The organism is Pseudomonas rhodesiae, assembly GCF_007858255.1.
Classification (GTDB): Bacteria; Pseudomonadota; Gammaproteobacteria; order Pseudomonadales; family Pseudomonadaceae; genus Aquipseudomonas; species Aquipseudomonas rhodesiae.
Window position 1 is genome coordinate 57,672 of the sequence record NZ_VFEU01000004.1, and the last position, 115,343, is coordinate 173,014.

The window sequence follows — 115,343 nt, forward strand, 5'->3', positions numbered from 1 at the left end:
TTGGTTACCGTTCAACTCGACGATGTGCAGGGCGATTTCATCGCCGATGGCAATGCTTTCGCCTACAGCGCGGCTTAAGACCAGCATGGCGGTTGTCCTTTTTAGAATGACAGAACCCCGACCATGCGCGCCGGATTTAGAAGCATCAATGCCCTGCCACTAAAACAGGCAGGACCTACATCAACTGGTAATTTAGCTGACAGACTAAGTGAAAGATGCAGAGGGGATTTCCCCGCTTTCATAAATCCAAACGCTGACGCCATCGGGGGCAAGCCCCCTCCCACAGTTGGACCTGTTCACAGTTCAAAAGGTGGGAGGGGGCTTGCCCCCGATATGGCTACAGGTAGCTGCACATCTTCGGTGAAAACTTACCCTGAGAGTTGAGGTTCTTGTGGTGAGTTCAGCTTTTGGTTGCCTGCGCTTTGGCGCGCATTTTGTCGGCCATACTGGCCATTTCATCGTAGAGCAGCTGCGGATTCTTCTGCTTCAACGCCCACGCCATTCGCCCTTGCTCGTGGGGCAGAATCATGAATTCTCCCTCGGCCACACGCTGGTAGATGTAATCGGCAATATCCGCCGCCGAAATCGGCGAGCTCTCCAGCAACTTACCGACCTGCGCTTTCATGGCCGGCGTCGGGCCTCGGAACGAGTCCAACAGGTTGGTCTGGAAGAACGATGGGCAGACCACATGCACACCGACCTCCTGCTGCTTGAGTTCCACCAGCAGACTCTCGGACAGCGCCACCACACCGGCCTTGGCCACGTTGTAGTTGCTCATGGCCGGGCCCTGCATCAGTGCCGCCATGGAAGCGATGTTGATGATGCGCCCCTTGCTCTTCTCCAACAGCGGCAGGAACGCCTTGCAGCCCTTGACCACCCCCATCAGGTTGATTGCGATCTGCCAGTCCCAGTCTTCCAGCGACAACTCGGCGAAGAACCCGCCGGAAGCCACCCCGGCGTTGTTGACGATCACATCGATGCCTCCCAGCTTGACCTCGCAAGCCTGGGCAAACGCGGTGAGCTGGCTGTAGTCGCGCACATCGCAACGCTGCACGAAACCATCGCCGCCGGCTTCGCGTACCTGCTTGAGGGTTTCCTGCAGGCCGGGCTCGCTGACGTCCGACAAGGCCAACTGCCAGCCCTCGCGTGCCCAGCGCAGCGCGATTTCGCGACCCAGGCCGGAGCCGGCACCAGTGATCATCATGCGATTTTGCATAAGAAGTAGCCTTGTGGTTCACAGTAGAAGTGATCGGCAGTGTAGCGAAGGTTTCCACGCGCCCCACGCACCATCAGACTGATGAATGCCCCAGGCAAACCCGCGGCCGGGTCCGATACCTCAGCTCTCTCTAAGTTCAATCTTTTTCAACTAAGCAGGGTTTTAGCCACTTATTTAAAAGAAATAACCAGGTTATCGAAATGCTTTAAAAAAACAGGGAATTTTCTGTGAAGCACTACAGTCGGAGTTGTTAAGGCGCCCGTAACTTAGAGTACGGTCCTACCGTTAAATAACCTGTCCTTGCATAAGGCCTATAAGGAAATAAAACCATGAGCCTCATTCTCATCATCATCCTGATTCTATTGCTGGTCGGCGGTCTGCCGGTATTCCCGCACTCGCGTAACTGGGGTTATGGCCCGTCGGGTATTCTCGGCGTGGTACTGGTCGTACTGCTGGTGCTGTTGTTGCTCGGCAAGATATAAAACCGCGGTAAAAAAAAGAGGCCTTCAAGAAGGCCTCTTTTTTATTGCCAGTTAATCAGTCCGGCTTACCGTCCACCACACCGGCGGTGTTATCCAACAGGCTCTTGGTCGCGGTCTGCAGGAACGACTCAAGTTTCTGCTTGAGGGCCGCCTCATCCGAAGACTCCGGAATCAGTTTGCCGGTCGGGTTGGCGCCCAACTCGTACTGCCACAACTTCGGTGGCATTTCCTTGGGCAGTACCAGGATGCGGTCCGCAGTGACCAACGCCACGGTCTGATCGCTGCCCGAAGGTTTGATCACGCCGAAGCCCTTGTCCCCTTCCGGCAGGTTGAGCAGGTCGCGGCCCCAGCACTGGTGCAGGGTTTCCCCACCCAGGCGGCCCATGATGGTTGGCACGATGTCGATCTGCGTCCCCACGGTGTGGTCGCGCTCGCCAAACTTTTCCTGCATGCCCGGCGCAATCATCAGCATCGGCACGTTGAAGCGGCCCAGGTCCATCTCAGTGATTTGCTGTTCGTTGCCGAAGCCGTGGTCGCCGACGACCACAAATAAGGTTTCCTTGAAGTACGGTTCCTTGCGCGCCTGCTCGAAGAACTGGCCCAGGGCCCAGTCGGAGTAACGCATCGCGGTCAAGTGCTCGTTGAGGCTGCCACGGTCAGTGACTTTCTCCACCGGCAACGGCGTCGGCAACGCGTACGGCGTGTGGTTGGACAGGGTTTGCAGCAGCGCGTAGAACGGCTTGCCGCCTTCACGGGCCTTCAGCTCTTGCAGGCCACGGTTGAACATGTCCTGGTCGGACACGCCCCACGTCGGGTCGGAGAACACCGGGTCGACGAAGTCATTGCGGCCAATGAAGTTGGTCATGCCCTGGTTGCTGAAGAAGCCAGACTGGTTGTCCCAGGCGAAGTCGCCGTTGTAGACATACACGTCGTCAAACTTGCGCGCGCTGAGCAACTGCGGCAGGCCCGACAGTTTGTGGCTGCCTTCGGGGGTCTGCATCAGGTATTCGAAACCCGGCAGGTTCGGGAAGCAGGCCATGGTGGCAAACATGCCCTGGTGGGTATGGGTGCCGTTGGAGAAGAAGCGGTCGAACAGCAGACCTTCCTTGGACAATTTGTCGAAGTACGGCGTGATGTTGCCCGGACGGCCCAGCGCGCCCACCGAGTGGCCAGCGAAGCTTTCCATCAGGATCACCACGACGTTCTTGATCGGCAGGGTTTTCTCGGCCGGTGGCAGGAAGGTACGGCGAACGGCGGCGGTGTCGGTATCTACCAGTTTTTCCGTCGGCAGCACCAGCATGTCGCGCACGGTCTGGGTCGCCAGCGGCTGCTCCAGGGTGGCTTTCCAAATATTGGTGCGGTCTTCGGAGAAGCGCGACTTGGCCGCCGCAATCAGTGACAGCGTGCCATTGAGGCCCAACTGGTTAGCGAAGTTGGACTCGGTGGTGTACACGTCGCCCCAGCGCAGCGGCGGGCCCTGGCGCAGGGTGCCACGGGCGGCGACCACGGCCACCAGCAGGCACACCACGAACACGGCGATGCGCGAATACCACGGCGCCACCTGGCGCGTGCCGATGCTGCCGCCGCTGAACGGGCCGCGCGGGCGCGTGGCGCGGTCGGCGCCTTTGAAGGCCATGCTCAGGATCAGCGTACCCACGGCCCACGCCAGCAGGTAACGCACCACCGGGAAACCGTACCAGAGCATGCTCATCACGGTTTTCGGATCTTCCTTCACATATTGGAAGACCAGGCCGTTGAGGCGCTGGTGAAACTCGCGATAGAAGTCCATTTCCATCAGGCCCAGGAACAGGGCGATGCTGGACGCGACGGTCAACCACAAACGGAAGAACCCACGCGCGGCCATCGCGCGCACGCTGAACAGCGCCAGCAACAGCGGAATGCTCAGGTACACCACCAAGCGCAAGTCCAGGCGCAGGCCGTTGCCGAACGCTTCAAGGAAGGTCGAGGCCGGTGTGTCGAGGATCATCTCGCGGTTGTATACCAGCAGCGCCAGGCGCAGCAGGGAGAACATCACCATCATGACCAGTGCGCAGAGCAGCGTGTATGCCAGATGGGATTTGACGGTCGGTTGCAGCAGACGAGTCGAGGCTCGCTGCTGGCTCAGGGCGTCCGGGTTTGCCATGTCGTTTCAGGACCCATTGGAAGTTGAAGTGACGAAGTATTGCGTGGCGCGAATGGTGCCCGATCAAGGCCGGCAAGGCTATTAAATTACTGAACGGGGAGCTTTACCGCGCCTTGATTGGCGCGCAGCTGGAACCGGGGGGGAATTGTCTTGGAGGGAATGTGAAAATTCCGTGCAACGCATATTTCGATACACAAATTTCTAGATCGGACGGCAAGCCCGCGTGGGAGGGAGTGGCTCCCTCTCACACATAGCCCCTGAACGCCGTGGTCAGATCCGCACGTTACCGCGCGGGCCGGCGATCGCCCAGATAATCAGGCCCAGTACCGGCAGCAGCAGGATCAGCAGGATCCACAACACCTTGGCCCCGGTGCTGGCGCCGCTTTTGAAGACGTTGATGATCGCCCAGATATCCAGCGCGAGGATGATCAGGCCGATCAGGCCATTGAACGTGGAACCCATGGTGTCGCTCCTAAGTGAGGGCATGCCCTTGTAGGATAGTCAGCCCCTGCCAGGGTTCCGTTTTATTTCAGACATGTACGGCGATTTTCAGGGCTTCCAGGGACGGCTCGGCCTTTATCCCGACCTCGGCGCACAACTCCAACACCCGTGGCAAGGCATTGCCGTAGACCAGCACCAACTGAATCTCGTCATCCAGCAACTGGCTGAAGTTCACCAGCACATAGCCGCCGTCTTCCTGGCTCAGGGCGCTCATCTGCACCTGGATGCGATTGAGCGCGGTCAGCGCTTCGGTCTTGGCCAGTTGTTTGGCCTTGAGGTTGAACGCCACGCCCGGGCCGAACGACGCGACGATCTGGGCAAACAGGTCGCCATAAGTGTCAGCCTGGAACAGCACCGTGTCCGGCAGGCTGCCGACCACCACCCACTCCCCCAGAGGGATCGGGAAAGTGTCGTCGTAGTTGATATCCGGGTTGGCCGCCAGAAACGCCACCGGATCGGCGTAAGCCTGGGCGGCCTCCTCGGCGATGCGCGCCACCTCATCCTCGCCCATGACGCCGGCGCTGATGTGGCTGATGAGTTCGACGAGGGCGGTTTTCATGGGGCGTTCCTGTTGCGGGCTGATTTTCGAGGGCGCAAAGCCTACACCAGATTCTGCAAACGCGCCGCCGTATCCATCGCGCCCATGGTCTGCGCCGCTGCCAAAGCGGTGGCGCCCTGGGCGTCGGTGGCCTTGGGGTTGGCGCCCTGGGCGAGCAGGTAGTCGAGCATTTCGACGCGATTGAACATCGCCGCCATCATCAACGCGGTGCGACCGTCCGAAGACGCGGCCTCCACCGGCGTGCCGCCTTCGATCAAGGCCTTGACCACGGGCAGGTTGCCTTTGAACGCCGCGCCGGCAATCGGCAATTGGTTCTTATCGTTAGCGATCAACGGGTCGGCCTTGAACTCCAGCAGCACTTTGACCGCCTCGGCGTGACCGTGGTAGGCCGCCAGCATCAGCAAGGTGTCGCCATTGTGATTGCGAAAGTTGGCCGGCAAGCCCTTAGCCAGCAGCGCGGCGAGCATGGCGGCATCGCCTTTGCGAGCCACATCGAAAACCTGCTCGGCAAATTCGGCGGCTTCGTCTTCGGTCATTTGTTTGGGGGCAGACATGGGGGGCTCCTTGGCGGGTGCGATTTCAAGTACTGAATATGGCGCCCAGTGTCGCGACGGAGTTCCCCACTGTCATGGCTTTTTTGTCAAAAGTGTCCATAGACACACTCAATCAATAGCGGAAATGGCCACCCTGAATCTGCGCCAATAGCTCGCCAGTGATCGGCACGTAACCATCCGACCCCGGCAGCCAGGCATACACCGGGTCGTTGCCCGCCTTGGCCGGGTCGAAAGCCTCTTCCTTGAGCCGCACCTTCTGGTACTTGAATGTGCCGGTGGTTTCCATCTGCACCTTGATCCGCAGGAACAGCGGCACTGCGTAAGGGGGCAACTGGCCGTGGGCGAATTGCAGCAGTTCACGCATGTCCAGCGCGGCCAGGGACTCGCTGGGGGTGATGGCGACCATGCCGGCGCGGCCATTGGTGTTGTCGATTTCCACTCCGTAGGCCACCACTTCGGCAATCTGCGGGTGTTGCAGCAGGACGTTTTCGACTTCGGTGGTGGAGACGTTTTCCCCTTTCCAGCGATAGGTGTCCCCCAGGCGATCGACGAACTGCGCGTGGCCGAAACCGATGCTGCGTAATAGATCGCCGGTGTTGAAGTACCGGTCGCCCGGTTCGAAGACGTCAGTGAGGATGACCTTGCGGTTTTTTTCTGGGTCGGTGTAGCCGTCGAACGGCGACTTGTCATCGATCCTAGCCAACAGCAGCCCCTGCCCGCCCGTCTGGACCTTGCGCATGAAGCCATCGCTGCCACGGATCGGTTCGCCGCTGTCGTGGGCGTAGTCCACCAGCGCCCAGTGTTGCAGGCAAAAACCGATGGTGTTGTCGAAATTCAACACATTGGTGAAGCCGATATTGCCGTCGCTGGCGGCGTACAGCTCGCAGATATGAGCCACGCCATAGCGCGCCTTGAACTGCGCCCACACGCCGGGGCGCAGGCCATTGCCGACCATCTTGGTGACGCGGTTGTCGCGGTCGTTTTCGCTGGGCGGCTGGTCGAGCAGGTAACGGCACAGCTCGCCCACGTAGCCCAGGGTGGTGGCATTGAACTTGCGCGCATCGTCCCAGAACTGACTAGCGCTGAACTTGCGACGGATGGCGAACCCCGACGCGCCGACAATCGCCGAGCCCCAGCACACACATAGGCCGGTGGCGTGGTACAGCGGCAAGGTGCAATACAGGACGTCGTCGGGGCCCATGTCCAGGGCGATGCGGCCGAAACTCACGGCGGTCTTGGTCCAGCGTCCATGTTTCATGATGCCGGCCTTGGGCAGGCCAGTAGTGCCGGAGGTGTAGATATAGAAGCAGGGGTCGTTGAAGAACACCTGAGCGGTGCTGGCAGGGTTAGCCTGCGAGCAGTCGGCGCTGGCTGCGATCAGGTCGACATAGCCCTCGGGCAGCGGCGCTGGCGACTGATCAGGCACGAACCATGTCCGTTCGGCCTGGATCGGCACCTGATCGCGCACCGCGTCATAAGCACCGAGCAATTCCGCGCCCACCACGATCGCCACCGGGCTGACCAGGTTAAGGCTGTGCACCAGCGTCGCCTGGGTTTGCGCGGTGTTGACCATCGCGCAGATGCCGCCCAACTTGGCCACGGCCAGTACGCACAGCAATAATTCCGGGCGGTTTTCGATAAACAGCGCCACCACATCGCCCTTGCCGATGCCTTGGGCGTGTAAGTGGTGGGCGATCCGATTGGCCTGTCGATTGACATCGGCGTAACTGAGCACGCGGTCGCCGTACAGCACCGCGTTGCCGTCGGGGTTGCGCAAGGTGGCTTGCTCGAACTCCCAACCCAGCCCGCAAGGTTGGCCGGGGTCGGTGATATTCGCCGCGCGCATGCCGCGCACCACGCGCGGCAAAGCGCGAACAATGGCGGGCACCTTACGCAACATCTTGCCCCAGGTGATCATGTCGTCATGCGGAGGGTTCATGGCGGAACGTCCTTTTTCTTATTCTTCGTATGATCCGCACACAGCAGCATCACCGTAGGAAGCTGCTAAATGCCTTGCAGGAAAATACGTCAGCCCTTCTTCAGCTGTACACGCAGGATTTGAAAAGTTTTGTATCCCGACGGATGCGCTCGGGAAAAAGGGAATTTAGCCGCGCTTAAACAGTCTTTAAACGTAATGAGGCGCCAGTGGCACCGCGCCGGGTAACGCAAAATGCAGGATGCATGATGGCCATTCATGCAAATTGCACGAAAACGAAAATTTCTATTTTTTATAAAACGCTGATTTATAAGGATTTTTTAGTATTCGTTAAGCTGGCACAAACGCTGCACCTATCACTCCATGCTTGCCCACTTGAGCCAATGGAGCTGATAAACATGAGCCTGATCCAAGATAAATTCGCTTCGGTATTTTCCAACTACGACGTCACCACTCAGCCTCGCCCGGACGGCGGCATCCTGTTGACCTTGCGTAACAGTGAAGGCAAGCAGGTCAAACGCTCGATCTCTTATCAGCAACTGCATACTGCCGACCAACTGACCTGGGTGATCAGCGCCATCCGTCGTGACCTGGCTGAGCAAGCCAGTGAGCTGCCGCAGATCTCCATGCTGCAAAGCCAGAATCGCTTCGCGCTGCCGACCTACCACTCCGCGTAAGTCAGCCGTGCACAAAAAGGGCCGCGACGCCGTTGAGCGTCGCGGCCCTTTTTTATGGGCTTAACACAGGCCCTGGCGCGCGGCTTCGTTCATGGCCTGTACGCGGTTGTTGACCTGCAACTTGCCGTAGATGTTGCGCAAGTGGAACTTCACCGTGGCCTCGGAGGTGCAGCGAATCTGGCTGATCTCCCAGACGGTCTTGCCTTCGGAAGCCCATCGCAGGATTTCCAACTCCGACGGCGTCAGCGGCTTACCCCATAAATTAAGGCGTCTTCTGACGGCATTGGGCACGGTATACGACGACTCAAACGACTCCTCTGGGCGATTCATTGCGTCTCTCCTTTTTATTGGCTAATGCCCGATCACCCTTCGGATTCCTCCTATTGACAGGTGACATAAACACTGAGGCCGCAGAAGAGTTACACAACCCATGCACGTCGTGGGCAGGGGTCCGCATAAACAGCAGAGCCCTACAGATAACTAAGCCACTTCCCACAGCAATTTCAAATTTGCCGGGGTTGAAGATCCTATTCGTAGAGGTTAGTCGTCCAAACCCGGAAAGCGTTCGGCGAGGGTATCGCCCGTCAACGCAGGCTTAGCGCCCTCGGCACTGTTGAACAACCGCAGCATGACAAAATGCCCATGCTCGCCCTGATCAAACCAATGCGCCATGCCGGCCGGAATCATCAACAGATCGTTTTTTTCGCAGCGTACGCTGTAGACGTAATCGCCGACATGCAGGCTGAACAGCCCCTGCCCCGCGATAAAGAAGTGGGCGTGGGCTTCGCGGCAACGTTGCTCGGCAAGCGGCGGGCGTTGGTCGATGACGTTGAGCACCTCGACGTTGGCATACCCCAGATCATTGATCGGCGCCTTATACGCCTCGATCAGCGCGCTATCGGTGGCGCCCTTCTCGATCGCGGCCGGTTGCCAGCGCTCGAAGCGCACGCCGTGCTCGGCCAGGGTGCTGGCGATATCGTCGAGATGGGTCAACACCTTGTTCGGCGTATCCGGTGTAGCGACGTGGTAGACGGCGACATAACTCATTGAAGGGTTCCTTGGTTCTGCTCGTGCAATCGAAAGCCGATGATAACGGCCGCGGCCAGGGCGGCGACGCTGGCAAGACTAAAGGTGAAGGTCGGGCCCAGCAGGTTCCAGCTGTAGCCGGCATACAGCGCGCCCAAGGCTCCGCCGGTGCCGGACAATGCGGCGTACAGCGCCTGGCCCTGGCCCTGTTGTTTAGCCCCGAAGCTGCGCTGCACAAAGGCAATCGCCGCCGCATGGAAACTGCCGAAGGTCGCCGCATGCAGCACCTGCGCCAGCAGCAGCACCCAAAAGAATTCGGCCAATGTGCCTAGCAATACCCAGCGCAGCGCCGCCAGCAGAAAACTCGCCAGCAGCACCCGGCGCAGCGAAAAGCGCGTAAGGATACGGCTCATGCCCAGAAACATCAGCACTTCGGCCACCACTCCCAGCGCCCACAACAACCCGATCACACCCCGGCTGTAACCCAAGTGTTCGAGGTGCAAGGTCAGGAACGTGTAATACGGGCCATGGCTCATCTGCATCAGCGCCACACAGACGTAGAACGCCAGCACGCCGGGGCTGCGCAGTTGCTTGAGGAATCCGTCCCCGGCCAGGCGATTGCCGTGGTTGGCCGGCTGTGCATTCGGCACCCACAGGCTGGCACCGATGATGCCGGCCATGATCACCACGACCACCACCGGGTAGATGTCCAGGCTCAGCCAGTCGAACAGGCGGCCCATGATGACCACGGTAAGAATGAAACCGATGGAGCCCCAGAGGCGGATCTGGCTGTAGCGCGAGGTGTGTTTTTGCAGATGGGCCAGGGTGATCACTTCAAACTGCGGCAGCACTGCGTGCCAGAAGAACGCATGCAGCGCCATCACCAGCGCCAGCCAGGCATAGGTGTGGCTGACGAAAATCAGCGAGAAGCTCAGCAATGTGCACACCGCGCCAAAACGCACGATGGCCAGGCGGCGGCCGGTGTAATCCCCCAGCCAGCCCCACAGGTTCGGGGCCACGCAGCGCATCAACATGGGGATGGCCACCAGCTCGCCGATGCGCGCGCTGGAGAACCCCAGGTGATCGAAGTACAGCGCCAGGAACGGCGCGGTGGCGCCCAGCAGGGCGAAGTAGAACAGGTAGAAGCTGGAAAGGCGCCAGTACGGGATCAGCATGGTGTGGGGGGCTGCTTCGCAGCCCGGCGCGAGCAAACTCGCTCACCACAACAATTTTGCTTACCACAGCCAATATTGCGGACGGTCACAGCTGGCCCAGTACCGGGGTCGTCACCTGCACGTCGGCGTTCTGCCCGCGATTGCGCAGCAGGTGGTCCATCAGCACGATGGCCATCATCGCTTCGGCGATCGGCGTGGCGCGGATGCCGACGCAGGGGTCGTGACGGCCTTTGGTGATCACGTCCACCGGGTTGCCGTGCACGTCAATCGAACGGCCCGGAGTGGTGATGCTGGAGGTGGCCTTGAGTGCCAGGTGCGCGACGATGGGCTGACCGGACGAAATACCTCCGAGAATGCCACCCGCGTTATTGCTGAGAAACCCTTGGGGCGTCAGCTCATCGCGATGCTCGGTGCCGCGCTGGGCGACACAGGCGAAACCGGCGCCGATTTCCACGCCCTTGACCGCGTTGATGCTCATCAGCGCGTGGGCCAGCTCAGCGTCGAGGCGGTCGAAAATCGGCTCGCCCAGGCCCGGCTTGACGCCTTCGGCGACCACGGTGATCTTGGCACCGACCGAGTCCTGGTCACGGCGCAGCTGATCCATATAGGCCTCCAGCTCCGGGACTTTGTCCGGGTCGGGGCAGAAAAACGCGTTGTCTTCCACGCTGTCCCAGGTCTTGAACGGGATTTCAATCGGGCCCAACTGGCTCATGTAGCCACGGATCAAGATGCCCTGGGTCGCCAGGTATTTCTTGGCGATGGCCCCGGCCGCCACGCGCATGGCGGTTTCCCGGGCCGAGCTGCGGCCGCCGCCACGGTAGTCGCGCTCGCCATATTTGTGGTGGTAGGTGTAGTCGGCGTGGGCCGGGCGGAACAGGTCCTTGATCGCCGAATAGTCCTTGGACTTCTGGTCGGTATTGCGAATCAGCAGGCCGATGGCGCAGCCGGTGGTGCGACCTTCGAACACGCCGGAGAGGATCTCGACCTCGTCGGGTTCCTGGCGCTGGGTGGTGTGGCGGCTGGTGCCGGGTTTGCGGCGGTCGAGGTCACGCTGCAGGTCGTCCAGGGTCAACTCAAGGCCGGGCGGGCAGCCGTCGACAATGGCGACCAACGCCGGGCCATGGCTTTCGCCCGCGGTGGTGACAGTGAACAGCTTGCCGAAGGTATTGCCGGACATGCAGGGCGCTCCGTGAAATCAGTTGTAATCACTCAGGGGTGATAACCAAGCGCGCCAGTATACGCGGGCACACCGACTAGTTCATCCTCGAAACCTTACCGGTCGGCATGGGTCCAACCGGCACTTCCCTGATGATGGCGCGATGATGCTGCGAGTTTTGCTGTTCACCCTCACCCTCTTGACCACCTTGGCCCACGCCGCGTCCCCTGTTGTCCTACAACGGCCCATCAGCCTCGACACCGGCAGTGGCAAGCTATTCGGCTCGTTGTTGCTGCCGCAGTCCGACAGCCCGGTGCCAGTGGTATTGATCATCGCCGGTTCCGGCCCCACCGACCGCAACGGCAACAGCGCCGACGGCGCGCGCAACGACAGCCTCAAGCGCCTGGCCTGGGTGTTGGCCCGGCACAATATCGCCAGCGTGCGCTACGACAAGCGCGGCGTGGCCGCCAGCCTGGCCGCTACCCCGGACGAACGCAACCTGACCCTGGATGCCTACGTCGCCGACGCGGTGGCGTGGGGCAACCTGCTCAAGGCCGACAAGCGCATGGGCCCATTGATCGTACTGGGCCATAGTGAAGGTGCGCTGGTGGCCGCGCTGGCCGCGCCGCAGTTGCAGCCTGCCGGGGTGATTTCCCTGTCCGGCAGCGCGCGCCCCGTGGATCAAGTGATCCGCCAGCAACTGGCCGATCACCTGCCCCCTGCCCTGCTGTTACGCAGCAATGAAATCCTTGATCACCTCAAGGCCGGCCAGGTGGACGCCGATGTGCCTGGCCCGCTGCAAGGCATTTTCCGACCCAGTGTGCAGCCGTATCTGATCAGCCTATTCCGCGCCGATCCCTCGGCCGCGTTTGCCAAGCTGAACATGCCGGCGCTGATTATCCAGGGCACCCACGATATCCAAGTGGGCGTGGACGATGCACGGCAACTCAAGCAGGCCAAGCCCGACGCGCAACTGGTGGTGATCGACGGCATGAATCATGTGATGCGCATCGTGCCCAAGGAAGTGAAACAGCAGCTGGCGTCCTACAACGACCCGCAATTGCCCCTTGCCGCTGAGCTGGGCCAGCGCATCGTGAGCTTTATCGACGGACTTCAATCCCGTTAAGCAACAAATGGCCTCCAGTCCTGGCAAATCCGGCCGATAAGCCCAGGGTCGACAGTAAAAAGACCGTCGACTCGCTGGGCCTGGACAGGATCGCACCGCATGACAACCACAGAAGCACTACCCGAACCGACCGCCGACACCTCGGCCGCAACACCCGAGGCCGCCGACACGGCGCCTTTGCCATGGGCGGACGTTCAAGCCGAACATTTCAAGATGCTGCGCCTGGCTCCCCTGGCCACCGACCGCGCTACCGGTGCGCGGCCGTTGCGGTTTGTGCAGTTCGGCTATGCCGAGCGCAACGACAAACACCACAGTCTTTTGCGCATGGTCATCCAACTACCCGGTCAGCGCGTGCGCCGCGAGCAGAACCATTTGGATGTGTGGGTCGACCACGATAAACATCGCGTGCATTTCGGCCCCGGCAACAGCCTGGAAATCGAGCCGCCCAACCGTGGCATCGGTCGATTCCTGGTGGCCCAGGCCGCGGCTTGGGCGAAAAAGCACTGGTCCCATTACCGCGTCGATGGCGTCGACCTTTCTAACAAGGACGCCCTCAACGAATCCACGCGCCTGCGCCGCGATCACTTTTTGCGCATCCAGGGTTTCGATGTGGCCTACGCCGATGTGCAGCACCTCAAAGGCAACGTACAGCCCGGTAAGGTCAGCGCGGTGCTGGACAGTTGGAACACCGAGAAGGTGCAGTTCGTGGAAATCCTCGAAGCCGCACAGATGCTGCAGCAGGCCGAGCAGAATCTGCTGGAACAGGAAGTGAAGCTGCGAAAGGAAGAAGAAAAGGTCACCAAGTTCAAGCGCGAAGACAGCGGCTTGCGCTTTACGATTACCTGCCTGGTGGCGTTTACGGTGTTTCAGGCGGGGTTGTTGATCTGGATTGCGACGCACCGATAGCCGTTTGAAAGGCGATCGATGTGGGAGGAGGCCCCCTCCCACATTTTTTAACGGTGTTCCTGTTAAACCTTGGCAGCAAACACCGCTTGATGGGTGCGGCACTGTTCGGCGGTCAACATAAACACACCGTGCCCGCCACGCTGGAACTCCAGCCAGGCGAAATCCACCTCCGGGTACAACGTTTCGACGTGAACCTGGCTGTTACCGACCTCGACAATCAACAGGCCTTTCTCCGTAAGGTGGTCCGCCGCTTCGGCCAACATGCGTCGCACCAGGTTCAGGCCGTCGTCGCCACAGGCCAGGCCCAGCTCCGGTTCGTGCTGGTACTCGTCTGGCATGTCGGCAAAATCCTCGGCGTCCACATACGGCGGGTTGGAGACGATCAGGTCGAACCGCTGGCCCGGCAGGCCGTCGAAGCCGTCGCCCTGCACGGTGTACACGCGCTCGTCGACGCCATGACGCTCGATGTTCTGGTTGGCCACTTCCAGGGCTTCAAAGGACAGATCCCCCAACACCACTTCGGCGTCCCGGAATTCGTAAGCGCAGGCGATGCCGATGCACCCGGAGCCGGTGCACAGGTCGAGAATGCGCGCCGGCGGTTGGGCCAGCCAGGGTTCGAAGCGGTTTTCGATCAGTTCGCCAATCGGTGAGCGCGGGATCAGCACGCGTTCATCGACGATAAACGACATGCCGCAGAACCACGCCTCACCCAGCAGGTAAGCGGTGGGCACGCGTTCATGTATGCGACGATGCAGCAGGCGCTGTACGTGGGAGATTTCCTCTTCTTCGAGGTTGCAGTCCAGGTAGCTGTCGGCCATTTCCCAAGGCAGGTGCAAGGCGCCGAGTACCAACTGGCGGGCTTCGTCCCAGGCATTGTCGGTGCCATGCCCGAAAAACAGCTCTTCCCCATGGAAACGGCTGACAGCCCAACGGATATGGTCGCGCAAGGTGCGCAGGCGGGAAGTGATCACGGGGCAGACTCCTGGAAAAAACGACTGGCGATTCTAACAGCCTTCGCCTGTACCGACGATGTACGAAAAACCCGGTGCCGTACGTCGGTTTTCATCCAAATTGCCAGTATTGCGCCCAACACGCCCACCTCTTGACATCGCTGCACGCCAGCAACGGCGTACCTTACGATCGTAGCGATTCACAGAAGCGCTCAGCCAGTGGACAATGTCGCAAACGCCCCCCTCACAGGAGCCCCAGAATGTCCGTTCCAAAGACGATGTTTCAACTCAGCGGTCGTGGTTACGCAGCTGCCAATCTCAGCCATGCGACCCTTGTGATCATCGACGCCCAGAAGGAATACCTCAGCGGCCCGCTCGCCCTCTCGGGCATGGATGCGGCCGTGGCCAATATCAAGCAATTGTTCGCGGCGGCGCGCGAAGCCGGGCGCCCTATCGTGCATGTGCGCCACCTGGGCACCGTGGGCGGCCTGTTCGACCCACAAGGTGAGCGTGGTGAATTCATCCCGGGCCTGGAACCTATCGCTGACGAAACCATTATTGGCAAGCTGCTGCCCAGCGCGTTCCACGGCACCGAACTGCTCGACTGCCTGCAGAACCTGGGTTCTCTGGATCTGATCGTCTGCGGGTTCATGAGCCACTCCAGCGTCAGCACCACGGTGCGCGCCGCCAAGAACCTGGGCTTTCGCTGCACCCTGGTGGAAGACGCCTGCGCCACCCGCGACCTGCCGTACAAAGGCGGCGTGCTGAGCGCCGAGCAGGTGCAGCAAACCGAAATGGCCATCATGGCCGACAACTTCGCCACCCTCGCTTTGACCAAAGATCTGATCTGATCGCCGCCGGGATGAGCGGCGGGTTTATTGCCCCGCTCATCCGCTAAGCCCTTTCATTTGGCGCATTTACCCCTGCCCCCGGAACAAGCCGGGTATCTTCCGGTCGAAGGGCCGATACCCTGGAGGAAAGGTCGGGATGAAGATATCCGATGGTTTTGACGCTCGTCGCTTGCGCCCCAAGGGCCCGAGCAATTGGCGTCTGCGCTTGGTGGCCGGCATTGCCGCGCTGCTGGCGATTGTAGGTGTGCTGTTGGCGGGCGCCGGTGGCGCTGGTCTGTTTGGCCATTCGCCGGCCCTGGGCGAACTGAATGCCAGCCCGGGCGGTTCTGCCTTGCTGTTGGGCATTGGCCTGCTGGTGCTGTGGTTGGGTGTGTGGTTGTGGCGCCGCAGCCGACGCCGCATGCGGCAGCCGCTGTCGCTGAACATTGCCTCACACCTGATGAAGAAACACGACTAGTGGCGCTTGGATAGCGTTTCCTGCGCCCGGCCGCCGCGATTTAGGTAAACTGCCCGCCCTTCGCGGAGGCTGACATGCAAGACGACGATTTTTCCCTGTTCAAAAACGAGCTGCGCGGCGTCAAGCCGATCAAGCATGACCGTGCCGACACCGGTAAACCCAAGACCGATCGCGCGCAGATCGCCAAACTGCGCCAGGCCGCGACCGTGCGCACCGACGCCGCCACCGTGGATGGCCTGTCGGACCAGTTCGTCATCGACGTCGGCCCCGAAGACGAGCTGATGTGGGCCCGCGACGGCGTGCAGGAAAGCCAGATGCGCAAGCTCAAGGCCGGTCAGATCCCTTTCGAAGGCAGCCTCGACCTGCACGGCATGACCGTGGAAAAAGCCCGGGAAACCTTATGGGCCTTCCTCGCCGAAGCCACCAAGTTCGAAATCCGCTGCGTGCGCGTTACCCATGGCAAAGCCGTGCGGCTCGACGGTAAGCGGCCAATGATCAAGAGCCACGTCAATACCTGGCTGCGTCAGCACACACAAGTACTCGGCTTCACCTCCTGCCAGGCCCGCCACGGCGGCGCGGGGGCGGTGTATGTGATGCTCAAGCGGACCATGATGGAAGGGCGTGACGAGTAAACAGTGCCATCGTCGTGCTTGCAGCGATGTGCCCGCCACCGTAACCTTGCGCTTTGCGAAAATCCCACAGGTAGTTTCATGTCCCTGGAACAGAATTACACCGCGATCCTCGGCCAACTCGGCGAGGACGTTTCCCGCGAGGGCCTGCTCGACACGCCCAAGCGCGCCGCCAAGGCGATGCAATACCTTTGCCGCGGTTATGAACAGACGCTCGAAGAAGTCACCAACGGTGCCTTGTTCAGTTCCGACAACAGCGAAATGGTGCTGGTCAAGGACATCGAGTTGTACTCGCTGTGCGAACACCACCTGCTGCCGTTCATCGGCAAGGCCCATGTGGCCTATGTCCCGAGCGGCAAGGTGTTGGGCCTGTCCAAAGTGGCGCGGATCGTCGATATGTATGCGCGTCGCCTGCAGATCCAGGAAAACCTCAGCCGCCAGATTGCCGATGCCGTGCTGCAGGTGACCGGCGCATTGGGCGTGGCGGTGGTGATCGAGGCCAAGCACATGTGCATGATGATGCGCGGCGTGGAGAAGCAGAATTCGTCGATGATCACTTCGGTGATGCTCGGTGAATTCCGCGAAAACGCAGCCACCCGCAGCGAATTTCTCAGTCTGATCAAGTAAGCGGCTGCGTAGGAAAAGACCGGCGTTCATCGCCGGTTTTTTTTCGCCTGCACAAATCAGGTAAGCTGCGGCCCCTTCTGTGTTGGGCAAGAGGTTTCAACCATGTTCGTCAAAGCACTTCGAGTGGGCCTCGGCCACGTCATCATCGCGGGCGATTTACTGACCCGCCCCCGTAAAAAGCAGCGCCCCGCCGAGCAACAGGCACAGGTCAACGAAGCGGCCAAGGGCCTGACCCTGTATCAGTTCCACGCCTGCCCGTTCTGCGTGAAGACCCGCCGCACTCTGCATCGCCTGAATGTGCCCGTGGCGCTGAAAGACGCGAAGAACAATGAGCAGGACCGTCAGACCCTGCTGGAGCAAGGCGGCAAGATCAAGGTGCCGTGCCTGCGTATCGAAGAAAACGGCCAGACCACCTGGATGTACGACTCCAAGGTGATCATCGATTACCTGGATAAACGCTTCGCCGCCGTCTGACAGACTTACCGCCCCTTTGCCGGGGTGAGTTCCAGATCCAGCAGCGCCGAGCCCAGACACTTGCCATGGGCATCCAGGGCCAGCGAGCGGGTCACGCCGCCGCGCAGTATCCCCGGCAGCACGAAATTCAGCGCGTGCACATGGGGCAGTTCATAGCGCCGCACTGGTGCCGCGCCCGGGCCGAGCAACCCGGCGAAAAACTCGGCGACCCGTTCGGCGGTGAGCTGTTCGCACAGTCTTGGGTAATCCTCGGCGCGGTAAGCAATGATCGAGATATTCGACGTATCGCCCTTATCGCCGGTACGGGAATGGGCCAGTGTGTGCAGTTTCATGCCTGAATCCTCGGGTTGACCGCGTCACGGGGCAGCAGCAACGAGGCTACCGCCACCACCTGGCGTAGGCTTTTGCTGGCACCGCCGCCGCCGGACGGGCCGTTGGTGTACAGGGTTTCCACCTCGTTGCCGATGCGCACGGCGTCGCTACGCTCTTCACAGCGGGCGGCGACGCGCAGCCGCACTTCCCAGGGCTCCACGCTATTGCGCGGACCGTGCAGCGAGTCGATACCGATCAATTCGGCGCGTACGTCCTGCATCTTCACTCCCATCAATTCAAGACGCTTGAGCACCACATCCCGCGCCAACTGCGCCCGTGCGATAGCGCCGGGGCCGCCGTAGGACATCTGCCCTTCCCCGATCCAGCCATCCAGATAGCCCACGCTGACTTTCAACTGCGACGGACGCCCACGGCCATCGGCGCCTTGAGCCCGAACGCGATCCACACCCTCGTCGACAAAGCTCACCTGGGAAAAGTCCGCGGTCACGTCGGGGGTGAGATAGGCCGCCGGGTCATGCACCTCATAGATCAATTGCTCGGTGCAAGTGGCGCGGCTGACCCGCCCACCGGAACCCGCAACCTTGGTGATCACCGCGCCGCCCTCGGCATCGATCTCGGCCAACGGGAAGCCGAGCCGCGCCAGATCCTCCACGTCCTTGAACCCCGGATCGGCGAAATAGCCGCCGCTGACCTGTCCTGCACATTCGAGCAAGTGCCCCACCAGGGTGCCCCGGCCCAGGCGCGGCCAATCGTCCGCGGCCCAGCCGAATTCAAACATCTGCGGCGCAAGGAACAACGACGGGTCGGCCACACGCCCGGTGATCACCACATCGGCCTCGGCGCGCAGGGCCTCAAGGATCCCATCGACACCCAGGTAGGCGTTCGCCGAGATGACTCGCGCGCCGAGTGAGGCAAGGGTCTGGCCGTTATCCAGCACCTGCTCGGGGCGTAGCAGCGGCAATACGTCGTCGCCGACCACCGCCACAACGTTGAGGTCCAGGCCCAGTTCATCGGCGATGCGCCGTACGTGTTCGGCCGCCGACAGCGGGTTGGCCGCGCCCATATTGGTGATCACCCGCAAACGCCGGCGCACCGGCTGCGCGCCGACAAACGGCAGCACCCGGCGCATGCGCTCGCCCAGCAGCGGGTCGTAGCCGCCCTGGGGATCGCTGATGCGTGCTTGTTGGGCCAGGGCGATGGTGCGTTCGGCCAGGCATTCAAAAACCAGGTAATCCAAGTCGCCGTGCTCGGCCAGTTCCACGGCCGGTTCAATGCGGTCGCCGGAATAGCCGGCGCCGGAACCGATGCGCAAGGTGTTCATGTCAGATCACTCCCAAAAGCAACGCGGTCAGGGTCATCAACACTGACGCGGCAAACAGAAACGGAATAGTGAAGCGCTGGTGATCGGCCAGTTCGATCTTGCACAGGCCCACCAACAGGAAGGTCGCCGGGGTCAGCGGGCTAACCGGGAAACCGGTGGTGTGCACGCCCAACAGCGAGGCCTGGGCCACTTGCAGGGGGTCTACGCCGAGGGCCTTGCCGACTTCGGCGATCACCGGCATCACGCCGAAATAGTAGGAATCGGGGTCGAACAGCATGCTCAGGGGCATGGATATGAAGCCCACCACCGCCGGGATCAGCTTGCCGTGGCCCGCCGGAATCTGCGCCACCGCCACTTCGGCGATGGCCTTGAGCATGCCGGTGCCCTGCATGATGCCGGTGAACACCCCGGCGGCGAGCAGGATACTGGCCATGGTCAAGGCGGTTTTCGCATGGGCGTCGATGCGCGCACGCTGGGCGTCCACGTTCGGGTAATTGATGCACAGCGCCACGACGGTGCCGAGCATGAACATCACCACCGGGTCGACCCAACCGGCAATCATCACCACCATCACCAGCACGGTCAGGATCAGGTTGAGCCAGAACAGCCGTGGGCGCCGCAGCTTGAGGTCGTCCTCGCTGAGTACGCGTTGCGGCACGGCGTCTACCGTCGAACCGGCGCCCAGGCCCAGACGTTTTTCTTCGCGCCGGCCCAGCCACCAGGCGCAGGCGAACACAAAGATCAGCCCCACGATCTGCACGGGAATCAGCGGTTGGAACAAGTCCGCCACCGGCACATGCAGCGCGGCCGAAGAGCGCAGTACCGGGCCGGTCCACGGCAAAAAGTTGACCCCGGCGGCCATGGCGCACACACACGCGAGGATGCGTTTGTCGATGCCCAGCCGCGTATAGAGCGGCAACATCGCCGGCACCGTCACCAGGAAGGTCACCGCACCGGAGCCGTCCAGGTGCACCAGCAGCGCGAGGGTCGCGGTGCCGACGACAATCCGTGTAGGGCGCGTGCCCACCGTGCGCAGGATGCGGTCAATGATGGGGTCGAGCATGCCTGCGTCGGTCATGATCCCGAAAAACAGGATGGCAAACACAAACATCCCCACAACAGGCGCGACGTTCTTGATTCCGGTGATGATAAAGGCACTGGTTTGCAGGCCGAACCCGCCGAGCAGCGCGGCGATGATCGGCAAAGCGATTAAAGCCACGAGTGGCGAGAGGCGTTTGCTCATGACGGCAATGAGCAGGCACAGGATGGTAATGACACCCAGGGTAGCGAGCATGGGGACTCCAGAACGGCCTTTGGTGGCCGGTTATTGTTTTCCACGGAGTATTGGAAGCGCGGTAGTCTTTGTAAATTGGAATATTCAGCCCGGCATGTTCGGAAAAACAAAACGATGAAAAATTCGATCCAGCATATCCAAGCGTTTCTCACCGTCGCGCGCACCGGCAGCTTTACCAAGGCCGCCAGCGAACTGAACCTCTCGCCGTCGGCGCTCACCGTGCAAGTGCAGCAATTGGAAGAGTGGCTGGGCATCGCCCTGCTCGACCGCAGCCCGCGCCACGTCAGCCTCACCCCCGCCGGGCAGGAAGCTCGCGGCCCGATGGAAAAACTGCTGCTGGACCTGGATAACATCGTCGCCGGCTCGCGCGACCTCGCCGCGTTGCGCCGGGGCGTGGTCACCATTGCCGCCCTGCCCTCGGTGTGCGCCGGTAGCCTGCCCCCGGCGCTGCGTCTGTTCCGCGAGCGCTTTGCCGGGATCGATGTGCGCCTGCACGACGTGGTGGCCCATCGCATTCATGCCCAGGTGCGCGCCGGCGACGTGGACTTTGGCATCGGCGTGCGGGCGCGATTAAGCCATGGGCTGGATTTCGTACCGGTGCTCAATGACCGCCTGTGTGCGTTTGTGCCGCTGGATCATCCCTTCGCGGCTTTGCCACGCTTGTCCCTGGAGCAACTGGCGGACCAGCCGATCATCCTCACCGGCCGCGACAGCAGTGTGCGCGAGCAGGTGGACGCGCTGTTCGACCAGACGCGGCTGAGCATGACGGCCGGCATGGAGGCTAACTACATGTCGACGGTGCTGGCCTTGGTGCGTCAGGGATTGGGGATCAGTGTGTTGCCGGAATCGGCGGCGGATAGTTTGGAGGGGTTACAGCGGATCGCCATCGATCATCCCGGGGTAAGCCGGGAGATCGGCCTGATCAGTCGCAGCGGGACAACGCTGAGCCCGGCGGCGCAGCGCTGTTTCGACCTGCTGAGCGATGAGTTATCCGACACCTCATCGAACTGAATGGAGTGATCAGTCCAGCATCGCCACATGCTTGGGATGACTGGCCACCCGTGCCAGCCAGGCCTGCACCGCCGGGTACGGCGCCAGATCGAAGCCGCCTTCGTGGGCCACATGGGTGTAGGCATACAGCGCGATATCGGCAATCGAATACTGCTCGCCCACCAGATATGGCGTGGCTTGCAGTTGGCGCTCCATCACCCGCAGCGCCTTGTAGCCGCCCTTATGGGTGGTTTTGTATTCCTCCAAGCGATCTTCCGGCATGTTCAGGTAGTACTGGATAAACCGCGCCACGGCGATGTAAGGCTCGTGGCTGTACTGCTCGAAGAACTGCCATTGCAGCACCTGGGTGCGCAAGCGCGGCTCGGTGGGCAGAAACTCACTGCCGTCGGCGAGGAAGTTGAGGATCGCGTTGGATTCCCACAGGCAGGTGCCGTCTTCCAGTTCCAGCACCGGGATTTTGCCGTTGGGGTTCTTGGCCAGGAATTCGGCGGTCTGGGTGTCGCCGTTGAGGATGTCGACATTCACCCATTCATACGGGATGCCCAGCAGGTTGAGCATCAGTTTGACCTTGTAGCAGTTGCCCGAGCGGTAATCGCCATAAACCTTGTACATGGGGTTCCCCTTATGCCGCTTGCGCGTGCTGTGCTTGACGGATCACGGTGGCCAGACGCATCAGACCTTCGTCCAGGCGGGACGGGTCGATATGGCTGAAATTGAGCCGCAGTGAGCCCAGGTGCTGGTCCGGCTCGGAAAAGAACGGTTCGCCGGGCATAAAGGCGACGTTCTGAGCGAGCGCGGGCGCCAACAAAGTGCGGGTATCGAGCGGCTGTTTCAAGGTCAGCCAGAAGAATAATCCGCCCTGGGGCACCTGCCAGTCGGCGAGTTCGCTGAAATGCCGTTCCAGCGCGGCCTGAAACCCATCGCGGCGCTCGCGGTAAAAACGGCGCAGTTCAGCCAAGTGCTGCTGATAATTTGGCGTGCCGATCCACTGCATCGCCTGCCACTGGCCCACGCGATTGGTGTGCAGATCCGCCGATTGCTTAAGCTTGAGCAGGTGCGGGAACAGGTCGGGGCTGGCAATCAGGTAACCGACGCGCAGGCCCGGCAGCAGGGTTTTGGACACGGTGCCGGTGTAGATCCAACTGGCCTTGTGCAGGCGGCTGACGATGGGCCGCGCGCTGGCGCCGTCGAAGGTCAGTTCGCGGTAGGGTTCGTCTTCGATCAGGGTCACGCCGAATTCGTCGAGCAACGTGGCGACAGCGTCGCGCTTGGCCTCGCTATAGCGCACCGCCGACGGGTTCTGGAAGGTGGGGATCAAGTAGATGAACGCCGGGCGATGACGCTCAAGCTTGGCGCGCAACGCGGCCAGGTCGGGGCCGTCGTCCTCCAGGGGCACAGTGAGGCAATCGGCGCCGAACAGCTGGAAGATCTGCAACGCGGCCAGGTAGGTCGGGCCTTCGAGCAGGATGGGCGTGCCTTGATCGATATACAGCTTGGCCGCCAGGTCCAGGGTCTGCTGGGACCCGCTGACCACCAGCACCTGGCTGGCCTGGCACGGCACGCCCAGGGCGCGCGCTTCGGCCGCCAGCAATTCCCGCAACTGCGGCTCGCCTTCGCTCATGCCGTATTGGCCGATGTTCAATGGCATGTCATCCCAGTTCAACGCCGGCAGCATGCTTTCGGCCGGCAGCCCGCCGGCGAACGACATCACTTCCGGGCGCTGCGCCGCGGCGAGGATTTCACGGATCAAGGAGCTTTTAAGGCGCGTAACACGTTCGGAGAAGGCCATAAGGTCACCGCTGGCGAAGACTGTGGGAAATACGTCAAACTGGTTGACCGAAATTACGACAGCTCACCTGGATACGTCAACATGCTTGACCTTAAAAACCCAAACAGCCAGCAGCAAGCCATGGAAGCGTTTTTCTTCGGCTACCAGGCGTTCACCGCCAAGGCCGATGAAATGCTCGAACGTCGCGGCCTGAGCCGGGTACATCAGCGCATTGTGTTTTTTATCGCCCGCTACCCGGCCCTGAGCGTGACGCAGTTGCTGGCATTGCTGGGGGTGAGCAAGCAGGCGCTGAACATGCCGTTGCGCCAATTGCAGGAAATGCACTTGGTGAGCAGCGTGGCGTCGCAGACTGATAAGCGCAAACGCTTGCTGGAGCTCAGCGAAGAAGGTCGGCGGTTCGAACAATCACTGCGCCGCGAGCAGGTGAAGTTGCTGCAGCGCGCCTTCAGCGAAGCCGGTGAAGAGGCGGTGAAAGGCTGGCTGGCGGTGAATATGGCGCTGAGCGCGAAAAACTAGAGGTTTGCCTTTCATCCCTTTCGCACACAAAATGGAAAACATTATTTGCTTTCTTTGTATACAAAAGCATAATTCGCTTCGTGCGAGTTCCTGACCTATTAGTCAACAAAACCCGCCAGTAACCTCACAGCGCCCTGCGCTGGCCATAACAATAAAATGCTTGAGGAGTACTCGCTGTGGATAGCCGCAAATCCGAAGCCCCTACGCTGGACCTGTCACCCGCCTCCCAAGGCGGTTGGCTGGAACGTCTGTTCAAACTGCGCATGCATGGCACCACAGTGAAGACCGAGCTGATCGCCGGCCTCACCACCTTTATCACCATGGCCTACATCATCTTCGTCAACCCCAACATCATGGCCGATGCCGGCATCGATCACGGTGCGGCCTTTGTCGCCACCTGCATCGCCGCCGCCCTCGGTTGCCTGCTGATGGGCCTGTACGCCAACTGGCCGGTGGGCCTGGCGCCGGGCATGGGTTTGAATGCGTTTTTCACCTACACCGTGGTCGGCACCATGGGCTACCACTGGGAGACCGCCCTGGGTGCGGTGTTTATCTCCGGGGTGCTGTTTATGCTGCTGACGCTGTCGCGCATCCGCGAGTGGCTGCTCAACAGCATCCCGGTCAGCCTGCGGCATGCCATGGGCGCCGGTGTCGGTCTGTTTCTTGGGGTGATCGGCCTGAAAACCGCCGGCATCATCGTCGACAGCCCGGCCACCCTGATCAAGCTCGGGTCGCTGCACGAGCCGGCACCCCTGCTGGCGGCGGTGTGCTTTTTGCTGATTGCGATCCTCAGCTACCACCGCGTGTTCGGCGCGATTCTGATCAGCATCATTGCCGTGACCCTGGCCGGTTGGGGCCTGGGCCTGGTGCATTACAACGGCATCCTATCCACCCCACCGAGCCTGGCGCCGACCTGGATGGCGATGGACGTCAAAGGCGTGTTCAACGTCAGCATGATCAGCGTGGTGTTCGCCTTTCTGTTTGTGCACATGTTCGACACCGCCGGCACCTTGATGGGCGTCGCGCAACGGGCCGGGCTGGTGAATGCCGACGGCAAGATCGATAACCTGTCCCGCGCCCTCAAGGCCGACAGCGCCTCCAGCGTGTTTGGGGCCATGGTCGGTGTGCCGCCGGTGACCAGTTATGTGGAAAGCGCTGCCGGCGTGGCCGCCGGTGGGCGCACCGGATTGACCGCCGTGACCGTGGGCGTGCTGTTTGTGGCGGCGATGTTTTTTGCGCCACTGGCCGGCATGATTCCGGCCTACGCCACCGCCGGCGCGCTGATCTATGTCGCGATGCTGATGATGGCGAGCATGGCCCATATCAACTGGGACGAAGCCACCGACAGCATTCCGGCGATTGTCACGGCGATCATGATGCCGCTGACGTTTTCTGTGGCCGACGGTATCGCCCTGGGCTTTATCACGTATGTGGCACTCAAGGCCGGCACCGGCAAATACCGTGAAATATCCATCAGCCTGTGGGTGCTGTGCGCAATTTTCATCGCCAAATTCGTTTTCCTGTAACCCAGGCAAACGGCGATAACCGCCTCACCTTCGGGTGGGGCTTTTGCATGAAGGGAGGAATGTAATGAGCGTGGAAACCTGGCTGCTGTTCAGCGGCGCTGCCTTGATCGTGATCCTGATTCCGGGCCCGCTGTCACTGCTGATGATCAGCAACAGCCTCAACTACGGCCTGCGCCGCTCGTATCCGGCGTTTCTGGGCGGGGTGTTCGCCTCGATCTGCCTGCTCAGTGCCTCGGCGCTGGGTCTGGGGGCGCTGTTGCTGGCGTCCGAGCAATTGTTCAGCGCGTTGAAAATCGTCGGCGCGCTGTACCTGTTCTACCTGGCCTGGCAAAGCTGGCAGCAATCGCGCCTGCCGTCCCAAGGCGCGGTGGTGCCGGACGCGGTGCCGGTGCCGCGTTTTCGCGCGTTGTTCGGGCGAGCCTTTGTGCTGGGCGCCAGCAACCCCAAGGACATCCTGTTTTTCGCCGCCTTCCTGCCGCAGTTTCTTAGCAGCCAGCAGGCGTTCCTGCCGCAATTGCTGATCATGATCGCCACCTGGACCGTACTCGACTTGCTCTGCAAGCTGGCCTACGGCCTCGGCGCCCATGGCGCGGCGCGCTACCTGCGCACCGGCAAGGGCCAGAGCTGGTTCAACCGCTTCAGCGCCGGGCTGTTTGGCGGTGCCGGCGCGGTCTCCCTGCTCAAGGGCTAGTAAGCTGAGGCTTGATGAAATACACGGTGGGGGGAAGGTTGCCTTTGACCGGCCACTGAACGCCCCCCACCATCGTCACCAAGCGCTCGCTGCCCATTGCATCGTTGACCAGACGATGCACCTCTGACGTCGGATGAAGGGTCAGCTGTTTGGCGACCGATTCCTTCGACAACCTGGGAACGGCTGCAACGCTGCCTGATTCAAGCCATTGGGTCGACAGGTAATACACGTTGTCGGAGCGCTCATGGGTACACACCCACACGAAATGCTCCCGCCCGCCATGGGTTTTCTTCATCGACCTGAGCACAAAGCCTTGTGCCTCCAACACTTGTCTGATTGTGGCCTGCTGCGCCTGCCCTCGCTCACGCAAGAGCACATCCTTTGCCTGCTTCTTCTGCAACGCACCGAGCGACGCGGAAACAGGCGCCTTGAGTGACGCCGCCAAGGGCGTAGGCGGCTGGAAATCCACGCGCGAGAATCCAGGCGCCTTGCCTTCGAACCCGATGAAAAAGGCTTGTTTGCCCGAGGGTTCGGCCGGGCGCAGGAGTTTGAACAGGTCGTCGGTCTGGCCCCCGGCCGCAATCCAGCCGTCCAGGGTTGCGCGCACGTTCAACAGGTGCGTGGCCGACGCCGTGCGGCCGGTGTCCGCCAGTTCAATCAAGCGCTGGCCGGCGAAACGTCGGCTGGCCAGGGTCATGCCGGGAAACACCTGGGCCACGGATTGCTCCAGCGGGCGGTCGAACAACGGGCGATGCAGTTGCCAACGCTTTTCGGCGTTCAGGGTCGCCGGAATCGGTTGCTCGTGGAGCTGGCTGTTGAGCCAACGCTCGATATCGTCGACAGCCCGAGAGAACAGTGGGTTGTCTTTCGTCAGGAAAATAATCTGGTCGAGGGGCGCGTTGCTGCCCTGGGGCAGCAACCGGTAGTAGTGGCCGTCGATCCTGACTACGTAGTAGTTGCGCTCCTGCAACGACGGCGAAGAAGAAACCGACCTGAACGGCGGATGAGGCAACGCGACTTCAGGCTGCATCGGCACCAGAAACACCCCATGCCCGGACGGCGCTTCCGGCAACTGCGCAACGATATTGGCATGCCAATCGCGCCACGCCACCTGGGGGCCCGGCGATTGACGCACGGCGGTTTCGGTGGCGCCGCGCGCAGGTGGCGACCAGGCGACCGGCGTGTCAGACCGCCACGGACTGAGCACTCCGGAGCTGGGCCCGGCCACCGGAGCGTCCGCGCCCAGCAGCCATTCACCGGGCGCGTGAATCGTCAGGATCAGTTCATCTTGGCCCGGCGCGTCCTGGTTTTTCAGACGCAGAAACTGCTCGTCGCCGCGTCGGTAAACCGGGTAACGGTCCTCGCCTACCACCATGAATGGCTCATCGTGTTTGACGTACAGGCCTTTTTCGCCGGGCCCACTGAGCGGCACGGCGTCGGCTGGCACGCCCGGTTTCTTGAATCGCTCCAGCAGTTTGAGCTGACCAGCGGGAGAAGCCGACCGGCCCAGCCGAGGCACCCGGCCAACCTCGACGAGCGTGGTGCGATGCAGGCGGTTCAGCCCCATCCCCATCGAACGCAGCGGTACGCCCTTGCGCGCTTTTGGCCCAGGCATAACGCTCAGTATCAGATCCACCAGCAGGAATACCGCGCCAAATGCCACATCCACCGCATCCCGTGGGTCACCGCTATGGTGATAACGCCGTGCCGCCAACAACACCTCGTAGAGCTGGTTCACCACGCCGAACCAGGGCACGAAAAGCGACAGCAGTGCCCGGTCGCGGCGGTCTTTTTCCGCTTGCAAGCGTTGGGTGCGGTACTTTTCCAGGGTTTTACCGGAGTGGCTGCCGGCCTGGGCCTGACGATGCAGTTCAAGGACCCGCGCCTGGTACAACAGGGCCTGGGCATCGCACTGGGAGGTGGGCACCAATGCCAACCAGTTCAAGGGATCGCTGGAGATCTGCTCAAGGGTCTGCGCTTCGGCTTCCGCGGCCAGCGCCGTCGGCTCCTGATGCTTGACACTGAACGAGCGCACAAACTCGGCGCCGCGCCAGAGCCCTTGCAACATGACGTACCCCGGCAACAGATACACCGCCTGGAACTGCGGCGGCTGCGCGCAGGCTTCGTCAGGCGTGTGCGCGATGGCTTCGAATGCCCAGCCGGGTGCGATGTGCCGCGCCAAGGCTTTGGTATTAGGCGGTACTGCGCCAATGCGATTCAGATATTCCCGCGCCAGTTGCAGGCTGCTGTGCTCACTGATGGCATTGCCATCCGGCGCAGCGGGCCAGTAAACCACGCAGGCTTGGGACAGCAGGTCGTGAATCACCACGATGCCGGCAATGTAGCGATCGTGCTGCAACGTGTGACCCACCAGATGCACCACATACAGTTGCAGGTGATAGCCCTGCTGGCGCAAGTCGTTCGGCGTGCGCGCCGCCATGGCCAGGCTGAACAGGCGCTGAGCGCTGGGCGTCAGCCCCTGTTGAGTCGCCGAATACAGGTGCGCGTCGGCGCCTGTGACCAGCGCGCGCCTGAGCAAGGTGGGCACGCGTCCCTCAGTCAAGCGCCGTGGCGCCTCGTCGCGCGGGTAAAACACTCCATTGATCAGCGCCTCATACTGACCGCCGATATCCAGCCAGGAGACCATGGCGATCAGGTAGGACGGACTCAGCAGCCCCTTCCATTCGGGCTTCAGGTACTGCGCAAATCTAAAGCGCCACCAGGTGGGCAGCATCTGGGGGTCGAGGTTATGCAGCGCCAGTTGCAGCAAATTGAACTGGGTACGCCCGGTGCTGGGAGTGAGGATTTCCTTACGATCGCCCACACTGCAGGTGGCATCTGCACTACAGAAACGACCGTCGACCTGGTCAGGCATTTCGATAAACGGCGTGTCGATGTCCACCGACGGATAGAGGCCGTCCTCGCGTAAACGAGCAATCAACACGCGACGGGCGAAGCTGGGCAAATCCGGCAGACGTTGTTCGAGACGTGCCTGCAGGGCAAAAGTGCTGCTCAGGTAGTGGCCTTGCAGGCGTCTGAATCGGTCGAGCTGCGCGGCCGACGCCTCTTTCATCCACGCCGGCAGTGTGGGCTGCGCGCCCGTCGCCTGGCGCACCACATCAACATGGGCCCGCGCCCGAACCCGCGCGTCGCTGGCCGGAGCCGTGAGCTGCTGCGCCAGCTCATGGGCCAGCAACAGACCGCTCAAGTGCACATCGCTGACTTCACTGAATACCGGGGGATTGCGCCCGATCCCTCGGTACACGCGCATATAGCCCTTGAGCAGTTGCTTGAGCGCGAACAGCAGCGGGTTGCCGTCGATGGGGGCATAGCTCACCGCCAGAGTCTGCCCGGCCACCGCTGCGCGCACCGCACCACGGTGCTGACGATCGACGTACTGCCACATCAGTGAGGCGTCACGGCTGGCAAAACTGGCCTTGACCCCCTCGGTCAGCGCGTCGAGACGAGCAAAGCTCGCCACCCCACCCTCCTGTCCGAAAGCGCACAACAGCACCGGCGCACGTCGCTGCGGATCGTCGAGGGCCGCCGCCTCGGTCACCACAAACAGACTATGCAGCGGCTCGCCGCCCACTCGCACCGACAACACCCGGGCTTGGCTGCCCTCACGCTGACGGGTCAGCGGAGCGTCCAGCACCTCAAGCAGCAAGTCGCGATGGGGGGTGCGCAGCAAGCGCAGCCGGTGCTGCAACTGAACCTCGTCACGCAGCAGCTCGCGCCAGACAGCGATAAAGCATGCCACCCGCCGGGCCGTACCGTCGGCGCGCGCGGCCCAGAACGCCACGTCGAACAGTTTCAATTGAGCATCGTGCAGCAGCGTGCGCAGGCCGTTAGCGTGACTGTTGAGTTGGTTTTCCAGCGTGACTGATTCCTGCCAGGCCGGGGTGTCCTGGCCGGGGTCGTGGGGGTCCAGCAGCGCAGTCAGGCCCTTCTCATAACGCTTGACCTGCTGCTGCACGGTGTTCAACGCCAGGCCCGGCGCCGTGCTGGCGAAATTGATTTCCTGACGGCGACGCTGCTGGTCCCAGTCCAACAGCTCGCGGCGGATTGGCCCCAGGCGCGACTTGCCGATGCTGTGACGCCGACCCCGCTCGATCTGGGCGAGAAACCGCGCCTTATCGGTCACAGCCGGCCGCCGCGCAGCGGAAAACACCTGCGCAAGGTTTATCGACACGGCACAGGCCAACTCGTTTTCCCATTGCCCGTCGCGAATCGACAGCGCGCTGAGAGCCAAGGCATCGCCATGCAGCGCCGAGCCGCGAGCCGCTGTCATCGCCATGCCGGGTTGACACAGCTCGTGTCGACGTCGCAACGGCAGGCATTGCCACAGGTCGTCAAATACCGTGCTGCGGATCAGCGCGACCAGGCCGCACTGCAACTGAGCGAAGGACGGATACTCGTAAAAGGGGCGATTCAGCCCCGGCAGATACATCACATGGGGCATGCCCACCGGGTCGCCTTGCCGGTAGAGATGCAACGCACCGGGGACGGGCATCAGTCGCGGCCCCACTCCCGGCCACATCAATTGGCAGGCCTGTACGCTGGCCCACTGCTGCCCCGCACGTTGGCGCGCTTCGGCGGTCGGTGCGTCCACCAGGGCCTGGGCCATGACCGCACCAGCGCTGGACAGCTCGTCCAATTGCCGCGCCACCAGCGCCCGGTCGGCGAACAGTTGCCTGTGGAGTTCCACCCAGCGCTCCTCGCGGGTCTGCCAGGAACCTGTGGCAAGGGTCTGCCAGTACTCGGTCTGGGCGGTGTTGAGGCGCTCGAACAACTTGAGTGCGACAACTCGCTGCAGTGCTTCCAGCGCTGTGAACGGCAAACGGCGCGTCGGCTCGTCCTTGAGGCTGAGGGCGGTGAACTGATTGATATTGAGCGGCACCGACGGCAGCACGAGCAACTGCAGGGCGCGGTCGGTCAAGCACTCGACCTTGCTCGCGGTGGCCGGCGGCAAGGGTTCGGTGAACAGCAACGTGTCCGGGTCCAGATCGAACGCCTGGCGCAGGGCGGCGCGAATTACTCGCAGCACCTTGGGCGCGCGCGCAATCAGGCCTGACACGCGGCGTGCCGCGTCGGCGCAGCGCAGATCGGCCGTCGCCAGCTGGTTGATCAGACGGCTGGGATGGGGGCTGCTGTTGATCCGCTGGGCCAGTTGGGCGCGCAGGGCCTGGCGCGCTTCGTGGGCGACGCGGGCCGGGGCGCCCGCCTCAGCAGACAAGGCGGTAGGGTCGTCGTTGAGTGAGGTCACGGCGGTATCTTCGTCGAGGAAAACACCTAGCCTAGGCAGGGCCAAGCTCGCGCAGGCGCTAGATAATTGAACGCCGCCCGAGCAAAAAAAAGCCCGCAGTGTGAGCGGGCGAAAAACCAACGAAGAGCTTTGGGGGTGTGAAGCGCGGGGACGACTCAGCTACCGCGGTAGGTGGAATAGCTGTAAGGCGAAATCAGTAAGGGCACATGGTAGTGATCCTGTTCGGCGCTGATGCCGAAGCGCAGCACCACCACGTCCAGAAAGGCCGGCTCCGGCAGTTGTACGCCGCGGGCGCGGTAGTAGTCACCGGCGCTGAACTGCACCTGGTAGACGCCGCTGCGATAGTCGTCGCCTTGCAGCAATGGCGCGTCGCAACGGCCGTCGCTGTTGGTCACGGCGCTGGCCACCAGTTCCAGCTGCGTGCCTTCGACGCGGTACAGTTCAACCTTGATTGCGCTGCCGGGGCAGCCGTGGGCCGCGTCGAGTACGTGTGTGGTCAGTCGTCCCATGGATCGGGGCTCCGTTCAGTCGAGTGAGAAAGGCCGCACCTTTTCAGGGCGAGAAAAAGCCGGCGATGGCTGATTAAGACACTTTTGATAAAAATTGTACACAATAAAAACCACAAAATTTTCAGCACGCTCCTCAGCGCTTTTCGCGCAGGTGAATCCTCGGTAAACCTTGCGTTTAAAAGGACTGCTATACATTTACTGACCAACCGGGCAAGTTTCTTGCAGGGTTAAACGGTGCAGATGGCTTGGAAAAAATGCGGAAATACAGGCTTACAAAGTGACCGGTAAGTTGTATACAATCAGCCCATCGCTGTGACGCCACCCAGTCTTTCCGCTGGCCGCCACGCACTTGTTACCACGCACAAGAAGGAAGACTGCAGTGAGCGCTGACTACCCACGCGACCTGATCGGTTACGGCAGTAACCCTCCTCACCCCCACTGGCCAGGCAAGGCGCGCATTGCCTTGTCGTTCGTACTCAACTACGAAGAAGGCGGTGAACGCAACATCTTGCACGGCGATAAAGAGTCGGAGGCGTTCCTTTCGGAAATGGTCTCGGCCCAGCCGCTGCAAGGCGAACGCAATATGAGCATGGAGTCGCTGTACGAATACGGCAGCCGTGCCGGCGTGTGGCGCATCCTCAAGTTGTTCAAAGCATTCGATATCCCGCTGACCATCTTCGCCGTAGCCATGGCCGCCCAGCGTCACCCGGACGTGATCCGCGCCATGGTCGCCGCCGGCCACGAGATCTGCAGCCACGGTTACCGCTGGATCGACTACCAATACATGGACGAGGCCCAGGAACGCGAGCATATGCTCGAAGCCATCCGCATCCTCACCGAACTGACCGGCGAACGCCCGCTGGGCTGGTACACCGGGCGCACCGGCCCCAACACGCGGCGGCTGGTGATGGAGGAAGGCGGGTTTCTCTACGACTGCGACACCTACGACGACGACCTGCCCTACTGGGAACCCAACACCCCCACCGGCAAGCCGCACCTGGTGATCCCCTACACCCTGGACACCAACGATATGCGCTTCACCCAGGTGCAGGGCTTCAACAAAGGCGATGACTTCTTCGAGTACCTCAAGGATGCGTTCGACGTGCTTTACGCCGAAGGCGCCGAGGCACCGAAAATGCTCTCCATCGGCCTGCATTGCCGCCTGATCGGTCGCCCGGCGCGCCTGGCCTCGCTCAAACGCTTTATCGAATACGCCAAAAGCCACGAACAGGTGTGGTTCACCCGCCGCGTTGACATCGCCCGTCACTGGCAAGCCACCCACCCGTACAAGGGAGCGGCGAAATGACTGCGTTCCAAACCCTACAACCCTCGACCTTGAGCCGTGACGCCTTCGTCCGCGCCTTTGCCGATATCTACGAACATTCGCCATGGGTGGCCGAAAAGGCCTTCGACCTGGGCCAGGACGCGTCGATCGATCAGATCGAAACCCTGCACCAGCGCATGAGCGATATCCTGTTGAGCGCTGATCACGTCAGTCAACTGGCGCTGATCAACGCTCACCCGGACCTGGCCGGCAAAGCCGCCGTCCAGGGCCAACTGACCGAAGCCAGCACTAACGAACAGGCCGGCGCCGGTATTCACCAATGCACGGCCGAAGAGTTTTCTCGCTTCACCGAGCTGAACGAAGCCTACAAAGCCAAGTTCAAGTTTCCCTTCATCATGGCGGTAAAAGGCAGCAACCGGCATCAGATACTCGCCGCGTTCGAAACGCGCATTCACAACTCGGTGGACGCCGAGTTCAAGTGCGCGCTGGACGAGATCAACAAGATCGCGTTGTTCCGTTTACTGACCCTCTAAACACCATCCCCAGCCACTCTATCTAAGGCAGACAAGAAGAATGAAAGCGCAACCCGTACCGTTCGAAAAGTTCGTCAACCTGGCCGACGCCCGCTTGGGCACCAAGATCATCTCCGTGACCGATGACTGGTTCGCCGACGCCAACCGCCTGTTCCAGCCGACCCCGGCCGTGTGGAAGGAGGGCGTGTTCGACGACAACGGCAAGTGGATGGACGGCTGGGAGTCGCGCCGCAAGCGCTTCGAAGGTTACGACAGCGCGGTAATCCGCTTGGGCGTGCCGGGCTCGATCAAAGGCGTGGACATCGACACTTCATTCTTCACCGGCAACTACCCGCCGTCGGCTTCCCTGGAAGCCTGCTTCCTGGCCTCGGGCGAGCCGGACGAAAATACCCAGTGGACCGAAGTGCTGTCGGCCGTCGAGCTGCAGGGCAACAGCCACCACTACCATGAGATCAACAACGACCAGGCGTTCAGCCACCTGCGTTTCAACATCTACCCGGATGGCGGCGTGGCGCGTCTGCGTGTGTACGGCGTGCCGTTCCGGGATTGGTCGGCGGTGGGCGACAACGAACAGGTCGACCTGGCCGCGGCGCTCAACGGCGGCCGCGCCCTGGCATGCTCCGACGAACACTTCGGCCGCATGAGCAACATCCTCAACCCAGGCCGTGGCATCAACATGGGCGACGGCTGGGAAACCGCGCGTCGCCGCACGCCAGGCAATGACTGGGTGATCGTCGCCCTGGGCCATCCGGGCGAGATCGAGAAGATCATCGTCGACACCCTGCACTTCAAGGGCAACTACCCGGATACCTGCTCGATCCAAGGTGCTTTCGTAAAAGGCGGCACCGACAGCCAGATCGAAACCCAGTCGCTGTTCTGGCGCGAATTGCTGCCGGCGCAGAAGCTGGAAATGCACGCCGAACACACCTTCGTCGAGCAGATCAAGGCGCTGGGGCCGATTACCCATATCCGCCTGAACGTATTCCCGGACGGTGGTGTAAGCCGCCTGCGGGTGTTCGGCAAGGTCGCTAAATAAGCGGTGAACCCAATCGCGGGCAAGCCCGCTCCCACAGGGGAATGCATTCCAAATGTGGGAGCGGGCTTGCCCGCGATTGCAATAGACCAGACAAAACAGAACTCGGATAAGAAGACAGCCATGCGCACACTAGTGATCGAACCCCTGACCAAAGAAGCCTTCGCCCCTTTCGGAGACGTTATCGAAACCGACGGCAGCGATCACTTCATGATCAACAACGGGTCGACCATGCGCTTTCACAAATTGGCCACGGTCGAAACCGCAAAGCCGGAAGACCACGCCATCATCAGCATCTTCCGCGCCGACGCGCAGGACATGCCGCTGACCGTGTGCATGCTGGAGAGACACCCGCTGGGCAGCCAGGCTTTCATTCCGCTGCTCGGCAACCCCTTTCTGATCGTGGTCGCGCCACTTGGCGATGTACCTGTATCGGGCTTGGTCCGCGCCTTCGTCACCAACGGCAGGCAGGGCATTAATTACCATCGCGGCGTCTGGCACCACCCGGTGCTGACGATCGAAAAGCGGGATGACTTCCTGGTGGTTGATCGCAGTGGCACAGGCAATAACTGCGATGAGCATTTTTTCCAAGAGGATGAGCGGTTGATCCTCGCCCCCCACCAATAAGAGAAGGTCTGATCACCCGACAACAAGGGTGACAGGCGAGAGGTAAAGACTGTGGAAGCACATCTGTTGGAATGGCTGAACCTGAGCGTGCGCTGGGTTCACATGATCACTGGCGTCGCCTGGATCGGCGCTTCGTTCTACTTCGTCTGGCTGGAAAACAACCTCAACCGCGTCAACCCCAAGGACGGCCTGGCCGGCGACTTATGGGCGATCCACGGTGGCGGCATCTACCACCTGGAAAAATACAAACTGGCCCCGCCGACCATGCCGGACAACCTGCACTGGTTCAAATGGGAAGCCTATTTCACTTGGATGTCGGGCGTCGCGCTGCTGTGCGTGGTGTTCTACTCCAACCCGACCTTGTACCTGCTGGCGCCGGGCAGCAGCCTCAGTGGTCCGCAAGGCGTGTTGCTGGGCATCGGCTCGCTGTTCGCCGGCTGGTTCATCTACTCCTTCCTCTGCGACTCGGCACTGGGCAAGCGCCCTGCCCTGCTTGGTTTCATCCTGTTCGTACTGTTGATTGCCGCCGCGTATGGCTTCAGCCAAGTGTTCAGCGGGCGCGGCGCCTACCTGCATGTAGGTGCGGTGATCGGCACCATCATGGTGGGCAACGTATTCCGCATCATCATGCCGGCGCAGCGCGCGCTGGTGGCGGCCATCGCCGAGAACCGTACACCTGACCCGGCGCTGCCGGCCAAGGGCCTGCTGCGCTCGCGTCATAACAACTATTTCACCTTGCCGGTGCTGTTCATCATGATCAGCAACCACTTCCCGAGCACCTACGGCAGCCATTACAACTGGCTGATCCTGGCCGGTATCGCGGTGGCGGCGGTGTTGGTGCGGCATTATTTCAACACCCGGCACAACAGCCAGAAGTACGCATGGACCCTGCCGGTTGGCGCGCTGGCGATGATCTGCCTGGCTTATGTGACCGGCCCCAAGCCGGCCGAACCGATTGCCAAGGCGCCGGCGGCCATTGAGTACCAACCGTTGCCGGAAACCGCATTGGGCGGTGGCTTGAAACCTGCCGCGCCTGCGGCAACCGAACCCGCTGCCGCACCTGCGCCGGCCCAGGCGACCATTGATTTCGACAAGGTCCACGGAGTGATCCAGGAACGCTGCGCCGTGTGCCATTCGGCCAAGCCCACCAGCCCGTTGTTCAGCACCGCGCCGGCGGGCGTGATGTTCGATACACCGGCGCAGATCCAGCAACAAGCGGCACGCATCCAGGCCCAGGCCGTGGCCAGCCAGATCATGCCACTGGGCAACATCACTCAGATGACCCAGCAGGAGCGCGACCTGATCGGCACCTGGATCAACCAGGGGGCGCATACCAACTAACAGCCTGGTGCGACTCCAAAATGTGCGAGGGGGCTTGCCCCCGATAGCGGTATGTCATTCAAAACATCAGTGACTGAACCAACGCAATCGGGGGCAAGCCCCCTCCCACAGATGACTTGCAGTGGTTTAGAGATTGCGTTCCACACAATACAAAAATAAAAAAGATTCGAGGTGTTGCATGTCCCCGTTAGAACCGCAGACTCCTGCCGCGCCCGCCATGGTGCGGCTGCCCCTCTTGCAACTGATTCTGGTCGGCCTGCAACACGTCTTGTTGATGTACGGCGGCGCCGTCGCCGTGCCTCTGATCATTGGCCAAGCCGCCGGCCTGAGCCGTGAAGAAATCGCCTTCCTGATCAACGCCGACCTGTTGGTGGCCGGCGTCGCCACCATGGTGCAGTCGTTCGGCATCGGCCCCCTGGGCATCCGCATGCCGGTGATGATGGGCGCCAGTTTCGCCGCTGTCGGCAGCATGGTCGCCATGGCCGGTATGCCCGGTATCGGTTTACAGGGGATCTTCGGCGCCACCATCGCCGCCGGGTTCTTCGGCATGCTAATCGCGCCGTTCATGTCCAAGGTCGTGCGCTTTTTCCCACCGCTGGTGACCGGCACCGTGATCACTGCCATCGGCCTGTCGCTGTTCCCCGTGGCCGTGAACTGGGCCGGTGGCGGCAGCGCGGCGGCCACCTTCGGCTCACCGATCTACCTGACGATTGCCGCTTTGGTGCTGGCCACCATCCTGCTGATCAACCGTTTTATGCGCGGTTTCTGGGTCAACATCTCGGTGCTGATCGGCATGGGCCTGGGGTACGCTCTGTGCGGCGTCCTCGGCATGGTCGACCTTAGCGGCATGGCCCTGGCGCCGTGGGTGCAGGTGGTGACGCCGCTGCATTTCGGCATGCCCACCTTCGAGTTGGCGCCGATTCTGTCGATGTGCCTGGTGGTGGTGATCATCTTCGTTGAGTCCACCGGAATGTTCCTGGCGCTGGGCAAGATCACCGACCGCGAGGTCACGCCAAAGATGCTGCGTCGTGGCCTGCTGTGCGACGCCGGCGCGTCGTTCGTGGCCGGGTTCTTCAACACCTTCACCCATTCCTCGTTCGCCCAGAACATCGGCCTGGTGCAGATGACCGGCGTGCGCTGCCGCTCGGTGACGATCATGGCCGGCGCGTTCCTGATTGTGCTCAGCCTGTTGCCCAAAGCCGCTTACCTGGTGGCCTCGATTCCGCCGGCGGTGCTGGGCGGCGCGGCGATTGCCATGTTCGGCATGGTGGCGGCCACCGGCATCAAGATTCTCCAGGAGGCCGACATCGCCGACCGCCGCAACCAGTTGCTGGTGGCGGTAAGCATCGGCATGGGCCTGATTCCCGTGGTGCGCCCGGAGTTCTTCGCCCAACTGCCGCTGTGGATGAGCCCGATCACCCACAGCGGCATCGCCATGGCCACCCTCAGCGCGTTGTCGCTGAATGTGCTGTTCAACATCCTCGGGGGTTCCGAGCGAGCGGTCGCCGAGCACGCGCACACCTGAGCGTGCCCCATCATCGCGCTGTACGCCCTGTAACAGCGCGCTTGAGCCCAGGCAGGGTTATCAGTATTCTCCGCGCCCGCTCGAATCGATTGCTCTTCAACGCGTTGGCGCGGCTCTTGCTAAACCCATAAAAGCTGACCGATCAGACGATATTCACAGCGAACCAAAGGCGCCACATCAGAGCGCCTGCATTAGAAGAAAAACCAAAAAACTTTAACTCGGGAGCAACCGAATGAAACCTATGTTCAAAGGCCTGATGCTGGCGGGATCCCTGCTGGCCGGCGGCCAGGCCGTGGCCGGTGACTTGTTGCAGTGGCAGAACAACAGCCTGACCTACTTGTGGGGCAAGAACTTCACCGTTAACCCGCAGATCCAGCAAACGGTCACGTTCGAACATGCCGACGCCTGGAAGTACGGCGACAACTTCTTCTTTCTCGACCGCATCTTTTATAACGGCAAGGAAGACGGCAACGTCGGCCCGAACACCTACTACGGTGAGTTCAGCCCGCGCTTGTCGTTCGGTAAGATCCTCGACCAGGACTTGTCCTTCGGCCCGATCAAAGACGTGTTGCTGGCGATGACATATGAGTTTGGCGAAGGCGACAACGAGTCATACCTGGTCGGCCCAGGCTTCGATTTGAACATCCCCGGTTTCGATTACTTCCAGTTGAACTTCTACCAGCGCCAGACCGAAGGCAATCGCCCCGGCGACGGTGTGTGGCAGATCACCCCGGTGTGGTCGTACACGATCCCGGTGGGCAACTCGAACATCCTGATCGACGGCTTTATGGACTGGGTGGTGGACAACGACAAGAACGCCCGCGGCACCTACCACGCCAACCTGCACTTCAACCCGCAAGTGAAATACGACCTGGGCAAGGCGATGAACTGGGGCGAGAAACAGCTGTACGTCGGTTTCGAATACGACTACTGGAAAAACAAGTACGGCATCGAAGATTCCGGCGCGTTCAAGACGACTCAGGACACGGCGAGCTTCCTGGTCAAGTACCACTTCTGAGCGAACGCCCCAGGTCAGCGTGTGAGAGGGGCTTGCCCCCTCCCACCGTTAGATCGGCTACAGACCCAAGAATCGGGTGATCTCTTCACGCTTGGCCAGCGCATCTTTCCTGCCTAACTCGATCAATTCGCTGCAATACCCCGCCTCGAACAACAAATAGCTCAGCACCCCTGCCCCGCTGGTCTTGGTCGCACCCGGCCCGCGCAGGAACACACGCAACGCTGCCGGCATTTCCTGGCGATGCCGCGCGGCGATTTCGTCGATGGGCTGGCTGGGCGCGATGACCAGCACTTCCACCGGCGCCAGGCCGCGCGCCGCGCTGTCGGCCGGCTGCAAATGGCTGAACTGATTGAGGCGTTCCAGCAATTCGATATCGCTTTCCAGGCTGTCGATAAAGGTGCTGTTGAGCATATGCCCACCGATCTGGGCCAGGGTCGGTTGCTGCCCGGTAAAGGCGCGCTGCACCGCCGGTTCATTGCCCCGCGGGTTGCCGCTGACGCCCACCACCAGCACGCGGTTGGCGCCCAGGTGCAGGGCCGGGCTGATGGGGGCCGATTGACGCACGGCACCGTCGCCGAAATATTCCTGGTCGAGTTTCACCGGTGCAAACAGCAGCGGAATCGCCGAGCTAGCCAGCAAGTGCTCTACCGTCAGCTGGGTCGGCACGCCAATGCGACGGTGGCGCAGCCAAGCGTCGATGGCGCGCCCGCCCTGATAGAACGTCACGGCTTGCCCGGACTCATAGCCGAACGCCGTGATCGCCACCGCATGCAGGTGGTTTTGCCGGATGGCCTCATCGATGCCTTGCAGGTGCAGTTTGTCTTGCAGCAAATCGCGCAGCGGCGAGCTGTTGAGCAGCGCCACCGGCACCCGGCGGCCCAGGCCCAACAGGCTGTGGATCAGGAAGCGAGCGGCCTGGCGCACCACGCCGGGCCAGTCGCTGCGCAACACCAAGTGGCTGCGAAAGCCCTGCCAGAAGGCGGTCAGGCGCTCGATGGACGCGCGAAAATCCATGGCGCCGCTGGCCAGGCTCACCGCATTGATCGCCCCGGCCGAGGTGCCGACGATCACTGGAAACGGGTTGGGCGCCCCGGGCGGCAACAGCTCGGCAATCGCCGCCAACACCCCTACCTGATACGCCGCTCGCGCCCCGCCGCCGGAAAGAATCAAGCCTGTAACCGGTTCAGCTGGGCGCATCGCATCACTCCATTGGGGGAAAGGTCGTTCTTATCGACGGCGTTTTTCGTAAAGCTTGGGTTCACCCGGTGGCCGGCTCTTGAAGCGGCGGTGGGTCCACAGGTATTGCTCGGGGCATTCGCGCACGGAGGCTTCGACCCACTGGTTGATGCGCAGGCAGTCCACCTCGTCGCTTTCGCCGGGGAAGTCGGTCAGCGGCGGGTGAATCACCAGGCGGTAGCCACTGCCATCGGCCAGACGCTCCTGAGTGAACGGCACCACCAGCGCCTTGCCCAAGCGAGCGAACTTGCTGGTGGCGGTAACGGTGGCGGCCTGGATGCCGAACAGCGGCACGAAAATACTTTGCTTGGCGCCGTAGTCCTGATCCGGTGCGTACCAGATGGCACGGCCGGCGCGCAGCAGCTTGAGCATGCCGCGCACGTCTTCGCGCTCCACGGCCAGGGAATCGAGGTTGTGACGCTCGCGGCCGCGGCGTTGGATAAAGTCGAACAACGGGTTGCCGTGCTCGCGGTACATGCCGTCGATGGTGTGCTTCTGGCCGAGCAATGCCGCGCCGATTTCCAGAGTGGTGAAGTGCAGGGCCATCAGGATCACGCCCTTGCCATCCAACTGTGCCTGCTTGAGATGCTCCAGGCCTTCAACATGGGCCAGCCGCGCCAGGCGCTGACGCGACCACCACCAGCTCATGGCCATTTCAAAAAAGGCGATGCCGGTGGAGGCGAAGTTTTCCTTGAGCAGGCGCTTGCGTTCCTTGGCGGTTTTTTCCGGGAAGCACAGTTCCAAGTTGCGCGCGGCGATGCGGCGGCGTTCGCCGGCCACGCGGTACATGCCCGCGCCCAACAACCGACCGATGGTCAGCAGGGCGCGGTACGGCAATTGGGTCACCAGCCATAGGAGGCCGAGTCCCAGCCATAACAGCCAAAATCGCGGGTGAAAAAATACAGCTCGAAAACGCGGGCGATCCATTACAGATTCCGGTAAAGACAAGGGCCGCGCATTCTACAACGGTTCGACTCGGCTTGCGGCCAGTGAGTGTTCTCGTTATAAGTCTCGACACTTTTCGTGACAAGCCGCTTTTGCCGACCATGAGCCAAACCGAACCGCTAGACCAAGATCCCGTGTTCCAGTTGAAAGGCAGCATGCTCGCCATCACCGTGCTGGAACTGGCGCGCAACGACCTCGACGCCCTGGACCGCCAATTGGCCGCCAAGGTCGCCCTGGCCCCGAACTTCTTCAACAACGCCCCGCTGGTGCTGGCTCTGGACAAACTGCCCGCCGGCCAGGGCGCCATCGACCTGCCTGGTCTGATGCGCGTGTGCCGCTCCCATGGCCTGCGCACCCTGGCCATCCGCGCCAGCCGCATCGAAGACATTGCCGCCGCCATCGCCATTGAACTGCCAGTACTGCCGCCGTCCGGCGCGCGCGAACGTCCGTTGGATCCGACGGAAGGCGACGTAAAGAAAAAACCGGAAAAACCGCCCGAGCCGACGATAAAGCCTACAAAGATCATTACCACCCCCGTACGCGGCGGGCAGCAGATTTACGCCCAGGGCGGCGACCTGGTGGTGGTCTCTTCGGTCAGTCCCGGCGCGGAACTTCTGGCCGATGGCAACATCCATGTATACGGCCCGATGCGCGGACGCGCCCTCGCCGGTATCAAGGGTGACACCAAAGCCCGAATTTTTTGCCAGCAATTGACCGCTGAACTGGTGTCCATCGCCGGCCAATACAAGGTTTCCGAAGATTTGCGCCGCGACCCGCTGTGGGGGGCCGCCGTTCAGGTCAACCTGTCGGGCGATGTGTTGAACATCATTCGGCTTTAACGGATACTGCCGCATTTTCCAAGCATCTCTAGACTCTGATAGCACAGCGAAACCGGCAAGACTTGTGTAGGAATAACTGAAAGCTGGCGTTTCCCCGCGGAAACCACAGCTTTTTCCTACAGTAGCTGTCCGCCTGCAGCGAGTTCCAAGAGATGTTTTTCAGGGGCTGAAAAGTCCTTTTTCCTTAGGGGTGAAACACCTTGGCCAAGATTCTCGTGGTTACATCCGGCAAGGGTGGTGTGGGTAAGACCACCACCAGCGCCGCTATCGGTACCGGCCTCGCACTGCGCGGCCACAAGACAGTCATCGTCGACTTCGACGTCGGTTTGCGTAACCTCGACCTGATCATGGGCTGCGAACGCCGCGTGGTGTACGACTTCGTCAACGTGGTCAACGGCGAAGCCAACCTGCAACAGGCCCTGATCAAGGACAAGCGCCTTGAGAACCTGTACGTACTGGCCGCCAGCCAGACCCGCGACAAAGATGCCCTGACCAAAGAAGGCGTAGGCAAAGTCCTCGCCGAGCTGAAGGAAACCTTCGAATACGTGGTCTGCGATTCCCCAGCGGGTATCGAGACTGGCGCGCACCTGGCCATGTACTTCGCCGACGAAGCCATCGTCGTGACCAACCCGGAAGTCTCCTCGGTACGTGACTCGGACCGCATGCTTGGCCTGCTGGCCAGCAAATCCAAGCGTGCCGAAGAAGGCCAGGACCCAATCAAGGAGCACTTGCTGCTCACCCGCTACAACCCTGAGCGCGTCAGCAACGGCGAAATGCTCGGCGTTGAAGACGTGAAGGAAATCCTGGCCGTGACCCTGCTGGGCGTCATTCCAGAATCCCAGGCGGTGCTCAAAGCCTCCAACCAGGGTGTTCCGGTGATTCTCGACGACCAGAGCGACGCCGGTCAGGCGTACAGCGATGCGGTCGATCGCCTGCTGGGCAAGTCCGTGGAACATCGCTTCCTCGATGTCAAGAAGAAGGGATTCTTCGAGCGTATCTTTGGAGGCAACTAAACAATGAAATTTCTCGACTTCTTTCGCGCCAACAAAAAGCCAAGCACCGCGTCGGTCGCGAAAGAGCGTCTACAGATCATCGTGGCGCACGAACGCGGCCAACGCAGCACACCGGATTACCTGCCAGCCTTGCAGAAGGAACTGGTCGAAGTGATCCGCAAGTACGTCAATATCGGCAACGATGACGTGCATGTCGCCCTGGAAAATGACGGCAGCTGCTCGATTCTGGAACTCAATATCACCCTGCCCGATCGTTGATCGAACGGGCGGTCGCCACGGAGGCTGGGGCGTGCGGCTCCCTTTACGGGAAGCGGACGGCCCAGCCGCCGTTGGCGTTTGTTACGAGGCTGTTTAATGCCGTTGTCCAACATTCATATCCTCTACCAGGACGACGCGGTCCTGGTGGTGAACAAGCCGACCCTGCTGCTCTCGGTGCCTGGCCGCGCCGATGACAACAAGGACTGCCTGATCACGCGCCTGCAGGAAAACGGCTACCCCGAAGCTCGCATCGTCCACCGGCTGGACTGGGAAACCTCGGGCATCATCCTGCTGGCCCGCGACGCCGATACTCACCGCGAGCTGTCCCGTCAATTTCACGACCGTGAAACCGAAAAGGCCTACACCGCCCTGGCCTGGGGCCAACCGGCACTGGATAGCGGCAGCATCGACCTGCCCTTGCGCTACGACCCACCCACCAAGCCCCGGCATGTGGTGGACCACGAATTCGGCAAGCATGCACTGACCTTCTGGAAGGTGCTGGAACGTTGTGGCGATTGGTGTCGCGTTGAGCTGACGCCGATCACCGGGCGTTCGCACCAATTGCGTGTGCATATGCTATCCATCGGCCACCCTCTGTTGGGGGATGGCCTGTACGCCCACGAACAAGCCCTGGCTGCGTGGCCGCGCCTGTGCCTGCACGCGAGCATGCTCAGCTTTACCCATCCGCAAAGCGGCGAGCGCTTACGCTTCGAGTGCCCCGCACCCTTTTAAGTGGTCAACACAGGCAAATGTGGGAGGGGGCTTGCCCCCGATGACGGCGTATCAGTGACAGCTGTACTGACTGACACACTGCAATCGGGGGCAAGCCGTCTCCCACATTTGTTATGTGCACTTGCCGCCATCGAACGGTAAACTCCGCGCATTGCTGTCTGGAGCTATTTATGCGCGAAGCGTTGAATCAAGGCCTGATCGACTTTCTCAAGGCCTCCCCTACTCCTTTTCATGCCACCGCCGCCCTGGCCCAGCGCCTGGAAGCGGCCGGTTACCAGCGTCTCGACGAGCGCGAAACCTGGGCCACCGAAGCCAACGGGCGCTATTACGTTACCCGTAACGACTCCTCGATCATCGCCTTCAAGCTCGGCCGCCAGTCGCCGCTGCAGGGCGGTATTCGCCTGGTCGGCGCCCATACCGACAGCCCGTGCCTGCGGGTCAAGCCGCAGCCGGAGTTGCAGCGCCAGGGCTTCTGGCAGTTGGGCGTGGAAGTCTACGGCGGTGCGTTGCTGGCGCCGTGGTTCGACCGCGACCTTTCCCTGGCCGGCCGCGTGACTTTCCGCCGCGACGGCAAGGTTGAAAGCCAATTGATCGACTTCAAGCTGCCGATCGCGATCATCCCCAACCTGGCCATCCACCTCAATCGCGAAGCCAACCAGGGCTGGGCGATCAATGCCCAGACCGAACTGCCGCCGATCCTGGCGCAGTTTGCCGGTGACGAGCGCGTGGATTTCCGCGCCGTGCTCACCGACCAACTGGCCCGCGAGCATGGGCTCAATGCCGACGTGGTGCTCGACTACGAGTTGAGCTTCTACGACACCCAAAGCGCTGCGGTGATCGGCCTCAACGGCGACTTTATCGCCGGTGCGCGCCTGGACAACCTGCTGTCGTGCTACGCCGGCCTGCAAGCCTTGCTCACCAGCGACAGCGACGAAACCTGCGTGCTGGTATGCAACGACCATGAAGAAGTCGGTTCCTGCTCGGCCTGCGGCGCCGACGGCCCGATGCTGGAACAGACCCTGCGTCGCCTGTTGCCTGAAGGTGATGAATTCGTACGGACCATCCAGAAATCCCTGCTGGTGTCTGCGGACAACGCCCACGGCGTGCATCCGAATTACGCCGACAAGCACGACGCCAACCACGGCCCCAAGCTCAATGCCGGCCCGGTGATCAAGGTCAACAGCAACCAGCGCTACGCCACCAACAGCGAAACCGCCGGGTTCTTCCGCCATCTGTGCATGGCCCAGGAAGTACCGGTGCAGAGTTTCGTGGTGCGCAGCGACATGGGCTGCGGCTCCACCATCGGCCCGATTACCGCCAGCCACTTGGGTGTGCGCACCGTGGACATTGGTTTGCCGACATTTGCCATGCACTCGATCCGCGAACTGTGCGGCAGCCATGACTTGGCGCATTTGGTGAAGGTGCTGGGCGCGTTCTACGCCAGCCACGACCTGCCCTGATCAATGAGGGAGGGGGGCACCCCCTCCCTCATTGGGTTTTGCCTAAAGCTGATCTGCATCATCTGCACTTTCTGCAATCCGGCCTAGACTGGTCGATATTCCCCGTCAGACAAGGCCGTCGTTCCATGATTTCCATGTCCTCGTTCCACGCCATGCTTATCCCTATCCTGATCGGCATGATCATGCTGGCAGTGGGTTTCAACTTTCGCGACAAGCCCCTGGGTGTGTTCGGCATGTGGGTCGGCATGCTGCTGATCCTGGGCACCGTGGTGTACAAAATCCTCGCCAAACTGGCTGAATAAGAATTGCACTCGCATCTGGCATAGCGCCCTCGTACACTCGGTCAATTCGTCGTCTCCAAGGTTGACCGCCTCGTGCTTTCCCGTCTGTTTGCCCTGCCCTGCTCCCTGCTGCTTGCCCTGCTTATCCTGCTGCCGACCGCGCCTGCCTACGCAGCGGGCCTGCCGGGGCTGCTCAACGGCGGCAATAAAGCCCAACCCCAGGCCGAAGTACCGCTGGGGCAGTCGTTGGACGAGGTGATCAAAACCCTGGAGAACGACCAGCAGCGCACCCAACTGCTCAGTGACCTGAAAAAACTGCGCGCCGCCACGCAAAAGGCTCAGCCGGCCGCCGAGCAAGGCGTACTCGGCTTGATCGGCAGCACCTTGTCAGGCCTGGAACAGCAATTTTCCGGCAGCGACAGCCCACTGGGGCGTTGGTCCGATGAAGTCGATCAGGCCAAGGACGAACTTGAAGCCCTGATGCTGCCGGCCAGCGAATGGCTACCGATCATTTTCGGCTTTGCCTTGATTCTGGCGGTGTGGAGCCTGCTCGCCGCCGCGCTGATCTGGCTCAGCCACCGCGTGCGCGAGCGCTTCGGCCTGCCCGAAGAATTGCCGCAGCACCCACGCACCTGGGACATGCTGCGCTTTGCCCTGCGCAAACTCGGGCCGTGGCTGATCGCGCTGGTGATCACCGTGTACCTGAGCTACGCCCTGCCCTCGTCCCTGGGCAAATCCCTGGCGATGGTGCTGGCCTATGCGCTGGTGGTGGGCACCTGTTTTTCCGCAATCTGTGTGATTGCGTTCTCCCTGCTCGACGGCCCGCATCGCCATCGTGCGCTGTACATCCTGCGCCATCAGGCCTTTCGTCCGTTGTGGCTGATCGGCAGTTTCGCCGCCTTCGGCGAAGCCCTGAGCGACCCGCGTCTAATGCAATCCCTAGGGCAGCACTTGGCACACACCGCCGCGACCGTGGCCAATGTGATGGCGGCGTTGTCCACTGGGGTGTTTATCCTGCGTTTTCGTCGGCCGATCGCGCATCTGATCCGCAACCAGCCACTGTCGCGCCGCCTCACACGGCGCACCCTCAGCGACACGCTGTCGATCATCGGCACGTTCTGGTACTTGCCGGCGCTGTTGCTGGTGGGCATCTCGCTGTTCGCCACGTTTCTGTCGGCCGGCGACACTAGCACCGCCCTGCGCCAGTCGCTGCTGTGCACGGTGCTGCTGGTGTTGTGCATGGTGATCAACGGCCTGGTACGCCGCCATTCGCTCAAGCCCCAGCGCGGGCACAAGCGCCATGCGCTGTATTCCGAGCGCCTGAAGAGTTTTTTCTACACCCTCGCCCACTTGCTGGTATGGCTGGCGTTTATCGAACTGGGTCTGCGGGTCTGGGGCCTGTCGTTGATTCGCTTTACCGAAGGCGACGGCCATGAAATCAGCGTCAAGCTGTTCGGCCTGGGCGGCACGCTGCTGTTTGCCTGGCTGATCTGGATCCTCAGCGACACCGCGATCCACCACGCCTTGACCCGCTCGCGCAAAGGCCTGGCCAACGCCCGCGCGCAGACCATGATGCCGTTGATCCGCAACGTGCTGTTCGTGACCATTTTCATCATCGCCGCCATCGTCGCCCTGGCGAATATGGGTATGAACGTCACGCCGCTGCTGGCCGGTGCCGGTGTGATCGGCCTGGCCATCGGCTTCGGTGCGCAATCGCTGGTGGCGGACCTGATCACCGGCCTGTTCATCATCATCGAGGACTCCCTGGCCATCGACGACTACGTGGACGTCGGCGGCCACCTGGGCACGGTCGAGGGCCTGACCATCCGCACCGTGCGCCTGCGCGACATCGACGGCATCGTGCACACCATTCCGTTCAGCGAAATCAAGAGCATCAAGAACTACTCGCGAGAGTTCGGCTACGCGATCTTCCGCGTGGCGATCCCTTACAACATGGACATCGACGACGCGATCAAGCTGATCCGCGACGTGGGCCAGAAAATCCGCAACGACCCGATGCAGCGTCGCAATATCTGGTCGCCGCTGGAGATTCAGGGGGTGGAGAGCTTTGAGTCCGGCAGCGCAATCCTGCGCGCCCGATTCAAGACCGCGCCGATCAAACAGTGGGAAGTGTCGCGGGCGTTCAACCTGTCGCTCAAGCGTCAACTGGATGAAGCCGGCTTGGACCTGGCCACGCCGCGCTTGAGCGTGCAGGTGGTGACGGCGGCGTCAGGGCAGGAAAAAGACAAGAGCGTCTAACTCCCGATCCCATGGCGGGATCGGGAGGCGAGAGAGATCAACCGGCCAGTGCCGCGCCATCCATCTTCTGGCGCAGGCTCAACGGGCGCATGTCGGTCCAGACTTCTTCGATGTAGGCTAGGCATTCTTTCTTGAAACCGCTCTTGCCCACGGTACGCCAGCCGTCCGGCACAGCCTTGTAATCGGGCCAGATGGAATACTGTTCTTCATGGTTGACCACTACCTGAAACAGGATGTCGTCGCGGTCAAATACTGAGGTCATTGCTGTTCTCCATCGTTCAAAGGCTGGGCTGCGCACCACGCGCAGCATCGATATCTGTAGAAACGTAGCGGGCGCGCAAAAAATTAGAGACTGGCGACGGCTGCCGCCAGGGCGCGGCCGAAAATATCGGCCACTTGGTCGATTTCGCCGGCGGTGATCACCAGCGGCGGCAAGAAGCGCACCACGCTGGCGTGGCGACCGCCCAGCTCCAGGATCAAGCCGCGCTTGAGGCATTCGCGCTGCACCAACGGCGCCAACTGGCGATGCACCGGGGGGTGGCCCTGGCTGTCGAGCGCGCCGTGGGGGTCTACCAGCTCAACACCGAGCATCAACCCACGCCCACGGATATCCCCCAGGTGTGGGTAGTCGCGCTGCAACAGGCGCAGGTGTTCACCCAGGCGCTCGCCCATCGCCGCTGCGTGACCCGGCAAATCGTGGGCCTTGAGGTAGCGCATTACCGCCGAGCCCGCCGCCATTGCCATCTGGTTGCCACGAAACGTGCCGGCATGGGCGCCCGGCAGCCAGGTGTCGAGCCAGTCGCGGTACACCACCACCGCCAACGGCAGGCTGCCGCCGATAGCCTTGGACAGCACCACCACGTCCGGGATGATGCCGGCGTGTTCAAACGCAAACATCTTGCCGGTGCGACCGAAGCCGCTCTGGATCTCATCGACGATCAATGCCACGCCCGCCTGTTCGGTGATACGCCGCAGGCCGCGTAGCCAATCGAGGTCGGCCGGAATCACGCCGCCCTCGCCTTGCACCACTTCCACAATCACCGCCGCCGGCAGCAGCACGCCGGCTTCGGGGTCGTTGAGCAGGTTTTCCAGGTAATGCAGGTTGACCCGCACGCCCTCCGCGCCGCCCAGGCCGAACGGGCAACGGTAGTCATAGGGGAACGGCAGGAATTGCACACCATTGCCGAGCAGGGCACCCAGCGGTTTCTTCGGCCCCAGGCTGCCCATCAGGCTCAACGCGCCTTGGCTCATGCCGTGGTAACCGCCCTGGAACGACAACACCGTACTGCGCCCAGTGGCGGTGCGCACCAGTTTCAGCGCGGCTTCCACCGCATCGGTGCCGGTGGGGCCGCAGAACTGGATCTTGGCTTGCTGCGCCAGCTCAGCCGGCAGCAGGCCGAACAAGTCCTGCACAAACTGATCCTTGACCGGCGTGGTCAGGTCGAGGGTGTGCAGCGGCAATTCATCGCTCAGCACCTGCTGGATGGCGTCGATCACCACGGAGTGGTTATGCCCCAGCGCCAACGTACCGGCGCCGGCCAGGCAATCGATAAAGCGTCGGCCCTCCACGTCCTCCACGTAAATGCCCTTGGCCCGCTTCAGCGCCAGGGGGATACGCCGCGGATAACTGCGCGCATTGGACTCTTGCTGACGCTGGCGGGCCAGCAGCGGGGTTTCGTCGAACTGATAAAGCGTTTCATGCACTTGGGTATCTTCAATACGGCTGATAGCGACTGACATCTCTCGATCCCTCAATACGCGGATGATGGTGACCAAACTGCCGATCCGTTGGCGTCTGGCCCAAGGGCATGCGCACGGATTTCCTGTTCTGGAAACGCACCAGCGAGAAGAGGATTTAGGCGGCAGTGATGATTGCACCTGATAGCGGGAGATCAATCGGCAACTCTATTGGCTGATCCAGTGCCATCGGGGGCAAGCCCCCTCCCACATTGGGATGACCTTTGTTTTCGAAATGGAGCAATGGCTCGGTTAAAGTGAAATCGGTCAAAACTGTGGGAGGGGGCTTGCCCCCGATGGCCATAGGTATCTATAGATCTGCGGTGAAAACACAACCTGAGAAAATAAGGTTCTTGTGGTGACCAGGCTTGCCCTGCGCCGTGCTTCAGAGCCCGCGGTATTTTTCATTCAAGGCATACAGAATCGCGCAGGTCTCGGCATCCAGCACGCCTCGGTAGTCCCGTGGCCGAAAGTGCATCTGAAACGCCCGTGTCCGCGATTCGAACGCCTGGCGGTTCTGCGCCGGCTTGTAGCCGTAGCGCTGGAACGCACGCTCCACTTCCACCTCCGGAGGTAAGCCGACGCAGAAGCGGCGTTGATACATGGCCCGGGTCGACTCGTCGAACCAAGCGCCCAGGCCCGCCTCCGACAAGCGCTGCCACGGCAGTCGCGGCCCCGGATCGCTTTTGCGCCAGTACGCCACGTCGCTATGCCCGAGGATGTCCGTGGGTTCGATCTGCGGATAACGCCCCAGCACATCATGCAGCAGCGCAGTCAGCGCCTCGATCTGTGCTTCGGCAAACCCAGGAAAAACAAACACACCCGCCTCATCCCGCGCCAGGTTGACGATCTCGATGCCAATCGACCGTGCATTGAGGTTGTCGCGCCCACCCCATTGGCTGGCCCCGGCGTGCCAGGCGCACTGACGTTCGTCCACCAGGCGGAACACGCGCAGTTCCTCGTACCCGGCGGCGCGGTAGCCGGGGTCGTCGGGGTCGGGCAACAGGTAGTGGGCACTCACGGCAGCCTGGGTCAGGGTGCGCAGAGACGCGGCAAACGGCGCCGCGGTGTAATGCAGGATCACCTGCCGCACGGGCGCGCCGTTACGTTCGTTGCAGCCCGTGGCGGAAAAACTGGTGTCGATGACCAACATAAGAAGCATCCTTTTCAATTCAGGCCGAGTCTTTCGGCCCGTTCAAGCGCAAAAAAATTACCGCCATCCTGAAGCCTTCCACTTCAAGGGGGCGGTAACTATTTGGCACCGGAAAGAAAAGGGATCAGCGTCGCAGCGGCATGCCCAGCTCGACCCGCAGGCCATCGGGCTGGCTGTCGAAGTTCAGTGAGCAACCACAGCGCTGCACGATCGCCTGCACAATCGCCAGGCCCAGGCCGCAGCCTTCGCTGCTGCCGTTGCGCCAGAAACGCTGGGTGAGGTATTGCAGGTCTTCGCTGGAGATCTGCTCGCCATGGTCACGCACGCGGAACACTACCTTGTCGGCGTCGTTGAACAGGCTCAGTTCCACGCGGGTGTGGGCTGGGGTGTGGCGCAGCGCGTTGTCCAGCAAGTTGCGCAGCGCGGCCACGGCCAGGCCCACCGGCATGTCCACCGGGGCGCCGCAGAGGTTGTCCGAGAGGATCAGGTCGATGCGCCCGTTGTCGCCGGCGCTGGCGTCCTGGATTGCCAAGCGTGCGACTTCTTCGGCGCTGGACTGCAAACCATCGTCAAACGAGAGGCTACCTTCCACCCGCGCCAGCAACAGCAATTGTTCCAGGGTGCGGTGCAGGCGGTCGGCGCCCTCCTCGGCATGGGCCAGGGACTGGTCGCGCGCGGCGCCGTCGGTCATGCGCGCCACTTGCAGGTGGGTCTTGATCGCCGTCAGCGGGCTGCGCAGTTCATGGGCCGCATCGCCGGTGAGGCGGCGTTCGCGCTCGATGGTCTTGGCGATGCGCTGCAACAGTTGGTTCTGGGTGTCGAGCAGCGGCTTGAGTTCGCTGGGGAGCGGGTGGATCTGCAGCGGTTCGAGGGAGTCGGCGCTGCGCCGCATCAGCGCATCGCGCATGCGGTTGAGCGGCAGCAGGCTCTGACCGATGCCCAGCCACAGCAGGCACAGGCAGCCCAGCATCGCCACGCCCACCGGCACCGACGCCGCCAGCAGGATCGACAGGTTCAACGCTTCGCGCTCCACCTGACGGTCAGCGGTGGTGATCAGCAGGTCGCCACGGGACAAGGTAAAGCTGCGCCAACCCACACCGTCGATAACCTGATCGCGAAAGCCACTTTTGCGCGACTCCAGCCCTTCATCCGGGGTGGTGTGGCTGCGCGCGAGAATTTCCCCGCGCAAGGAACTGACCTGGCAGGCCATGCCGCCCGGCACATTGAGTTGTTCGGCACTGAAATGCGCACCGCCGCTGACGCTGGCCAGGCCCGGCATCTGCTCGGTCAACCCGGCCACCATGCGCGCCGACGCCACCAGGCGCTGGTCGAGGGAAAACATCATCTGGTTGCGCAGGTCATTGAGCATCCAGGCCGCCGCCAGGGCCCAGATCAATACGAACGCAGCGCCCAACTTGAAGGTCAGGCGCAGGCGCAGGCTTTTCACGACGCGTCCTCTCCCCCGTCCGCCGGCCCCAGGCGGTAGCCCAGGCCGCGCACGGTCTCGACGATGCCGTTGCCCAATTTGCGCCGCAGGTGGTGGATATGCACGTTGAGGGCGTTGCTTTCCAGTTCGTCATTGAAGCCGTAGACGCTGTCCTTGAGCTGCTCGCTGGACAGCACACGCCCCTTGTTGTGCAGCAACGCTTGCAGCAACGCCTGTTCCCGGCGCGACAGGTCCACCGGCTGACCGCCCAGAAAGGTTTCGCGGCTGCTGGGGTCGTAGGTCAGGCGGCCGTGTTCGATCAGGTTGACGCTGCGCCCGGCCACCCGCCGCAGCAGGGTTTGCAGACGCGCGGCCAATTCGCGCAGGTCGAAGGGCTTGAGCAGGTAGTCGTCAGCCCCGGCCTGCAGGCCGTCGACGCGGTTGGTCACCGAATCCCGCGCGGTGAGGATCAGCACCGGAATCTCCAGGCCCTGGCTGCGCTGTTGCTGCAATAGCTTAAGGCCGTCTTCGTCGGGCAGGCCGAGGTCGAGCACCATGATGTCGAAGGTCGCGGCCTTGAGCATCGCGCGCGCGGCCGCGGCCGTGGCCACGCGCTCGACCGTAAAGCCTTGGGCGGTGAGGCCGGCCACGATGCCGCTGGCGATCAGTTCGTCGTCTTCGCAGACCAATACGTGCATGGAGAACCCTTCGTCAAAGATGGGGGAGATTAAAGAACCAACCGATTAAGCGCGGATTATGCCGTGAAAAGATGCACCCTCAGATATTCCCTACACTTTAGAATAGCGCCCGGTTAATCATCGGTTAATCAACGCCACACATTGTGTGCCTCACTTGTATCGAACTAAGGCTTGACCATGCGGCTTCTGTTGACCTTTCTACTGGTGATGTTCGCCGGGTTCGCCCAGGCCGCGCCGGGTAACCCCTTCGACACCAAACCCGAGTTCCTCCCGGTGGGCAAGGCCTTCACCTTTACTTCCGAGCGCCTTGAAAGTGGCGAGACCCAGTTGTATTGGCAGATTGCCGACGGCTACTACCTGTACCAGCAACGCATGAAGTTCGACGGCCTTGCCGAAAAGCCCGTGCTGCCCCAGGGCGAAGCCCATAGCGATGAATTCTTCGGCGAGCAGCAGGTGTATCGCCAGGGCCTGGAAGTCAAACTGCCGGCGGGCACCACCGGCCAGGTCAAGCTGGGCTGGCAGGGCTGCGCCGACGCCGGCCTGTGCTACCCGCCGCAATCGATCACCGTGGACCTGGGCGGCAACCCGGCGGTAGCCGCCACTGCGCAGGCGCAGGATCAAAGCCTGGCCAGCGGCCTGCAACAACGCAGCCTGGGTTGGAGCCTGCTGGTGTTCTTTGGCCTGGGCCTGCTGCTGGCGTTCGCGCCCTGCTCGTTGCCGATGCTGCCGATTCTCGCGGGCCTGGTGGTCGGCAGCGGCGCCAGCCCGCGTCGCGGCTTTGCCCTGGCCGGCAGCTATGTGGTGTGCATGGCGCTGGTGTATGCCGCGCTGGGCGTGCTGGCCGCCCTGCTCGGCGCCAACCTCGCGGCGCTGCTGCAAACCCCCTGGATCCTCGGCAGTTTCGCGGCATTGTTCGTGATCCTGGCCCTGCCGATGTTCGGCTTCTTCGAGCTGCAACTGCCAGTGGCCCTGCGGGATCGTTTGGATAACGTCAGCCGCAACCAGAGCGGCGGTAGCCTGGTCGGCGCGGGCGTGCTTGGCGCATTGTCCGGCCTGCTGGTGGGGCCGTGCATGACCGCGCCCCTGGCCGGCGCGCTGTTGTACATCGCCCAGAGCGGCAATGCGCTGCACGGTGGGTTGATCCTGTTCGCCATGGGCATCGGTATCGGCGTCCCGCTGTTGCTGTTGGTGACCGTGGGCAATCGCTTCCTGCCCAAGCCGGGCACATGGATGAACGTGCTCAAGGGGGTATTCGGCTTCCTGTTCCTGGGCACTGCCGTGCTGATGATTCGCCCGGTGGTGGATGAAAGCCTGTGGCTCGGCCTATGGGGCGCGCTGGCGATGGTCATGGCCTATTGCGGTTGGCGCCTGGCCCAGGATTTCGGGCGGGTGGCCATGCTGTTCGGCGCCGGTTCCGTGGTGCTGGGCCTGTGGGGCGCGCTGATGCTGGTGGGCGCCGCCGGTGGCAGCGACGAACCGTGGCAGCCGTTGAAGGTGTACAACGGCTCGGGTACCGCCGCCGCGCCGACGGCCCACGACGCCTTCCTGACCCTCAACGACCCAGCCGCGCTGCAAAGCCAACTCGACAGCGCCAAGGCCCAGGGCCAATGGGTGCTGGTGGATTACTACGCCGACTGGTGCGTGTCGTGCAAGATCATGGAGAAACAGGTGTTCGGCCGCCCCGAAGTCCTCGCCGCCCTCAAAGATGTGCGCCTGTTGCGCCTGGACGTCACCGCCGACAACCCCGCCAGCCGCGAACTGCTGGGCCGCTACCAGGTGCCGGGGCCGCCAAGTTTCGTGTGGATCGGCCCGGACGGCCAGGAACGCCGCGCCCATCGCATTACCGGTGAAGTCGACGCGATGACCTTCCTGCAACGCTGGACCCAAGCCCGGGACGCCCTCTGATGCTGACCCTGACCATCGGCACCTTCGCCATCGCCCTGAATCACATCCTGCTGATCGGCGCGCTGATTCTCGCCACCCTGGTGGGTTGGCGCGTGGCCAAGCGTGGCGGTGAAAACCCGGAGTCGGTGCTGTTCAGCCTGTTTCTACTAGGCATGCTCACCGCCCGCATCAGTTTTGTGCTGATGTACTGGAGCTACTACCGCAACGACCCAGTGCAAATGGTCGACCTGCGCGACGGCGGTTTCCTGGCTTGGCCGGGCGTGGTCGCACTGATCCTCGGCGCCCTGCTCTACGGCTGGCGCCGCCCGGCGCTGCGCAAGCCGCTGAGCGCCGGCGTCATCACCGGCCTGCTGTTCTGGGGCATGACCAGCCTCTCATTGAGCGTGTATGAAAAAGGCACGCGCCTGCCGGACATCACCTTGCGCACTGCCAATGGTGACGTGGTGCAACTGGTCGACTACCAGGGCGGGCCGCTGGTGATCAATCTGTGGGCCACCTGGTGCCCGCCGTGCCGACGTGAAATGCCGGTGCTGGAAAGCGCCCAACGTATGCGCCCCGACGTGACCTTCCTGTTCGTCAACCAGGCCGAAAGCATGCAAAGCGTCAGCACCTTCCTCGCCACCCAGGGCCTGACCCTGGACAACGTCTTGTTCGACGCCAGTGGCCGCCTCGGCCAGGCCGTGGGCTCCATGGCCCTGCCGACCACGCTGTTCTATACACCTGACGGACGCTTGATCAACAGCCATCTGGGCGAGTTGTCCCAGGCCAGCCTGGCCCGTGCCATGGAACCGTTCGACACCGTCCCCACCGCCACAAGGAAACCGACATGCCCCGCCTCCGCCACCTGCTGACCCTGCTGCCGCTGACGCTGGCGGCCTCCCTGGCCCAAGCCGAAGACTGGCCGGCGCCGATCAAACAGATCGAAGCCAAGGGCGCCAAGATCATCGGCAAATTCGACGCCCCCAGCGGCCTCACCGGCTACGCCGCGCAATACCAGAACCGTGGCATGGCGCTGTATCTCACCGCCGATGGCAAACACGTGATCGCCGGCAGCCTCTACGACGCCCAGGGCAACGACCTGAGCAATGCGCCCCTGGAAAAACTGGTGTATGCGCCGATGGCCAAGGAAGTCTGGGCCAAGATGGAACACAGCAGCTGGATCCAGGACGGCGACGTTAAGGCACCGCGCATCGTCTACCTGTTCAGCGACCCCAACTGCCCTTACTGCAACATGTTCTGGGAACAGGCGCGACCTTGGGTCAAGGCCGGCAAGGTGCAACTGCGCCACATCATGGTCGGCATCATCCGCGAAGACAGCCCCGGCAAATCCGCTGCGCTGCTGGCCGCCAAAGACCCGCAAAAAGCCCTGGAAGAACACGAAGCCGCCGGCAAAGGCAGCAAGTTGCAGGCGTTGGCCAAGATCCCGGCGGATATCGAAGCCAAGCTCGATGCCAATATGAAGTTGATGGATGAACTGGAGTTGTCGGCGACGCCGGCGATTTTCTATCTGGATGACAAAGGCGGGTTGCAGCAACAGCAAGGTGCGCCGTCGCCGGATAAGTTGGTGAAGATACTTGGGCCGAAGTAACGCCTGCCAATATAGAGAAATGCCCGCAATAAGCGGGCATTGCGGGCGTAATGGAACAGCCGGTTACAGCTCCCTTACGCGGATGTTATCAACCGCGTAATCATTACCTATCCCTGTAGCCACATGATTGTAGAGAGCTAACATCATGGTCGTGGCAGTGGCGGAAAACGTACCTTTAAGGGTTTGCCAGCTCTGACTTGGAATAAGCACCGGGCCCACCAGGGTTCTGCCATCCACCAACAGTGACACCTGCGGTACGGCTGGAGCATCGTTGACACGCCGAATTGAAATACTGAACTCATAATCAGCGCCAAGCTCCAGGCCAGAATAATCTCGCTTCAGGAAAACGCCCTGGGAATTGTTTGTATACGTCCAGTTGTACAAGAACCAGTTGTCTCCCTCCTGCTTGATCACCAAATCCCTTGGATCTGCCGCTGCAGGTCCCTTGACCCAATGGTTCCAGTTGCCGTTATCGAAGGTTGTCAGGTCATCGAACGGCAGTCGCATGACCAACACTCGCGTCGGGCATACCACTGCATTGCTATCATTCGCGCTGCCATCCGGTGTCACGCTGAACGTGAACGTCATTGGGGAACGATCCTTTGCCTTTTCCAATTCGCTGCGCAATAAGGGGTTCGCTACACCCGCTTTCGCCTCGTCAGCAGTGAGCGTCTTGGCCCCGTACACCATAAACGAGTAAGGCGCTCCGTCTTTTTTCGTGCCCTCCGCTTTCAGCCAACACTTCTGCCCCGCCCGCAAGAACCACATCGGGTCTTCCAGCGAGTTGGCATTTCCCGCAAACGTACGCAGATCCAAAATGGCGTTTTGAGTCCTGGGTGGCGTAGCTTCCAGCACGTTCGGCGTTTCCAGGCGTGTCGGCAAGCTGATCGTCAAGTTCAACAGCGTTGACGTCTGTACCTTGCATGCCGTGGTGACGGTGTAGGTGATCGGCACTGTTTTGCCCATGCTTTCGATCACCGCTTCCGCCGGCAAGGCAAAGCTGACAGCTTCACCCGTGCTTCCTGGTTTGGAAGGCAGTACCCAGCACGTGCCATTTGGCTTTTTCCAGCAGACACTGATGCTGTGTTGGGGCCCGATACCGACGTAATTCACTTCGACATGCACGCCATTACGCCCATTCCAGCCAATCAGGTTGGAACCCACCGCTTCGGACACTGCGGGGGCAACCAGCGCCAGCGGTTCCTGCTCGATCTTGTAAGTCTGAACCGGAAACTCATAGGCCTGTGCAATGTCGCTGACATCACAAAAACTCACCGCAAAGTGCAGCTCGAAACGACTGCAATCGGCCAGCAATTGCAGCTGCCGTCTTGGAATAGTGGCTTCGACACCCTCGGCCTTCCAATCGTCCGTAACCGGTGCCGCCTTCAAAATATCGAACCGGTAAGCATCACCGCCTTCGTGTTCTCCAGTGATCCACATCCAGCAAGCGTTCGAGCACTCGGCATAGGCCCAGACGGGCACTGTCGCGGTGGCGGCGCCTGTAAAGGTACTCAGGTCCAAATCATCGTTCGTGGCCTCTTCAATTCCCGGGTGGAGAAACTCAGGCACCGAAACATTCACGAGCCGGGAGGGCGATTGCTGCGGCTCATCCCCATTGGGAAACTGCACCGTGTAGCTCAACTTCATCGAGGTGTCGAAGAAGCACGCGATTGCACAGGACGACAGTTTGACGGACGCCGGAGCTCCATCATTCGCGATGGTCACGCAGCCCAGCGGCTCGGGCTCATAACCGGACCCGCTGAGAGAAAAACACACGCGGTCGCCGGCATAGGTATCCAACTGAGGGGTGTCTACGTCCCCGCCCGCCTCAGTGAGTCTCGGGTTGAGCCACCATTGGTCCTCGAACGCCACCGACTGGCGCAGGTGTGGAGGCTCCAGCTCCAGTCCGGGGTCCACGATCAAAGCCGCCGTGCGACGACGTTGAACTTCGAGCGCGTTTCTCGGCAGCCGTGTTTCAAGGTGAGGGGGGACATCCGCTGGCGGTTCGGCCGGCAAACCGCTGGTGATCCACGCCGACTGCAGGGTGATCGTCCGCCAGCGCTTGCGGCGCGCCAGCCATCCGCGAGCAATCTGCGGACGCAAGACATAGCCCGCAACCGCCTCCTCGGCCGTGAGCACATGGTCGTAAATCACCGTGTAAAACACATGGGGGATGGCGTCCTGTTCGGTTACCGCGGTGCAATAAACCTTGTCTCCGGCTTTGGCCAGAGGATGCACCGGCACCAGCACCGTCTCGTTGCCGGTGTGGTCCTTCATGTCATAGGTCGGTGTGTTATTAACGTTTTCTTCGTGAAGCAAACGCGGGGCAAGGTCTTCACTTTCACTGGCAGGGTAAAACGATATTCCCACCTCCTTGACCAGCGAAGCGGCTACCTGACCTTGTGATTTGCCCTTATATGAGACCAGCAGCGTGAAGCCCATGGTCTTCGTCAGGTAATCCAACGGGATCTTAATCATGCGGGCGCCTGAATTGCCGCTGGAATCCACGATGTTTTCGAGCTTCAGCTCAGGCGCCTCCTTGGCACTGAACATGACGGTGATCGGCGAACTGTCCATGCGTGCGTCTACCGTCAGATAGGTACCGGGCATGTCGGAGGGTACAACGGTGCCATCCACTTCACTGGAAATTGATGGGGCATCGACTTCCACGGCTTTGGGCTTGGACGCTTTGGTGGGTTTTGCAGGAGCGACGATTGAGGAGGATGCAGGTGCCTTATTTTCTTTAGTCATGACAAAAGCTCCGTTCTAAGGGGTACGTCCCGAACCTTTCGGGATTAAAGCTCCCCCCTAGTGAGCGCTTCATCCATAACGTCGACAACTGTCAAAATTGACAGGTTTAGAGCTTGACGCCGAGGTCTCAGACGAACGGTTCATCAACTCGCCTCACCGCAGATGAACCGTCACGAACTGCCTCAACATGGAATAAGCACTACATTTTTTGACACAGCGTACGCACGCAGCCCGCACACGAGCATCCAATCAAGTCCTGTAGCACATGCTGAAGTTGTCAATAAACGAGTAATCTTCCACATGAATGAGCATTGACTTGATCGCAGTACCAGGCGTCGTAGTGTGTTCCACCCAGAACCCGCCTTGCCAGTCGTCAGGATAATTGGCCGAGGTAATCACCTGACCATCTTCGTCGTAGAACGTGACGTGTGCCGGGCGTTGCTTCCAGGACCAACTGAACCGGACCGACTCCAATGCTCGACTAAATTCAATGCGGTGCAATTGCGGTGGGACTTGATACCCGACGTTTTGACACATGACAAAATGATTGCCCGAATAGAACTGATTATTGCCATATCGGACAATACCCGCCAAACCCGCCCCAGATTCAAAGGTTATCGTCATCAACGGCGTCTGGATGCGGCCCCCTGCGCTGTACGTCCCCCGCGCCAAGTCTTCAAATCGCTCTATTTCACAGATCAGAATTCTGCGCACAACCAAGTTCAGCACTGGAAAAACAATCCCATCTCGCTCGTGCTGGCTTTCATCTGTCGTCGCAGTACAAGTGACGACAAGAGGAGAGTCATGTTTCAAAAGTTCAAGGTGCGCTCGGTCCAACTTTCGGACCAGCCCTTCATTCACATCATCCTGCGTGAGGATCGAGCCGTTGGAAACATAGAAGGTATAAGCGCTGTCGTCCTTTTTTACCCCCGTACATTTCAGCCAGACCCGCTGCCCCACTAACGCGAACCACCATTTTTCCACAGTGATCGAGGCATCTCCGGCAAAGCTCGCCAAATCCAGAAGCCCGCCCTGGGTAGCCGGTGGTGTTGCCTGCGGTACGACAGGTGTCGGCAAGCGCACAGGCTGGCTGATCGTTAACTTCAGCACCTTGGATTCACGCACCTTGCAAGCACTTGCAACGGTGTAACTGACCTGGATCGTTTGCCCCGCGCCTCGAATCACGGCTTCGCGGGGAATGGAAAAATCAACATAACCTGATTCGCTATTACCTGGCTCAGGCCCCAGTGGTAGACGGGCGCCGTTTGGTTTGACCCAATAGCCAGTGATGGTGTCATTGGGATTTATCCGCTCATATGCGACTCGGACTGTCACGCCGAATCGACCATTCCAGATCGTCAGCTGCGAGCCGACCGCTTCAAGTACGGCCGGCGCAGTGAGCTCCACGTTTTCTTGAACCAAGTGGAACCGCCTGCTTGGAAATTCCAACGCCGTTTCACGCTCACACAAACCATCGAAGCTGGCGGCAAAATGCAAGACCATGACGCTGCAGTCGGCCAGTTCGCGCAACTTGTCCCGTGCGATCGCGGTAGCCACACCATCGGCCAGCCAAGCGGTCGTCAGGGGTTCACTGACCAGAACATCGAACCCATGGGCACTGCCATCCTCAAGCACCCCGGTGATCCACATCCAGCAACAAGCCCCCTCCTTCGCATAATCCCAGATCGGCACCAAAGCGGTTGCATCGCCGTGGAATGTGTTGAGATCCAGCACCCCGGACGTTACCTCTTCAATGTCCGGTGTGGTGAGTTGAGGACCTAACACCTTGACTACCCGCTCCGGCGAACGCTGGGGTGCGTAGTGGTTGAACTGAAGGCTGTAGTCCAGCGTCAGGGTTTGGTTGAACAGCGCCGCGAAGAGGTCGGGAGCGACATCAAACGACAGACTTGCTTGGCCCGCCACGACGTCCTGGCAACCGAGGGGCACTCGCACGCCATTCGGCCCAGATGCATAAGCGCAGACATGATCGTCTTGAGCCATGCCGTCATAGGCGACGATGGCGTGCCCACCGTTGACGGTATTGGCCGGGTTGACCTGCCAGTGACCCGGTGGTAACTCCACCGATTCGCGTAAGTGCGGGGCAGAAAGTTCCTGGGTCGGGTCGACCTCCAGCAACGACGTAGTGCGTAGGTGAAAGTCTTGCGCGTTGACGGGTAGCGGGTTCTCAAGCATGGGGTCGCCCGGTTCCGGAAACACAGGTACGGTTGTGTCCCAGATAACGCCCAAGTGGGCGGTGATTGCCGAGTAGTCCCCAAGCCTGGACAACCATCCGCGCGACAGGCGAAACCTGAAGATGTGATCCGCGTGTGCCTCACCGGGTTGCACCACATGCCCCAAGGCCACCCAGATGAAACGATAGGGCGCGATGTGCTGATTACCGGCAACGGTGACAAACAATCGCTGCCCCGGATAGATCATTGGCCAGGCTTTGATCTCGACAATTTCATCGCCGCTGAAATTGTGCATCCTCAGCCACCACGTGTTCCACTCGTTGGTCGAATTCTTGAACACGGGCCTTGAATCAAGCAGGTCATCCTCAAGGATGTGCTGAACCTGCAGCTCCAGCGTCAAGGACTCACGGAGCTGCCCGCCAACGGTGGCTGTGTACCGCATCAAGACCGTGTGCCCGATGCAGTAACTGATTAACTGGGCGGGGATCTCGACGACATCCACCCCATCCTCGACAGACACCGGCTCGAATGTTGGCTCCTCCTGGCCTTCGATAGCCATATAGAACAGGACATGGGTGGCCCCCGCCGGCAGAGTCAACGTCGCGCGGGTGCCCTCCAGCACGTCCATGGGATACAGCACACTGTTATTGGCAGCGAATTCTATGATCGGGTAAGGCAACTCCGCCTTTGGCTTTGCCGAGGAAACCTGCGCTGGGATAGAGGCATGTGAAGGGGCGGTAGAAGCGGGCACGGTTTTTTTAGCCACGATAAGACTCCTTTCCAACGTTGGATACGGTCGGTGGGCCTGGCCTTTAGGTCAGAAACTCCGTTATCTAACGCTGGGAACGTGAGCCTTGCCTACTGTCAAAGTTGACAGTTCTGATGAATGATCAGGCACGGCACGACCAGTGGCATGGACATACCTTTCAACCAGTCTCTTCATCAGGATTTCCAACTTCAGCCGGCAGTTGGGCCGGCAAACCATTCGTGATCCAGGCTGCTTGGCAAGTGATCGACTCGTAGCGTGGTTTTTGCCGTGCCAGCCAGCCACGGGCGATGGGAAAAGTTAGGCGTTCACCGGAAGCTATATCATCAGCCGTTAACGCGTAGTCGTACGCCACAGTGTAGAAAGCCGGTTTCCCACTGCATTGCTCAATCACAACGGTGCAGTAAACCTTATCTCCTTGCTGGGCAAGATCCGGCAGCGGGATCTCAACGATCTCGTCCCCTTCGTGATCGTGCATGTCGTATGTTGGCGTGTTCTGGTAGATTTTTTCGTCGATTAATCGAGGTGCGAGCACTTTACCTTGCTCGGTTGCGTGGCCGCAGAAATGGGCGAGGATAGCCGGGTCAACTTGGACTGGCGCCATCGAGGCGTGGTATCTACACGTCCTCGATGAAAACACAGCCTGAGAAAGTGAAGCTTTTATGGTGAGTGGGCTGCTTCGCAGCCCGGCGCAGGGCAAGCCTGCTCATACCACAGAGTTATGTGTCGGCCTTCAGGACTTGAGTAAGTGTTATGACCATCGCAGATCAGAGCCCTTCCAACTCCGCCATCAAATCACTCAAGCGATCCACCTTCTCCACGCTGATCTCACTGCCCGCCAACCCGTCGATGTACTCGGCCAGTTCCGCCACGGTGCTGCACTCGAACATCGCCCGCAGCGGTACGTCCCGTTGCAGGGTTTTCTGCACACGCGAGGCAATCTGTGTGGCCAGCAGCGAATGCCCGCCCAGCTCGAAGAAGTTGTCCTGCACACCGACCCGCTCGACTTTGAGCACTTCGGCCCAGATGACGGCCAGGGTGGTTTCCAGTTCGTTGCGTGGCGCCAGGTAATCCTGGCGGTGCAACTGGCCGATCTCCAGGGCCGGTAGGGCGTTGCGGTCGAGTTTGCCGTTGGCGTTGAGCGGCAGGCGTTCAAGCCATAGCCAATGCACCGGCACCATGTACTCCGGCAGTTCGGCGCGCAGGCGCTGTTTGATACGGTCCAGGCGCTCGCCGGGGTTGAGCGCGCCATCGGCCGCCACCAGGTAGCCTACCAAGTGCTTGCCGTTGACGCCGTCCTGCACGCCGACGGCGGCATCGCGCAGGTCGGCTTGTTCGTGCAGACGCGCTTCGATTTCCCCCAACTCGATCCGGTAGCCGCGAATCTTCACCTGATGGTCGATCCGACCGACATATTCCAACACCCCATCGCTGCGCCGCCGCGCCAGGTCGCCGGTGCGGTACAGGCGTTCGCCCGGTGCGCCGAACGGGTCGGGCACGAAGACCGGCGCAGTACGCAACGGGTCGCCAACATAGCCGCGTCCGACCCCGGTGCCCGCCACGCACAACTCGCCGACGGCGCCTTGGGGCACCAACTCCAGTGCGCCATCGAGCAGGTACAGGCGGTTGTTGTCGGTGGGTGTCCCAATCGGCAGATAAGTGCCACGGGTCGAGGCCAGGTCGACGCGGAAGAACGCCACGTCATCGGAACATTCCGCCGGGCCGTACGCATTCACCAGGCCGATCTCGGGGTAGCGTTGCAGCCACTGGTGCGCCAGTTCAGGCGGCATCGCCTCGCCGGTCGGCAGCATCCAGCGCAGGCCGTCCAGGTGCAGGCGCTCCTGGGCGAGCATGCCCTGAATCAGCGACGGCACGCTCTCCAGCACGCTGATGCCCTGGGCCTGCACATGGGCCAGCAAACCTTGCGGGTCGTGGGCGATGCTGTTCGGCACGATATCCACCCGCGCGCCAAACAACGGCGCGGCGAGGAATTGCCACACGGAAATATCGAAACTCTGGGAGGCGGTTTGCGCGATCACATCCGCTGCGGTCAGGTCCAGGTACGGCACTTTGCTCAACTGGTTATTGAGCATGCCGCGCTGTTGCACCATCACGCCTTTGGGCAGGCCGGTGGAGCCGGAGGTGTAGATCACATAGGCGAGGTTGTCCGGGCCACTGTAGACACCCGGGTTCTCACCACGGGCCGGCACTTCGTCCCATACCAGCAACTGGCAGTCGATACCGTCCAACAACGCGATGGCCTGTTCGCGACACGCCTCGCTGCACACCAGCAGCGGCGTACGGCTCAGCTCGATAAGGCGGCGCAGACGCTGGCTCGGCAAGCCCGGGTCCAGGGGCAAGTAGCCGGCCCCGGCCTTGAAGCTGCCGATGATCATGCCCAGCAATTCCAAGTCGCGTTCGGCCAGCAACGCCACCGGTTGATCCAGGCCGACACCCGCCGCGATGAGTGCGTGCCCCAGGCCATTGCTGCGGCGATTCAGTTCCTTGTAACTCCAGTGCCGGTCCAGGCAACTGGCGGCGATACGCTGTGGATGCACGGCTACCTGGGCTTCGAACAGCTCCACATAGCTGCGCTCCAGCGGGTAGGCGTGTTCGCTCTGGTTGCAGCCGTGCACCAGGAAATCGCGCTCCTGTTCGCCCATCAGCGGCAAGTCGGCCATGTCGCCATGGAAGCCCTGCACCAGCGCCAGCAGCAGGCGTTTGAACTCGGCGAGCAAGCCTTGCACGGTGCTTTCGTCGAAATAGCGTTGGTCATAGGACAGGTGCAAGCCCAGGTCATCGCCCGGATAGCACACGGCCGTCAGCGGGAAATTGGTGTGGGTGCGCCCGGAATCCGAGGTGGCGTTCAGGCTGTGGGCGCGGTCCAGTACCGTGGTGTCCACCGGGGCGTTTTCGAACACGAACAGGCTGTCGAACAACGGCTGGCCCTTGGGCAGTTCGCTGTGTTCCTGGATAGTCACCAGCGGCAGGTATTCGTACTCGCGCAATTGCATATTGCTGTCGAGCAGGCCGTTCAACCACTGCCGCACGCTGCAGGGCTGGCCTTCCTCGGGCAGTTGCACCCGCAGGGCGATGCTGTTGATAAACAGGCCGACCGTGTGTTGCATCTCGGGCATGTCCACCGGACGACCGGCCACGGTCACGCCAAACACCACGTCACGGTCTCCGCTCACCCGACGCAGCACCAGCGCCCAGGCCGCCTGGGCGAAAGTGTTGACGGTCAGTTGATGGGCCTGGGCCAATTCACGCAGCTGTGCGCCGTCGTGCGCATCGAGGCGGGTGTAGCAGTCGCCCACCACCATGCCGCCGCTGTGGCCGGCGTGTTCGCGCAGGAATGGGCGGTCGCTGGGGATCGGCGTGGTGCGTTCGAAGCCTTTCAGGTTCTGCTGCCACCACTGGCGCGCTTCGCTCAGGTTGCGGCGTTGCAGCCAGGCGATGTAGTCGCGATAGCGCGGCGGCGTGGCCAGTTGCGCGTCGCGGCCTTCACCCAGCGCCAGGTAGATTTCGAAGAAGTCGTTCATCAGCAACGAACGGCACCAGGCATCGATCAGGATGTGGTGGTTGCTCATCATGAACCAGTAGCGCGCCTCGCCCACGCGAATCAGCCGCAGGTGGAACGGAGCCTGGTTGAGCAGATCGAAACCGGCCTCGCGCTCGGCCTTGAGCAGCGCTTGCAGGCGCGGCTCATGCTCGGCCTCCGGCGCGTGACGCCAGTCCAGGTACTCGATGGGGGTGCTACCCGGTGCGTGAATCACTTGCAGCATGTCTTCGCCGACGTTCCAGCAGAACGACGCGCGCAAGGCTTCGTGACGGGCGATCACCGCTTGCCAGGCCTGGGCGAAACGCTCGGGGTCCAGCTCGCTGTTGATGCGGTAGCGGTCCTGCATGTAGTACAGGCCGGTACCCGGTTCCAACAAGGTGTGCAGCAGCAGACCTTCCTGCATTGGGGTCAGCGGGTAGACATCTTCGATCACATGGGCGGGCACCGGCAGGCTGTCCAGTTGTGCCTGGGTCAGGCGCGCCAGAGGGAAGTCCGACGGTGTCAGGCCACCGGCCTGGTCGCTGAGGCAGTGTTCGATCAGGCGGTGCAACTCGGCCAGGTAAGCCTCGGCCAATGCGCCGATGGTGCGCGCATCATAGCGTTCGCGGCTGAAGGTCCAGCGCAGCAGCAATTCACCGCCGTAGACCTGGCTGTCCACGCTCAAAGCATTGGGCAGCGGCGCGTCCGGGTCATGGGCCTGGCCGGCCGGCTCATCCAGCGGATGGAACAGCGCATCGGCGCCGAAGCTCTGGTCGAACTGGCCAAGGTAATTGAAGGTGATTTCGGCGCTCGGCAGCGCCGCCATCTGCTGCTTGCAACCGGCGTCCGCCAGGTAGCGCAGCACGCCATAGCCCAGGCCCTTGTGGGGCACCGCGCGCAGCTGTTCCTTGATCGTCTTGATCGAATCGCCCTGCCCGTCTTGGGGCGTGAGACGCAGCGGGTACGCGCTGGTGAACCAGCCGACGCTACGGGTCAGGTCGATATCGTCGAACAGCGGTTCGCGGCCGTGGCCTTCCAATTGGATCAACGCCGAGGCGTGGCCGCTCCAGCGGCACAGTACGCGGGCCAGGGCGGTCAGCAGCAGGTCATTGACCTGGGTGCGGTATGCGCTGGGCGCCTGTTGCAGCAACTGGCGGGTGCGCTCGGCGTCCAGGCGCACGCTGACGCTGTCGGCATCGCGATTGCGCAGCGCGCCATGGGCACGGTCCACCGGCAACGCCACGTCAGGCCCGGCCAACTGCGCTTGCCATACGGCCAGTTCTTCGCGCAGGGATTCGCTGCCGGCATACGCCTGCAGGCGCGCGGCCCAGTCACGCAGCGCGCTGGTCTTGGCCGGCAGGCTGACCGACTGGCCGGCGCTCAACTGGCGGTACACCGTTTGCAAATCTTCGAGCAGCACACGCCACGACACGCCGTCCACCACCAGGTGATGGATCGCGATCAGCAGGCGTTGCTGGCCCTCGGGCCCGTCCACCAGCAGCGCGCGCAGCAGCGGGCCGTGTTGCAGGTCGAGGCTGCGCTGGGTGTCGTTGAACAGCGCGGTGCACTGCGCCATGTCGCGTACCTGGGCCTGCATCAGCACACCGCCATGGGGTACGGCCAGGTGTTCGGCGTGCCACTGGGCGTCGCGCCGGGTAAAACTCAGGCGCAGCGCATCGTGCTGTTCCAGAACCGCCAGCAACGCTTGCTCCAGACGGTGCGGGTCGAGCAGTTGCAGCGGCTTGAGCAGCAGCGCCTGGTTCCAGTGCTGACGGTTGGGCATCGGCGTTTCGAAGAACCACTGTTGGATCGGCGTCAGCCCCGAACGGCCGGTGAGCACGCCTTGCTCGGCGCGAATGTGCTCGGTGCGCGTGGCCACGGCGGCCAAGGCCCTCACGGTCTGGTGCTGGAACAGGTCACGCGGGCTGAAATGAATCGCGGCCTGGCGTGCGCGGCTCACCACTTGGATCGACAGGATCGAATCGCCGCCCAGTTCAAAGAAGTTATCGTCCAGGCCCACTTGCTGCACATTCAACACGGCGCACCAGATCGCGGCCAAGCTGCTTTCAAGGGCGTTGCCTGGCGCCACGTAATGTTGGCGGTTGGCCTCCGGGTCGGGTTGCGGTAACGCACGGCGGTCGAGCTTGCCATTGGCAGTCAGCGGCATGCTGTCGAGCACGATCAGATGCGCGGGCACCATGTAGTCCGGCAGTTGCGCCTTCAGGTGGGCTTTGAGGGCCTCGCGCAGAGGGCCGTGCTCGGCGTCGCTGACCAGGTACGCCACCAGTTGTTTGCCGCTCGGCGCATCCAGCGCCAGCACCACCGCTTCGCGCACCTGGCTGTGTTCCAACAGACGGGTTTCGATTTCCCCCAATTCGATGCGGAAACCGCGAATCTTCACCTGATGGTCGATTCGCCCCAGGTACTCCACCAGGCCATCGGCGCGCTGGCGCACCAGGTCACCGGTGCGGTACAGACGCCCGCCATCGGCGGCAAACGGGTCGGCCACAAAGCGCTCGGCGGTCATGCCCGGACGTTGATGGTAACCCTGGGCCAGACCGGCCCCGCCAATGTACAACTCGCCGCTCGCGCCCTGGGGCACCAGGGCCAGATCGGCATCCAGAATGTACGCCACGCGCTCACCGACAATGCTGCCGATCGGCACGCTGCCAGCGCCCTCCTCCCACTGCGGCGGCGCCAGGCTGGCCAGGGGCATCACCACGGTTTCGGTGGGGCCGTAGGCGTTGAAAAACAGCGCGGGCTGGAACGCCCCACGGATGCGCTGCAAGTGTTCGCCGGTCAGGGCTTCGCCGCCAGTGATGCACATGCGCACCGGTAATGTCTGCCGCTGGGTCGCCAGCCATTGCGCCAACTGGCTGCCGTAGCTCGGGGTAAATCCCAGCACCGTGACGCCATGGTTGCGTATCAACCCGCAGATCTGCTCGGCATCCCATTGCCCCTCAGCCCGCAGCACCACGTGTGCGCCGCTGAGCAACGGCACCAGCAAACGCTCGGTGGCGGCGTCGAAATTGATCGAATAGAAGTGCAATTCGCAATCGTCGGCGCGCATGCCGAAACGCTCGATCACCGCCTGGCAGTGCATGGCGATTTCACCGTGGGACACCACCACGCCTTTGGGCTTGCCGGTGGAGCCGGAGGTGTAGATCAGATAAGCCTGATGCTGCGCCAGGTTGATGCATGGCGGCGCCTCGGCCGGGTAATGGCCCAGCACCGGCAGGTCATCCTCCAGGCACCAGCAGGCTACCGTGGCCGGCAGTTCGCCGAGGGCTTCGAACATCGCCGCATCGCTGAGCAGCAGGCCGATGCCGCTGTCGTCGATCATGTAGTGCAGGCGATCGAGGGGGTATTCCGGGTCCAGCGGCACATAGGCGCCGCCGGCCTTGAGGATCGCCAGCAGGCCAACCACCATCTCCAAGGACCGGGGCAGTGCCAGGCCGACCCGCACTTGGGGGCCCACGCCACGCTCGCGCAGCATCCAGGCCAGGCGGTTGGCGCGCGCTTCCAGCTCGCGGTAGCTGAGGGTTTCACCGGCAAAGGTCAGCGCCGGGGCGTCGTCACGTTGTCGTGCCTGTTGGCTGAACAGCGGATGCAGGCATTGATCCAGGCGATGCACACCGGGCTCGGCGCCCAGGCTGCGCTGCAACTGGCGTTGTTCAGCGGCGCTCAGCAACGGCAATTCGCTCAAGCGCTGGTGCGGGTCGGCGATCAGTGCTTCGAGCAGGTTGCGCCAATGCTCGGCCATGCGCGCGATGCGCGGTTCGTCGAACAGGTCGGTGCTGTAGGTCAGGCAGCAACCCAGGCGATGGTCGAGGTCGGTGACTTCCAGGTTGAGGTCGAACTTGGTGGCGCGCGCATCGTTGGCCAGGTACTCGACGGTCATGCCGGCCAGTTGGCGGCGCTGTTGGAATTCCCAACGCTGCACGTTGCACATCACCTGGAACAGCGGGTTGTACGCTGCACTGCGCGGCGGTTGCAAGGCTTCGACCAAGTGGTCGAACGGCAGGTCCTGATGGGACTGGCCTTCGATCACGGTGTGACGAACGTGCTCGAACAATTCGTGGACATTCATCTGCCCATCGAGCTGGCAACGCAGCACCTGGGTGTTGAGGAACGCGCCGATCAGCCCCTCGCTTTCCGGGCGGATGCGGTTGGCCACGGGGGCGCCGATGCGCAGGTCGGTCTGGCCGCTGTAGCGGTAGAGCAGCACCGCCAGGGTCGCGGTCATGGTCATGAACAGCGTCAAGCCGCGCTCGGCATTGAAGGCCCGCACCCGCGCGGCCAGTTCGTCGCTGAGGTCGAAGCGATACAGCTCGCCCCGATGGCTTTGCACCGACGGCCGCGGACGGTCGGCGGGCAGTTCCAGCAAGGGGTGTTCGCTGCCCAGTTGGGCGGTCCAATAATCCAATTGGCGCTGACGCTCGCCGCTCTCCAGCCATTGGCGTTGCCACACGCTGTAGTCCAGGTACTGCACCGGCAGCGGTGCCAGCGGCGACTCGCGCTCGTCGATAAACGCTTCGTACAGCGCACTGAGTTCACGGGCAAAAATGTCCATGGCCCAGCCTTCGGTGACGATGTGGTGCAAGGTCAGCACCAGGTAATGCTCCTGCTCGCCGGCCTTGACCAGGCACGCACGCAGCAACGGCCCGGTTTCCAGGTTAAACGGTGTATGGGCTTCGTGATCGGCCAACTGCTGCAGGCGCTGCTGGCGCTCGGCAGCATCGAGGGCGGACAGGTCCTGCCAGTCCATGCGCACGCCGGTCTGCGCCGCGACGTGCTGGCAGGCCACGCCATCGACGCTGGGGAACGTGGTGCGCAGGGTTTCGTGACGCATGATCAAGGCCTGCAACGCGGCTTCGAAACGCCCCACATCCAGCACCCCGCGCAAGCGCGCCATGCCGCCGACGTTGTAGGCCGGGCTGTCCGGTTCCATCTGCCAGAGAAACCACATGCGCTGCTGGGAATAGGACAGCGGCACCGGCTGGCGACGGTCGACCCTGGCGATGGCGGTGTGCTGATTGCGCTGACCGGCCGCCTGGATCAGCGCGACCTGTGTGGCAAATGCTTCAAGCTCGCTGGCGTCGAACAGGGTGCGCAACGGCAGCTCGACATCGCAGGCCTGGCGGGTGCGGGAAACGATCTGGGTGGCCAGCAGGGAGTGGCCGCCGAGGGCGAAGAAATCATTGCGCAGGCCCACCTGCGGCACTCCAAGCACCTCGCGCCAGATCGCGGCGATCTGCTGCTGCAAAGGCGTCGCGGGTTCCACATGTTCGCGGGTGTGCCACACCGGCTCAGGCAACGCGCGACGGTCGATTTTGCCGCTGGGGCTCAGGGGCATGGCATCCAGGCGTATCACCTGCGCGGGCACCATGTACTCCGGCAGCTCGGCGGCCAGGGCGGCTTTGACGTCGCGTTCATCCAACGGGGTGTGCGCGGTGTAGTAACCGATCAATTGCCCGTCGCGTACCAACACCACGGCTTGGGCGACACCGTCCAGGGCCAGCAGGCACGCTTCGATTTCTTCCGGCTCCACGCGGAACCCGCGCAGCTTGACCTGCTGGTCGAGGCGGCCGAGGTATTCCAGCACACCGTCGCGGCTCCAACGCACACGGTCGCCGGTGCGATACAGGCGCGTGCCGGCTTCGCCCAGCGGGTCGGCAACGAAGCGTTCGGCGGTCAGCCCGGCACGCCCCAGGTAACCGCGCGCCAGGCCGATGCCGGCGATGCACAACTCACCCGGCACTCCGGCCGGCAGTGGGTTGAGGTGCTCGTCGAGCACGCGGCAGATCACATTACCCAGCGGCCGACCAATCGGCGAGCGCTCGCCGTCCTCGGCCTGGCAGTGCCAATGGGTGACGTTGATGGCGGTTTCGGTCGGCCCATAGCGGTTATGCAACTGCACCGCCGGCAACTGCGCCAACACGCGATTACGCAGCTCCGCGGGCAAGGCTTCGCCACCGGAAAACAGGCGGCGCAGGCTGGTGCATTCGGCGGCCAGCGGCTCGTCGATAAACAGCTGCAACAGCGGCGGCACAAAGTGCAGCGTGGTCACGCCGTAGGTCTGCACCAACTGTGCGATGCGGTGGGGGTCACGGTGTTCGCCGGGCCCGGCCAGTACCAGGCGGCAGCCGCTGATCAACGGCCAGAAGCACTCCCATACCGACACGTCAAAACTGATCGGCGCCTTCTGCATCAGCACATCGCTGGCGTCGAGCCGATAGGTGGCCTGCATCCATTGCAAGCGCTCGGCCAGAGCCCCGTGGGTATTGCCCACGCCTTTGGGCTGGCCGGTGGAGCCGGAGGTGTAGATCACGTAAGCGAGGTTGTCGCTGTGCAGGTGCAGGCCCGGCGGCTGAGTCGGCCAACTGTCCAGGTGCAGGCTGTCCATGGCAATCACGCACACGCCCTCGGCGCTCGGCGCGCGATCGAGCAGTGCGGTCTGGGTCAGCAGCAGGTGCACGCCGCTGTCCTTGAGCATGTAGGCCAGGCGCTCGGCCGGGTAGTCCGGGTCCAGTGGCACGTAGGCGCCGCCGGCCTTGATGATCGCCAGCAGACCGATCAGCAACTGCGGCGAACGCTCGGCGGCGATGGCCACGCACACGTCCGGGCCGACGCCTTTGTCGCGCAGGTAATGGGCCAGGCGATTGGCCTGGGTATGCAGTTGGGCGAAGCTCAGGCTGCCGCCGTCCCACACCAGCGCGGTGGCGTCCGAGGTGTGCTGGTTGAGGGCTTCGGGCAGCCATTGTTGCGCCGGCGCGCAGGGCGCGGCGTTCCATGCCTGCTGTTCATCGTGCGGCAGCAACGCAAGGTCGCCGAGGGCCAGGTGCGGCTGTTCGCACACGCCGTGCAGCAGGTGGATAAAGTGTTCGGCCAGACCCTGGATAGTCGCCGCCTCGAACAGTTCGTCGGCGTAGTCGAACGACAGACTCAGGCGCCCGTTGCGGTCCTCTTCACTGTGCAGTTGCAGGTCGAACTTGGCCTCGCGGCTGTGCCATGGCAACTCGTCGGCGAGCATGCCCGGCAGGCGGCGCAGCGCGCTCAAGTCCCGCTGCTGATGGTTGAACATCACCTGGAACAACCCCTGTTCGCGAGCCTGGGGGAAGGCTTCCAGCAGTTGTTCGAACGGCAGGTCCTGATGGGCCTGGGCGCCCAATGCGGTTTGGCGGGTAGCGGCCAGCAACTCATTGAACGGCAGGCGCCCATCCAGCTCGGCGCGTAGCACCAAGGTGTTGATAAAGAAGCCCACCAGGCTCTGGGTTTCCTGGCGCGGGCGGTTGGCGCTGGGCACGCCGATACGGATATCGCGCTGGCCGCTATAGCGGTAGAGCAAGGTCTGGAACGCCGCGAGCAGCAACATGAACGGCGTGGATTCATGGGCCTGGGCAGTCTGGCGAAGCGCTTCGCTAAGGCTCGCGCTCAAGCGCACGCTATGCCGCGAGGCGCTGCGGCGGTGCTGGGCCGCACGCGGGTGATCGGTCGCCAGGCTCAGCACCGGGTGCTCATCGCCCAGTTGCGCCTGCCAGTACGCCAGTTGACGCGAGCCCTCACCGTCGGCCAGCCATTGGCGCTGCCAACTGCCGTAGTCGGCGTAGCTTACGGTCAAAGGTGGCAGTGTCAGGGTTTGGCCCTGAACAGCGGCCGAATACAGGCGCGCGAACTCGTCGAGCAGGATCGACAACGACCAGCCATCGGCGATGATGTGGTGCAGCGTCACCAGCAACTGGTGGTCTTCATCGTCCAGGCGCACCAGGGTTACCCAGAGCAGCGGACCTTTCTCCAGATCGAACACGGTGCGCGCTTCGTCCTCGCGAATCTGCTGCGCGCGGGCTTCACGCTCGGCGGCGGGTAAATCGCTGAGGTCGATCAGTTGCAAGTCGAACGTGACTGCGGCGTCGATGCGCTGATAGGCCTGGCCGTCGCGCTCGTAAAAGCGCGTACGCAGGGCGTCGTGGCGCTGGATCAACTGCTCGAAGCTGGCGCGCACCGCGTCTTCATCCAGTTCGCCGCGCAGGCGCAGGGCGCCGGGGATGGTGTACGCGCTGCTCTGGGGGGCGAGTTGCCAGGTGATCCACAGGCGATTCTGCGCCAGGGACTGAGGCCGTTCGTCGTGAGCAGACAAGGCGCGGATGGCCCCTTGAGCCACCCCGCCGTCCTGTTGCAGGTGCGCGACCTGTGCGGCGAAACCTTGCAGGGTCGGTGCCTCGAACAACAGGCGCAGGTTCAGCTCCAGGCCCAGGCTTTCACGCAGGCGCGCAATCACCTGGGTGGCGCTGATGGAGTTACCGCCGAGCAAGAAAAAGTGGTCGTCGGCTGCCACGCTCGCGACCTGCAGTTGCTCGCACCAGATCGCGGCGATCTGGCGCTGCAGTTCGGATTCCAAGCTCGCCTCAACGGCCAACACCTGCCGATCGGGGAATTGCGCATAACAATCGAGACTGCCATCGGCATGGCGCAGTGCGCAGGCGGCGCGCTGCACCTTGCCGCTGGAAGTCTTGGGCAAACCGCCGGGGTTGAGCAGCACCACCACACACGGCGCTTCTTGATAGGCCTCGGCCACCGCTTGACGAATCGCTTTGATCAACGCTTCGGGCGGCAGGATTTTCTGCACGCTGCGGCTGATTTCGGCGGCGATGCCGATACCTTCCAGGCCCTGATCACTGACGGCGAACGCCGCCACCCGACCCTTGCGCACCACTTCCACTTCGCGCTCGATGGTCTGTTCGATGTCCTGGGGATAGAGGTTGTGGCCGCGCACGATCAACAGGTCCTTCAGGCGACCGGTGATGTACACCTCGCCGTCGCGCCGAAAGCCCAGGTCACCGGTGCGCAACCAGGTACGCCCGGCGTGCGACACAAAGGTCTTGGCGGTGGCTTCGGGGTTACGCCAGTAGCCGTGGGCGATGCTCGGCCCGCTGGCCCAGAGTTCGCCGACGTGGTTGTCAGCCAGTTCGCTCAGGCTGTGGGGGTCGACGATCAACACCGCGTGGTCCGGCTGCGCCGTGCCGCAGCTCATGATCGCACTGCCCTGCCCTGGCTCGGCGCGGTTGGCGGCCAGCGCCGCGTCGTCCACCCGCAGCGCCGGGATACCCTGGCCACGACGGCCGCCGGCCACAAACAGTGTGGCTTCGGCCAGGCCGTAGGAGGCGAAAAAGTTGTTGGGGCTGAAGCCGCACACCGCGAATTTGTCGGCGAAGCGCTCCAAGGTGTCAAGGCGGATCGGTTCGGAACCGGAATAGGCCACGCGCCAGCGGCTCAGGTCGAGACGCTCCAGGGCCGATTCGCTGACCCGCTCACTGCACAAGCGATAGGCAAAGTCCGGACCGCCGCTGATGGTGCCGCCGTATTCACTGATCGCTTCCAGCCAGCGCAACGGCCGACCGAGAAAGTACGCCGGCGACATCAACACACACGGCACGCCGCTGAAAATCGGTTGCAGCAGGCCGCCGATCAAGCCCATGTCGTGGTACAGCGGCAGCCAGCTGACGATCACGTCGTCCGGGTTGAGGTCGATGCCAAAACCACGGCGGATCAGCACTTCGTTGGCCACCAGGTTGCCGTGGCTGACTTGCACGCCTTTGGGCAACGCGGTGGAACCGGAGGTGTATTGCAGAAAGGCGATATCGTCAGCTTGCAGGTCGACCGCGACCCACTGTTCGGCAAGCTGCGCGTCAAGGGTGTCGACGCTCAGCACCGGCGGCGCGTTGTGGAGTTGCGCCAGGCCGTCGCTCAGACTGGCGATGGTCAGCAACAGGCGCGGCTCGGCGTCGCCGATGATCGACAGCAGGCGCTCCTGATGATGGCGACGCGTGGACTCCGGCGGATAGGCCGGCACCGCGATCACCCCGGCGTACAAGCAACCAAAGAACGCTGCGACGTAGTCCGGGCCGCTGGGGAACAACAACACCGCGCGGTCGCCCAGGCTCGCCTGCGCCTGCAACGCTGCTGCGATGGTGCGGGCGCGCTGGTCCAGTTCGCGATAACTGAGCACCACGTTGTGCTCGGCCGACTCGGCGAGAAAACGCAACGCCACCTGATCCGGGGTGTGCGCGGCGCGATATTGAAGGGACTGGACCAGTGTGCGGGGAAGTTCGAAGGCGTCCATCATGGGGTTCCTGCCTGAAATCGGCTTACGGGGAAATCGGAAAAATGGGCTGCGCTCAGCCAGCGGCCAGTTGCCGCGGCGCGCCATTGCGCCAGCGCGTCAGGTGTTCCTCGGCATAGCGCCGCACACAGCGCAGCACCGCGCTTTCGTGCTGCACGATGAAGAAGTGGTGACCGTCGAACAGGTCTAGGGAAAAGCCGCTGGCGGCCTCCAATTGCCAGTCGAGCAATTGGTCGGCGCGCACGCTGTCCTGCTTGCCGCCGAACACATGGATCGGCATGCCCAGGGGCTGGCGCTCGCCATAGCTGAAACTGCCGCACAGCAGAAAATCGGCGCGCAGGATCGGCAGCATCAATTGCATCAATTCGGGGTTGGCCAGGGCCTCCTCGGCGGTGCCCTGCAGTTCGCGCAGACGGGCGATCAGCTGTTCATCAGTCTTTTCAACCGCGTATTCACTGACGTCCCGACGGGCCGGCCCGGCAGTCCCGGATACGAACAGCGCCAGCGGCGCCGGCAGATTGCGGGCGTTCAGCGCGTGGGCCAGTTCAAACGCCAGCAGGCCACCCAGGCTGTGGCCGAACAAGGCGTAGGGGGTGTGCGGATCGCGGCTGATTTCCTGCGCGAGCTGCGCCGCCAGGGCCTTGATGTCGCGCTGCAAGGGCTCGTCCATGCGCATGCCGCGACCGGGCAATTCCAGTGGGCAGACCTGTAGCCAGTCCGGCAACGCACGGCGCCAGCGCACATAGACCATGGCGCTGGCGCCGGAATAAGGCAGGCAATACAGGCGCAATCGGGTCGCTGCACTCATCCCTGGAGTGCTCCGATGTGAGACACGCTGTGTGCACGATAAAAACCCATCTCGTCCTCCTGCGGGTGCTGATTCTTGGCCGCTGCGGGAACGGACCTGTCACCCATGAGAACGGACGGCCTCGGCAAATAATTAGTCGCCGGGGCAGCGCGTGAGGCACTTCACATCAAAGTGAAAAGCATAAGATTAGTTCGTCTTCTCATTTGACAATCATTATCATTCATCCTAATTTGTTGCCCGATGTGTAGGAGGCCTCAGCAAGGAAGCCCTCCCCTAACCTCTTTTGCGACAAGGTGATTTCCATGACGGAACCAGTAACCACAGGCAGGTGCGATTCACCTCTTCTTCAGGCGTTCGTCGACAATCGAACGATTCTGGTGAAGATCGCGGCACGCATTACCGGCTGCCGCTCGCGGGCCGAAGACGTCGTTCAGGATGCGTTCTTTCGCCTGCAATCGGCGCCGACTATCACCTCCTCGTTCAAAGCCCAGCTCAGTTACCTGTTCCAGATCGTGCGCAACCTGGCGATCGATCACTACCGCAAGCAGGCCCTTGAACTGAAATACTCCGGTACGGAAGAGGAAGGTTTGAATGTGGTGATTCACGGTGCTTCACCGGAAACCTCCCACATCAATTTCAATACCCTGGAAACCATCGCCGAGGCCCTGACCCAACTGCCCCAGCGCACCCGCTATGCGTTCGAGATGTATCGCTTGCATGGCGTGCCACAAAAGGACATCGCCAAGGAGCTGGGCGTCTCGCCGACCCTGGTGAACTTTATGATTCGCGACGCGCTGGTGCACTGCCGCAAGGTCTCGGGCAGCCACAGCGATACGTTTGCGCGGCGGGTGTAAAACCCTCGATCAAGGCACCGGCATCACATCGATGCGGTAAGGCTCGAAAATCTTCAGCATTTCGCCGTTATCGCGCAGGCGTTTGAGCAGCGCGGCAAACGCTGGGCCTGTGATCGGCGCTTTGGGACGCAGCAGCGCGTAGTGGTGGTAGATCTGGTCGATACGCTCCGAGACCAGGAACTGCGTGGCGGTGTCGGCATTGCGTACCATGAAATCGCTGAGGTAAGAGCGGGTCACCAGCGCAATATCGGCGCGCCCGCGGGCGACCATCAGCAGGTTGCTGTCGTGGGAATAGGTCAAGGTCGCGTTGAAGCGTTCGGCCATGAGCTTGGGGTCGGGGTCGAAGTTGGCGAAGGCGTAGTGATAACCGCTGAACACCGCCAGACGCTTGCCGGCCAGGTCAGCGAAATAGCTTTGGTCGCGTCCGGGCGCACGTTGAGCGACGAAGATTTCCGCGTCTTCCAAGCCCATATCGACGCTGGTATGGGGAATCTTCTGCCAGCCCCAGTCGGGGTTTTCGAAGATCGCCATGTCGACCCGGCCCTGGTCGAAATCGCGGAAACGCCGGGGAATCGAAGTGGGCACCAGCACGAACTGGTACTCGGTCTGCTCGGCGTTCAACGCCTCCACCAACTGCGGCAGCAACCCGGTATCGGCCCCCTGCTCAGGTCGCACGGTGTACGGCGGAAAATGCGCCGCGCCGATGCGCACCAATTGCGCAGCTGAAGCAGGCAGCCACGCGGCGGTGCCCAGTGCCCATAAAGTAACTCCTGCAGCCAACCGCCATGGCGATAACATCGAGGCACACACCGTTCATCACTCTGATGGCAATAAGCTAGGCGTTTTTGCCTGGGGAGACAACTTTCTACCGGCAAATTAATAGCTTGCGCCTCAGTCCTCTTTCAGAACCATTAGCAATGCTTCTTCCGCCAGTTGTTCGAGAGTCAGGCTGCCGCCCTCGGCACGGAACCAGGTGGTGGTCCAGGACAGCGCGCCGGTCAGAAAGCGCCGGGTGATAAATACATCGCCGCGGATGTAGCCCGCCGCTTTGGCTTCATTCAACACCTGCAACCAAATCTGCTCATACACGTCACGCAACGCCAGCACCTGGGCCTGCCCCTCGGCCGACAGCGAGCGCCATTCATACACCAGCACCGCCATGGCTTCGCCGCTGCCGCCCATGATCGACTGCAATTCGCAGCGGATCAGCGCCAGCACGCGCTCGCGCACGCTGCTCGCCGCTTGCAGCGAAGCACGCATCAGCGCGGTGTTGTAGTGGATGGTTTCTTCCATCACGGCCCGCAGGATCTCGTCCTTGCTCTTGAAGTGATGAAAGATGCTGCCGGACTGGATGCCCACGGCGCCGGCCAGATCGCGCACGGTGGTGCGCTCGAAACCTTTGTTGCGAAAAAGGTGAGCCGCCGTCTGCAGCAACTTGCCCCGGGCACTGTCGGGGTCGGTCAATTGGCCGCCGTCGACCATGGTGCGCATTACCTGCAAGGCTTTTTGCTCATCCATGCTTCTCTCCTCTACTGCCAGAACGTGTTGGCCGGCAATTTAGGCCGTGCCAGCCACCCAAGCAAGCGCTTGGGTAAAACTTGTCGACGGCGTTTACAAACCAAGCGCTTGCTTGGTAGTCTCGGCCACAGCCATTCGAGGAAGGATTTCTCATGAGCAAGACGGTTCGTATCGGCTGCGCCAGCGCCTTTTGGGGCGACACCTGCACCGCCGCCGCGCAGTTGGTGCACGGCGGTGCCCTGGACTACCTGGTGTTCGATTACCTGGCGGAGGTGACGATGTCGATCCTCGCCGGCGCGCGCATGAAAGATCCCAAGGCCGGTTACGCCACGGACTTCGTCGAGGTGCTCACGCCGTTGCTGGCCGATCTCCAGCGCCAGGGAATCCGGGTGATCAGCAACGCCGGCGGCATCCACCCCCAGGCCTGCGCCGCCGCCCTGCAAGCGGCTTGCGACCATGCCCAAGTGCCCTTGAAAATCGCCGTGCTGCTGGGCGATGACCTGCAACCCCAGCTGAAAAATCTGCACGGCATCACCGATATGTTCGACGGCACGCCACTGCCGCCGGTATGCGTATCGGCCAACGCCTACCTCGGCGCGCCGGGCATCGCCCAAGCCCTCGCCCTCGGAGCGGATATCGTCATCACCGGTCGGGTGGTCGACAGCGCCGTGGTCAGCGCGGCGCTGGTGCATGAATTCGGCTGGTCGTGGCACGATTACGACCGCCTCGCCCAGGCCGCCCTGGCCGGGCACATCATCGAATGCGGCGCGCAGTGTACCGGCGGCAACTTCACCGACTGGCGCGACGTGCCCGATTACGAACATATCGGTTTCCCCATCGTTGAGGTCAGCGCCGACGGCCAGTTCACCGTAAACAAAGTCGACGGTAGCGGCGGCTTGATCAGCGAACTCAGTGTGGCCGAACAACTGCTGTATGAAATCGGCGACCCGCGCGCGTATGTGCTGCCGGATGTGATCTGCGATTTCAGCCAGGTCAAATTGCAGCAACAAGGCAAGCACCAGGTGCGCCTGCACGGCGCCAAAGGCTTGCCCCCGACCGACCGCTACAAGGTCAGCGCCACCTACCCGGATGGTTTTCGCTGCACCGCCAGTTGCCTGATCGCCGGGATCGACGCGGTGGCCAAAGCCGAGCGGGTCAGCCAGGCGATCATCGGCAAGACCGCCGAGTTGTTCAGCCAGCGCGGCTGGGCGCCCTTTACCGACGTGAACATCGAACTGCTGGGCAGCGAAGCGACCTACGGCGCCCACGGGCAGCGCCATGACACCCGCGAAGTGGTGGTCAAACTGGCGGTGCGCCACCCAAGCAAACAGGCGCTGGTGCTGTTCGCCCGCGAGATCGCCCAAGCGGCAACGGGCATGGCGCCGGGGCTCACCGGCATCGTCGGCGGGCGGCCGACGGTATACCCGCTGATCCGCCTGTTTTCGTTTCTGATCGACAAATCGGCCTGTGACCTGAGTATCCACTGGCAGGGCGAACGACATACCTGCGCCCTGCCCACTGCCCAGGCACTGGTGACACCGGCGGCACCGATCGACCCACCCAAACCCACAGGCCGCGCCGACGCCAGCGTCGCCCTGGTGAAACTGGCGGTGGCGCGCGCTGGCGACAAGGGCAACCACAGCAATATCGGTGTGATCGCCCGCGCGCCCGAGTACCTGCCCTGGATCGCCGAAACGCTGACCCCAGAAGTGGTCGTCGACTGGATGCGCCATGTGCTCGACCCCGTGCATGGTCGCGTCGAGCGGTGGTACCTGCCCGGCAGTCACAGCCTGAATTTCCTGCTGGAAAACGCCTTGGGCGGTGGCGGCATCGCCAGCCTACGCATCGACCCCCAGGGCAAGGCTTTCGCCCAGCAACTACTGGAAATCCCCATCGCCGTACCGCAGCACATCGCCGATCAACTCAACTGACAGGAGCCTGGCCGTGGCCTTCGACTCGATCTTCAAAGCCGAGCTGTTCCAGGGGCACACCGTGGTGGTCACCGGTGGCGGCAGCGGCATCGGCCGTTGCACCGCCCATGAACTGGCGGCCCTCGGTGCCCGCGTGATCCTGGTGGGGCGCAAGCCGGAAAAACTCCACGCGGTCGCGGCGCAAATTGCCGAAGACGGCGGCAGCGCCCATGGCTACGCCTGCGATATTCGCGATGAAGTGGCGGTCAAAGCGCTGGTCGGCCAAATCATTGCAGAACACGGCGCAATCCACGGCTTGGTCAACAACGCCGGCGGCCAGTACCCCTCGCCTTTGGCGTCGATCAATCAGAAAGGCTTCGAAACCGTACTGCGAACCAACCTGGTCGGCGGTTTTTTGATGGCGCGGGAGGTGTTCAACCAGTGCATGAGCACCCACGGCGGCGCCATCGTCAACATGCTGGCCGACATGTGGGGCGGCATGCCCGGCATGGGCCACTCAGGAGCGGCGCGCGCCGGTATGGATAACTTCACTAAGACTGCCGCGTTCGAATGGGGTTACGCCGGGGTTCGGGTTAACGCCGTGGCCCCGGGTTGGATCGCCTCCAGCGGCATGGACACCTACGAAGGCGCGTTCAAGGCCGTGATCCCCACCTTGCGCGAACATGTGCCGCTCAAGCGTATCGGCACCGAGTCGGAAGTCAGCGCGGCGATCGTGTTCCTGCTCAGCCCCGCCGCCGCGTTCATCAGCGGCAGCACCCTGCGCATCGATGGCGCCGCTAGCCTTGGCAACCGGGCCTGGCCGCTGCATAAAGCGGCCGTGCCGAGCGCGCCGTTCAATGGTTTTCACCGCGCGTATCTGCCCGATGTGCTCAAGGCGCAGGACTGACGCCATGCCGACAATAATCAGCCAGATCGACCCGCACAGCCCGGCGTTCGCCCAGAACCGCGCAGCGCTGCTCGCCAGCATCGAGCACCTGCGCCAGCTGGAAAATGCCCTGCTCGACAAGGCTCGAGCAGCCAAGGCCAAGTTCGAGCAGCGCGGCCAGTTGCTGCCGCGCGAGCGCCTCAGTGCGTTGCTGGACCCAGGCGCGCCGTTCCTGGAACTGGCCAGCCTGGCCGGCTACAAGCTGCACGATGACAAGGACGGTAGCGCCGCCGGCGGTGGCTTGATCGCCGGCATCGGTTACGTCAGCGGCGTGCGAGTGCTGGTGGTGGCCAACAACAGTGCGATCAAGGGCGGCACCATTTCCCCTTCGGGCTTGAAGAAATCCCTGCGCCTGCAACAGATCGCCATGGAGAACAAACTGCCGGTGGTGACCCTGGCCGAGAGCGGCGGCGCCAACCTCAACTACGCCGCCGAGATTTTCGTTGAAGGCGCACGCAGCTTTGCCAACCAGGCGCGCATGTCGGCCATGGGCTTGCCGCAGATCACCGTGGTGCACGGCTCGGCCACGGCCGGCGGCGCCTACCAGCCTGGGTTGTCGGATTACGTGGTGGTGGTGCGCGGCAAGGCCAAACTGTTCCTGGCCGGGCCGCCGCTGCTCAAGGCCGCCACCGGTGAAGTGGCCACGGACGAGGAATTAGGCGGTGCCCAGATGCACGCGCACGTAGCCGGCACCGCCGAATACCTGGCGGAAAACGATGCCGACGGCCTGCGCATCGTGCGTGAGATCGTCAGCCTGTTGCCGTGGAACGCTCAGCTGCCGCCGACGCCGTCGCGTGCCTTCGCCGAGCCGCTGTACCCCATCGACGAGTTGCTCGGGCTGATCCCCGCTGACGCCAGAAAACCCTACGACGTGCGCGAAATCCTCGCGCGTCTGGCCGACGGCTCGCAGTTCCTCGAATTCAAAAGCGAGTTCGACCCGCACACGGTGTGCGGGCACCTGCATATTCACGGCCACGCGGTGGGAGTGATCGGCAATAACGGCCCGATTACGCCCAAGGGCGCGAGCAAGGCCGCGCAGTTTATCCAACTGTGCGACCAGAGCCGCACGGCGCTGCTGTTTCTGCACAACACCACCGGGTTTATGGTCGGCACCGAGTCGGAGCAGCAAGGGGTGATCAAGCACGGTGCGAAGATGATCCAGGCGGTGGCCAACGCACGGGTGCCTAAACTCACGGTGGTGGTCGGCGGTTCCTATGGCGCCGGCAACTATGCAATGTGCGGTCGCGGCTTGGACCCGCGCTTTATCTTCGCCTGGCCAAACAGCCGCACAGCTGTGATGGGTGGTGCGCAGGCGGGCAAGGTGCTGCGTATCGTCACCGAGGCCAAGCAGTTGAAGGACGGCCTGGTGCCCGACCCAAAGGTGCTGGACATGCTGGAGCAGGTCACCGCACAGAAACTCGACAGCCAATCCACCGCGCTCTACGGCAGCGCCAATGTGTGGGATGACGGCCTGATCGATCCACGGGATACCCGCACCGTGCTGGGGTTTGTGCTGGATATCTGCCATGAAGCCGAGGCTCGACAGCTACAGCCGAACAGCTTCGGTGTGGCGCGTTTCTAACAGGAGAACAATAAAAATGATCTTCACCCAGGAACATCAGGAACTGCGCCGCACCGTGCGCGCCTTCGTCGACCGCGAGATCAACCCCCATGTGGACGAATGGGAGAAAGCCGGGCGTTTTCCCATCCACGAGGTTTTCCGCAAGGCCGGCGACCTCGGCCTGCTGGGCATTTCCAAACCGGAACGCTTCGGCGGCATGGGCCTGGACTACAGCTACTCGATTGTGGCCGCCGAAGAGTTCGGCACCATCCGTTGCGGCGGCATCCCCATGGCCATCGGCGTGCAGACCGACATGTGCACCCCCGCCCTCGCCCGCTTCGGTTCCGACGAGCTGCGCGACGAATTCCTGCGCCCGGCCATCAGTGGCGAACAGGTCGGCTGCATCGGCGTCTCGGAAACCGGCGCCGGTTCCGACGTGGCCGGGCTCAAGACCCACGCGCGCAAGGATGGCGGCGACTACGTGATCAACGGCAGCAAAATGTGGATCACCAACTCCCCCAGCGCCGATTTTATCTGCCTGCTGGCCAACACCTCCGACGACAAACCGCACATCAACAAGTCGCTGATCATGGTGCCGATGAACACCCCCGGCGTCAGCCTCAGCCCGCCCCTGGAAAAACTCGGCATGCACAGCTCCGAGACGGCCCAGGTGTTCTTCGACAACGTGCGCGTGCCGCAACGCAACCGCATTGGTCAGGAGGGCGCGGGCTTCATGATGCAAATGCTGCAATTCCAGGAAGAACGCCTGTTTGGCGCGGCCAATATGATCAAGGGCCTGGAGTACTGCATCGACAGCACCATCGCGTACTGCAAGGAACGCCACACCTTCGGCAAAGCACTGATCGACAACCAGGTGATCCACTTTCGCCTGGCGGAACTGGCCACCGAAATCGAATGCCTGCGCGCACTGGTGTACCAGGCCACCGAGCAGTACATCAAAGGCCAGGACGTGACGCGGCTGGCCTCCATGGCCAAGCTCAAGGCCGGGCGCCTGGGTCGCGAAGTCAGCGACAGTTGCCTGCAATACTGGGGTGGTATGGGCTTTATGTGGGACAACCCGGTGGCGCGGGCGTATCGCGATGTGCGCCTGGTGTCGATTGGCGGCGGCGCCGACGAAATCATGCTGGGCATCATCTGCAAACTGATGGGCACCCTGCCGGGGAAAAAGCCATGAACACCCTGTTGCTGGAAGCCCACAACGGTGTGCTGCACATCACCCTCAACCGCCCACAGAGCCGCAACGCCATGAGCCTGGAGATGGTCAACGAACTGCGCACGGTGCTGGCGCAGCTCGACAGCCAGGTGCGTGCCGTGGTGATCAGCGGTGCGGGCGGGCACTTTTGCGCAGGGGCCGACGTGAAGGATCTGGTCAGTGCGGGCGATCAATTGCAGGCGCTGAACCGCGCATTCGGCACCTTGCTGCAAGAGGTGCAAGCCACACCACGCGTGGTGATCGTGGTGCTGCAAGGCGCCGTGCTGGGCGGCGGGTTCGGCCTGGCCTGCGTAAGCGACATTGCGATTGCCGATCACCAGGCACAGTTCGGTTTGCCGGAGACCAGCCTGGGGGTACTGCCGGCACAGATCGCACCGTTTGTGGTCAAGCGCATCGGCCTGACCCAGGCGCGGCGGCTGGCGCTGACCGCCGCACGCTTCGATGGCGTCCAAGCGCAACGCTTGGGCCTGGTGCATTTTGTCGAGCGCGACCCCCAGGCCCTGGCCGAGCGTGTGGATGAGGTGCTGGGCCAGGTCTTGCAGTGCGCGCCAAGGGCCAATGCACGAACCAAAGCCTTGTTGCTGGCCAGCGTCGATCAGCCGTTGGAGCCGTTGCTGGATCAAGCGGCGCAGTGGTTTGCCGAGGCGGTGGCCAGTGCAGAAGGGATTGAGGGGACACAGGCTTTTGTACACAAGCGCAAGCCTGGTTGGTGCAAATGACGCCAGCCCCGGGGACTGGTTGCAAATGTGGGAGGGGGCTCGCCCCCGATAAGGCCAGACCAAACAGCGCATAACCAAGGGACCTTCCAATGCCCACATTCAGCAAAATCCTGATCGCCAATCGCGGCGAGATCGCCTGTCGCATCCAGCGCACGGCCCAGGCCCTGGGCTATCGCACCGTGGCGGTATACAGCGATGCCGACGCCGACGCCCTGCATGTGCAGATGGCCGACGAAGCCGTGCACATCGGCCCCGCTGCGGTGCAGCTGTCTTACCTCAATATCCCGGCGATCCTCGATGCCGCGCATAAAACCGGCGCTGACGCGGTGCACCCCGGCTACGGCTTTCTCTCGGAAAACCCCGACTTCGCCCGCGCCTGCCAACACGCCGGGCTCACCTTTATCGGCCCCAGCGCCGAAGCGATCGAGCTGATGGGCAGCAAACGCCTATCCAAGCTGGCCATGCTGGAGGCCGGCGTGCCGTGCATTGCGGGCTATCAAGGCGCCGATCAGGATGACGCCACCCTGCAACGCCACGCCGAACGCATCGGCTACCCGTTGATGATCAAGGCCAGTGCCGGCGGCGGTGGGCGTGGCATGCGCCTGGTTCATCAACAGGATCAGCTGCTAGCGCAATTGCGTACGGCACGCTCCGAAGCGCTCAACGCCTTCGGCAGCGCCGAGCTGATTCTGGAACAAGCGCTGATTGAACCGCGTCATGTCGAAATCCAAGTGTTCGGCGACCGTCACGGCCAGCTGATATACCTGGGCGAGCGCGACTGCTCGGTGCAACGCCGCCATCAGAAAATCATCGAAGAAGCGCCCTGCCCAGTGATGACGCTCGACCTGCGCCAGGCCATGGGCGAGGCCGCGCTCAAGGCTGGGCGCGCGGTGAACTACGTGGGCGCCGGCACCGTGGAGTTTCTGCTCGACCGCGACGGGCGCTTTTACTTCCTGGAAATGAACACTCGCCTGCAAGTCGAGCACCCGGTCACCGAGCTGATCACCGGGCTCGACCTGGTGGCCTGGCAACTGCAGGTCGCCGCCGGCCAGCCACTGCCCCTGACCCAGGCCGACGTGACCCTGACCGGGCATGCCATGGAAGTGCGCTTGTACGCTGAAGACCCGGCCCAGGGCTTCCTGCCGCAGACCGGCGACGTGCTGCGCTGGCAACCGGCCGCCGCTGTACGGGTTGACCACGGCGTGCTGGAAGGCCAGCGCATCGGCCCGTTCTATGACGCGATGCTGGGCAAGATCATCGCCCACGGCGCCACCCGCGAAGAAGCGCGGCGCAAACTGCTGCGCGCGGTGCAAGACACGCTGCTGCTGGGGGTGACCAGCAATCAACGGCTACTGGCCGAGGTGCTTGAACATCCGGACTTTGTACGCGGGGACTTCAGCACTGGGTTTATTCCCCGGTATTTCAACGCGATCGCCCCCTACCCGGCCACTGACGAACAATTAGCCGTCGCCGCCGCATTGTTCTACCAGCACATTGCCGCGCGGCATCGTCCCGGTTTGTCCGGGTGGTGCAACAACGCCAGCGCAGCCAGGAGTTATCGCTTGCTGGTCAACGACAAGGTGCAGGGGATCAGCGTCAGTGTGTCGGCCGATAACGCCCTTTGCATCAACGGCATCGATATCCGGCCGCTCGGGCTCGACGACCGCCACTTCACCCTGGTCATCGATGGCATTCGTCGCCGCCTCGCCTATCACCTCGATGGCAGCCGGTTGTGGCTGCCGGGGCTGACGGTGGTCGACGTGACCCAGCAGGTTGCCCAGCGCCAGGACGACGCCGGCAGCGGTACGCTCAAAGCGCCGATGGATGGGGCAATCGTCGACGTGTGCGTGGGCGTCGGTGACCGTGTGCGCAAAGGCCAACTGCTGCTGGTGCTGGAGGCCATGAAGATGGAGCATCCGCTCAAGGCCGGGGTTGAGGGCGTGGTCAAGGGCATACAGGTGATGACGGGCGATCAGGTTCGCAATCGCCAGATTCTGCTGGAGATCGAATAAACCCTGGCTCTCCTGGAAAAAACAGCGCGGAACTACACGGGCCGTCTACGCTCTATCCCCCAGGACGGGAAGAGTACGGGAACCTGCACCATGCCTCATTGGCTGATTATTGACCTTGAAGCCACGACGGATGAAGGCGGCTGGCCCGTGACGGAGATGGAAGTCATCGAGATCGGCGCGAGCCTGGTCAACCGCCAGGGCCGCGAAGTGGATCATTTCCAGCGCTTTGTACGCCCGCAACGCCGCCCGTTGCTGACGCCGTTCTGCCGCCAGCTCACCCATATCACCCAGGCCAATATCGACGCGGCGACGCCGCTGAACGTGGTGTGGCCACTGTTCGAACGCTGGCTGGGCCAGCATCGGACGCGCCTGGAAGGCTGGGCCAGTTGGGGCGACTACGACCGCCAGCAACTGGAACTGGAGTGGCAGCGCCATGGCCTGGACAGCGCCCTGGCCCACACGCCCCATATCAACCTCAAGCAGCGCTTCGCCAAGGCCCGACGCCTGGACAAGCCGCTGGGGCTCAACGGTGCGCTGCAACTGGCAGGGATGCAGTTCCATGGCCAGCAGCACCGGGCACTCGAAGACGCGCGCAACACCGCCCGCCTGTTGCCGCTGATTTTGCCGGTCTAGGCAGCCTCGCAAGGCTTGGGCATACTGGCCAACCTTTTCCATAACGCTGCCCTCGCTTCAACAGGGAAGGCAACTTTTTCCGAGGATTCGCCCATGTTCAAAGTCAACGAGTACTTCGACGGCACCGTCAAGTCGATCGCGTTCGGCACCGCTGAAGGTCCGGCGACCATCGGTGTGATGGCCCCGGGTGAATATGAGTTCGGCACTGCCCAGCGTGAAATCATGCACGTCGTCTCCGGCGCGCTGACCGTCAAACTGCCGGATGCCAGCGAGTGGCAGACCTTCTCCGCCGGCAGCCAGTTCAACGTACCGGCCAACAGCAAATTCCAGCTGAAGGTCGAGGTCGACACCGCTTACCTGTGCGAATACCGCGGCTAAGGTTTCAGCCAGGCAAAAAAATGCCCGTTTCCCAGGTGGAAACGGGCATTTTTTTATGGGCGATGGATTATTCGAGGATCGTCACCGGCATGCCGACTTCCAGATGACCCACGCCATCGTTGACCAGGTTCTGGCCGAACATCGCGCCATCCTCGGTCTTGCGATAGCCATTCAAAGTCGCGAAGGGTTCGCGGTCGGCGCTGCGCTCGCCGGTGCGCGGGTCGATGGTGGTGAGGATGCAGCGTGCGCACGGCTTGACCACCCGGAACTCCACATCGCCGATGCGCAGGCGCTTCCAGCCGTCTTCGGCAAACGCGTCGGCACCTTCGATCACCAGGTTGGGGCGAAAGCGCAGCATCTCCATGGGGCGGCCGACCTTCTCGGACAGGTCTTCCAGGGAGGCCTGACCGATCAGCAGCAAGGGATAACCGTCGGCCAGCGCCACCTGGTCATCGTCGCGGCCATAACCGGACTGAGTGGTGCGCGCCCGCTTGAGCGGCATGTGCACCAACCGGGTCGGCGCGCCGACAAACTCGCTGACCCACGCAGCCGCCGCGTCACCGGCATCCGGCAGGCGCGGGGTGTCGCGCCAGATGGTCACGCCGCGCAACGCAGCGTCTTCGTCGGGCAATGGGACGTCAAGGGAGGTATGGCCAGGCGAACTCAGGGTCAGGCCACCGGCGCTGTTCCACAAGGCCGACAGCTGGCTCATCTTGGTGACGGCGCGTTGCGTCAGGAAGCGCCCACTGGCCTCGTCCACCAGCATCCAGCGTCGATCCCCGTCCAACCCGAGCTTATCCAGGCCGCTGTGTTGCAACGATTCGGCCTTGCCGGATTTCAAGGGATAACGGTACAACGCGCTGAGACGAAGCATGGCTCTGCATTCCTGAGGGGCAAAGCCATCACCCTAAGGTCAAGCTGGCTGTTCGTCCAGCATCAGTCGCTGGCGCACCACATCCACCAATTTGTCAGGCTGGAACTTGGACAGGAAATTGTCGCAGCCGACCTTCTTCACCATCGATTCGTTGAAGCTGCCCGACAGCGAGGTGTGCAGCACCACGTACAGTTTGCGCAGGCGCGGGTCGTTGCGGATCTCGGTGGTGAGGCGGTAGCCGTCCATTTCCGGCATTTCGGCGTCGGTGAAGATCATCAATAGTTTGTCGGTCATCACGTGACCGGCGTCGGCCCAGGACTTGAGCATGTTCAGGGCTTTGAGGCCATCGCTGGCGATGTGCATTTTCACGCCCAACTGGCCGAGGGTGTCACGCAGTTGCGACAGCGCCACGTTGGAGTCGTCCACCAGCAGCACTTCGCGGCCACGGGCGCGTTCGAGCACCGGGTCTTCGAGCTTTTCCCGGGAGACCTTGGCGTTGTACGGCACGATCTCGGCGAGGACTTTTTCCACGTCGATGATTTCCACCAACTGGTCGTCGACCTTACTGATGGCGGTGAGGTAATGCTGGCGACCGGCGCTGGTCGGAGGCGGCAGGATGGCTTCCCAGTTCATGTTGACGATGCGGTCCACACCGCCCACCAGAAACGCCTGCACCGAGCGGTTGTACTCGGTGACGATGATGGTGCTGTTCGGGCCCGGCACCAGGGGCCGCATGCCGATGGCCTGGGACAGGTCGATCACCGGCAGAGTCTGGCCGCGCAGGTTGACCACGCCACACACAAACGGATGGCGCTGCGGCATCAGCGTGAGCTTGGGCAATTGCAGGACTTCCTGCACCTTGAACACGTTGATGGCGAACAACTGCCGCCCGGCCAGGCGAAACATGAGGATTTCCAGGCGATTCTCACCCACCAATTGCGTGCGTTGATCTACCGTGTCGAGAATGCCGGCCATTGGAAGCTCCTGATATGCGCGGGTAAGTGCTGCGCGTAGGGGTTGTGCAGTTCACTAAGCTGTTTATCGGCGGCAAGCGCCAGATCTTGACCCCGTTAAAATGCCACGTAAATTAATTGATGTCACACTGACATCATGCTTTACTGGCCGTACCGCTTCATAAGTGGGCAAGGCGGCATTGCGCGACACTCAAATCGACGCAAGGTTCCCGCTTGTAAGGGATTCCCCTATACGCAATCAGGTCCAACCTGATATTCGCAATATCTAATAGCCATTAATGTGACGCCATTCTCATTGCATGAATGGAGTCAGGCTTTTGTTCGCCATCCCAAGTCCTCGCCCGTTGGGTGTTTCAGACATTTACGTCGCGGCAACTGAAGGTGTGCAACTGAGCCCGCTCACGAGGGCTGCGCAGCGCCGTTGGCGTTATTTCAATAAACTTCCTACCAAAAGCTCAGAAGCAACCTACAAGCATCAGCAATATTTCAGCGCTAGCTTTAAGCCATTGACCCGCAGCGAAATCTCATCGCCCGATTCCATATTGTGGAGACTTGCATGATGAACGACGGTAAAGAGTGGCAGCTCGCACTTTCAGCGTTTCTGCTGGAGGCTGAAAAGCTGTTGAACCGGTCAGAAGAATGCCTGAGCCACCTGCATCTGATTCGTAACGACAGCGACGCCATCGACTGCATGACACTCAGCCTGGCCAAGCTCGCGGCACAGGCCGACACCCTGGCGCTGCAAGCCATCAGCGAGTTTTCCGGGCATATCCACGGCCTGATTGCCAACGCTGAAAACCCATTGCAACTGCACGACCAGGCGCTGGACGCGCTGCATGACTGCCTGACTTTACTGGCCTGGCAATTGGAACTGATCGATACCAAGACCGGCCAATTGGCACTGGATGAAACCGAGCAAACCTCGTTGATTGCGACGGTCACCGTGCAGATCCCGCAAAAGGGCTTCACCTGTAAACCGCAACAACGTTTGCACCACGCCTCGTGAGGGTTTGACAGGTCGTGTTTCGCTACGCAACTTACCTAAAAACGACAGGCGTTAACGATTCAGTCATCTTTAACGTCCATTAACGTTACAACTTCGTTTAAGTAGTAAAACTTTCCATGCTTCAGACGCTGATATCTCCCACTACATCCCCTCGTTTAATTGCTCGGCACGGTAAGGTGTCAGGCGACCAACGGTTACAGGGGTGTTACTATGCGTCGCTCGAAGTCATTCAACTTCCTGTATATAAACGATTCGGCCACGCACTCCAGACTGAGCCCCGTCAGAGGTGACCGGACTTCCCGCAGCGAACCTTCATTGGCTTCATCCGCTATGTACGCCAGCCTCAAGTCACTCCTCGCCAGGTCCGTGTCCCGCAGCCATGCTCGCCGCCTGACCCTTGGCTTGTGTCTTGCCTCGCTGTTGATCAGCCTGTGGGCCTATAGCCATTCGGCGCCTTTGCCACTGTCGGTGTTGCTGCTCAACCTGGCCACGCTGGGGGTGGTAGGCCTGCAACAATGGCGCTCACGCAAATCCATCCGCTTCCAGCCCCAGGAGTTGGCCGATCGTCTGTTGCAGGTCCAGGAAAACGAACGCCATCGCCTCAGCCGTGAACTGCACGACGATATCGGCCAACTGCTCACCGCCGCCAAACTGCAGAGCGAATGGCTCAAGCGACGCCTGCCGGATGACCTGCAAGACCAATGCACCATGCTGTGCAATACCCTGAACGAAACCCTGGCCAAGGTGCGCGACGTGTCTGCCATCCTCAACCCCCGGCAACTGACCAGCCTGGGCCTGGAGGCCAGCCTGCGCGCGCACCTGCTCAAGACCCTGGAAAACAGCCCCGTTCACTGGAGCCTGGAATGCCGGCAACGCCTCACCGGCATCCCGGAAGAAATGGCCGTGGCGGCGTTTCGCATTACCCAGGAAGCGGTGACCAACATGCTGCGCCACGCCCAGGCCCAGAACCTGCTGGTGCGCCTGCAACGCCTGCCCGAAGGGTTATCGCTGACAATTCGCGATGACGGCCGCGGCTTCGCGCCTGCGAGCAACCCAGGCCGTGAAGGTCAGCGAGGCATGGCAGGCATGGCCGAACGTGTCGATCAACTGGGTGGCACGCTGTCCGTCAGCAGCCAGCCCGGGCAAGGCACGCGCATCGACGCACTTTTTCCCTGGGCGCCGCGCGCCCTCGAACGGGCCAACTCCCCTAAGGTTCTCGAGTGACCTGCACATTACTTCTAGTGGATGACCATGCACTGATCAGGGCCGGCGTGCGCGCCCTGATCCAAGATATTCCCGGCTACACCGTGATCGGCGAAGCCAACGATGGGGCACAGTTACTTGAGCAGTTCCACGCGTTGCAACCGGACATGGTGCTGCTGGACCTGTCGATGAAGCACACCGGCGGCCTGGACGCCTTGCAGCAACTCAAGGCCGCCTACCCGCGCTGCAAGGTGCTGATCCTGTCGATGCACACCGACCCGCAACTGATCATGTGCGCGCTGGAGGCCGGCGCCCATGGCTACCTGCTCAAGGACACCACCGCCAACGAGCTGGAACACGCCCTGCGAGCCCTGTGCAATAACGAGCGCTACCTGAGCCCGGCGATCGCCCATACCGTGATCAACCAGGCGCTGGTGCGCACCCAAGGGCCCACCGCGCCGGCAGGCCACGGCCACAACCTCACGGCGCGGCAGTTGGAAATCCTGCGCCTGATCGTGCGCGGCAAGTCCACCCGTGAGATCGCCCACGGCCTGGGCCTGAGCATCAAAACCGTGGAAGCTCACCGCTCGCAAATCATGAAGCGCTTGCAGATTTTCGACGTGGCGGGGCTGGTGCTATTCGCGGTGCGCGAGCAAATCATCAGCCTGGACGACTAGGGGCGAACCCAGCGGCAAATGCACGCGCAAGGCCTTGGGCAAGGCTTCGAAACGCAAGTCGTCGCCCTTGAGCGGTTCACCGTCCAGGTTGATGTACAGCCCTTCGGCCTGTTTGATCTGCACCCAGGGCAGCCGCGCACGCACGAACATGGTGTCCAGGCCCCAGCCATTGCTCATCAGTTCGCGCAAGGTGCCGACCACTTCCTGGGGCGCCGGCAGAATACTGACATCAAGCAACCCATCGTCGGCCATCGCCTCTGGGCACAGCACATGCCCGCCGCCAGCCTGGCGACCGTTGCCGATGCCCAGCGCCAGCATCTCGCCCTTCCAGTGGAAATCCGGGCCTTCCAGCTCGCCATAGGCCGCCTTCAACTCGCTGAAGCGAGTGAGGCCGGTGAACAAGTACGCCGCGCCCCCGAGGATTTTTTTCAGGTCTTCGGAGGTATTGGCGGTGACCTGGCTGCCGAAACCGCCGGTGGCCATGTTGAGGAAAATCTGCCCGCCGACCTGGCCGAGGTCGATCGCCCGCGGCGCCACATCCAGCAGCGCCAGGGCCTGGGCCGGCTCTAGCGGTACGCCAGCGGCCTTGGCGAAATCATTGGCGGTGCCCAGGGGCATCAGCACCAGGCTGGCATCGGCCTTGGCCTGGGCCATCGCCTCGGCCACATCGCGCAAGGTGCCGTCGCCGCCGCCGGCAATGATGTGGGTATAACCGCCGTCCAGGGCTTCCCTGACCAGACGCTGCGCATCGCCGCCCTCCCACGTCACCCGCACGGCCAGCTCCCAACCCTGCTCACGCCGGGCCAGCACGGCGCTGCGCACGTCCTCGTTGAGGGCTTGCTTGCCGTGGAGGATCAACAGTGCCTTGGGGGTGCTCATGCAGGGAATCTCCTGATTCAAAGGTGCTTGAAGGATGTGGACCTTGGCAGAGGAGAAAAAAGTCAGTGGGGTTGAAAATTAATTGGCCGGCCAGGTGCCAGGCATCGCAGGTGCGACGCCCCCCAACAGTTGCCACAGGCGCAATCAGCTCTTATGCAACTTACTCATCAACTGCGCCTCAGCCTGGGTCAAGCCGCACGACTGGGTCAGGTCGTCCACCGTCGCCCCCATCCCCACCAGCTTGGCCGCTTGGGCAAACGACAGGTTGGCCGGATCGCGCTGTTCCAACTGCTCCAGCTTGTCCGGCATCGGTGCGAGGATCGCGCGTAGTTCGTGCACCTCATCCCCGACCCGCACGGCACTCTTCTGGTAATGGTCGACGCGCTTGACCAGCTCCACGATGCGCCGGTCACGCACGGCATCGCGCTCGGCCTGCTGCAACGCCAATTCGCGCTGCCGGGCCATGTAGCGCAGCAGAAAACCCAGGGTCCCGGCCCACAACAGGGCCAGGACGATCACCGCGACCTCAAGGAACAATCAAATGCTCTCCAGTTCCGACCATTCTTCTTCGCTCATCATTTTGTCCAGCTCAACCAGAATCAACAGTTCGTTGTTCTTGTTGCACACACCCTGGATAAACTTGGCCGACTCTTCGTTGCCCACGTTCGGCGCGGTTTCCACTTCCGACTGGCGCAGGTAGACCACCTCGGCGACGCTGTCGACCAGGATGCCGACCACTTGCTTGTCCGCTTCAATGATGACGACACGCGTGTTGTCGGTGACTTCGGCGGTATCCAGGCCGAAACGCTGGCGCGTGTCGATCACGGTCACCACGTTGCCGCGCAGGTTGATGATACCCAGCACGTAGCTCGGCGCACCCGGGACCGGGGCAATCTCGGTGTAGCGCAGCACTTCCTGCACGCGCATCACGTTGATACCGTAGGTCTCGTTGTCCAGCTTGAAGGTTACCCATTGCAGAATCGGATCGTCCGAGCCTTTTTGTGCAGATGCTGACATATTCATACCCATGACCCCTTCAAATGCCGTTGGATACGGCGTGTGTGCTTCATTCGCCAACCGCACACCCGTGCGGCCAGCGTGTTCAATCAACTGCGTTTGTTACCGGGCATCGACTTGACGGCGCCGCTGGCGATCAACTCGGCCAGCTCGGCGACGTCGAGCAACGCGCACATGTGTTCGATCACGGTGCCGGCCAGCCAAGGCCGCTGGCCCCGGTGACTGCGCCATTTGATTTCGTTCGGGTCCAGGCGCAGCGAGCGGCTGACCTGATGCACCGCCAGCCCCCACTCGTAGCCCTGAACGGAAATAACGTATTGCAGACCCTCGCGAAAATCGTCGCGGTAGCGGTCGGGCATCACCCAGCGCGCGGTGTCCAGCACCTTGAGGTTGCCGGCCTGGCTGGGCAGGATGCCGAGGAACCACTCCGGCTGGCCGAACAGCGGCGTCAGCTCGTGGCCTTCCAAAGAGTAGATCGAACCCAGGCACACCAGCGGCACCGCCAGGGTCAAACCAGCGACGTCGAACAGCAGGCACTCGAAAGGCTCAGCAGCCCATGCCGGCCGGTCGTCGCCGCTCACCGGCGGCGGCGTGATGCTCGGCGGCAGGTGCACGTCCACCACCGGCTCGATCACCACGGGCGCCGCCACCAACGGTTCCGCCGCCACAGGCTCCGCCACTACGGGTACGACCGGCGCAACAATCGGCGCTACGATCCGGGCGTCTCGGGCCTGCTCTTCCAGCACCGCCAGTTGGAATTCATCCAGTGTACTGCTGGGCTCGACAACCGCCTCCAGCACCAGAATCGGTTCCGGCAGCACCTCATCGGTGGCTTCCTGCAACAGGGCATCCAGATAGGATTCCAACGCCAGTTGCGGCCGGGTCTTGGTCTTAAGTTCGACAGGACGGTTCATCATGCCACCTGCGCCACGAGTTGCTGGGACAGCAAGTGTTTGAGCAACGCACGGTAGGCCATCACGCCGCGACTCTTGCCATCGAACTGCGACGGCGTGAGCCCTGCGCGGCTGGCGTCACGCAGGCGCGTATCCACCGGAATGTAGCCTTGCCAGATGGTGTCCGGGTAGGCATCGCGCAATACACGCAAGGTGCCCAGCGACGCTTGGGTGCGACGGTCGAACAGGGTCGGCACGATGCTGAACGGCAGCGGCTGTTTGCGCGAGCGATTGATCATCGCCAGGGTGCTGACCATGCGCTCAAGGCCTTTGACAGCCAGATGCTCGGTCTGCACCGGGATCACCAGTTGCTGGCTGGCGGCCAATGCGTTGACCATCAGCACGCCCAGCAGCGGCGGGCTGTCGATAATGGCGTAGTCAAAGTCCTGCCACAGTTGCGCCAGGGTCTTGGCGATCACCAGGCCCAGGCCGCTCTGCCCCGGCGACTGACGCTCAAGGGTGGCCAGCGCGGTACTGGAGGGCAGCAGGGAAATGCTCTCGTTGCTGGTGGGCAACAGCAATTGCCCGGGCAGGTCGCCAGGCACGTTGCCCTTGTGCAGGAACAGGTCAAAGCAGCTGTGTTCCAGCGCATCCGGGTCGTAGCCGAAATAGCTGGTCATCGAGCCGTGGGGGTCCAGGTCCACCACGACCACACGCTTGCCCGCCTCGGCCAGCAAACCGGCCAGAGCGATGGAGGTGGTGGTCTTGCCGACTCCACCTTTTTGATTGGCAACTGCCCAGACTCTCATTCGGATGATTCCTCCCGGCAGGCACAGGCGCGACCGAGACATTGCATAACGTTATTGAGCCGGTGACGGAGAATTGACGGCACTCTGACCCACCGGCGGCTTAACCGCTGGCGGTGCAGTTTGTGTGCCAGCACGCCTCAAGGCCGCATCCGGTGTTGCATTGGCGGTGCCGGTGCCGGTCAGGCTGCGGCGCACATCCAGGTTGCGCGACACCACCAGCACCACTCGACGGTTGCGCGCGCGCCCTTCCACCGTGGCGTTATTGGCCACCGGCTGGAACTCGCCATAGCCCACCGACGCCAGGCGCCCGGGGTTCACACCCTGCATCGCCAGCATGCGCACGATGCTCGCCGCGCGGGCCGAGGACAGTTCCCAGTTGGTGGGGTACTGCGCGGTGCTGATCGGAATATTGTCGGTAAAGCCTTCGACGTGGATCGGGTTTTCGAACGGCTTAAGGATCGCCGCCACTTTGTCGATGATGGTGAACGCCTGGTCGCTGGGCATCGCATCGGCGCTGGCGAACAGCAGGCTGGAATTGAGCTCGATCTCGACCCACAGCTCATTGCCGCGCACGGTCATCTGATTGGAACTGATCAGGTCGCCGAACGCGGCGCTGATGTCATCGGCGATGCTTTTCAACGGGTCGCTGGTGCCGCCCACGCCAGCGGCGGTTTCATCGCTGTCATTGACCAGCGGCTTGGCCGGGGTCACGGTGCGGGGCCTCTCTTCGCCGATGGGAATCGGCTTGAGCGAACGGTCGGCGTCGTTGAACACCCCGATCAGCGCTTGGGAAATCACTTTGTACTTGCCTTCGTTGATCGACGAGATGGAGTACATCACCACGAAAAACGCGAACAGCAGGGTGATGAAGTCCGCGTAGGACACCAGCCAGCGTTCATGGTTGACGTGTTCTTCAGGCTCGCGACGGCGACGGCTCACAACCCATACCTCCCATCAATCCATGAAGCCCTGGAGCTTCAATTCGATGGAGCGCGGGTTCTCGCCCTCGGCAATCGACAGCAGGCCTTCGAGCAGCATTTCGCGGTAACGCGATTGGCGCATGGCAATCGACTTGAGCTTGCTGGCTACCGGCAGCAACACCAGGTTGGCGCTCGCCACGCCGTAGATGGTGGCGACAAAGGCTACGGCAATGCCGCTGCCCAATTGCGACGGATCGGCCAGGTTGCCCATCACATGGATCAAGCCCATTACCGCACCGATGATGCCGATGGTCGGCGCGTAGCCGCCCATGCTTTCAAAGACTTTGGCGGCGTTGATATCGCGGCTTTCCTGGGTGTAGAAGTCCACCTCAAGGATGCTGCGGATCGCTTCCGGCTCGGCGCCGTCCACCAGCAACTGCAAGCCTTTGCGCGCGTAGCTGTCAGGCTCCGCATCGGCCACGCCTTCCAGGCCCAGCAGGCCTTCCTTGCGTGCGGTGAGGCTCCAGTTGACCACGCGATCAATGCCACCGGCCAAGTCCACACGGGGCGGGAAAATAATCCAGATCAGGATCTGCATGGCGCGCTTGAACGAACTCAACGGCGACTGCAGCAACGCAGCGCCCACCGTGCCGCCGATCACGATCAGCGCCGCTGGGCCGTTGGCCAGGGCGCCCAGGTGGCCGCCCTCAAGGTAGTTGCCGCCGATGATGGCGACAAATGCCATGGTGATGCCAATCAGACTCAAGACATCCATCAGAGGCAGGCCTCCACCAGATGCTTGCCGATGTCATCCAGGCTGTAGACGGCGTCGGCCAGGTTGGCTTTGACGATGGCCATGGGCATGCCATAGATCACGCAGCTGGCTTCGTCCTGGGCCCAGATCGCGCTACCGCCCTGCTTGAGCAGACGCGCGCCTTCGCGGCCGTCGGCGCCCATGCCGGTCAGGACCACCGCCAGAACTTTGTCGCCGTAAGACTTAGCGGCCGAACCAAAGGTGATGTCCACGCAGGGTTTGTAGTTGAGGCGTTCGTCACCCGGCAGGATTTTGATCGCACCCCGGCCGTCGACCATCATCTGCTTCCCGCCCGGGGCCAGCAGCGCCAGGCCGGGCCGCAGGATGTCGCCATCCTCGGCTTCCTTGACGCTGATGCGGCACAACTTGTCCAGGCGCTCGGCAAACGCCTTGGTGAACGCGGCCGGCATGTGCTGGATCAACACGATCGGCGCCGGAAAGTTGGCCGGCAATTGGGTCAGCACGCGCTGCAACGCCACCGGGCCACCGGTGGAGGTGCCGATGGCGACCAGTTTGTAGGCCTTGCGCTTGGGCGCCGGGGACTGTGCCGTTGCCGCTGGCGCTGACGCACGCACAGGTGCCGCTGCGGGGCGGGCAACCGGTGCAGGCGCGGGGCGCCCGAACGTCGAGGCACTCATGGGAGCCGGTGCGGCAACAGGTGTCGGGGCCGGCGCGGGGGCGCTGAATAGGCTGCGACGGTTGCTGCGGGAAATGCTGTGGACTTTCTCGCACAACAGTTGCTTGACCTTCTCGGGGTTGCGCGAGATGTCTTCGAAATTCTTCGGCAGGAAGTCCACCGCCCCTGCATCCAGGGCGTCGAGGGTCACTCGGGCGCCTTCATGGGTCAGCGAGGAGAACATCAACACCGGAGTCGGGCAGCGCTGCATGATGTGCCGCACCGCCGTGATGCCGTCCATCATGGGCATCTCGTAGTCCATGGTGATGACATCTGGCTTCAACGCAATGGCTTGATCAATCGCCTCTTTACCGTTGGTGGCCGTGCCGACCACCTGGATGCTTGGATCGGCGGAAAGAATTTCCGAGACGCGGCGGCGGAAGAAACCCGAATCGTCCACCACCAGGACCTTGACTGCCATAAACACTCCGTTAGGCGGGGCGGGCAATACCGCCCTGCCCCGCCAGAATCAAATACGCCGAGCGGCGTAACGCTTGAGCATGCTCGGAACATCGAGAATCAGCGCGATTCGACCGTCACCGGTGATGGTCGCACCCGACATGCCCGGGGTTCCCTGCAGCATTTTGCCCAAAGGCTTGATGACCACTTCTTCCTGGCCGACCAACTGATCGACCACAAAGCCGATGCGTTGAGTGCCCACGGAGAGAATCACCACATGGCCTTCGCGCTGTTCTTCATGAGCCGCCGAAGCCACCAGCCAGCGCTTGAGATAGAACAGGGGCAACGCCTTGTCGCGCACGATCACCACTTCCTGGCCGTCCACCACGTTGGTGCGCGACAGGTCGAGGTGGAAGATCTCGTTGACGTTGACCAGCGGGAAGGCGAACGCCTGGTTGCCCAGCATCACCATCAGGGTCGGCATGATCGCCAGGGTCAACGGCACCTTGATGACGATCTTGGAGCCCTGGCCCTTGGTCGAGTAGATATTGATCGAACCATTGAGCTGGCTGATCTTGGTCTTGACCACGTCCATGCCCACGCCACGGCCCGACACGTCGGAGATCTCGGTTTTGGTCGAGAAGCCTGGGGCGAAGATCAGGTTGTAGCACTCGGTGTCGGTCAGGCGGTCGGCGGCGTCTTTGTCCATCACGCCACGCTTGACCGCGATGTTACGCAGGATGGCCGGGTCCATGCCTTTGCCGTCGTCGGTAATCGACAGCAGGATATGGTCGCCTTCTTGCTCGGCCGCCAGGATCACTTTGCCGCCCCGGGACTTGCCCGCGGCTTCGCGTTCTTCCGGGGTTTCCACGCCGTGGTCGACGGCGTTACGCACCAAGTGGACCAGCGGGTCGGCCAGGGCCTCGACGAGGTTTTTGTCGAGGTCGGTCTCTTCGCCCACCAACTCCAGGTTGATCTCTTTCTTCAGCTGACGCGCCAGGTCGCGAACCAGGCGTGGGAAGCGGCCGAAGACTTTCTTGATCGGCTGCATCCGCGTCTTCATCACGGCGGTTTGCAGGTCGGCGGTAACCACGTCGAGGTTCGACACGGCCTTTTGCATGGACTCATCGCCACTGCTCAGGCCCAGGCGCACCAGGCGGTTACGCACCAGCACCAGTTCGCCAACCATGTTCATGATGTCGTCCAGGCGCGCGGTATCGACCCGCACGGTGGTTTCGGCTTCACTGGCAGGCTTGTCGGCCACCGGCGCGGCGGCGGCCCGTGCAGGCGCGGCAGCCGGAGCCGCCGCCGCGGGCTTGGGTGCTGCGGCAGGCGCCGCGGCCTTGGCGGCGACCGGTGCAGGTTTGGCGGCGGTAGCGGCGGCCGCAGACGCGGCCGCGGGCTTGGGTGCTGCGGCAGGCGCCGCGGCCTTGGCGGCGACCGGTGCAGGTTTGGCGGCGGTAGCGGCGGCCGCAGACGCGGCCGGCGCAGGCACTTCGCTGAATTTGCCCTTGCCGTGCAAATCATCCAGCAACGCTTCGAATTCATGATCGGTGATCAGCCCGTCACCGGCAGGTGCCGCAGCGGCTGCCGGCTTGGCATCAGCCGGCGCGGCGGCGGTGGCCGCGACTTCCGGCAACGCGTCGGCGGCGAAGGTGCCCTTGCCGTGCAACTGGTCGAGCAACGCTTCGAACTCGTCGTCGGTGATATCGGTGCTGGCAGCCGCAGCGGCCGGTGCAGGCGACGCGGCGGCAGGCGCCACGGCATCGGCGGCGAACTGGCCTTTGCCATGCAACTGATCGAGCAGGGACTCAAATTCGGCGTCGGTGATGTCTTCGCTGGCCGGTGCTTCAGCCGAGGTCGGGGCCGGGGCCGCAGCGGCCGGCGCTTCGGCTTCGGCCTTGACCGCGCTGAGGGAGCTGAGCAGCTGTTCGAACTCACTGTCGGTCACGTCCGGTTCCGGCGCCGGTCCAGGCTCCGGCACGGCCTCGACCACGGGCTCCGCCGACAGGTCGGCAGGCTCTGCATAGCGCGCCAGGGCGGCCAGCAGTTCCGGGGTGGCGGCAGTGATCGGCGCACGTTCGCGCACTTGGCTGAACATGCCGTTGACCGCATCGAGCGCTTCGAGAATCACGTCCATCAACTCCGAGTCGACGTGACGCTCACCCTTGCGCAGGATGTCGAACACGTTCTCGGCGATGTGGCAGCACTCCACCAGCTCATGGAGCTGGAGGAAGCCGGCGCCCCCTTTTACAGTATGAAAACCGCGAAAAATTGCATTGAGCAGGTTCGCATCATCCGGGCGGCTTTCCAGCTCGACCAGTTGTTCGGACAGTTGCTCTAAAATTTCGCCGGCCTCTACAAGGAAATCCTGAAGGATCTCTTCATCGGCGCCGAAGCTCATGTGGGTGCTCCTTAGAAGCCTAAACTGGATAACAGGTCATCTACGTCATCCTGACCTGACACAACGTCTTCACGTTTATCGGCATGAATCTGCGGACCTTCACCCTTGGCGAGATGTTTTTGTGGATCTTTTTCCGAGAGGATCGCTGCGCGGTCATGTTCGATGCCGGCGAAACGGTCAACCTGGCCGGCCATGAGCACCAGTTTGAGCAAGTTGCTTTCCACTTCGGTGACCAATTGCGTCACGCGCTTGATCACCTGACCGGTCAGGTCCTGATAATCCTGAGCCAGCAGAATATCGTTGAGGTTGCTGGACACCGTGCGGTTGTCCTGCTCGCTGCGTGACAAGAACCCTTCGACCCGGCGCGCCAGCTCGCGGAACTCTTCAGCCCCCACTTCCCGGCGCATAAAGCGCCCCCAGTCGGCATTCAGGGCCTGAGCTTCGGTGGCCATGCCGTTGACCAGAGGCGTGGCGTTTTCCACCAGGTCCATGGTGCGGTTGGCCGCAGCCTCGGTCAGCCTGACCACATAGGACAGGCGTTCAGTGGCATCCGTGATCTGCGAGATTTCCTCGGCCTGGGGCATGTGCGGGTCAATCTGGAAATTGACGATTGCACTGTGCAGCTCGCGTGTGAGCTTGCCCACTTCCTGGTACAGGCCTCGGTCACGGGTCTGATTGAGCTCATGGATCAACTGCACCGCGTCGCCGAAATGGCCTTTTTCAAGGCTGTCGACCAGTTGGTGAGCATGTTTTTTCAGGGTGGACTCAAAGTCTCCCTGTGACGTTTCTTTGTGCTCCATAGCTCCCCCGCGATGGCATTAGCCGTGGATGCGTTCGAAGATTTTTTCGATCTTCTCTTTCAACGCCTGTGCAGTGAATGGCTTGACCACATAACCGTTAACACCGGCCTGGGCGGCCTCGATGATCTGCTCGCGCTTGGCTTCGGCGGTTACCATCAGCACCGGCAGGTTGCGCAGTTTTTCATCGGCGCGCACCCAGCGCAGCAGGTCGATACCGGTCATGCCCGGCATGTTCCAGTCAGTCACCAGAAAGTCGATGCCTCCGCTGTTGAGGATCGGCTGTGCAGTGATGCCATCGTCCGCCTCGACCGTGTTGGTGAACCCAAGGTCACGCAACAGGTTTTTTATGATCCGCCGCATCGTTGAGAAGTCATCAACGATGAGGATTTTCATGTTCTTGTCCAATTCGACCTCCAAGCAGTCTTAAACGCGCCCAGCACCTGGACGCGCCATTTCAATCAACAGGCATTACACAAAAAGGACTGCCGGGGCCACCACGGGCCGAACCCGCGTAGGCCAATCACCCCCGCGGTATCGCTCTGCAGTGTCCCCACACTGCCTGTCAGCGCGCTCGCCACTCTCCCAAACGCCCCCGCAAGCGGGCGGCGCACTGGCTGTGCAACTGGCTGACTCGCGATTCGCTGACCCCCAGGACCTCACCGATTTCCTTGAGGTTCAGCTCTTCGTCGTAGTACAGCGCCAACACCAATCGTTCACGCTCCGGCAAATTGGCGATTGCGTCCGCCAACGCCCCCTGGAAACGCGCATCTTCCAGGTCGCGCGACGGCTCCATGTGAGCGCTCGCGCCGTCCTCGTGCAGCCCTTCGTGTTCGCCGTCCTGGAGCAGGTCGTCGAAACTGAACAGGCGGCTGCCCAAGGTATCGTTCAAAATCCCGTAATAATCGTCGAGACTCAATTGGAGTTCGGCCGCAACTTCATGATCTTTAGCGTCGCGACCGGTTTTTGCTTCAATTGCACGAATTGCGTCACTGACCATGCGCGTATTGCGGTGCACCGAACGGGGTGCCCAATCACCTTTGCGCACTTCATCGAGCATCGCCCCACGGATACGGATACCCGCATAGGTCTCGAAACTCGCGCCTTTGGTTGCGTCGTACTTGGTCGACACTTCGAGCAGGCCGATCATGCCGGCCTGAATCAAATCTTCGACCTGCACGCTGGCAGGCAACCGGGCCAGCAAGTGGTAGGCAATGCGCTTGACCAGGGGCGCATAGCGCTCGATCAGTTCACCCTGGCTGTCACGCGCCGATTTCTTATAGAGGTTGTAGCCGCTCGATGTCATAGCACTGGTCCTGCGCTCGTCTGATGCACCAATCGCTCGACGAAAAACTCCAGATGCCCACGCGGGTTGGCGGGCAAAGGCCAGGTATCGACCTTCTGAGCAATAGCCTTGAACGCCAAGGCGCATTTCGAACGAGGGAATGCTTCGTAGACCGCACGCTGCTTTTGCACGGCCTTGCGCACACACTCGTCGTAGGGAACTGCGCCGACGTATTGTAAGGCGACATCGAGAAAGCGATCCGTGACCTTGGTCAACTTGGCGAACAGGTTGCGCCCTTCCTGCGGGCTCTGGGCCATGTTGGCCAGGACGCGGAAGCGGTTCATGCCGTAGTCACGGTTAAGGAGTTTGATCAGGGCGTAGGCGTCGGTGATCGAGGTGGGTTCGTCGCAGACCACCAGCAATACTTCCTGCGCGGCGCGCACAAAGCTGACCACGGATTCGCCAATCCCGGCGGCGGTGTCGATCACCAGCACGTCGAGGTTGTCGCCGATATCGCTGAACGCCTGAATCAGGCCGGCATGCTGCGCCGGGCTCAGGTGCACCATGCTCTGGGTGCCGGAAGCGGCCGGCACGATGCGGATCCCGCCAGGGCCCTGCAACAGCACGTCGCGCAGCTCACAGCGCCCCTCGATCACATCGGCCAGGGTGTGTTTAGGCGTCAGCCCCAGCAGAACGTCGACGTTCGCCAGCCCCAGGTCAGCGTCCAGCAGCATGACGCGACGGCCAAGCTCTGCCAGCGCCAGGGACAAATTCACTGACACGTTCGTTTTTCCGACGCCACCTTTGCCGCCGGTCACCGCGATCACCTGTACGGGATGCATGCTGCCCATTTTATTTCTTTACCTTGTCTTGCTTAGACGCAGGCTACATGGCTTGGCCGCGTGAATCGCTTGCAGACCATCAATGTAGGTACATTGCATTGTGTTCATGTTGCTCAGCCCACCCGTTTTGCCGGGCTGTGGTAAAGATCAGCGAACATATCGGCCATCGCTTCCTCGCTCGGCTCGTCTTGCATTTGCACGCTGACTGCACGGCTGACCAACTGATGACGGCGCGGCAGATGCAGATCATCCGGGATCCGCGGCCCGTCGGTCAGGTAGGCGACCGGTAACGCATGACCGATAGCCAGGCTCAACACTTCGCCCAGGCTGGCGGTTTCGTCCAGTTTAGTCAGGATGCAACCGGCCAGCCCGCAGCGCTTGTAGCTGTGGTAGGCAGCGGTAAGAACCTGTTTCTGGCTGGTGGTTGCAAGCACCAGGTAATTCTTTGACTTGATGCCACGCCCGGCCAGGCTTTCCAACTGCATGCGCAGCGCCGGATCGCTGGCTTGCAGGCCGGCGGTGTCGATCAACACCACCCGTTTGCGCAGCAGCGGGTCGAGGGCGTTGGCCAGGGACTGGCCCGGGTCGACGTGGGTCACCGGCACATTCAGGATGCGCCCCAGGGTCTTGAGTTGTTCCTGGGCACCGATACGGTAGCTGTCCATGCTCACCAGCGCGATGTTATGCGCGCCGTACTTGAGCACATAGCGCGCCGCCAGTTTGGCCAGGGTGGTGGTCTTGCCCATGCCGGCCGGGCCGACCATAGCGATCACACCGCCCTCTTCCAGGGGTTCGATTTCCGGGGTGACGATCATGCGTGCCAAGTGGGCCAGCAGCATGCGCCAGGCTTGGCGCGGCTCATCGATTTCAGTGGTCAGGGCCAGCAGGTCGCGGGACAACGGACCGGACAGGCCGATGCGTTGCAGGCGACGCCACAGGTTGGCTTGCTGCGGCTTGCTGCCTTGCAACTGGTTCCAGGCCAGGGAGCCCAGTTGCACTTCCAGCAGCTCGCGCAGGCCGTTGAGTTCGAAGCGCATCGAATCGAATACGCGCTGGTCGACGGCGGCGGCCGGTGCTGGCGCGGCGGGACGTGGCGGTTCGACGAAGGTCGGCTCCACCAGCGGCTCGGCGGCGGTCAGCGGCAGCCCGGCGAACAACTGGCGATTGGTGGTGGCATCGCTGTCGCCACGCATGCTCAGTTCAGCCTGGGCCGAGACGATGCGCGATGCGGTCTTGCGCAGTTCATCTTCGAGTTCCATGTTGGGAACGCGCGGCGCCAGCGCCGAGGGGGTGTAATCCAGGGCAGCCGTCAGCTCGACACCGCCGGCAATGCGACGGTTACCGATAATCGCGGCATCGGCGCCCAGCTCATCACGGACCAGTTTCATGGCCTGACGCATATCGGCGGCGAAAAAACGCTTCACTTGCATAACCCACTACCCTCAGCCGTTGGGCCCTACTGTCGCGACGATAGTCACTTGCTTGTTGTCAGGAATTTCCTGGTAAGCCAAAACGTGCAAATTCGGTACTGCCAGGCGTCCAAACCGCGACAACATCGCTCGGACCGGGCCCGCCACCAGCAGAATCACCGGTTGGCCCTGCATTTCCTGACGCTGTGCGGCGTCGATCAACGAACGCTGCAGTTTTTCAGCCATGCTTGGCTCCAGCAGAACGCCCTCTTCCTGGCCTTGTCCTGCCTTCTGAATACTATTGAGCAATATTTGTTCCAACCTTGGTTCCAAGGTGATCACAGGCAGCTCGGAGTCAAGCCCTACAATGCTTTGCACGATAGCGCGGGACAATCCGACGCGCACCGCCGCCACCAGCGCGGCGGTATCTTGACTCTTGGCGGCGTTGTTGGCGATGGCTTCGGCAATGCTGCGGATGTCGCGCACCGGCACCTGTTCGGCCAGCAGCGCCTGCAACACTTTGAGCAATTGCGACAACGACAGCACGCCCGGCACCAGTTCTTCTGCGAGTTTTGGCGAGGCTTTGCCAAGCAACCCCATCAATTGCTGGACTTCCTCGTGGCCGATCAGCTCGTGGGAGTGCTTGTAGAGGATCTGGTTGAGGTGGGTGGCAACGACCGTGCTGGCGTCCACCACGGTGTAACCCAGGGACTGTGCCTGGCTGCGCTGGCTGATTTCGATCCACACCGCGTCCAGGCCGAAAGCCGGATCTTTGGCGGTAATGCCGTTGAGGCTGCCGAACACCTGCCCGGGGTTGATCGCCAGTTCGCGGTCGGGGTAGATCTCGGCTTCGGCCAGGATCACGCCCATCAGGGTCAGGCGGTAGGCGCTGGGGGCCAGGTCGAGGTTGTCGCGGATGTGCACGGTGGGCATCAAAAAGCCCAGGTCCTGGGACAGCTTCTTGCGCACGCCCTTGATCCGCGCGAGCAGTTGGCCGCCCTGGTTGCGGTCCACCAGAGGGATCAGGCGATAGCCGACTTCCAGGCCGATCATGTCGATCGGGGTCACGTCGTCCCAGCCAAGCTCCTTGGTTTCCTGGGCGCGGGCCGGGGATGGCAGCAGTTCCTGCTGACGGGCGATCTCTTGCTGGGCCTGCACCTTGACCATGTTCTGTTTTTTCCAGAACAGGTAGGCGGCGCCGCCGGCCAGCGCGGCCATGGTCAGGAACGACACATGGGGCATGCCCGGCACGATACCCATGATCGCCATGATGCCAGCCGCTACGGCCAACGCCTTGGGCGACGCGAACATCTGCCGGCTGATCTGCTTGCCCATGTCTTCAGAGCCCGAAGCACGGGTCACCATGATCGCGGCCGCTGTAGATAACAACAGTGATGGCAATTGCGCCACTAAACCGTCACCGATGGTCAGCAAGGCGTACACCTTGCCCGCATCGCCGAAGCTCATGCCGTGCTGGAACATGCCGACAGCGACGCCGCCGATGAGGTTGATGAACAGAATCAACAGGCCAGCGATGGCGTCACCGCGCACGAATTTGCTGGCACCGTCCATGGAGCCGTAGAACTCGGCTTCCTGGGCCACTTCCAGACGGCGGGCCTTGGCTTGGTTCTGGTCGATCAGGCCGGCGTTGAGGTCGGCGTCGATAGCCATCTGTTTGCCGGGCATGGCATCGAGGGTAAAACGTGCGCTCACCTCGGAGATACGCCCGGCACCCTTGGTCACGACCACGAAGTTGATGATCATCAAAATCGCGAACACCACGATACCGACCACGTAGTTGCCGCCGATCACCACTTCACCGAAGGCCTGGATCACCTTACCGGCAGCGGCGTGGCCGTCCTGACCGTGGAGCATCACCACGCGGGTGGACGCCACGTTCAGCGCCAGGCGCAACAGGGTCGCCACCAGCAGGATGGTGGGGAATACCGCGAAATCCAGCGGCCGCAGGGCATACACACACACCAGCAGCACCACCACGGACAGCGCGATGTTGAACGTGAAGAACACATCCAGCAGAAACGGTGGCATCGGCAACATCATCATTGCCAGCATCACCAGCAACAGCAACGGCACACCCAGATTGCCCCGCGACAGGTCAGTCAGGGTGCCACGGGCCGTACTGAGCATTTGAGAGCGATCCACCACCGGTATTCCTCGTTTCCTTGAAGCAAACTTTTGACGCCGGGAGGCGTCCTGGAGGCGGTATTGCAAGAAGCCTTCCAACTTTGCTTTTAGTTTCGGACCTCCTCATAAAGGACACAATCCAGCGGGTATAAATCGATTGGACTGTGGGAGGGGGCTTGCTCTCGATTGCTGAGTTGTCAGGCACTGATGTTTTGACTGATCCACCACTATCGGGGGCAAGCCCCCTCCCACATTTTGAGCTGTGCACAGCCGGGGCTATCGAGGAAATTTCTGACACGGATTTGGGGTTACCCCTAGGAGCTGCGCTCTCTAGTCTCCGAACACCACTGCAAAAGCAGCGGACGGGCGTCGCGGCCCGGTTTACTACGGAACAAAAGCACCATCTCCCTTTCAGTAAGCGGTTTTTTATCGTCTACTGTGCGGCGCTATGGCGGCTGTGCGTGGGATACCTTCGGGTGTGCCGGGTTCCTTGGTAACCGGTCCGCGAACCTGTGCACAGCTGCCACCTTCCATCGCGTCGCGGCGATCTGTGGCAGCTTCACCCCAAATCCCCCGACCACAGTACTCTTCACCGTCATCAACGGCATCAGCACCGAAGACCTCCTGGTCAACCTCAGCGAAACCCTCGCCTCGGCCAACGCGCTGCGCTGTAACTTGGCCTTTGACCTGGAAGGCTCGAAACGAGAGCAATTGCTGGGAGTGGCGCAGTTGATCGAACTGGCGCAGTTACTGGCGGATCGTGTGCACGCTGGCGCCGCAATAACGACCGCAGCAAGCAACGGATAATTCGGACCCAATGTGGGGCTTGCCCCGATGGCGGTATCATTCACCTACTCAGGGTCTGACACACTGCAATCGGGGGCAATCCCTTTCCACACTTTCGAACGGGGGTAAGCTTTTAAAGAGGTCGTATATTCCCGGCCTGCGGGTCTTTGTGACCTTGCGAGATGTCATATTCCTCTGGCAGTGAGAGAACAATCAAACACCGAGCAATTCCACATCAAAGCAGAGTGTTGCATTTGGTGGGATTACCCCCCCAGCGCCCCTTGCCCCATACCCAAGCTGAGGAGGGATGATTAACCTTCGCTGCCCGCCGACCTTCATTCCTTGCACACCCTCGTCCCACCCACGAATAACTTGACCCGCACCCAATGCAAACACGAATGGATCGTTGCGATCACGGCTCGAGTCAAACTTGGCCCCTTGTACGCCATTTTCCCAAAGCCAACCCGTGTAATGAACGATGACACGCTGGCCAGCCTTAGCTTCAACACCTTCACCCTCTGTCGTGTCCCCATACTGAAGACCGCTGTCGGTAGTGATCATCAGAAATCCCTCCTTCCTCAACAAGATTTACGCACAACGTGCGCGTTCCGCCCCATCAGATCGCGATACCGTGGCGGCGGCTACTGTTAAAGTTGACAGGTAGCAAGTACAACTCACTAGCAAAGGCCCAACGGCCAACTGAGCTTATCGAGGTGAAATCGGGGCCCCTCCCACATTTGGGTCGGCGGACATCAGCCGTTGCTGAGGAAATTTTCGACCGTGATTTGGGGCTGCCCACAGGAAACTCGATTTCCAGTCTCCGTACACCGCTTCACACGCAGCGGTCGCGGCCCGGTTGATCAAGCATCGCCCTGCGAGAACGATCACAACGATCAAAGGACGCGGACGTTCTCAGCCTGAGCACCTTTGGGCCCCTGGGTAACCTCGAACTCTACTTTTTGCCCCTCTTCAAGCGTTTTGAATCCGTCGCCCTTAATGGCGGAGTAGTGAACAAATAGATCCACCCCACCGTCCTGAGTGATAAACCCAAAGCCCTTCTCCGCGTTGAACCACTTAACTGTGCCCGTCGCCATTGCCGTTCTCCATACACTTCAATAAAACACTCAGATCAACTTGATCTCGCACGCGTAAACACCATCAGGGCGATGGATCTTCCGGAACACCACTCTCTGTCCTTGCGAAAGCAAGCGACCATCTGAGCTGAGCAAATCGACCGCCACCACCTCACCCCACCCCTCCGGCGCAATCAAACCCTTGCCGGTCTGTGGGTCATACGTTTGAACCTTGCCTGTAAACACCTGCATTAACCCACTCCCTGCATCTTGAGGCGCAGTCACTAAGGCTATGGAACCGCGAGAACGCGACACTGACTACTGTCAAAGTTGACAGGTAGACGAGATCGCGCGACGAGTGGTAACGGGCGTGGAGGGTAGTAGACGTCAAGCCTGCTCAGTACAGGCGTGGCGATCAGGAGTCGCGGCGCAGGTCCGGCGGGATGGGCAGGTCTTTGAGCGGATCGGGCCGCTTGCCTTTGCCGGCGCGGTACTGGCGAATCTGATAGACATAGGCCAGCACCTGGGCCACGGCCAGGTACAACCCGGCAGGGATTTCCTGATCGAGGTCAGTGGAGTAAAAAATCGAGCGCGCCAACGCCGGCGATTCCAGCAGCAGAATGTCGTTGGCCACGGCGATTTCGCGGATTTTCAACGCGGTGAAATCGCTGCCCTTGGCCAGCAGCATTGGCGCTCCACCCTTTTCCGGGTCGTATTTCAGGGCCACGGCGTAGTGGGTCGGGTTGGTGATAACCACGTCGGCATCCGGCACCGAGGCCATCATCTTGCGTTGGGACATCTCGCGTTGCAGCTGGCGGATGCGCTGTTTGACCTCGGGCCGACCTTCCTGATCCTTGTGCTCGTCACGCACTTCCTGCTTGGTCATCAGCAGCTTCTTGTGGCTTTCCCACAGCTGGATCGGCGCATCCACCGCCGCGATCAGGATTAGCCCAGCCGCCATCCACAGCGCACTCCAGCCCACCACCTGCACGCTGTGGATAATCGCCGACTCCAGGGGCTCATGGGCGATGCGCTGCAAGTCATCGATATCGGACGACAACACCGAAATGGCCACGAACAGAATCAGGATGAACTTGGCCAAGGCCTTGAGCAGCTCGACCAGCGCCTTGGCCGAAAACATGCGTTTGAGCCCCGCCGCCGGATTCATGCGGCTGAACTTGGGCGCCATGCTGCTGGCGGCGAACAACCAGCCGCCAAGGGACACGGGTCCGATCAGCGCAGCCAGCAGTAAGGTAATCAGGATCGGCTGCACGGCCAGGATCGCGATCTGGCCCGAATGCAGCAAATACTGGCCCATGGCGCCGGGGCTGAGCAGCACTTCGCGGGGCAAGCTGAAGTTGTGCTTCATCAGCTCCATCAGATCCAGCGCCAGACCGCCGCCATAGATCAACAGGGCACCGGAACCGGCCATCATGGTCGCAACGGTATTGAGCTCTTTGGAACGGGCGATCTCGCCCTTCTCCCTGGAGTCCTTTTTGCGTTTCTCCGTGGGGTCTTCTGTTTTGTCCTGACCACTCTCGCTCTCGGCCATGGTTCAGCGCGCCCGTGCCAGATCACGTAAGAACTGCAAGGCGTCGGTCGCCAGCGGTTGATACTGATTGAGAATGTCGGCCAGGCCGACCCAGAAAATCCCCATGCCCAACACCAGGGTCAATGGGAAACCGATGGAGAAAATGTTCAGTTGCGGCGCCGCGCGGGTCATCACGCCAAACGCAATATTGACCACCAGCAGGGCCGTGATTGCTGGCAACACCAGCAACAGCGCCGCCCCCATCACCCAGCCGAGGCGGCCGACAATTTCCCAGAAATGGTTAACCACCAGCCCCGAGCCCACCGGCAAGGTGGTGAAGCTCTCGGTCATCACCTCGAACGCCACCAAGTGGCCGTTCATGGCCAGGAACAGCAAGGTCACCAGCATGGTCAGGAACTGCCCGATCACCGCCGCCGACACGCCGTTGGTGGGGTCGACCATGGAGGCGAAGCCCATGCCCATCTGCACCGAGATGATTTGCCCGGCAATCACGAACGCCTGAAAGAACAACGTCAGGGAAAAGCCCATCAAGGCGCCGATCAGGATCTGTTCGGCGATCAGCAGCAGCGCACTCAGGTCCAGCGCATTCACCGGCGGCATCGGCGGCAGCCCAGGCACGATCACCACCGTGATCGCCACAGCGAAATACAAGCGCACCCGCCGTGGCACCAGGGTCGTGCCGAACACCGGCATGGCCATCAACATCGCCGTCACGCGAAACAGCGGCAGGATGAAAGACGCCACCCAGGTACTGATCTGGGTGTCGGTCAAGGCCAGCAAGGATTGCATCGGTCAGCCGATCAGCTGCGGAATACTGCCGTACAACTGCAGGATGTATTCCATGAAAGACTGCACCAGCCACGGCCCGGCGACGATCAGGGTAACCAGCATCACCAACAGGCGCGGCAGGAAGCTCAAGGTTTGTTCGTTGATCTGGGTCGCGGCCTGAAACATCGCCACCAGCAAGCCCACCAACAGGCTGGGCACCACCAGCACGGCGACCATCACGGTGGTCAGCCACAGCGCTTCACGGAACAGGTCGACGGCGACTTCTGGCGTCATAGCGCTATACCCCTCCGAAACTGCCGGCCAAGGTGCCGATAATCAGCGCCCAGCCATCCACCAGCACAAACAGCATGATCTTGAACGGCAACGAGATGATCAGCGGCGACAGCATCATCATACCCATGGCCATCAGCACGCTCGCCACCACCAGGTCGATGATCAGGAACGGAATAAAGATCATGAAGCCGATCTGGAACGCGGTCTTCAATTCGGAGGTGACAAATGCCGGCACCAGAATGGTCAACGGCGCCTGGTCGGGGCTGGCGATGTCGGTGCGCTTGGACAGGCGCATGAACAGCTCAAGGTCGCTGGAGCGGGTTTGCGACAGCATAAAATCCTTGATCGGGCCCTGGGCCTTGTCGATGGCATCCTGGGCGGTCATTTTTTCCGCCAGGTAGGGTTGCAGGGCTTGCGTGTTCACCTTGTCGAATACCGGCGCCATGATGAACAGCGTCAAGAACAGCGCCATGCCGGTGAGGATCTGGTTCGACGGGGTTTGCTGCAGGCCCAACGCCTGACGCAGGATCGAAAAGACGATGATGATCCGCGTGAAACTGGTCATCAGCATGACGAACGCTGGGATAAAGCTCAGCGCGGTCATGATCAGCAGGATCTGCAGGCTCACCGAATACTCTTGCGCGCCCGCCGCATTGGTCCCCAGCGTAATGGCCGGGATCGACAACGGGTCGGCAGCCAGCGCCAAGGGCGCGGCCAGCAACAGCATGAGCGTCAATAAAACGCGCATTACTTCTTATCCTTCTGATCCTTGCCCAGCAATTCCATCAGGCGCTGGGCGAATTCGGGCGTGGCGGACTGGGTCTGCTCCACATTCACCGGTGTCTTGAGTACGTGCAGCGGGGTGATGCGACCTGGCGTAATGCCCAGCAGAATCTGCTCCTCCCCCACCTGCACCAGCACCAGCCGATCGCGCGGGCCGAGGGCGCGGGCACCGATCATTTCGATCACCTGGCCATTGCCAGGGCCTACGCGCTGCACCCGGCGCATCAGCCAGGCCAGTACGAAGATCAAGCCCACCACCAGCAGCAGGCCGAGCACCAGTTGGGTAAGTTGCCCGCCAACACTGCCGACCACCGGCGCCGCAGCGGCCTGAGCCACCGGCTCCGCCGCCCACACGGGCAGCGCCAACGCGATCAACAGCCCCACCATCAGCCGTTTCATATCAGCGCAACTTCTTGATGCGTTCGCTTGGGCTGATCACGTCTGTCAGGCGGATGCCGAACTTTTCGTTGACCACCACCACCTCGCCATGGGCGATCAGCGTGCCGTTGACCAGCACGTCCAGCGGCTCACCGGCCAGGCGGTCCAGCTCGATCACCGAGCCCTGGTTGAGCTGCAGCAGGTTGCGGATGTTGATGTCGGTGCTGCCCACTTCCATGGAAATCGACACCGGAATATCCAGGATCACATCCAGGTTCGGACCGTCGAGGGACACCGGGTCGTTGTTCTTCGGCACGCTGCCGAATTCTTCCATCGGCAGGCGATTGCCGGCCGGCGCGGTGGCGGCGTCAGCGGCCAACAGCGCATCGATATCGTCCTGACCGACATCGCCGGTCTCTTCCAGGGCAGCCGCCCATTCGTCGGCCAGGGCCTGGTCTTCGGCGGAAGTGTTTTCGTGTTCGGTAGCCATTACATGTCCTCGGCGAAGCAAACATTCATAAATTAGGGATCAGCGACGGTTGATCGGCTCAACCACTTGCAATGCCAGGTTGCCCTTGTGGGAACCGAGCTTGACCTTGAACGACGGCACGCCATTGGCGCGCATGACCATTTGTTCCGGCAATTCCACCGGAATGATGTCCCCCGGCTGCATGTGCAGGATGTCCCGCAGGCGCAACTGACGGCGGGCCACGGTGGCGCTCAGCGGCACGTCGACGTCCAGCAAGTCTTCGCGCAGCGCCTTGACCCAACGCTCGTCCTGGTCGTCCAGGTCGGACTGGAAGCCGGCGTCGAGCATCTCGCGCACCGGTTCGATCATCGAGTACGGCATGGTCACGTGCAGGTCGCCACCACCGCCGTCGAGTTCGATATGGAAGGTGGACACCACGATGGCTTCGCTGGGACCGACGATGTTGGCCATGGCCGGGTTCACTTCCGAGTTGATGTACTCGAAATTGACTTCCATGATCGCCTGCCAAGCTTCCTTCAAGTCGATGAACGCCTGCTCCAACACCATGCGCACCACCCGCAACTCGGTGGGGGTGAATTCACGGCCTTCGATCTTGGCGTGGCGGCCATCTCCACCGAAGAAGTTGTCCACCAGCTTGAACACCAATTTGGCGTCGAGGAT

At 62.0% G+C, this 115,343-nt stretch carries 103 protein-coding genes (2 of these 103 cut by a window edge); 43 read left to right on the forward strand and 60 right to left on the reverse strand.

All coding sequences use genetic code 11. From position 1 onward, the window contains the following. Both csrA and FIV35_RS07220 read right to left on the reverse strand, forming a co-directional pair. Positions 1-87, reverse strand: partial view of a carbon storage regulator CsrA gene (gene csrA, locus FIV35_RS07215; RefSeq protein ID WP_034099321.1) — the 5' portion only. The gene continues 117 nt to the left of window position 1, outside the view; the window shows 87 of its 204 coding nt (coding positions 1-87); the start codon lies at positions 85-87; its stop codon lies beyond the left edge, outside the window. 313 nt (positions 88-400) lie between these two features. Further along, complete coding sequence (locus tag FIV35_RS07220; RefSeq protein WP_034138785.1) at positions 401-1,216, reverse strand: SDR family oxidoreductase; 816 nt, start codon at positions 1,214-1,216, stop codon at positions 401-403. 329 nt (positions 1,217-1,545) lie between these two features. Between FIV35_RS07220 and FIV35_RS07225 the strand changes: the two genes are divergently transcribed. After that, the gene (locus tag FIV35_RS07225; RefSeq protein WP_003192767.1) at positions 1,546-1,698 is read left to right on the forward strand and encodes a DUF3309 family protein; all 153 of its coding nucleotides are present in this window, start codon (positions 1,546-1,548) and stop codon (positions 1,696-1,698) included. Between the two features lie 55 nt (positions 1,699-1,753). Here the strand turns inward: FIV35_RS07225 and FIV35_RS07230 are convergent, their stop codons facing one another. From FIV35_RS07230 to FIV35_RS07250, 5 genes are all read right to left on the reverse strand, one after another. After that, a complete protein-coding gene (locus FIV35_RS07230) occupies positions 1,754-3,841 on the reverse strand; it encodes an LTA synthase family protein (RefSeq protein WP_034138786.1) in 2,088 nt (695 codons plus the stop codon). 270 nt (positions 3,842-4,111) lie between these two features. Continuing rightward, positions 4,112-4,303 carry a PLDc N-terminal domain-containing protein gene (locus tag FIV35_RS07235; RefSeq protein ID WP_003172956.1) on the reverse strand — a complete coding sequence of 64 codons (192 nt, stop codon included), beginning with the start codon at positions 4,301-4,303 and terminating at the stop codon, positions 4,112-4,114. Between the two features lie 67 nt (positions 4,304-4,370). Next, complete coding sequence (locus FIV35_RS07240; protein ID WP_034138787.1) at positions 4,371-4,901, reverse strand: hypothetical protein; 531 nt, start codon at positions 4,899-4,901, stop codon at positions 4,371-4,373. A gap of 41 nt (positions 4,902-4,942) precedes the next feature. Next, positions 4,943-5,455 carry an ankyrin repeat domain-containing protein gene (locus tag FIV35_RS07245; protein WP_034099327.1) on the reverse strand — a complete coding sequence of 171 codons (513 nt, stop codon included), beginning with the start codon at positions 5,453-5,455 and terminating at the stop codon, positions 4,943-4,945. A gap of 112 nt (positions 5,456-5,567) precedes the next feature. Next, a complete protein-coding gene (locus FIV35_RS07250; RefSeq protein WP_034138788.1) occupies positions 5,568-7,394 on the reverse strand; it encodes a long-chain-acyl-CoA synthetase in 1,827 nt (608 codons plus the stop codon). Positions 7,395-7,789: 395 nt separating this feature from the next. Here FIV35_RS07250 and FIV35_RS07255 point away from each other — a divergent pair, with 395 nt between their 5' ends. Next, a complete protein-coding gene (locus tag FIV35_RS07255) occupies positions 7,790-8,068 on the forward strand; it encodes a DUF3509 domain-containing protein (RefSeq protein ID WP_003172952.1) in 279 nt (92 codons plus the stop codon). 60 nt (positions 8,069-8,128) lie between these two features. Here the strand turns inward: FIV35_RS07255 and FIV35_RS07260 are convergent, their stop codons facing one another. The 4 genes from FIV35_RS07260 to aroC form a co-directional block, all read right to left on the reverse strand. Beyond that, complete coding sequence (locus tag FIV35_RS07260) at positions 8,129-8,398, reverse strand: response regulator transcription factor (protein ID WP_034099331.1); 270 nt, start codon at positions 8,396-8,398, stop codon at positions 8,129-8,131. Between the two features lie 210 nt (positions 8,399-8,608). Further along, positions 8,609-9,115: an acireductone dioxygenase gene (locus FIV35_RS07265; protein WP_034138789.1), complete on the reverse strand. Its 507-nt coding sequence runs from the start codon at positions 9,113-9,115 to the stop codon at positions 8,609-8,611. Then, the gene (locus FIV35_RS07270) at positions 9,112-10,269 is read right to left on the reverse strand and encodes an MFS transporter (protein WP_034138790.1); all 1,158 of its coding nucleotides are present in this window, start codon (positions 10,267-10,269) and stop codon (positions 9,112-9,114) included. The genes FIV35_RS07265 and FIV35_RS07270 overlap by 4 nt, the downstream gene beginning before the upstream one ends. Before the next feature lie 85 nt (positions 10,270-10,354). Next, on the reverse strand, positions 10,355-11,446 hold the full coding sequence (gene aroC, locus FIV35_RS07275; protein ID WP_034099336.1) for a chorismate synthase: 1,092 nt from the start codon (positions 11,444-11,446) through the stop codon (positions 10,355-10,357). A 142-nt stretch (positions 11,447-11,588) separates the two neighbouring features. On the opposite strand from aroC, the gene FIV35_RS07280 reads away from it, so the two are divergent. Continuing rightward, positions 11,589-12,551, forward strand: a complete 963-nt coding sequence (locus FIV35_RS07280) for an alpha/beta hydrolase (RefSeq protein WP_034138791.1) — start codon at positions 11,589-11,591, stop codon at positions 12,549-12,551. A gap of 99 nt (positions 12,552-12,650) precedes the next feature. Beyond that, positions 12,651-13,457 (forward strand): hypothetical protein, encoded by an 807-nt coding sequence (locus FIV35_RS07285; RefSeq protein WP_034099339.1) that lies wholly within the window; start codon positions 12,651-12,653, stop codon positions 13,455-13,457. 62 nt (positions 13,458-13,519) lie between these two features. On the opposite strand, the gene prmB is transcribed toward FIV35_RS07285, so the two are convergent. Then, the gene (gene prmB, locus FIV35_RS07290; protein WP_034138792.1) at positions 13,520-14,428 is read right to left on the reverse strand and encodes a 50S ribosomal protein L3 N(5)-glutamine methyltransferase; all 909 of its coding nucleotides are present in this window, start codon (positions 14,426-14,428) and stop codon (positions 13,520-13,522) included. Positions 14,429-14,667: 239 nt separating this feature from the next. Between prmB and FIV35_RS07295 the strand changes: the two genes are divergently transcribed. From FIV35_RS07295 to FIV35_RS07315, 5 genes are all read left to right on the forward strand, one after another. Beyond that, positions 14,668-15,258: a cysteine hydrolase family protein gene (locus tag FIV35_RS07295; protein ID WP_034138793.1), complete on the forward strand. Its 591-nt coding sequence runs from the start codon at positions 14,668-14,670 to the stop codon at positions 15,256-15,258. A 136-nt stretch (positions 15,259-15,394) separates the two neighbouring features. Continuing rightward, positions 15,395-15,715, forward strand: a complete 321-nt coding sequence (locus FIV35_RS07300; protein WP_034099345.1) for a hypothetical protein — start codon at positions 15,395-15,397, stop codon at positions 15,713-15,715. Between the two features lie 74 nt (positions 15,716-15,789). Continuing rightward, on the forward strand, positions 15,790-16,347 hold the full coding sequence (locus FIV35_RS07305; RefSeq protein WP_034138794.1) for a Smr/MutS family protein: 558 nt from the start codon (positions 15,790-15,792) through the stop codon (positions 16,345-16,347). A gap of 78 nt (positions 16,348-16,425) precedes the next feature. Further along, positions 16,426-16,971: a GTP cyclohydrolase I FolE gene (folE, locus tag FIV35_RS07310; RefSeq protein WP_034138795.1), complete on the forward strand. Its 546-nt coding sequence runs from the start codon at positions 16,426-16,428 to the stop codon at positions 16,969-16,971. 102 nt (positions 16,972-17,073) lie between these two features. After that, positions 17,074-17,445, forward strand: coding sequence for a glutathione S-transferase N-terminal domain-containing protein (locus tag FIV35_RS07315; RefSeq protein WP_034114659.1), 372 nt, complete (start codon positions 17,074-17,076; stop codon positions 17,443-17,445). A gap of 5 nt (positions 17,446-17,450) precedes the next feature. Here FIV35_RS07315 and FIV35_RS07320 read toward each other — a convergent pair whose 3' ends face one another. From FIV35_RS07320 to FIV35_RS07330, 3 genes are read right to left on the reverse strand one after another with little or no spacing between them, the layout of a single operon-like run. Further along, positions 17,451-17,777, reverse strand: coding sequence for an AtuA-related protein (locus FIV35_RS07320; RefSeq protein WP_034099357.1), 327 nt, complete (start codon positions 17,775-17,777; stop codon positions 17,451-17,453). Further along, on the reverse strand, positions 17,774-19,099 hold the full coding sequence (locus tag FIV35_RS07325) for an acyclic terpene utilization AtuA family protein (RefSeq protein ID WP_034138796.1): 1,326 nt from the start codon (positions 19,097-19,099) through the stop codon (positions 17,774-17,776). The genes FIV35_RS07320 and FIV35_RS07325 overlap by 4 nt, the downstream gene beginning before the upstream one ends. A 1-nt stretch (position 19,100) precedes the next feature. Continuing rightward, complete coding sequence (locus FIV35_RS07330) at positions 19,101-20,393, reverse strand: CitMHS family transporter (protein ID WP_034099360.1); 1,293 nt, start codon at positions 20,391-20,393, stop codon at positions 19,101-19,103. A gap of 114 nt (positions 20,394-20,507) precedes the next feature. On the opposite strand from FIV35_RS07330, the gene FIV35_RS07335 reads away from it, so the two are divergent. Beyond that, positions 20,508-21,404, forward strand: a complete 897-nt coding sequence (locus FIV35_RS07335; protein WP_034138797.1) for a LysR family transcriptional regulator — start codon at positions 20,508-20,510, stop codon at positions 21,402-21,404. Positions 21,405-21,413: 9 nt separating this feature from the next. Here the strand turns inward: FIV35_RS07335 and FIV35_RS07340 are convergent, their stop codons facing one another. Both FIV35_RS07340 and FIV35_RS07345 read right to left on the reverse strand, forming a co-directional pair. Continuing rightward, positions 21,414-22,016, reverse strand: a complete 603-nt coding sequence (locus tag FIV35_RS07340) for a glutathione S-transferase family protein (RefSeq protein WP_034099363.1) — start codon at positions 22,014-22,016, stop codon at positions 21,414-21,416. A gap of 10 nt (positions 22,017-22,026) precedes the next feature. Further along, complete coding sequence (locus tag FIV35_RS07345; protein ID WP_034138798.1) at positions 22,027-23,193, reverse strand: aminotransferase-like domain-containing protein; 1,167 nt, start codon at positions 23,191-23,193, stop codon at positions 22,027-22,029. Between the two features lie 81 nt (positions 23,194-23,274). On the opposite strand from FIV35_RS07345, the gene FIV35_RS07350 reads away from it, so the two are divergent. From FIV35_RS07350 to FIV35_RS07360, 3 genes are all read left to right on the forward strand, one after another. Continuing rightward, positions 23,275-23,709, forward strand: a complete 435-nt coding sequence (locus FIV35_RS07350; RefSeq protein ID WP_034099367.1) for a MarR family winged helix-turn-helix transcriptional regulator — start codon at positions 23,275-23,277, stop codon at positions 23,707-23,709. A 263-nt stretch (positions 23,710-23,972) separates the two neighbouring features. Beyond that, positions 23,973-25,235, forward strand: a complete 1,263-nt coding sequence (locus FIV35_RS07355; RefSeq protein ID WP_371263967.1) for an NCS2 family permease — start codon at positions 23,973-23,975, stop codon at positions 25,233-25,235. A gap of 64 nt (positions 25,236-25,299) precedes the next feature. Continuing rightward, entirely contained in the window at positions 25,300-25,926 is a 627-nt protein-coding gene (locus FIV35_RS07360) for a LysE family translocator (RefSeq protein ID WP_034138799.1), read from the forward strand. On the opposite strand, the gene FIV35_RS07365 is transcribed toward FIV35_RS07360, so the two are convergent. Both FIV35_RS07365 and uraH read right to left on the reverse strand, forming a co-directional pair. Beyond that, a complete protein-coding gene (locus FIV35_RS07365) occupies positions 25,916-31,192 on the reverse strand; it encodes a dermonecrotic toxin domain-containing protein (RefSeq protein WP_231980908.1) in 5,277 nt (1,758 codons plus the stop codon). The two genes, FIV35_RS07360 and FIV35_RS07365, sit on opposite strands and share 11 nt — an antisense overlap. A gap of 155 nt (positions 31,193-31,347) precedes the next feature. Continuing rightward, positions 31,348-31,701, reverse strand: coding sequence for a hydroxyisourate hydrolase (gene uraH, locus FIV35_RS07370; protein ID WP_034099376.1), 354 nt, complete (start codon positions 31,699-31,701; stop codon positions 31,348-31,350). Positions 31,702-32,080: 379 nt separating this feature from the next. On the opposite strand from uraH, the gene puuE reads away from it, so the two are divergent. From puuE to FIV35_RS07405, 7 genes are all read left to right on the forward strand, one after another. Further along, the gene (gene puuE / locus FIV35_RS07375; RefSeq protein WP_034099379.1) at positions 32,081-33,007 is read left to right on the forward strand and encodes an allantoinase PuuE; all 927 of its coding nucleotides are present in this window, start codon (positions 32,081-32,083) and stop codon (positions 33,005-33,007) included. Further along, the gene (uraD, locus tag FIV35_RS07380) at positions 33,004-33,519 is read left to right on the forward strand and encodes a 2-oxo-4-hydroxy-4-carboxy-5-ureidoimidazoline decarboxylase (RefSeq protein WP_034138800.1); all 516 of its coding nucleotides are present in this window, start codon (positions 33,004-33,006) and stop codon (positions 33,517-33,519) included. Before puuE ends, uraD begins: the two co-directional genes overlap by 4 nt. A gap of 40 nt (positions 33,520-33,559) precedes the next feature. Continuing rightward, the gene (gene alc / locus FIV35_RS07385; RefSeq protein WP_034138801.1) at positions 33,560-34,555 is read left to right on the forward strand and encodes an allantoicase; all 996 of its coding nucleotides are present in this window, start codon (positions 33,560-33,562) and stop codon (positions 34,553-34,555) included. 120 nt (positions 34,556-34,675) lie between these two features. Then, a complete protein-coding gene (locus FIV35_RS07390) occupies positions 34,676-35,179 on the forward strand; it encodes an ureidoglycolate lyase (protein WP_034099384.1) in 504 nt (167 codons plus the stop codon). A gap of 51 nt (positions 35,180-35,230) precedes the next feature. Then, the gene (locus tag FIV35_RS07395) at positions 35,231-36,520 is read left to right on the forward strand and encodes a urate hydroxylase PuuD (protein ID WP_034099386.1); all 1,290 of its coding nucleotides are present in this window, start codon (positions 35,231-35,233) and stop codon (positions 36,518-36,520) included. A 178-nt stretch (positions 36,521-36,698) separates the two neighbouring features. After that, positions 36,699-38,045 (forward strand): nucleobase:cation symporter-2 family protein, encoded by a 1,347-nt coding sequence (locus tag FIV35_RS07400; protein ID WP_034138802.1) that lies wholly within the window; start codon positions 36,699-36,701, stop codon positions 38,043-38,045. Between the two features lie 232 nt (positions 38,046-38,277). After that, positions 38,278-39,063 carry an outer membrane protein OmpK gene (locus tag FIV35_RS07405; protein WP_034099390.1) on the forward strand — a complete coding sequence of 262 codons (786 nt, stop codon included), beginning with the start codon at positions 38,278-38,280 and terminating at the stop codon, positions 39,061-39,063. Between the two features lie 57 nt (positions 39,064-39,120). Here FIV35_RS07405 and FIV35_RS07410 read toward each other — a convergent pair whose 3' ends face one another. Both FIV35_RS07410 and FIV35_RS07415 read right to left on the reverse strand, forming a co-directional pair. Next, positions 39,121-40,260 carry a patatin-like phospholipase family protein gene (locus tag FIV35_RS07410; RefSeq protein ID WP_034114686.1) on the reverse strand — a complete coding sequence of 380 codons (1,140 nt, stop codon included), beginning with the start codon at positions 40,258-40,260 and terminating at the stop codon, positions 39,121-39,123. Positions 40,261-40,290: 30 nt separating this feature from the next. Next, positions 40,291-41,226, reverse strand: a complete 936-nt coding sequence (locus FIV35_RS07415; protein WP_034138803.1) for a lipid A biosynthesis lauroyl acyltransferase — start codon at positions 41,224-41,226, stop codon at positions 40,291-40,293. 119 nt (positions 41,227-41,345) lie between these two features. Here FIV35_RS07415 and minC point away from each other — a divergent pair, with 119 nt between their 5' ends. The 7 genes from minC (at position 41,346) to FIV35_RS07445 (ending at position 48,086) form a co-directional block, all read left to right on the forward strand. Beyond that, a complete protein-coding gene (minC, locus tag FIV35_RS07420) occupies positions 41,346-42,083 on the forward strand; it encodes a septum site-determining protein MinC (protein WP_034099395.1) in 738 nt (245 codons plus the stop codon). Positions 42,084-42,283: 200 nt separating this feature from the next. Next, positions 42,284-43,096 (forward strand): septum site-determining protein MinD, encoded by an 813-nt coding sequence (gene minD, locus FIV35_RS07425; protein WP_034099397.1) that lies wholly within the window; start codon positions 42,284-42,286, stop codon positions 43,094-43,096. A 3-nt stretch (positions 43,097-43,099) separates the two neighbouring features. Beyond that, positions 43,100-43,354, forward strand: coding sequence for a cell division topological specificity factor MinE (gene minE / locus FIV35_RS07430; RefSeq protein ID WP_003175252.1), 255 nt, complete (start codon positions 43,100-43,102; stop codon positions 43,352-43,354). Between the two features lie 96 nt (positions 43,355-43,450). Further along, positions 43,451-44,086 (forward strand): RluA family pseudouridine synthase, encoded by a 636-nt coding sequence (locus tag FIV35_RS07435; RefSeq protein WP_034099399.1) that lies wholly within the window; start codon positions 43,451-43,453, stop codon positions 44,084-44,086. 170 nt (positions 44,087-44,256) lie between these two features. After that, complete coding sequence (locus FIV35_RS07440; RefSeq protein WP_034114690.1) at positions 44,257-45,546, forward strand: M18 family aminopeptidase; 1,290 nt, start codon at positions 44,257-44,259, stop codon at positions 45,544-45,546. Positions 45,547-45,671: 125 nt separating this feature from the next. Next, positions 45,672-45,848, forward strand: coding sequence for a hypothetical protein (locus tag FIV35_RS29565; RefSeq protein ID WP_016970148.1), 177 nt, complete (start codon positions 45,672-45,674; stop codon positions 45,846-45,848). A gap of 72 nt (positions 45,849-45,920) precedes the next feature. Next, on the forward strand, positions 45,921-48,086 hold the full coding sequence (locus tag FIV35_RS07445; protein WP_034099403.1) for a mechanosensitive ion channel family protein: 2,166 nt from the start codon (positions 45,921-45,923) through the stop codon (positions 48,084-48,086). Positions 48,087-48,123: 37 nt separating this feature from the next. Here FIV35_RS07445 and FIV35_RS07450 read toward each other — a convergent pair whose 3' ends face one another. The 5 genes from FIV35_RS07450 to FIV35_RS07470 form a co-directional block, all read right to left on the reverse strand. Beyond that, positions 48,124-48,348 carry an MbtH family protein gene (locus tag FIV35_RS07450; protein ID WP_034099405.1) on the reverse strand — a complete coding sequence of 75 codons (225 nt, stop codon included), beginning with the start codon at positions 48,346-48,348 and terminating at the stop codon, positions 48,124-48,126. A gap of 83 nt (positions 48,349-48,431) precedes the next feature. Further along, the gene (locus FIV35_RS07455; protein ID WP_034138804.1) at positions 48,432-49,826 is read right to left on the reverse strand and encodes an aspartate aminotransferase family protein; all 1,395 of its coding nucleotides are present in this window, start codon (positions 49,824-49,826) and stop codon (positions 48,432-48,434) included. Between the two features lie 382 nt (positions 49,827-50,208). After that, the gene (locus FIV35_RS07460) at positions 50,209-50,976 is read right to left on the reverse strand and encodes an N-acetylmuramoyl-L-alanine amidase (protein ID WP_034138805.1); all 768 of its coding nucleotides are present in this window, start codon (positions 50,974-50,976) and stop codon (positions 50,209-50,211) included. Positions 50,977-51,100: 124 nt separating this feature from the next. Then, the gene (locus FIV35_RS07465) at positions 51,101-52,423 is read right to left on the reverse strand and encodes an ATP-binding protein (protein ID WP_034114698.1); all 1,323 of its coding nucleotides are present in this window, start codon (positions 52,421-52,423) and stop codon (positions 51,101-51,103) included. Then, the gene (locus tag FIV35_RS07470) at positions 52,420-53,100 is read right to left on the reverse strand and encodes a response regulator (RefSeq protein ID WP_034138806.1); all 681 of its coding nucleotides are present in this window, start codon (positions 53,098-53,100) and stop codon (positions 52,420-52,422) included. Before FIV35_RS07470 ends, FIV35_RS07465 begins: the two co-directional genes overlap by 4 nt. A gap of 177 nt (positions 53,101-53,277) precedes the next feature. Here FIV35_RS07470 and dsbD point away from each other — a divergent pair, with 177 nt between their 5' ends. From dsbD to dsbG, 3 genes are read left to right on the forward strand one after another with little or no spacing between them, the layout of a single operon-like run. After that, positions 53,278-55,005, forward strand: coding sequence for a protein-disulfide reductase DsbD (dsbD, locus tag FIV35_RS07475; RefSeq protein WP_034138807.1), 1,728 nt, complete (start codon positions 53,278-53,280; stop codon positions 55,003-55,005). Next, on the forward strand, positions 55,005-55,856 hold the full coding sequence (locus FIV35_RS07480; RefSeq protein ID WP_034138808.1) for a TlpA disulfide reductase family protein: 852 nt from the start codon (positions 55,005-55,007) through the stop codon (positions 55,854-55,856). The genes dsbD and FIV35_RS07480 overlap by 1 nt, the downstream gene beginning before the upstream one ends. Then, positions 55,832-56,593, forward strand: coding sequence for a thiol:disulfide interchange protein DsbG (gene dsbG, locus FIV35_RS07485; RefSeq protein ID WP_034138809.1), 762 nt, complete (start codon positions 55,832-55,834; stop codon positions 56,591-56,593). The genes FIV35_RS07480 and dsbG overlap by 25 nt, the downstream gene beginning before the upstream one ends. Positions 56,594-56,656: 63 nt before the next feature. Here dsbG and FIV35_RS07490 read toward each other — a convergent pair whose 3' ends face one another. The 5 genes from FIV35_RS07490 to FIV35_RS07510 all read right to left on the reverse strand — a co-directional run bounded on the left by FIV35_RS07490 (position 56,657) and on the right by FIV35_RS07510 (position 76,771). After that, complete coding sequence (locus tag FIV35_RS07490) at positions 56,657-59,344, reverse strand: hypothetical protein (RefSeq protein WP_052198989.1); 2,688 nt, start codon at positions 59,342-59,344, stop codon at positions 56,657-56,659. Positions 59,345-59,593: 249 nt separating this feature from the next. Then, positions 59,594-62,302, reverse strand: coding sequence for a hypothetical protein (locus FIV35_RS07495; RefSeq protein ID WP_231980907.1), 2,709 nt, complete (start codon positions 62,300-62,302; stop codon positions 59,594-59,596). 160 nt (positions 62,303-62,462) lie between these two features. Further along, positions 62,463-62,906, reverse strand: coding sequence for a hypothetical protein (locus FIV35_RS07500; RefSeq protein ID WP_034138810.1), 444 nt, complete (start codon positions 62,904-62,906; stop codon positions 62,463-62,465). Between the two features lie 163 nt (positions 62,907-63,069). Next, positions 63,070-75,966, reverse strand: coding sequence for a non-ribosomal peptide synthetase (locus tag FIV35_RS07505; RefSeq protein ID WP_034138811.1), 12,897 nt, complete (start codon positions 75,964-75,966; stop codon positions 63,070-63,072). A 52-nt stretch (positions 75,967-76,018) separates the two neighbouring features. Further along, positions 76,019-76,771: a thioesterase II family protein gene (locus tag FIV35_RS07510; protein WP_034138812.1), complete on the reverse strand. Its 753-nt coding sequence runs from the start codon at positions 76,769-76,771 to the stop codon at positions 76,019-76,021. 302 nt (positions 76,772-77,073) lie between these two features. Between FIV35_RS07510 and FIV35_RS07515 the strand changes: the two genes are divergently transcribed. Continuing rightward, positions 77,074-77,625, forward strand: coding sequence for an RNA polymerase factor sigma-70 (locus FIV35_RS07515; RefSeq protein WP_034138813.1), 552 nt, complete (start codon positions 77,074-77,076; stop codon positions 77,623-77,625). 9 nt (positions 77,626-77,634) lie between these two features. On the opposite strand, the gene FIV35_RS07520 is transcribed toward FIV35_RS07515, so the two are convergent. Together FIV35_RS07520 and FIV35_RS07525 are read right to left on the reverse strand one after the other, a co-directional pair. Further along, the gene (locus FIV35_RS07520; RefSeq protein ID WP_034138814.1) at positions 77,635-78,423 is read right to left on the reverse strand and encodes a substrate-binding periplasmic protein; all 789 of its coding nucleotides are present in this window, start codon (positions 78,421-78,423) and stop codon (positions 77,635-77,637) included. Between the two features lie 93 nt (positions 78,424-78,516). Next, the gene (locus FIV35_RS07525) at positions 78,517-79,143 is read right to left on the reverse strand and encodes a TetR/AcrR family transcriptional regulator (protein WP_034099426.1); all 627 of its coding nucleotides are present in this window, start codon (positions 79,141-79,143) and stop codon (positions 78,517-78,519) included. A 152-nt stretch (positions 79,144-79,295) separates the two neighbouring features. Here FIV35_RS07525 and FIV35_RS07530 point away from each other — a divergent pair, with 152 nt between their 5' ends. From FIV35_RS07530 to ppnP, 8 genes are all read left to right on the forward strand, one after another. Continuing rightward, positions 79,296-81,074, forward strand: a complete 1,779-nt coding sequence (locus tag FIV35_RS07530) for an acyclic terpene utilization AtuA family protein (protein WP_034138815.1) — start codon at positions 79,296-79,298, stop codon at positions 81,072-81,074. 13 nt (positions 81,075-81,087) lie between these two features. After that, positions 81,088-81,960 carry an SDR family oxidoreductase gene (locus FIV35_RS07535; RefSeq protein ID WP_034138816.1) on the forward strand — a complete coding sequence of 291 codons (873 nt, stop codon included), beginning with the start codon at positions 81,088-81,090 and terminating at the stop codon, positions 81,958-81,960. A 4-nt stretch (positions 81,961-81,964) separates the two neighbouring features. Next, positions 81,965-83,581, forward strand: coding sequence for an acyl-CoA carboxylase subunit beta (locus tag FIV35_RS07540; protein WP_034138817.1), 1,617 nt, complete (start codon positions 81,965-81,967; stop codon positions 83,579-83,581). A 16-nt stretch (positions 83,582-83,597) separates the two neighbouring features. Continuing rightward, positions 83,598-84,755: a citronellyl-CoA dehydrogenase gene (gene atuD / locus FIV35_RS07545; RefSeq protein ID WP_034138818.1), complete on the forward strand. Its 1,158-nt coding sequence runs from the start codon at positions 83,598-83,600 to the stop codon at positions 84,753-84,755. Further along, the gene (locus FIV35_RS07550; protein WP_034138819.1) at positions 84,752-85,513 is read left to right on the forward strand and encodes an enoyl-CoA hydratase/isomerase family protein; all 762 of its coding nucleotides are present in this window, start codon (positions 84,752-84,754) and stop codon (positions 85,511-85,513) included. Before atuD ends, FIV35_RS07550 begins: the two co-directional genes overlap by 4 nt. 89 nt (positions 85,514-85,602) lie before the next feature. Beyond that, positions 85,603-87,525, forward strand: a complete 1,923-nt coding sequence (locus FIV35_RS07555; protein WP_034138820.1) for an acetyl/propionyl/methylcrotonyl-CoA carboxylase subunit alpha — start codon at positions 85,603-85,605, stop codon at positions 87,523-87,525. A 90-nt stretch (positions 87,526-87,615) separates the two neighbouring features. Next, positions 87,616-88,158, forward strand: coding sequence for a 3'-5' exonuclease (locus FIV35_RS07560; RefSeq protein ID WP_034138821.1), 543 nt, complete (start codon positions 87,616-87,618; stop codon positions 88,156-88,158). Between the two features lie 93 nt (positions 88,159-88,251). Next, complete coding sequence (ppnP, locus tag FIV35_RS07565; protein WP_034099437.1) at positions 88,252-88,536, forward strand: pyrimidine/purine nucleoside phosphorylase; 285 nt, start codon at positions 88,252-88,254, stop codon at positions 88,534-88,536. Between the two features lie 67 nt (positions 88,537-88,603). On the opposite strand, the gene FIV35_RS07570 is transcribed toward ppnP, so the two are convergent. Both FIV35_RS07570 and FIV35_RS07575 read right to left on the reverse strand, forming a co-directional pair. Next, a complete protein-coding gene (locus FIV35_RS07570; RefSeq protein ID WP_034138822.1) occupies positions 88,604-89,410 on the reverse strand; it encodes an MOSC domain-containing protein in 807 nt (268 codons plus the stop codon). A 39-nt stretch (positions 89,411-89,449) separates the two neighbouring features. Continuing rightward, the gene (locus FIV35_RS07575; protein WP_034138823.1) at positions 89,450-90,385 is read right to left on the reverse strand and encodes a chemotaxis protein CheV; all 936 of its coding nucleotides are present in this window, start codon (positions 90,383-90,385) and stop codon (positions 89,450-89,452) included. A 555-nt stretch (positions 90,386-90,940) separates the two neighbouring features. Between FIV35_RS07575 and FIV35_RS07580 the strand changes: the two genes are divergently transcribed. The 3 genes from FIV35_RS07580 to FIV35_RS07590 all read left to right on the forward strand — a co-directional run bounded on the left by FIV35_RS07580 (position 90,941) and on the right by FIV35_RS07590 (position 93,270). Next, positions 90,941-91,390, forward strand: coding sequence for a hypothetical protein (locus tag FIV35_RS07580; protein ID WP_034138824.1), 450 nt, complete (start codon positions 90,941-90,943; stop codon positions 91,388-91,390). A 330-nt stretch (positions 91,391-91,720) separates the two neighbouring features. Continuing rightward, positions 91,721-92,614 carry a sensor histidine kinase gene (locus tag FIV35_RS07585; RefSeq protein ID WP_034138825.1) on the forward strand — a complete coding sequence of 298 codons (894 nt, stop codon included), beginning with the start codon at positions 91,721-91,723 and terminating at the stop codon, positions 92,612-92,614. Further along, a complete protein-coding gene (locus FIV35_RS07590) occupies positions 92,611-93,270 on the forward strand; it encodes a response regulator transcription factor (protein ID WP_034138826.1) in 660 nt (219 codons plus the stop codon). Before FIV35_RS07585 ends, FIV35_RS07590 begins: the two co-directional genes overlap by 4 nt. Here FIV35_RS07590 and yegS read toward each other — a convergent pair. The 15 genes from yegS to flhA form a co-directional block, all read right to left on the reverse strand. Beyond that, positions 93,229-94,149, reverse strand: a complete 921-nt coding sequence (gene yegS / locus FIV35_RS07595; protein WP_034138827.1) for a lipid kinase YegS — start codon at positions 94,147-94,149, stop codon at positions 93,229-93,231. The two genes, FIV35_RS07590 and yegS, sit on opposite strands and share 42 nt — an antisense overlap. A 144-nt stretch (positions 94,150-94,293) precedes the next feature. Beyond that, positions 94,294-94,686 carry a DUF2802 domain-containing protein gene (locus FIV35_RS07600; protein WP_034099447.1) on the reverse strand — a complete coding sequence of 131 codons (393 nt, stop codon included), beginning with the start codon at positions 94,684-94,686 and terminating at the stop codon, positions 94,294-94,296. Beyond that, a complete protein-coding gene (locus FIV35_RS07605) occupies positions 94,687-95,172 on the reverse strand; it encodes a chemotaxis protein CheW (RefSeq protein WP_373873651.1) in 486 nt (161 codons plus the stop codon). Positions 95,173-95,255: 83 nt separating this feature from the next. Next, on the reverse strand, positions 95,256-96,080 hold the full coding sequence (locus FIV35_RS07610) for a CheW domain-containing protein (protein ID WP_034099449.1): 825 nt from the start codon (positions 96,078-96,080) through the stop codon (positions 95,256-95,258). Then, on the reverse strand, positions 96,080-96,868 hold the full coding sequence (locus FIV35_RS07615) for a ParA family protein (RefSeq protein ID WP_034099451.1): 789 nt from the start codon (positions 96,866-96,868) through the stop codon (positions 96,080-96,082). The genes FIV35_RS07610 and FIV35_RS07615 overlap by 1 nt, the downstream gene beginning before the upstream one ends. A 51-nt stretch (positions 96,869-96,919) precedes the next feature. Further along, entirely contained in the window at positions 96,920-97,807 is an 888-nt protein-coding gene (gene motD, locus FIV35_RS07620) for a flagellar motor protein MotD (protein WP_034138828.1), read from the reverse strand. A 15-nt stretch (positions 97,808-97,822) separates the two neighbouring features. Next, on the reverse strand, positions 97,823-98,563 hold the full coding sequence (locus FIV35_RS07625) for a flagellar motor protein (protein ID WP_034138829.1): 741 nt from the start codon (positions 98,561-98,563) through the stop codon (positions 97,823-97,825). Beyond that, positions 98,563-99,699 (reverse strand): protein-glutamate methylesterase/protein-glutamine glutaminase, encoded by a 1,137-nt coding sequence (locus FIV35_RS07630; RefSeq protein ID WP_034138830.1) that lies wholly within the window; start codon positions 99,697-99,699, stop codon positions 98,563-98,565. The genes FIV35_RS07625 and FIV35_RS07630 overlap by 1 nt, the downstream gene beginning before the upstream one ends. 48 nt (positions 99,700-99,747) lie before the next feature. Continuing rightward, positions 99,748-102,081 carry a chemotaxis protein CheA gene (locus FIV35_RS07635; protein ID WP_083377787.1) on the reverse strand — a complete coding sequence of 778 codons (2,334 nt, stop codon included), beginning with the start codon at positions 102,079-102,081 and terminating at the stop codon, positions 99,748-99,750. An 11-nt stretch (positions 102,082-102,092) separates the two neighbouring features. Beyond that, complete coding sequence (locus FIV35_RS07640) at positions 102,093-102,881, reverse strand: protein phosphatase CheZ (protein ID WP_034138832.1); 789 nt, start codon at positions 102,879-102,881, stop codon at positions 102,093-102,095. An 18-nt stretch (positions 102,882-102,899) separates the two neighbouring features. Beyond that, positions 102,900-103,274 (reverse strand): chemotaxis response regulator CheY, encoded by a 375-nt coding sequence (locus FIV35_RS07645; RefSeq protein ID WP_162276696.1) that lies wholly within the window; start codon positions 103,272-103,274, stop codon positions 102,900-102,902. 169 nt (positions 103,275-103,443) lie between these two features. Then, entirely contained in the window at positions 103,444-104,184 is a 741-nt protein-coding gene (fliA, locus tag FIV35_RS07650) for an RNA polymerase sigma factor FliA (RefSeq protein ID WP_034099464.1), read from the reverse strand. Next, the gene (gene fleN / locus FIV35_RS07655; protein ID WP_003192912.1) at positions 104,181-105,014 is read right to left on the reverse strand and encodes a flagellar synthesis regulator FleN; all 834 of its coding nucleotides are present in this window, start codon (positions 105,012-105,014) and stop codon (positions 104,181-104,183) included. The genes fliA and fleN overlap by 4 nt, the downstream gene beginning before the upstream one ends. A gap of 104 nt (positions 105,015-105,118) precedes the next feature. Next, entirely contained in the window at positions 105,119-106,435 is a 1,317-nt protein-coding gene (gene flhF, locus FIV35_RS07660; protein WP_034138833.1) for a flagellar biosynthesis GTPase FlhF, read from the reverse strand. Between the two features lie 12 nt (positions 106,436-106,447). Beyond that, positions 106,448-108,562, reverse strand: a complete 2,115-nt coding sequence (gene flhA / locus FIV35_RS07665) for a flagellar biosynthesis protein FlhA (RefSeq protein ID WP_375538188.1) — start codon at positions 108,560-108,562, stop codon at positions 106,448-106,450. A gap of 543 nt (positions 108,563-109,105) precedes the next feature. On the opposite strand from flhA, the gene FIV35_RS07670 reads away from it, so the two are divergent. Beyond that, positions 109,106-109,366 (forward strand): DUF6124 family protein, encoded by a 261-nt coding sequence (locus FIV35_RS07670; protein ID WP_034139003.1) that lies wholly within the window; start codon positions 109,106-109,108, stop codon positions 109,364-109,366. A gap of 192 nt (positions 109,367-109,558) precedes the next feature. On the opposite strand, the gene FIV35_RS07675 is transcribed toward FIV35_RS07670, so the two are convergent. The 10 genes from FIV35_RS07675 to fliM form a co-directional block, all read right to left on the reverse strand. Beyond that, the gene (locus FIV35_RS07675; RefSeq protein WP_034138834.1) at positions 109,559-109,906 is read right to left on the reverse strand and encodes an FKBP-type peptidyl-prolyl cis-trans isomerase; all 348 of its coding nucleotides are present in this window, start codon (positions 109,904-109,906) and stop codon (positions 109,559-109,561) included. A gap of 332 nt (positions 109,907-110,238) precedes the next feature. Beyond that, positions 110,239-110,439, reverse strand: coding sequence for a cold-shock protein (locus FIV35_RS07680; RefSeq protein WP_034138835.1), 201 nt, complete (start codon positions 110,437-110,439; stop codon positions 110,239-110,241). A 30-nt stretch (positions 110,440-110,469) separates the two neighbouring features. After that, entirely contained in the window at positions 110,470-110,670 is a 201-nt protein-coding gene (locus tag FIV35_RS07685) for a S1 domain-containing protein (protein ID WP_034138836.1), read from the reverse strand. A gap of 163 nt (positions 110,671-110,833) precedes the next feature. After that, positions 110,834-111,970 (reverse strand): flagellar biosynthesis protein FlhB, encoded by a 1,137-nt coding sequence (flhB, locus tag FIV35_RS07690; RefSeq protein ID WP_034138837.1) that lies wholly within the window; start codon positions 111,968-111,970, stop codon positions 110,834-110,836. 3 nt (positions 111,971-111,973) lie between these two features. Continuing rightward, positions 111,974-112,759 carry a flagellar biosynthetic protein FliR gene (gene fliR / locus FIV35_RS07695; protein ID WP_034114727.1) on the reverse strand — a complete coding sequence of 262 codons (786 nt, stop codon included), beginning with the start codon at positions 112,757-112,759 and terminating at the stop codon, positions 111,974-111,976. Positions 112,760-112,762: 3 nt separating this feature from the next. Further along, positions 112,763-113,032, reverse strand: coding sequence for a flagellar biosynthesis protein FliQ (gene fliQ, locus FIV35_RS07700; RefSeq protein ID WP_034099472.1), 270 nt, complete (start codon positions 113,030-113,032; stop codon positions 112,763-112,765). 4 nt (positions 113,033-113,036) lie between these two features. Beyond that, positions 113,037-113,780, reverse strand: coding sequence for a flagellar type III secretion system pore protein FliP (fliP, locus tag FIV35_RS07705; protein ID WP_034138838.1), 744 nt, complete (start codon positions 113,778-113,780; stop codon positions 113,037-113,039). Beyond that, positions 113,780-114,214: a flagellar biosynthetic protein FliO gene (gene fliO, locus FIV35_RS07710; protein ID WP_034099475.1), complete on the reverse strand. Its 435-nt coding sequence runs from the start codon at positions 114,212-114,214 to the stop codon at positions 113,780-113,782. The genes fliP and fliO overlap by 1 nt, the downstream gene beginning before the upstream one ends. Position 114,215: 1 nt before the next feature. Continuing rightward, complete coding sequence (gene fliN / locus FIV35_RS07715) at positions 114,216-114,683, reverse strand: flagellar motor switch protein FliN (protein WP_034138839.1); 468 nt, start codon at positions 114,681-114,683, stop codon at positions 114,216-114,218. A gap of 39 nt (positions 114,684-114,722) precedes the next feature. Continuing rightward, a protein-coding gene (fliM, locus tag FIV35_RS07720) for a flagellar motor switch protein FliM (RefSeq protein ID WP_034138840.1) crosses the window boundary here: on the reverse strand, positions 114,723-115,343 show its 3' portion. The gene runs 348 nt beyond the window's last position; only the last 621 of its 969 coding nucleotides appear in the window; its start codon lies beyond the right edge, outside the window; its stop codon occupies positions 114,723-114,725.

Coding starts and splice junctions, on each gene's coding strand:
- FIV35_RS07345 (WP_034138798.1), bottom strand. CDS start 23,193: ATGGCCTTCTCCGAACGTGTTACGCGCCTTAAAAGCTCCTTGATCCGT.
- uraD (WP_034138800.1), top strand. CDS start 33,004: ATGACTGCGTTCCAAACCCTACAACCCTCGACCTTGAGCCGTGACGCC.
- fleN (WP_003192912.1), bottom strand. CDS start 105,014: ATGGGCAGCATGCATCCCGTACAGGTGATCGCGGTGACCGGCGGCAAA.
- dsbG (WP_034138809.1), top strand. CDS start 55,832: ATGCCCCGCCTCCGCCACCTGCTGACCCTGCTGCCGCTGACGCTGGCG.
- FIV35_RS07575 (WP_034138823.1), bottom strand. CDS start 90,385: ATGGCCGGCATTCTCGACACGGTAGATCAACGCACGCAATTGGTGGGT.
- FIV35_RS07550 (WP_034138819.1), top strand. CDS start 84,752: ATGAACACCCTGTTGCTGGAAGCCCACAACGGTGTGCTGCACATCACC.
- FIV35_RS07635 (WP_083377787.1), bottom strand. CDS start 102,081: ATGAGCTTCGGCGCCGATGAAGAGATCCTTCAGGATTTCCTTGTAGAG.
- FIV35_RS07240 (WP_034138787.1), bottom strand. CDS start 4,901: ATGAAAACCGCCCTCGTCGAACTCATCAGCCACATCAGCGCCGGCGTC.
- FIV35_RS07265 (WP_034138789.1), bottom strand. CDS start 9,115: ATGAGTTATGTCGCCGTCTACCACGTCGCTACACCGGATACGCCGAAC.
- minE (WP_003175252.1), top strand. CDS start 43,100: ATGAAATTTCTCGACTTCTTTCGCGCCAACAAAAAGCCAAGCACCGCG.
- FIV35_RS07645 (WP_162276696.1), bottom strand. CDS start 103,274: ATGAAAATCCTCATCGTTGATGACTTCTCAACGATGCGGCGGATCATA.
- flhB (WP_034138837.1), bottom strand. CDS start 111,970: ATGGCCGAGAGCGAGAGTGGTCAGGACAAAACAGAAGACCCCACGGAG.
- ppnP (WP_034099437.1), top strand. CDS start 88,252: ATGTTCAAAGTCAACGAGTACTTCGACGGCACCGTCAAGTCGATCGCG.
- FIV35_RS07490 (WP_052198989.1), bottom strand. CDS start 59,344: ATGACTAAAGAAAATAAGGCACCTGCATCCTCCTCAATCGTCGCTCCT.
- minC (WP_034099395.1), top strand. CDS start 41,346: ATGAGCCAAACCGAACCGCTAGACCAAGATCCCGTGTTCCAGTTGAAA.
- FIV35_RS07530 (WP_034138815.1), top strand. CDS start 79,296: ATGAGCAAGACGGTTCGTATCGGCTGCGCCAGCGCCTTTTGGGGCGAC.
- FIV35_RS07455 (WP_034138804.1), bottom strand. CDS start 49,826: ATGTCAGTCGCTATCAGCCGTATTGAAGATACCCAAGTGCATGAAACG.
- FIV35_RS07505 (WP_034138811.1), bottom strand. CDS start 75,966: ATGATGGACGCCTTCGAACTTCCCCGCACACTGGTCCAGTCCCTTCAA.
- FIV35_RS07525 (WP_034099426.1), bottom strand. CDS start 79,143: ATGGATGAGCAAAAAGCCTTGCAGGTAATGCGCACCATGGTCGACGGC.
- FIV35_RS07500 (WP_034138810.1), bottom strand. CDS start 62,906: ATGGCGCCAGTCCAAGTTGACCCGGCTATCCTCGCCCATTTCTGCGGC.
- FIV35_RS07270 (WP_034138790.1), bottom strand. CDS start 10,269: ATGCTGATCCCGTACTGGCGCCTTTCCAGCTTCTACCTGTTCTACTTC.
- FIV35_RS07570 (WP_034138822.1), bottom strand. CDS start 89,410: ATGCTTCGTCTCAGCGCGTTGTACCGTTATCCCTTGAAATCCGGCAAG.
- uraH (WP_034099376.1), bottom strand. CDS start 31,701: ATGGGACGACTGACCACACACGTACTCGACGCGGCCCACGGCTGCCCC.
- FIV35_RS07355 (WP_371263967.1), top strand. CDS start 23,973: ATGCATGGCACCACAGTGAAGACCGAGCTGATCGCCGGCCTCACCACC.
- FIV35_RS07435 (WP_034099399.1), top strand. CDS start 43,451: ATGCCGTTGTCCAACATTCATATCCTCTACCAGGACGACGCGGTCCTG.
- FIV35_RS07285 (WP_034099339.1), top strand. CDS start 12,651: ATGACAACCACAGAAGCACTACCCGAACCGACCGCCGACACCTCGGCC.
- FIV35_RS07610 (WP_034099449.1), bottom strand. CDS start 96,080: ATGAACCGTCCTGTCGAACTTAAGACCAAGACCCGGCCGCAACTGGCG.
- FIV35_RS07615 (WP_034099451.1), bottom strand. CDS start 96,868: ATGAGAGTCTGGGCAGTTGCCAATCAAAAAGGTGGAGTCGGCAAGACC.
- FIV35_RS07330 (WP_034099360.1), bottom strand. CDS start 20,393: ATGCTCGCTACCCTGGGTGTCATTACCATCCTGTGCCTGCTCATTGCC.
- FIV35_RS07230 (WP_034138786.1), bottom strand. CDS start 3,841: ATGGCAAACCCGGACGCCCTGAGCCAGCAGCGAGCCTCGACTCGTCTG.
- yegS (WP_034138827.1), bottom strand. CDS start 94,149: ATGAGCACCCCCAAGGCACTGTTGATCCTCCACGGCAAGCAAGCCCTC.
- folE (WP_034138795.1), top strand. CDS start 16,426: ATGTCCCTGGAACAGAATTACACCGCGATCCTCGGCCAACTCGGCGAG.
- FIV35_RS07220 (WP_034138785.1), bottom strand. CDS start 1,216: ATGCAAAATCGCATGATGATCACTGGTGCCGGCTCCGGCCTGGGTCGC.
- FIV35_RS07405 (WP_034099390.1), top strand. CDS start 38,278: ATGAAACCTATGTTCAAAGGCCTGATGCTGGCGGGATCCCTGCTGGCC.
- fliP (WP_034138838.1), bottom strand. CDS start 113,780: ATGCGCGTTTTATTGACGCTCATGCTGTTGCTGGCCGCGCCCTTGGCG.
- FIV35_RS07250 (WP_034138788.1), bottom strand. CDS start 7,394: ATGAACCCTCCGCATGACGACATGATCACCTGGGGCAAGATGTTGCGT.
- alc (WP_034138801.1), top strand. CDS start 33,560: ATGAAAGCGCAACCCGTACCGTTCGAAAAGTTCGTCAACCTGGCCGAC.
- FIV35_RS07350 (WP_034099367.1), top strand. CDS start 23,275: ATGCTTGACCTTAAAAACCCAAACAGCCAGCAGCAAGCCATGGAAGCG.
- FIV35_RS07470 (WP_034138806.1), bottom strand. CDS start 53,100: ATGCACGTATTGGTCTGCGAAGACGACGAACTGATCGCCAGCGGCATC.
- FIV35_RS07640 (WP_034138832.1), bottom strand. CDS start 102,881: ATGGAGCACAAAGAAACGTCACAGGGAGACTTTGAGTCCACCCTGAAA.
- fliR (WP_034114727.1), bottom strand. CDS start 112,759: ATGCAATCCTTGCTGGCCTTGACCGACACCCAGATCAGTACCTGGGTG.
- FIV35_RS07360 (WP_034138799.1), top strand. CDS start 25,300: ATGAGCGTGGAAACCTGGCTGCTGTTCAGCGGCGCTGCCTTGATCGTG.
- FIV35_RS07295 (WP_034138793.1), top strand. CDS start 14,668: ATGTCCGTTCCAAAGACGATGTTTCAACTCAGCGGTCGTGGTTACGCA.
- FIV35_RS07280 (WP_034138791.1), top strand. CDS start 11,589: ATGATGCTGCGAGTTTTGCTGTTCACCCTCACCCTCTTGACCACCTTG.
- FIV35_RS07580 (WP_034138824.1), top strand. CDS start 90,941: ATGATGAACGACGGTAAAGAGTGGCAGCTCGCACTTTCAGCGTTTCTG.
- FIV35_RS07255 (WP_003172952.1), top strand. CDS start 7,790: ATGAGCCTGATCCAAGATAAATTCGCTTCGGTATTTTCCAACTACGAC.
- FIV35_RS07685 (WP_034138836.1), bottom strand. CDS start 110,670: ATGCAGGTGTTTACAGGCAAGGTTCAAACGTATGACCCACAGACCGGC.
- atuD (WP_034138818.1), top strand. CDS start 83,598: ATGATCTTCACCCAGGAACATCAGGAACTGCGCCGCACCGTGCGCGCC.
- FIV35_RS07460 (WP_034138805.1), bottom strand. CDS start 50,976: ATGTTGGTCATCGACACCAGTTTTTCCGCCACGGGCTGCAACGAACGT.
- dsbD (WP_034138807.1), top strand. CDS start 53,278: ATGCGGCTTCTGTTGACCTTTCTACTGGTGATGTTCGCCGGGTTCGCC.
- FIV35_RS07680 (WP_034138835.1), bottom strand. CDS start 110,439: ATGGCGACGGGCACAGTTAAGTGGTTCAACGCGGAGAAGGGCTTTGGG.
- FIV35_RS07675 (WP_034138834.1), bottom strand. CDS start 109,906: ATGATCACTACCGACAGCGGTCTTCAGTATGGGGACACGACAGAGGGT.
- FIV35_RS07410 (WP_034114686.1), bottom strand. CDS start 40,260: ATGCGCCCAGCTGAACCGGTTACAGGCTTGATTCTTTCCGGCGGCGGG.
- FIV35_RS07390 (WP_034099384.1), top strand. CDS start 34,676: ATGCGCACACTAGTGATCGAACCCCTGACCAAAGAAGCCTTCGCCCCT.
- FIV35_RS29565 (WP_016970148.1), top strand. CDS start 45,672: ATGATTTCCATGTCCTCGTTCCACGCCATGCTTATCCCTATCCTGATC.
- FIV35_RS07320 (WP_034099357.1), bottom strand. CDS start 17,777: ATGAAACTGCACACACTGGCCCATTCCCGTACCGGCGATAAGGGCGAT.
- flhA (WP_375538188.1), bottom strand. CDS start 108,562: ATGCTCAGTACGGCCCGTGGCACCCTGACTGACCTGTCGCGGGGCAAT.
- aroC (WP_034099336.1), bottom strand. CDS start 11,446: ATGTCCGGCAATACCTTCGGCAAGCTGTTCACTGTCACCACCGCGGGC.
- FIV35_RS07605 (WP_373873651.1), bottom strand. CDS start 95,172: ATGAATATGTCAGCATCTGCACAAAAAGGCTCGGACGATCCGATTCTG.
- FIV35_RS07555 (WP_034138820.1), top strand. CDS start 85,603: ATGCCCACATTCAGCAAAATCCTGATCGCCAATCGCGGCGAGATCGCC.
- fliQ (WP_034099472.1), bottom strand. CDS start 113,032: ATGACGCCAGAAGTCGCCGTCGACCTGTTCCGTGAAGCGCTGTGGCTG.
- fliN (WP_034138839.1), bottom strand. CDS start 114,683: ATGGCTACCGAACACGAAAACACTTCCGCCGAAGACCAGGCCCTGGCC.
- FIV35_RS07585 (WP_034138825.1), top strand. CDS start 91,721: ATGTACGCCAGCCTCAAGTCACTCCTCGCCAGGTCCGTGTCCCGCAGC.
- FIV35_RS07235 (WP_003172956.1), bottom strand. CDS start 4,303: ATGGGTTCCACGTTCAATGGCCTGATCGGCCTGATCATCCTCGCGCTG.
- FIV35_RS07260 (WP_034099331.1), bottom strand. CDS start 8,398: ATGAATCGCCCAGAGGAGTCGTTTGAGTCGTCGTATACCGTGCCCAAT.
- FIV35_RS07510 (WP_034138812.1), bottom strand. CDS start 76,771: ATGAGTGCAGCGACCCGATTGCGCCTGTATTGCCTGCCTTATTCCGGC.
- FIV35_RS07340 (WP_034099363.1), bottom strand. CDS start 22,016: ATGTACAAGGTTTATGGCGATTACCGCTCGGGCAACTGCTACAAGGTC.
- FIV35_RS07515 (WP_034138813.1), top strand. CDS start 77,074: ATGACGGAACCAGTAACCACAGGCAGGTGCGATTCACCTCTTCTTCAG.
- FIV35_RS07540 (WP_034138817.1), top strand. CDS start 81,965: ATGCCGACAATAATCAGCCAGATCGACCCGCACAGCCCGGCGTTCGCC.
- FIV35_RS07325 (WP_034138796.1), bottom strand. CDS start 19,099: ATGAACACCTTGCGCATCGGTTCCGGCGCCGGCTATTCCGGCGACCGC.
- FIV35_RS07480 (WP_034138808.1), top strand. CDS start 55,005: ATGCTGACCCTGACCATCGGCACCTTCGCCATCGCCCTGAATCACATC.
- FIV35_RS07450 (WP_034099405.1), bottom strand. CDS start 48,348: ATGACCTCAGTATTTGACCGCGACGACATCCTGTTTCAGGTAGTGGTC.
- FIV35_RS07520 (WP_034138814.1), bottom strand. CDS start 78,423: ATGTTATCGCCATGGCGGTTGGCTGCAGGAGTTACTTTATGGGCACTG.
- FIV35_RS07560 (WP_034138821.1), top strand. CDS start 87,616: ATGCCTCATTGGCTGATTATTGACCTTGAAGCCACGACGGATGAAGGC.
- FIV35_RS07400 (WP_034138802.1), top strand. CDS start 36,699: ATGTCCCCGTTAGAACCGCAGACTCCTGCCGCGCCCGCCATGGTGCGG.
- FIV35_RS07335 (WP_034138797.1), top strand. CDS start 20,508: ATGAAAAATTCGATCCAGCATATCCAAGCGTTTCTCACCGTCGCGCGC.
- FIV35_RS07630 (WP_034138830.1), bottom strand. CDS start 99,699: ATGGCAGTCAAGGTCCTGGTGGTGGACGATTCGGGTTTCTTCCGCCGC.
- FIV35_RS07305 (WP_034138794.1), top strand. CDS start 15,790: ATGCAAGACGACGATTTTTCCCTGTTCAAAAACGAGCTGCGCGGCGTC.
- FIV35_RS07245 (WP_034099327.1), bottom strand. CDS start 5,455: ATGTCTGCCCCCAAACAAATGACCGAAGACGAAGCCGCCGAATTTGCC.
- FIV35_RS07415 (WP_034138803.1), bottom strand. CDS start 41,226: ATGGATCGCCCGCGTTTTCGAGCTGTATTTTTTCACCCGCGATTTTGG.
- FIV35_RS07625 (WP_034138829.1), bottom strand. CDS start 98,563: ATGGATGTCTTGAGTCTGATTGGCATCACCATGGCATTTGTCGCCATC.
- FIV35_RS07225 (WP_003192767.1), top strand. CDS start 1,546: ATGAGCCTCATTCTCATCATCATCCTGATTCTATTGCTGGTCGGCGGT.
- FIV35_RS07315 (WP_034114659.1), top strand. CDS start 17,074: ATGTTCGTCAAAGCACTTCGAGTGGGCCTCGGCCACGTCATCATCGCG.
- fliA (WP_034099464.1), bottom strand. CDS start 104,184: ATGACATCGAGCGGCTACAACCTCTATAAGAAATCGGCGCGTGACAGC.
- FIV35_RS07440 (WP_034114690.1), top strand. CDS start 44,257: ATGCGCGAAGCGTTGAATCAAGGCCTGATCGACTTTCTCAAGGCCTCC.
- flhF (WP_034138833.1), bottom strand. CDS start 106,435: ATGCAAGTGAAGCGTTTTTTCGCCGCCGATATGCGTCAGGCCATGAAA.
- FIV35_RS07300 (WP_034099345.1), top strand. CDS start 15,395: ATGAAGATATCCGATGGTTTTGACGCTCGTCGCTTGCGCCCCAAGGGC.
- fliO (WP_034099475.1), bottom strand. CDS start 114,214: ATGAAACGGCTGATGGTGGGGCTGTTGATCGCGTTGGCGCTGCCCGTG.